Genomic DNA, 113962 nt, shown 5'->3' on the forward strand with positions numbered 1-113962 from the left:
AGACCTGCTCCACCCGGCCGTGGGCGTCGAGCAGCAGCGACGAGGTGGCCGTGCCGGTCGACATCGCGTCCGTCTTCTGGGAGATGAAGCCGTTGATCCACTCCCGCCCGCCGGCCCCCTCGACGACCAGTGCGACGTGGTCCCACCCGTCGACCACACCGGGGACCCCCTCGTCACGCCGCTGCTGCTCGACCAGTGGCGAGCCGTAGTGACGTGCGGTCAGGTGGCCGCCGGCCGGTCCGTTCCCCGTCCCGTCCTCCGTACTGGCCCCGGCGACGTGACCGACGAGGGGGCTGACGGATGCGGCGGAACCGTGCAGATCCGAAACACTCACCTCTCCGACACTAGTCCTTTTCCCCGTGCCGGGGGAGTACCCCGGCACGACACGCTCTAGAATCGGCCGGTATGACCGAGTTGCGATGTGTTGTCGACGTCCACCCCGCGGGGGAGGCGGATCCCGAACTGTGTGACCCCGCCGCTCCGCTCATCCACGTCGACGACCTGGCGGCCGTCCGGGGTGACGGCATCTTCGAGACCCTCATGGTCCGGGACGGTGAGGTGCGCAACCTCGACCGGCACCGCCGCCGCTTCGTCCGCAGCGCCGCGATGCTCGACCTTCCCGCACCGGACACCGACCGGTGGGACGCCGCCACCCGTCTCGCGCTCGACGCCTGGAACGCCTCGGCCGACGGGGCGGAGGCCTCGCTGCGCTGGATCTACTCCCGTGGCCGCGAGTCGACCGGTCTCCCCACCGGCTGGGTCAGTGTCGCCCCCGCCTCCGACCAGGTGCGCCGCGACCGGGAGGACGGGGTGGCGGTGATGACCGCCCACCGCGGCTACACCCTCGACATCAGCCGGGACGCCGCCCCCTGGGCCCTCGTCGGCGCCAAGACGCTCTCCTACGCGGCCAACATGGCCGCACTGCGGTACGCCCGCGACCACGGTCTGCAGGACGTCATCTTCACCGCCGAGGGCGGCCGGGTGCTGGAGGGGCCGACTTCCACGGTCGTCGCCGTCCTCGGTACCGGGGCGGACGCCGTGCTCGTCACCCCCTCCCGTGAGGTGGGCATCCTGCCGGGCACCACGCAGGCGGAGCTGTTCCGGCTGGCGACGGCGGCCGGCTGGACCTGTGAGGAGCGGGAACTCACGGTCGATGACCTGCTCACCGCGTCCGGTGTATGGCTGGTCTCCTCGGTGCGCCGCTACGCCCGGGTCACCGCCCTCGACGGCACCCCCCTGGCCCGGCCGGAGCGGGCCGACGAGATCGAGGCGCTCGCGACCGCGGCGGCCGGGGCCTGACCGACTCCCCTAACCGATCACGCGGGTGAGCTCGGCGGACATCCAGGGCACCAGCTCATCGTCGGTGCCGGGGGCGAGCCGTTCATCGACCCAGCCGAGGTTGTTGTTCGGCATGAGACCGTAGAGCCGCTTGCCGGGGCCGAGGGACGCCGGGCCGGTCTCGGTGACCATCGTCGACGCACTCTCGAGCTGCCAGGCCCGCTCGGTGCGCGGCCGGCCGTACATGATCTCCACCGCCCCGTCGCTGTGCGCGGTGACGAACTCGATGTTGTCCTTGAGGTCGATGCGGACGAAGCCGGTCTCCCGCCGGTCCTGGCCGGTGGCGTTGCCCTCGTCGTCGAGCCGCCAGATGCGGGAGGAGTAGCTGAGGTAGTTCTCACCGTCGTGGGCGAAGACGATCTGCTGGCCGAAGGCGTACTGTGCGGTGCCGTCCGTCGGTGCCGCGTGGCCCTCGCCGCGCCAGACCCCGACCAGCGGCAGCAGCGCCAGCAGTCCGTCGTGGAGGTTCGGTCCCTCACGCAGGTTGGCGGTGTCCTCGGCGACCGGCAGGTCGCCGAGGGTGGGGATGTTCCGGCCGGCGGTGGACTTCGACTGCTCCGCCGCGCGGGCGACGGCCTCGTTGCCGCTGAGCGGGGCGGCGTTGTCAGCTTCGTTGTTCATGGCGACCAGCATACGTACCGCCCCGGAGGACGCCCTACAGGCCGGCCTCGGCATCCGTGCCCAGCGGTGCCGACCGGGGTGCGAGATCGGAGATACTGACCCGGATGTAGTTCTGCTCGGACTCGACGAACAGTGCGCCGCCGCTGATGTACACCCGGCCGGGCAGGGCCCGCAGCGGCAGGTCCGGGCCGTGGAAGGTGTAGGTGAAGGCGTCGAAGATCCGCTGCCGCTCCGCCTCGTCGAGGGACGCCGGGTCCCGGCCGCCGGGCGCCTTACGGATCTCGGTGGGGCGCAGCAGCACGTCGCCCTCCCAGACCCGCAGCCGCATGGTGACGGTCCACGGGTCCTGCTCGCCGCGCGGCGTCCCGGTGAAGTACGCCTCGGTCTCCCAGCCGCCGACCGGGGAGATGTTCTCCACGGCCTCGAGGTGGAGGTCGTCGAAGCCCATCTTGTCGCCGAGGGCGACACTGTCGATCTGCGCCCGGGTGAAGACCTGTTTGGCGGGGGCGTCGGTGAAGTCGCCGGAGAGGACCTCGTCGCGGGTGAGGGTGAGTTTCGTCGCGGTGGAGCTCATCGTCACCCGGCCGAAGTCGGGGACGTCGATGTCGCGGGCCTCGACGTGGATCGACGGCAGCTGGTGGGACCATGCGGCGGCGATGTAGGGCATCCCGCTGACCATGACCGACGGGGGAGTCGCCAGTTTCGAGTCCTCGTAGAGGTGCCGCGAGATCTGCCGTTCGACCCGGGCGGCGACGAGCGCGTCCGCGACGACGGCGACCCCGGTGAGCCCGAGAACGGCGACGACGACGATCACCAGGATGCGCACGGGCGACCGTCGGGACGGTCGGGTGCCCGGGGTGCCCGGGGTGCTCGGGGCTGTCGAGGCTGCAGTCACCGCCCCAGCATAGATCACGCCCCGGCGGGGCGGCCGCCGGTGTTACGGGAGTGTTTCCCCGTTGTTGCGGTGGGCGGTCGGCGGGATCATGCAGGTCCACCCGTGTATTCTCAGGGGCGTAGCTGACGGACCCAGTGGGAAGGACAACGGCCGTGAAACTGACCGTGCTCTCGGACAAGACCGACCTGGCTGAGGTGCTGCCCTCACTGGCGCTGCTGTCCCACGAGGTGGACCTGCTGCCCTGCGTCGCGTCCTCGGTCCGGGAGGCGGCGGACGCCGAGATCGTCATCATCGACGTCACCGGGGCGAACCTGCTCGGCGCCCGCGACATGTGCCGGTCGGTGGCCGCGGCCTACCCGACCCTGCCGGTCGCCGTGGCGATCGAGGAGACCAGCGTCATCGCCCTCGACGGTTCCTGGGCGGTCGACGACTTCCTCCTGCCGACCGCCACCCCGACCGAGGTGGACGCCCGGCTGCGGATGCTGCTCACGCGGCGTCCGGTCCCGGTCGAGGAGGCCGAGGACAGCCAGGTCGCCTCCATCGGGAACCTCATCGTCGACGAGGTCACCTACGTCGCCCGGGTGGAGGGGCGGCCGCTCGACCTGACGTACAAGGAGTTCGAGCTGCTGCACTTCCTGGTGAAGAACGCGGGCCGGGTCTTCAGCCGGGAACAGCTGCTCCAGGATGTGTGGGGCTACGACTACTTCGGCGGCACCCGGACCGTGGACGTGCACGTCCGGCGGCTGCGGGCGAAGCTCGGCCACGACTACGAGAAGGTCATCGCGACGGTCCGTAATGTGGGGTACAAGGCCGTCGATTTCGAGGCGGACGGCCGCTGACGGCCGCTGAGGGAAGGAATGACCATGGCTGAGACGGTTGGGAAGACAGGCGGGGCGGACAGGACCGCGGTGGTGCGGGACCTGGCGGATGTCCCGGCGGACGCCCGTGAGGACGCGCTGCAGGGGGTCACCGACCTGCTCGCCCGGGCTGCCGCGGCCGACGGGGTGGAGGCGCTCGGCGAGGCTTTCGTCCGGGGACTCACCGAGGACCGCGGCCACCGGCACCTCATCGCGGTGACTCCGCACGACGAGGTGCTCGGCATTCTCGCGGTGGATGAGGCGGACGCCGACGGCACCGCCGAGATCGCCGTGGACCCCGACCACCGTCGGCAGGGGATCGCCACCGCCCTCCTGCAGGCGCTGGCCGCGGCGTCGGGCCCGGACCGGCAGATCAACCTCTGGTCCCACGGCGATCTCGCCGGGGCCCGGGAGCTGGCCGGTGTCCGGGACGCGCGGATCGTGCGGGAGCTGCTGAAGATGTCGGTCGACTGCAGCGACAGCAGCGACAGTCACCGGGCGGACCTGCTCGCCGGCCGGGCGGCCGCGCAGGACCGGTTCGCGGAGGCCGGCCTAACGGTCCTCGACTACCCCTCGGCCTGCGACCGGTTCGGTGCCGTCGCCGTCGACGAGGAGTGGGTCCGGGTCAACAACGAGGCCTTCGCCTGGCATCCGGAACAGGGCGGCTGGGATGTCCCGCGCCTCCGGCGGGAACGGGACACCGTCTGGTTCGACCCGGCCGGCGTCCTCATGCTGTGGGACACCGGCGACGGGGACGCCCCGGAGTGCCTGGGCTTCCACTGGACCAAGCGCCCCGCCGACGATCCCCACGGCGAGGTGTACGTGGTCTGTCTCGCCGACGCGGCGCGGGGCAGGGGGCTCGGTGGTCCGCTCACCCTCCTGGGCATCGGGTACCTCATCGACGGCGGCGCGCAAGCCGTGGACCTCTACGTCGAGGGCGACAACGCCCCGGCCGTCGCGACCTACCGGAAGCTCGGGTTCGAGGTCGTGCACCGCGACGTGGTGTACCGCGGGATCGTCTGACGGCACCGTCGGGAAGTTCACCTTCTGTTCACCCTCCGGCGGAACCCCGTACACCACGGTCGCCTACAGTCACCTGTGACTCAGGTACGTACGATGTCTGGAAGAGGACTTGAACACCGTGAAGCACACGATTTCCCGCGGCGGCACCGTCGCCGCCGCGCTCGTCGCCGGATCGCTGATCCTGACCGGCTGCAGCAACTCCGACAGCGGCTCCGGCACCTCGTCGGACTCGACCGCTGATCTCAGCGGCACCACCGGCCAGTTGACCGGGGAGGGCGCCACCTCCCAGCAGACGGCGATGGAACTCTTCGGCGCCGCGTACAGCTCGGCGGTCCCGGGCGCCACCCTCGCCTACAACGGGACGGGGTCCGGCTCCGGCCAGAAGCAGTTCATCGCGGGACAGGTCGACTTCGGCGGCTCCGATTCCGCGCTCGACCCCGGCCAGGCGAAGGACGCCGCGGCGCGCTGCGACGGGAACCCGGCCTGGCACCTGCCGGCCGTGGTCGGCCCGGTCGCCGTCGCGTTCCACCTCGACGGTGTCGACAACCTGAACCTGTCGGTCGACACGGTCGCGAAGATCTTCAAGGGCGAGATCACCACCTGGAATGACCCGGCCATCGCCGCGGAGAACGAGGGGACGCAGCTGCCGGACAAGGAGATCAACGTCCTGTACCGGTCCGAGGAATCCGGCACCTCCGACAACTTCCAGAAGTTCCTGAAGACCGCGACCGGCGGTGAGTGGGACACCGAGGGCAAGACTTTCCCGACGAAGGTCGGCTCCGGCGCCCAGGGGTCCTCCGGGGTCGCGCAGCAGGTCAAGAGCACCGACGGTGCCATCACCTACGTCGAGGCCGGTTACGCGAAGGATCTCGGCACCGCCAAGCTGGACTTCGGTGCCGGCCCGGTCGCCCTGAACGCCGACTCGGTGAACAAGGCCCTGGCGAACGTCCGGTTCTCCGGGGAGGGCAACGACCTCGTCGTCGACCCCGACTCGCTGTTCGGCCAGAAGGAGGCCGGTGCCTACCCGCTGGCGCTGACGACCTACGAGATCGTCTGCTCCGCCGGCTATGACGCGGACACGGCCGCCCGGGTGAAGGACTTCCTCCACGTCCTCCTGGACAACCAGGACGGGAGCCTCGGGGACAAGGGCTATGTCCCGCTGTCCGGGGCGTTCGAGGAGAAGCTGACCACCGCCGTCGACGCGATTGCGTAGGAAGAACCCGATGTCCACCCCTCTGGACAGCGTCGACGGCGCGGCGCCCGCCCGGGAGGCCTCTCCCGCCGCGGCGGCCGGGGCGTCCGGCGGCAGTCCGTTGACCGGCCGGGACGGCGGACGCCGGACCGGCGACCGGATCTTCACCTGGTTGACGACCGGCTCCGCGGTACTGATCTCGGTCATCATCGCCGCCATCGCCGTCTTCCTCCTCGTCCAGGCCGTGCCTGCCCTGACGCGGGAGCGGGACGGGATCCTGAGCTTCTTCACCTACGGGGACGCCTGGAACCTGGACTACGCCACCAACGACGGCGGGTGGATGCAGTTCGGCATCCCGGACCTGTTCTTCACCACTGTCGTCGTCGCCGCGCTGGCCCTGGCCATCGCCATGCCCGTCGCCCTCGGTATCGCGGTCTTCCTGTCGAACTACTGCCCGGCCCGGTTCGTCCGCCCCCTCAGTTTCGTCGTCGACCTGCTGGCCGCCGTGCCGTCCATCGTCTTCGGCATCTGGGGCATGCAGGTCCTCGGCCCGGCGCTCGGCGGGATCTTCAGCTGGATCCACAGCTGGGCGGGCGATTTCTTCCTCTTCGCCCACTTCGCGAACTCACCGGCGTTCTCGACGAGCCGCAACCTGTTCACCGGTGGGGTGGTCCTGGCGATCATGATCCTGCCGATCATCGCGGCGACCGCCCGGGAGGTCTTCGTGCAGACGCCGCGCGGGCAGATCGAGGCGGCGCTGGCACTCGGCGCCACCCGGTGGGAGGTCGTGAAGCTCGCGGTGCTCCCGTTCGGCCGCTCGGGCTACATCTCCGGCGCGATGCTCGGTCTGGGCCGTGCCCTCGGCGAGACCATGGCGCTGTACATGGTCATCGCCTCGGCGCCCGGATTCCGGTGGTCCCTGTTCGACGGCGGGACGACCTTCGCCACCGCGATCGCCAACGCGGCCCCCGAGTTCAACGACGACACGAAGGCCGGCGCCTACATCTCCGCCGGGCTGGTGCTGTTCGCCCTGACCTTCATCGTCAACGCCGCGGCCCGCACGGTCGTGAAGAACACGAAGTAGGAGAGGACCCCGATGACAACCGTGCACCGACCGGACCGGTCCCACGCGGCACTGGCCCCCAGCGGCTTCACCGACATCGCCGCGGGCCGGAAGGCCCGCAACCGGATCGCCACCGTCCTCGTCTGCGCGACGATGGCCGTCGCCTGCATTCCGCTGGTGTGGGTGCTGTGGGAACTGCTGCGCCGCGGCCTCCCGGCACTGCTCGACGGCGGCTGGTGGGCCTACGACATGCTGGGGCAGATCTCCAGCGAATCCGGCGGCGGCATCTCCCACGCGATCATCGGCACCCTGACCCAGGTGGTGGTCACCACGCTGATCTCGGTGCCGGTCGGCGTCCTCGTCGCGGTGTATCTCGTCGAGTACGCCCGCGGCGGCTGGCTCGGCCGCGTCACGACCTTCATGGTCGACATCCTGACCGGTGTGCCCTCGATCGTGGCGGCCCTGTTCGTCTACGCCCTGTGGGTCACGATGTTCGGTTTCGGACGCTCCGGGTTCGCCGTCTCCCTCGCCCTGGTCCTCCTCATGATTCCGGTGACGGTCCGCAACACCGAGGAGATGCTGCGGATCGTGCCGGACGACCTGCGGGAGGCGGCCTACGCACTGGGCGTCCCGAAGTGGAAGACGATCCTGCGGGTCGTGCTGCCCACCGCCCTGTCGGGCATCGTCACCGGTGTGATGCTCGCCGTCGCCCGGGTGACGGGGGAGTCCGCCCCGGTGCTGGTTCTGGTCGGTGCGACCCCGGTGATCAACTGGAACCTCTTCGAGGGCCCGCAGAACTCACTGCCGCTGTTCATGCTGCAGATGTACAAGGAACCGGCGAGTGCCGAGGTGCTCTCCCGCCTGTGGGGCGCCGGTCTGACCCTGGTGATCATCATCGGTGCGCTGTACCTCGGCGCCCGGCTGATCTCCGCCCGATTCTCCGTGAAAGCGGACTGACCCGCCGAAGGCAGGGACACACCATGGCCAAGCGCCTCGACCTCACCGACGTCAACATCTACTACGGCGACTTCCACGCCGTGAAGGACGTCAGCCTGCACGTGCCGCCGCGGTCGGTGACCGCGTTCATCGGCCCGTCGGGCTGCGGCAAGTCCACCGTGCTGCGCACCCTCAACCGGATGCACGAGGTCATCCCCGGTGCGTACTGCACCGGCCGGGTCGAACTCGACGGTGAGGACATCTACGGCCGCCACGTGGACCCGGCGGCGGTGCGCAACACGATCGGCATGGTCTTCCAGAAGGCGAACCCGTTCCCGACGATGTCGATCGAGGAGAACGCGGTCGCCGGGCTACGGCTGGCCGGGGAGAAGAACAGGAAGAAGCTGCACGAGGTCGCCGAACGCTCGCTGCGGGCGGCGAACCTCTGGGAGGAGGTCAAGGACCGCCTCGACCGGCCCGGCGGTGGCCTGTCGGGCGGCCAGCAGCAGCGGCTGTGCATCGCCCGCGCGATCGCCGTCGAGCCGGAGGTGCTGCTCATGGACGAGCCGTGCTCGGCCCTCGACCCGATCTCCACCCTGGCGGTGGAGGACCTCATCCACGAGCTGAAGGAGGAGTTCACCATCGTCATCGTCACCCACAACATGCAGCAGGCGGCCCGGGTCTCGGACCAGACCGCGTTCTACTCCCTCGAGGCCGCCGGGAAGCCGGGCCAGCTCGTGGAGATCGGGCCGACGAAGAAGATCTTCGAGAAGCCGGACCGGCAGGAGACCGAGGACTACATCTCGGGCCGGTTCGGCTGACCGGGGGTACGGCCGACGCCGCTGTGGACCCCATCTGTGCCACACTCGTGGGGAGGAAAGGAGTCGGTGATGACGGAACAGACGGACCGGCCGGTCCACATCGTGCTGATGGGGGTGAGCGGCAGCGGTAAGGGGCCGCTGGCGCAGGAGCTCATCGCGCGGACCGGGTTCACCGGTGCCACCGCCGAACAGCTGCAGCCCGCCGAGGTGCGCGACAAGATGGCCGACGGTGGATTCGTGTCACCGGACGACCGGCTGCCGTGGGCGTACGCCATCCGTGACTGGTTGACGGACCAGGCCCGCCAGGGGCACTCCACCGTGGTGGTCAGCCTCGGACTGGGCCGTCGCGCCCGTGACATCTTCCGGGAGGCGGAGGGCTTCGTGTTCTTCGTCCACGTGCACGGCACCGAGGACGTCATCGAGGACCGGGTGCGCCGCCTCACCGGGCACTACCCGGACGCCGAGGTGCTGCGGCACCAGTATGCGGAGCTCGACCGGCTGCGTGCCGACGAGGCCGGCGTCCGGCTGGACGCCGCCCAGCCGACGGATGTCCTGGCGGACGCCGCCCTGGTCGCCCTGGGCGTGGCCCGGCGGGCGGCGGAGACGGACGACGACGCGGACGACTAGAACGCGTCCGAGCCGTACCGCCGCCGGATCTCGTCGAACTGCTCGCGCAGGTTCTCCTGCTGTTCCTCGGAGCGGCGCGAGACCTCGTACTCCGCGGGCTGCATACCCGTGGCCAGGTAGACCACCCGGGTACCGATGTTGACGGCGTGGTCGGAGTACCGCTCGAGGTACCGGGACAGCAGGGTCACGTCGACGGCGACGGAGACGGGCCAGGGCCAGTCGTCGCGGCCGGTGATCTGGAACATGTGGGCGTGGAGGTCGTCGACCGCGTCATCGTCGAGGGCGAGTTCCATCGCCTTCTCCGGGTCATAGGTGACGAGGACGTCGTGGAGTTTCCCGCCGATGTCGTCGACGAGCCGCGCCATCTCCCGGAAGTAGGGTTCGACGGTCGGTGGGACGGCCCGGTCCGGGTACCGGCGGCGGGTGGTGCGGGCGACATGGACGGCGAGCGCGGCCATCCGGGCGAGGTCCTCGACGATGTAGGACCCGGAGACGACCTGCCGGAGGTCGCGCGCGACGGGTGCTTCGAGGGCGAGCAGTTCGAAGGACCGTGCCTCGGCCCGGACCCGGAGGTCCTCGACCTCGTCGATGGAGCTGAGCACCTGTTCGGCTGTGTCGACGTCGGCGTCGAACAGTGCCGTGCAGGCGCCGGACATCATGGTGCGGACCGTGTCGGACATCACCGCGAGTTCATGGGCGAAGGTCCGCATCTGTTCCTGGTAGACAGTGCGCATGCCCGTCAGTGTAGCCAGGGTCACGCCGGCGCGCCGGGCTAGCCGCCGCTGTTGGCGGCGCCCGCGTCCTCGCCGGTCTCCGCCACGCCGACGCCGTCCTCCTCCGGGTCGTCGAGCCAGCCGTCGGGCAGTGCGACCTTCCCGGGGGCGCCCTGTCGTCCGCGGGCACCGTCGGCGTCCGCTGCCAGGGCGTCCGAATCCCACATCGGGTCGAGGACGCCCCGCAGGTCGGCCAGGCTGTTGATCTGGCCGAGCTGCCGGCGGATCTCACCGCCGGCCGGGAAGCCGCGCAGGTACCAGGCCATGTGTTTCCGGATGTCGCGGCTGGCGTACTTTTCGCCGCTGTAGTCGGCGAGGAGTCCGGCGTGCCGCATGATGATCCGGCAGACCTCGCCGAGGGTCGGCTCGGCGGGGACCGGCTCGCCCCGAAGGTGGGCGGAGAGTTCGGCGAACAGCCAGGGGCGGCCCAGGCAGCCGCGGCCGACGACCACACCGTCGCAGCCGGTGCGGTCCATCATCGCCGCGGCGTCCGAGGCCTTGAAGATGTCGCCGTTGCCGAGGACGGGGACGCCGGTGCCGGCCATGTGCTCGACGAGCCGGCTGATCTCGTCCCAGTCCGCGTCGCCGGAGTAGCGCTGGGCGGCGGTGCGGCCGTGGCAGGTGACCGCGGCGGCCCCCTGGTCGGCGGCGATCCGGCCGGCGTCGAGGTGGGTGTGGTGCTCGTCGTCGATGCCGACGCGGAACTTCACGGTCACCGGGACGGCGTCCGGACCGCGGTCCCGGCCGGCGTCGGCCACGCCACGGACGGCGGCGCCGACGACGTCGGCGAACAGCCGGCGCTTGTAGGGGAGTGCGGAGCCGCCGCCGCGCCGGGTGACCTTGGGGACCGGGCAACCGAAGTTCATGTCGATGTGGTCGGCGAGGCCTTCCTCGGCGATCATCCGGGCGGCCCGGTAGGTGTACTCCGGTTCCGTCGTGTACAGCTGCACGCTGCGCGGCGACTCGTCGGGGGCGAACTCCATCATGTGGAGGGTCTTCTCGTTGCGCTCCACGAGGGCGCGGGCGGTGATCATCTCGCAGACGTAGAGGCCGGAGACGCTGCCGGTGCGCTGCTGTTCCTGTTCGCGGCACAGCGTGCGGAAGGCGACGTTGGTCACCCCGGCCATCGGCGCGAGGACGACCGGGGAGGCCAGTTCCAGCGGGCCGATGCGCAGAGCGGGGGTGGGGGTGGGTGTCGCAGTCACCGTACAATCGTGGCACCGGGGTGGGGATGAGGCAAAAACAACAGCTTCACCGTGTCGGGGGTAGCGACAGCCGGTTCGAAGTGATAAGGGATAAGCGACTAGAGTCGGGTGCTGTTCATCACAACTGACACACAACTGACAGAAGTTGGATTGCAGAGGAGTACAGCACGTGTCTGATCGCATCGACTACCCGGCCTTCGAGTCGAAGGTCATGTCGGCCGAGGAAGCAGCCGAGTTCATCAACAACGGCGACATGATCGGAACCTCCGGCTTCACCGGTGCCGGCTACCCGAAGGCCATGCCCGGTGCCATCGCGGCGAAGGCGAAGGCCGCCCACGACCGGGGCGACGAGTGGGCGGTCAAGATCCTGACCGGCGCCTCCACCGCCCCGGAGAACGACGGCGTCCTCGCCGAGGCGGACGCCGTCAGCTTCCGCTCCCCGTTCAACACCGACCCGAAGATGCGGGCGAACATCAACGCCGGCAAGACGAAGTACACGGACATCCACCTGTCCGAGCTGGGCATGTACGTCCAGGAGGGCTTCTTCGGCCACATGGACGTCGCCATCGTCGAGGCCGTCCGGATCCGTGAGGACGGCAAGCTCGTGCCCTCCTCCGCGGTGGGCAACAACATCGAGTTCATGGACGCCGCCGACCGGATCATCATCGAGCTGAACGACTGGCAGTCCCCGGAGCTCGAGGGCATGCACGACATCTACCGCATGCAGATGCCGGGCGACCGGACGCCGCTGGAGATCACCTCCCCGGGTGACCGGATCGGTGACTTCGCCATCGATTTCGACCCGGCGAAGGTCGTCGCGATCGTCCGGACCGACGGCCCGGACCGTAACAGCCCGTTCAAGCCGCTGGACGACACCTCGAAGGCCATCGCGGGCCACCTGCTCGACTTCCTCGAGGGGGAGGTCAGCGCCGGGCGTCTCTCCTATGACCGGCTGATCCTGCAGAACGGTGTGGGCAATGTCCCCAACGCGGTCCTCGCCGGCCTGATGGACTCGAAGTTCGAGAACATCACCGCGTACACCGAGGTCATCCAGGACGGCATGCTCGACCTCATCGACGCCGGGAAGATGTCGATGGCCTCCGCCACGTCGTTCTCCCTGTCGCTGGACGCCGCCCACCGGATGAACGAAGACGCCGCCCGCTACCGTCAGCACATCATCCTGCGGCCGCAGCAGATCTCCAACCACCCGGAGGTCATCCGCCGTCTCGCCCCGATCGGCATCAACGGCATGATCGAGGCCGACATCTACGGCAACGTGAACTCCACGCATGTCGCGGGTTCGAAGATGATGAACGGCATCGGTGGTTCGGGTGACTTCACCCGCAACGCCTATATCTCGTCGTTCGTGACCCCGGCCGTGGCCAAGGACGGTGCGATCTCCGCGATCGTCCCGATGGTCTCCCACGTCGACCACACCGAGCACGACGTCAAGCTGGTCGTCACCGAGCACGGTTACGCGGACCTGCGTGGTCTCGCCCCGCGTGACCGGGTGCAGAAGATGATCGCCATCGCCGACCCGGAGTACCGCCCGCTGCTGGAGGAGTACGTGGAGTACGCCTCGAAGTCCACGGCGCAGCAGACCCCGCACGATCTGACCCGCGCCTTCGGGTTCCACACCCGGTTCCTCGAGACCGGCACCATGAAGAAGTAATGCAGATATAAGAGTTTATGTCTGAAAGTGACTGATTCCTGTCCGTATAACCGTGGTCACAGAATCTCTCCCGCGTGATACTTGTCACTGACCGTCCGAACCGGACGCCTATCCACGATGAGAGGGAGACACCACGATGTCAGACAGGATCGCCCACCCGGGGCTCCGCGCCAAGGTCATGACCGCCGACGAGGCGGCCGAGTTCGTCAACAACGATGACCTGGTGGGAATGTCCGGCTTCACCGGAGCCGGCTACCCGAAGGTGCTGCCGACCGCGATCGCCAAGCGCGCCAAGGAGTTCCACGCCCGGGGTGAGGAGTTCGCGATCTCCCTGCTGACCGGTGCGTCGACCTCCGCCGAACTCGACGGTGAGCTCGCCGAAGCGGACGCCGTGAAGTTCCGTGCGCCCTACCAGTCCGACCCGATCATGCGTGACAAGATCAACTCGGGGAAGATGAAGTACGCGGACATCCACCTCTCGCACCTCGGCATGATGGTGCAGGAGGGCTTCTTCGGGACGATGGACGTGGCCATCGTCGAGGTCACCAAGATCCTCGAGGATGGCCGGATCGTCCCCTCGTCCTCGGTCGGCAACAACGTCGAGTACCTCGACGCCGCCGAGAAGATCATCCTCGGTGTGAACTCGTGGCAGTCCGAGGAGCTCGAGGGCATGCACGACATCTACCGCATCGGTCTCCCCGGGCACCGGCAGCCCATCCCGATCACCAATGTCGGTGACCGGATCGGCAGCCCCTACATCGACATCGACGTCAACAAGGTCGTCGCCGTCGTCGAGACCGACTCACCCGACCGCAACGCGCCGTTCAAGCCGTTGGACGACACCTCCAAGGCCATCGCCGGCCACTTCCTCGACTTCCTCGAGGGCGAGGTCGCCGCCGGCCGGCTGTCCTACGACCGCTACATCATGCAGTCCGGCGTCGGTAACGTCCCGAACGCGGTCATGGCGGGCCTGCTCGACTCGAAGTTCGAGAACATCACCGCCTACACCGAGGTCATCCAGGACGGCATGCTCGACCTCATCGACGCCGGCAAGATGTCGGTCGCCTCCGCGACCTCGTTCTCCCTCTCCCCGGAGTACGCGGAGAAGATGAACCGGGACGCCGCGAAGTACCGCGAGAACATCATCCTGCGGCCGCAGCAGGTCTCCAACCACCCGGAGGTCATCCGCCGCCTCGGCCTCATCGCCACCAACGGCATGATCGAGGCCGACATCTACGGCAACATCAACTCCACCAACGTCATCGGCTCGCGGGTCATGAACGGTATCGGCGGTTCGGGTGACTTCACCCGCAACGCCTACATCTCCTCGTTCATCAGCCCGGCGGTGGCCAAGGGCGGCAAGCTCTCCGCGATCGTGCCCTACGTGACCCACACGGACCACACCGAGCACGACGTCATGGTCATCATCACCGAGTACGGCTACGCAGACCTGCGTGGTCTCGCCCCGCGTGACCGCGCCCAGAAGATGATCTCCATCGCCGCGCCGGAGTACCGTCCGCTGCTCGAGGAGTACGTCGATCGCGCCGGCCAGGGCGAGTTCCTGCAGACCCCGCACGAGCTGGCGCACGTCTTCGACTTCCAGAAGCGGTTCGTTGAGACCGGCTCGATGCTGCCGTAGGACGGCGGGGTCACCCCGTGGTGGCGAACCGCTTGCGGTAGCTCGTCGGGGTGACCTGCAGGATGCGGGAGAACGCCCGGCGCATCGCCTCGTCCGTGGCGAAGCCGGCGAGTTCCGCCACGGTGGTCACCGGGAGGTTCCCGGAGACGAGCAGCTGCCGTGCGCGGTCCACCCGCACCCGCTCGACCCACCGGGAGGGGGTGGTGCCGAGCTCGTCCCGGAACAGTCGTCCGAGGTGGCGGGGGCTCACGGCCGCCGTCCGTGCCATCGAGGTCAGGGTGTGGTCCGCCTGCGGATTCTCGAGGACGGCGTCCGTCACCCGTTTCAGGGGCGAGGCGAAGAAGGAGCCGTCGGGGGAGGGGTTCCCGCGGGAGGCGAACTGCGCCTGTCCGCCGGGACGGTGCAGGAACACCTCCAGTTCCTGGGCGATGGACCGGGCGACTGCGGTGCCCATGTCCTCCTCGACCAGTGCGAGGGCCAGATTCATCCCGCAGGCCACACCCGCTGACGTGGCGAACCGGCCGTCCCTGACGAAGTAGAGATCCTCCTCGACGAGGATCTCCGGGTACCGGCTGTGCAGGGCGGTGGTGTGCCGCCAGTGGGTGGTGGCGCGGCGTCCGTCGAGGAGACCGAGCGCGGCCAGCGCGAAGGTCCCCGTCGAGACCGCGGCGACCCTGCGGGCGCCGGTCGCCAGGACCGAGACAGCCGACAGTAGACCGCCGGGCGGCGCCGGAACAGTGAGCTGGTCGGAGCCGGCGACGATGACCGTGTCCACGGGGCCGCCGGCGGTCACGTCGGCGGCTGCGGCGGCGGCGCTGATCACGATGCCGCTGGTCGTCCGGACGTCCCCGCCCGTCGGCGAGGTGAACACGAGCTCGTAGTGGTTGCCGTCCCGGCCGTCCGCCCGGCTGAAGACCTCCGCGGGTCCGGTCACGTCGAGGGCGGAGGCGCCCTCCGGAATGATGACGGCGATTCGTCTCAGCATGCGCGGAATGTCCTGATTCGCCGGTTTCTCGTCCGGAAAACTGTGATGTCCGCCATGGCTGGAATGGTATCAGCGGAAAAACCTGGATGTCTGACGGGGGGACACGGTGGGTGGGGCGGCCGGGGTACGCTACACTGCTATCCGATACGGGCCTCTAGCTCAGTTGGTAGAGCTACGGACTTTTAATCCGCAGGTCGTGGGTTCGAGCCCCACGGGGCCCACCAGTATTTTCGCTTCCTTCCGTCCCGCCGGGGTCGTCCACCGCACGTCGGGCAGGTGAGGTCGGGGGAATGACGGGGGTCGGCGACGGTAACCGGTAACATTGCCGCCTATGAGCAGACTTTTCGGAACTGACGGGGTACGTGGTCTGGCGAACAAGGTGCTGACCGCACCTCTGGCGCTCCGCCTGGGGGCGGCCGCGGCCCGGGTCCTCACCGGGACGGCGGCGGCGGGCTCCAGCCGCCGCCCTACCGCGGTGATCGGACGTGACCCGCGGGTGTCGGGGGAGATGCTGTCGTCGGCCCTGGCGGCGGGGATGGCGTCCCAGGGCATCGATGTCCTGGATGTCGGTGTGCTGCCGACGCCGGCGGTCGCGTTCCTCACCGACGACTACGGTGCCGACATGGGCGTCGTCATCTCGGCCTCCCACAATCCGATGCCGGACAACGGCATCAAGTTCTTCTCCTCCGGTGGGCGGAAGCTCGACGACGCCGTCGAGGACGAGATCGAGTCGATGATGCTGGAGCTGCAGAACGAGCGGGACGAGTCCGGGCCCACCGGTGCGGCGATCGGACGGGTCATCGACGAGTCCGGCGATGCGCTGGAACGCTACCTCTTCCACCTGCAGGAGGCCGTGCCGACACCCCTCGACGGCATCCGTGTGGTCGTCGACTGCGCCAACGGTGCCGCGAGCCAGGCCGCCCCCATGGCCTACGAGGCGGCGGGTGCGGATGTCGTCGCGATCCACAACACCCCGAACGCCTTCAACATCAACGACAACTGCGGGTCGACCCATATCGATGTGGTCCGGCAGGCTGTCCTGGACCACCACGCCGATCTCGGTCTGGCGCACGACGGTGACGCGGACCGCTGCCTCGCGGTGGATTCCGAGGGCAATGTCGTCGACGGTGACCAGATTCTGGCGATTCTCGCCGTCGCCATGAAGGAGGCGGGGGAGCTCCGGAAGAACACGCTGGTCGCCACGGTCATGTCGAACCTGGGACTGGCGCTGGCAATGGAGGAGCAGGGCATCACCCTGCGACGTGCGAAGGTCGGTGACCGGTATGTGCTCGCGGATCTGAATGCGCATGATCTGTCCCTCGGTGGCGAGCAGTCCGGGCATGTCGTCATTCCTGCCCACGCCACGACCGGGGACGGGACGCTCACCGGGCTGTCGCTGATGGCGCGCATGGCGAAGACGGGGAAGACGCTGCGTGAGCTGGCTGCGGTGATGACGGTCCTGCCGCAGACGCTGATCAATGTCCCTGTCGAGGACAAGGAGCGGATCCATTCCTCATCGGTGGTCGCGGACGCCGTGGCTGCTGCGGAGGCCGAGCTGGGGGACGACGGCCGGGTCCTGCTGCGCCCCAGTGGTACGGAGCAGGTGTACCGGGTGATGGTCGAGGCTGTCACGTCGGCTGAGGCGAAGCGGGTGGCGGGGAAGCTCGCCGCGGTGGTGGTTGCGGAGGGCTGACCTCCTGTTTTGTCGCGTGGGTGTGTCCCGGTCGTCCGGTTTTCCGGACGCCGGGTCGGCTCGTCAGATGGTGGGTGGGAACACTGTCAGGCGGTGGTGGCGGCCCCGGGGGTCAGGCCGCCTGTGCCGGCCCGCCGGGATCGGTTCCGGTGGCACAGTCGACAACCAACGGGCCCGAGGCCACGGTGGTGGCGGTGACCCCGGCGGGGCCGGCCCAGTGCAGGGTGATCCCGTCGTCGGGGGTGTGCACTTTCCAGAGTTTCCTGGTCTTCAACTGGTGGTGGGTCCGGCACAGGCATGCGCAGTTGCGGATACTCGTCGGCCCGTCACTGTCCGGGTCGGTGAACGGTGAGTTGACGATGTGGTCGAGTTCGCACCGGTCGGCCGGCACCCGGCAGCCGGGGAACCGGCAGCGGGCGTCGCGGCCCACCGCGGTGGCCCGGTGCAGGGTGGTGAACCGGTAGCAGCCGGTGTCGGTCAGATCCTCGATGTCGGGCAGGTCGCGGACCAGGTCGGCAACCTCGATCAGGGTGGCGGTGGTCGTCGGGGACACCCAGCCGTTGCCGATGACGAACCCGGGACCACAGGCGGGGCCGGTGGGGGCGGTCGGACCGGCCTGTGGGACAGGGTCCGGAGTCTCCGGACCCGTCCCCGGGCCGGCCGGGCCGGCGGCGGAAGCGTCACCGGCAGGGTTGGTGTCTCCACCGTCGCCGTTGTCCGGGCCGGTCGGGCCGGCCTCAGGACCGCTGTCGGGACCGCCGGTGCCGTCGGGGCCGGTGTCTCCACCGTCGGGGCCACCGTTGCCGCCGGGTCCGTCGGGGTCGTCGGTTCTCGGCGTGTAGACGTTGACGACGACCTTCAACTGGTCACGGTGACCACCCAGGATCTTCAGCATCGCCTCACCCCGGCACCGGATCATCCCCGGCGCCGGCAACGGATCCGCCAACGTCGCCACCGGCTCCTCCTCCGGCACACCGGATTCGGTGCTCGCGCCGGCCGGGTTGATGATGCCGTCGACGATCCGACGGGCCGCCACCAACTCCGCCGACTCCGGCTCACACCCGGACTCCGGCTGCGCCTGGCGTTGCTGCTGCGCCCGGAGGGTCTCCTGCTCAACCAGGAGCTCCTTACGCACCTCCAGCGCCGCGGCGGACAACGGTTCCCACAGCCCGTCGGCGACCGACCGGTCCCCGCACTCCAGAGTGAACCGGGTACCCCGCCGCGTCAGCCCCACCGTCTTTCGCTCAGTGTCCTCGGTGTCGGCGACCGGCACCGGTGCGACGTCGGTGAGGATCCCGTCGGTGGCGTCGCCGAGAGCGGGCACCGACCACACGGTCCCGTCCGGGGTGAGCTGGGCCCCGAGCCGGGTGGCAACCGCCTCGTCGACGGTGGCGGGCAGCTGCTGGCCGGCGGCGGCGAGGGCGCGGGCGTGCCGGTTGATGCGGGTCCAGATGATCTCGAGGTGTTCGACACTGTAGCGGGAGTCGGTGCGCATACGGTCGAACAGGGCCGGCATCCGCACCGCCAGGTCCGCGGCGTGGGCGTAGCACACCGCTTCGCGGTGGCCGCGGCGGCGGACGGCCTGGGCGGCCGACAGGCGGGCGGCGGGTCCGATGGTGGTGAGGAAGGCGACGAGGGTGAGTTCGGCGGTGTTCACCGGCCCGGCCAACCTCTGCGACAGACTGTTGTAGGTCTCGCCGCTGGTCGGTTCGGTACCGTGCGGGACGTGCCGGCCACCACGGGGGTGGTCCCCGCCGCCGAGCCGGCTGGTCCTGCCGCTCTCGCCGTCGCGCTTGCTGTTGTCGTCCCTGCTGTTGCCGTGGTTGTCGTCGGTGGGTGGTGTGGTGGTCATGGTCCCCTCCCGGTGGTCCCCGCCTGACCTTCTCCTGATGTGCTCTACGTCACAGAGTACCCCACCCACCGGACAGAGTCAACCACCTGTTCGAAATCATGTGGAACGCCTGTTCGCCGGACTGTGTCCCGGCGTCCGACAACGTACTTGCCTGGGGAGTGCCGGGCGAATACCCCGGAAAAAGCGTGGGGTCGGGGAACCTTCGACGGCTGGCGGGCGTCTATCCCTGGTGACCATCGAAATCGGCGTCCCGGAGTGCGGACGCAGACACAGAGGAGGGACGGCACATGGGGTCTGTCGACGGGAAAGCTCCGACCGCGGCGACTGGCGGAGGCGCCACGATGCATCTGGTACCGGAACGGGCACATGCCGGTATCAGGGAGATGACGCAGAAACTCGCGGACCGGGTGGACGCCGTATCCGCGGCAGCGCCCCGGGTGAATATCCCTGCATTCGGCAACGGCCTGGCATCCCAGGCCGCTGAGGTGGCTGCGCTGTTCGCCGGGATCCAGGACAACAGGATCAGCCACCTCCGCAGACTCAGCGACGGTATCGCGGCAGCAGAGAAGGGCGTCCTGCTCGTGGAACGGGCGGAGGATGAATCCACGGCCGAATTCTCCGGAGGTGCGTCGTGAAACGGCCCGCATCCGGCCAGGGTGCCGCGCAGATCGACGGCGCCCTGGGCAGGCTCGCCGGCAGTTCCGCGGTGGCCGGTGGCGGAGCGAACATCGGGACACTGGTGACTCTCGCAGACTTCGCCGTCGGCCTGATGCCGGACAGCATCAGGGACGGGGTCAGGGAACTGACCACGTCGGCATCCGGACGGCTGCTGCTCAGTGCCGATCCGTTCGGGGCACTCCTCGGACTCGGTCACGGTGCAGTGACCGGATCACTCGAGGCCGCGGCACAGGACCAGGAGGCACATGACCGGGCAGCTGAACAGGCGGGCACATCGGCCTGCGGCTGCGCCGATGCGATGTCGGAGGTCGCGACGTCCTGCGCCGCCTCCGTCGAACAGTGCGTGGCCGGAGCGACAACCGTCGCGGACACGTTGGTCGCCCTGGCGGACGGACTCGCCGGGCTCCTCACCCCGGCGGCAGCGGTCGCGCTCCGGGACGCGGCGCAACAGGTCCTGGCCACCGCGGGGGACGCCACGGGGGAACTGCTGCAGCAGCGAAACTGTGCCCTGGAAACCTGCACGGAGACGCTGATCGCCGACTGCGCCCCGGCGGCGGAGCCGGGACGCTGCCATGACCCGTTGACGACGCCTACCTGCGCCGTCGATACCGGGACCGCGGGTGTGCCGCCGTCGATACCGGAACCGTCGGTACCCGGTGACGTAAGCACCCAACCGGCGGCCGTCGCACCGTGCCCACCGGGTCCACCGGGCGCGCCTGTGCCCGTCCCCGCCGCTCCGGACGCCGTCATCGGGACCGCAGTGCAGACTGCCGCCACTGCGGTCGGGTCCCTGGTCCAGTCAGCGGCGGCAGTGGTCGGCGGTGCGGTCGACGCTCTGACAGGCGCGGTGGCTGGCGGGGTCAACGGGGTCAGCGGGGTCCACGCGGTCGCGGCACCGGCAGTGGACATTGCCGTACCGGACCTCGCCGCGACGCCGTGTCCGCCTCCGGTGTCGGAGGCGGACTGTGGGTGCCCTCCGGAGCCTGAGCCGGAGCCTGAGCCGTCCTGTCCGTCAGAGGTCGCGCCGGAACCGGAACTTCCTGAGCCGGAGCAGGAACCGGAGCCTGACGTCGAGGCCACCGTGGATCCGGTACACGGTTTCGACAAATCCACCTACCTCTTCGAACAGGAGACCGGGGTGAGTGACCAGGGAGGAGAGGATGACGCGGAGGCTCCGGTGGGGGCAGGGGTGGAACCGGATCTGCCTGAGCCAGAGACAGAGCCTGAGCCTGAACCCGAACCTGCGCCGCCGCCTCCATCGGCCCCGGCCGCCGTCGATGTCCCTGCTCCACCGCAGGCGGAGTCGACGGATACCTGGGACCCCGAGTTGTGGCTCAGCGGGGACGACGGGGGAGTCGTCGTCGAACGGAGCGGGGACTGGTGAACGGAGACAACGGAGACAGCAGAGACAGCAGAGACAGTGGAGACGGAGTCATGGCAGAAACACACGACAGCGGACCGGGGCACCCGGACTACGGGGCAGTCGTCGACGACTACCTCGCCCGTGCCGGACGCATCACCGACGAGTTCGCGCAGGCCCTGCAGAAACAGGTGGATGCCATCGGCGACCTGGTCAAACAGGTGAAGGAGGGGAACTTCGGTGATCTCGGTGAACTCCGGGAGTCCGGTGACCGGTCGGCCGGGGCGCCCGCCGCAGACACCGGTCAGCCGGCACCGGCGGTGCGGAGGGTCAGGGAATTCCGGGAGCCGGGGATCTTCGACTGATCAGACCGGGCAGGTCGGAGGTGCCGGTCAGCGGTGCAGCAGGGCGTCCTGCAGTTTCTCCACCGGGTCGGCGAACTCGGGGAGGGCGGCGAACAGTTCGCCGCGGGTCCTGGTCGTCGTGCCCTTGACCGCGGCGTCGGGGTCGCGGAAGGCCGCATAACTGTCGTCGTCGGTGCCGAGGACGAAGCCGACGGTGAGGGCGCGGACGAGCGCCTGCGCCCCCTGCTCCAGTCCCGCGCCCAGCGCGAACTTGTGACCGAGGTTCTCACTGAACCCGGCCGCGGAGGCCTTCGTCACGCTGCGGTAGACGACCGGGCCACGCCACGAAGCCGCGATCCGGTCGGCGCTGCCGGCGTCGAGGGGGCCCGCCTTGCCGGGGGCGAAGACGAGCGCCGGCGCGTCCACCGTGCGGGCGACGTCGCAGCAGCTCGGGGTCGTGTCCGAGGGGAACACCGCGATCACCCCGGCCAGCGTCGGCGTGACGGGGTCGGCGGTGCGGCGGCGGTCACGGGCGGACCGCCGCTTCGTGGTCTGCCGGGGGGCGACAGGCCGCCCCGCCGCGGCGAGGACCGCCGCACCGGCGCCCATACCGTGGCCGGCGAGGAAGAGCCGGTCCGGGTCGACGGTCGTGGCGCCGTTCCCCAGCCGCACACCGGCGAGGATCTGGAGGCAGGACTCGAGGTCGGCGGCGAGGCCACGGTGGTCGGGGGTGAACCCGGTCTCCGTGTCGGGCGCCGCCACGGCGATCCCCCAGCTGGCGAGGTGCCGGTAGGTCGAGCGGTAGGCGTCCGCCCCGGTGCGCCAGTCGTGCCCGAACGCGACGGCGGGGGCGTCTTTCACACCGACCGGGGTGAAGAGCGTGCCGGGCAGTCCGGTGACTCCGAGGTCACCGGTACTGACGTCGTAGGGGCCCGGCCTGCCGAGGCGGGGGAGGAGTTTCTTCACGTTCGCAGCCACGACCCCACCTTAACGGATGGCGGCGACACGGTCGGGTTGCGGACTTCAGTATCCTTGTCGACATGTGTGGCATCGTTGGATACGTCGGGGATCCCCTGAAGAACGCGGAGACCGGTGAGGGCGCCCTCGACATCGGTCTGGACGCCCTCGCCCGGATGGAGTACCGGGGCTACGATTCGGCCGGGATCGCGGTGGTGACGCCCGGCCGGCTCGAGGTCGAGAAGAAGGCGGGCAAGCTCGCCAACCTCCTCGCCCAGATCGAGGTCGACGGGCGCGACCGGTTCGCCGGCTCGACCTGCATCGGGCACACCCGCTGGGCCACCCACGGTCGGCCGAACGACGTCAACGCGCACCCGCACGTCTCCTTCGACGGCAAGGTCGCGATCGTCCACAACGGCATCATCGAGAACTTCGCCCCGCTGCGCGCAGAGGTCGAGGCGGCGGGCGTCGAGCTCACCAGTGAGACCGATTCCGAGGTCGCCGCCCACCTGCTCGCCCTGGCCTACGCCGCGGGCCCCACCGCCGGCGACTTCGAGGCGTCGGCACTGTCCGTGCTCAGCCGCCTGGAGGGTGCCTTCACCCTGCTGTTCACCCATGTCGACGAGCCGGGGAAGATCGTCGCCGGCCGTCGCTCCACGCCGCTGATCGTGGGCGTCGGTGAGGACGAGATGTTCCTCGGTTCCGACGTCGCCGCGTTCATCGCCCACACCCGCAACGCCGTCGAACTCGGCCAGGACAACGCGGTCGTCATCACCAAGGACGGCTACAAGGTCATGGGCTTCGACGGCACGCCCGCCGAGGGACGCCCGTTCACCATCGACTGGGACCTGGAGGCCGCGGAGAAGGGCGGCTTCGACTCGTTCATGATGAAGGAGATCCACGAGCAGCCCGCCGCGGTGCGGGACACGCTCGCCGGCCACTTCGTCGACGGCCGGGTGGTCCTCGACGAACAGCGGCTGTCGGACGAGGACCTCCGGCAGATCGAGAAGGTCTTCGTCGTCGCCTGCGGCACCGCCTACCACTCGGGCCTCCTGGCGAAGTACGCCATCGAGCACTGGGTCCGGCTGCCCGTCGAGATCGAGGTCGCCAGCGAGTTCCGGTACCGCGACCCGGTGCTGGACCAGCAGACCCTCGTCGTCGCCGTCTCCCAGTCCGGTGAGACCGCCGACACGCTCGAGGCCGTCCGGCACGCGAAGGCGCAGGGCGCCCGTGTCCTGGCGGTCTGCAACACCAACGGTTCGCAGATCCCGCGGGAGTCGGACGCCGTGCTCTACACGCACGCCGGCCCGGAGATCGGTGTCGCCGCGACGAAGTCCTTCCTGTCCCAGGTGACGGCGAACTACATCGTCGGTCTGGCCCTGGCGCAGGCCCGCGGAACGAAGTACCCGGACGAGATCGCGAACATCTACGACGAGCTCGAGGAGATCCCGGCGAAGATCGACAAGGTGCTCGGTCTGCAGGGGCAGATCCACGAACTCGCCGAGTACCTCGGGGCCATCCCGACCATGCTCTTCCTGGGCCGTCACGTCGGCTACCCGGTGGCACTGGAAGGCGCGCTGAAGCTCAAGGAGCTCGCCTACATCCACGCCGAGGGCTTCCCCGCCGGCGAGCTCAAGCACGGCCCCATCGCCCTCATCGAGGACGGACTGCCGGTGGTCGTCATCGTGCCGTCCCCGCGGGGCCGGGAGGTGCTGCACTCCAAGATCGTGACGAACATCCAGGAGATCCGGGCCCGCGGTGCACACACCATCGTCATCGCGGAGGAGGGTGACGAGGCTGTCCGGCCGTACGCCAACGCCCTGCTCGAGATCCCGGCGGCGGGGACGCTCATGCAGCCGCTGCTGTCCACCGTCCCGCTGCAGTTCCTGTCGGCGGAGATCGCGCGGCAGTGCGGCAACACCGACATCGACAAGCCCCGCAACCTGGCCAAGTCGGTCACGGTCGAGTAGAACCGGTCATGGACTAAGGAGCAGAACCACGGATACCACGCACGCTCTCGCCGAGACAGTCATCGACCTCAACGCGGTGGCGCACAACGTCCGCGCCATCGCTGACCACGTCGCCCCCGCCGGGGTGATGGCGGTGGTGAAGGCCGACGGCTACAACCACGGTATGGCGGACATCGCCCGTACCTCACTCACCGCCGGGGCGTCCGCGCTCGGCGTCGCCACCCTGGGCGAGGCGCTCGCCCTGCGGGACGCCGGTATCGACGCACCGGTCACCGCCTGGATCTGGCTCGCCGAGGGGGAGGACCTGGCGGACGCCGTGTCCCGGGACGTGACCCTCGGCGTCCCGTCGCTGGCCCACCTGCGGGCGGCGGAGGCCGCGGCGGTGGCCGCCGGGGCCCGGCTGCGTGTCGGGCTGATGGTGGACACCGGCCTGTCGCGCTCCGGTATCGGCCCGGCGGAATGGTCGGCGGCACTGGACGCCGCCGATGCCGCGGTCGATGCCGGCCACCTCGAGGTCACCGGACTCTTCTCCCACTTCGCCAGCGCCGACGACCCGATCTCCCCGACGACGGACCTGCAGGAGCAGCGCTTCTCCGCCCGTATCGAGGAGTGCCGTGCCCGGGGCCTCGACGTCCCGGTCAACCACATCGCGAATACCCCGGCGGCACTGTCGCGGGTGGACCTGCGGCATGAGATGGTGCGGCCCGGCGTCGGCGTCTACGGGGTGGATCCCTGCGCGATCCCCAGCGGGGTGGACCTGCGGCCGGCGATGACACTGCACGCCCGCGTGGTCACCACCCGCATCGTCGCGGCAGGAGAGGGGGTCAGCTACGGCCACCACTGGATCGCGCCGGAGGACCACCGTACCGCCGTCGTCGCCCTCGGCTACGCCGACGGTCTGCCGCGGGCGCTGTCGGGCAAGTTCGGTGTGACGGTCGACGGGACCTGGTTCCCGCAGATCGGCCGGGTCTGCATGGACCAGATCGTCGTCGACCTGGGGCCGGTGGCCGACAGTGACGGCCCCGGTGCCGCCGTGCGACCCGGCGACTGGGCCGTCATCTTCGGTGAGGGCGGGCGTCCGGTCCGGGAGATCGCCGACGCCGCGGACACCATCGACTACGAGATCCTCACCATGCCGCGCGGTCCGCGGGTCGCGCGCCGCACCATCGCACTGCAAGGGTGAGGGACGGGGTGACGATGGTCGATTTCACCGCCCCCGCGGGGACGGCCCCGGCCGGCTCTGCCGCGCAGATGCGGGACCTGGGCGAACAACTCGGCGGCGTGCTGCAGGCCGGGGACGTCGTCGTGCTCACCGGGCCGCTGGGCGCCGGCAAGACCACCTTCACCCAGGGCCTCGTCCGCGGTCTCGGGGCGACCGGGCGGGTGCAGTCGCCGACGTTCACGATCATCCGGGAACACCGGGCGGGCACCCGGGCCGACGGCCGGCCGGGGGTCGGCATGCTGCACATGGACGCCTACCGGCTGCTGGGGGACGCCGTGCAGACCGCCGTGAGCGAGCGGGGAGCCGACCTGCCGCGGGACGCGGTGCTGGACATGCTGGAGTCCCTCGACGTCGACGACGACCTCGGTGACCGTGTCCTCGTCGCCGAGTGGGGCAGGGGAGTGGTGGAGACGCTGTCGACCCGGGTCATCGACGTGGAGATCAGCCGTGACACCCCGGCCGACAGTTCCGCCGACCCCGCGGCACCGGACGAGGAACCGCGTCGGCTGCGGTGGACCTGGCTCGACCGCCGGTGACACCCCCGTCCGCCACCCCCTGACCACAGGGCTCCGCCGGCACCGTTGCGTGTCTCCGGGGAGGCGTGCATAATGGGCCTCGGATCACTGTGAGGGGTGTATCCAACAGGAACCCCGCCGCAAATGGAGAGTGCGGCGGGGTTCCGCCTTATCTTCCGGGGGGAAGTAGACTTCAGGTCCATGCATGTTCTCGCGGTCGACACGTCCACCTCCTATGTCGTCGCCGGGGTGGTGGACGTGGCGCCGGACGGCACACCGCGGACCCTCGCGCAGCGCACCGAGCTCAATCCGCGCGGGCACATGGAGGTCCTGACCCCGAACATCGTCGACTGCCTCGCCGAGGCCGGTCTGACCCCCGCCGACCTGGCCGCGGTCGTCGTCGGCACGGGGCCGGGGCCGTTCACCGGCCTGCGGGTCGGCATGGCCACCGGGGCGGCGTTCGGGGAGGCACTTGACATCCCGGTCCACGGTGTGGAGAGCCATGTCGCGACCGCCTGCGGGCAGCGGGAGTCCCCGGTACTGGTCGTCAGCGACGCCCGTCGCCGGGAGTGGTACTGGTCCGTGGTGGACGCCACCACCGCCGCCGTCACCGACGGCCCGGCCGTGACCGCCCCCGGTGAACCGGCGCAGCGCCACCCGGAGGTCACCGTGCTCGCCGCCCGCGAGATCACCGCGAAGACCGACCTGGTGCCGCCGACCTGGAAGGTCGCGGACGCCGACGCGCACCCCACCCCGACCGGACTCGTCACTGCCGCGGTGCGCCGCAACGGGGTGGCGGGGCTGGGCCGGCCCGGCGATCCGCTGCGCGCGCTCTACCTGCGGCGGCCGGACGCCGTGGCGCCGACCCGGAAGCCGGTGTCCGAGGCGCTCGACTTCGCCGGGGTGGATCTGCCCGCGGCCGTCGGGACGCCGGTCGTCGCCGCCCTCACCGAGGCGGACGCCGCCGCCTGCGCCGATATCGAGGCCGCTGTCTTCGCCGGGGACTCACCGTGGTCCGCGGCGGCCTTCCGCGCCGAGATCACCGCCCCGCACACCCGCTACATCGGACTGTTCCGGGAGGGCGAACTGCTCGGCTTCGCCGGGCTGGCGATGGCGGGCCCGCTGACGGACCCCGAGTTCGAGGTCCACACCATCGCACTGTCGCCCGCCGCCCAGGGGCACGGCTGGTCGAAACTGCTCATGGACCCGCTGATCGAACTGGCCGACCGGCACCGCGGGCCGGTGTTCCTCGAGGTCCGTACCGACAACGACCCGGCGGTGGGCCTGTACCGGTCCTACGGGTTCGGGATCACCGGCACCCGACGCGGCTACTACCAGCCCTCGGGGGCGGACGCCTTCACGATGCACCGGCCCGCGGCGTCCCGCACCGGGGCGGCACCGTCACCGGGGGCATCCGCGACTGCTGGACCACGGATCATCCTCGGCCTGGAGAGCTCCTGCGACGAGACCGGGGTCGGCATCGTCGAGCTGGGGGAGGACGGTGCGGCGACGCAGATCAGCAACCGGGTGGCGTCCTCGATGGAGCAGCACGCCCGGTTCGGCGGGGTGGTCCCGGAGATCGCCTCGCGGGCTCACCTGGAGGCGGTGGTCCCGACGCTGCAGGCGGCGCGCGCCGATCTGCGGGAGGCGACGGGGCGGACCCGGCCGGACGCCGTCGCCGCCACCGTCGGTCCCGGTCTCGCCGGTGCACTGCTCGTCGGCGCGGCTGCGGCGAAGGCCTGCGCGGCCGCCTGGGAGGTGCCGTTCTACGGCGTCAACCACCTCGGCGGCCACGTCGCGGTGGATACGCTGCACACCGGTGAAGACGGCGGGGACGGGGTGCCGGATGACCTGCCGCACGCCGTCGCCCTCCTCGTCAGTGGCGGACACACCCAGATCCTGGAGGTCCACGGTGTCGGCCGGCCGATGACCGAGCTGGGGTCCACGCTCGACGATGCGGCGGGGGAGGCCTACGACAAGGTCGCCCGGCTGCTCGGACTCGGCTACCCCGGGGGCCCGGTCATCGACCGGCTCGCCGCCGGCGGGGACCCGACGGCGGTGCCGTTCCCCCGCGGCCTGTCGAAGAAATCCGATCCCGCCTACGATTTCTCCTTCTCCGGGCTGAAGACCGCGGTGGCGCGGTACGTCGAGCAGGCGGAACGGCGGTCGGAGAGTATCCCGGTCGCCGACCTGTGCGCGTCGTTCCAGGAGGCCGTGGTCGACGTCCTCACCGCGAAGGCGGTGCGGGCCTGCCGGGACACCGGGGCGTCCGTCCTGCTGCTGGGCGGGGGCGTGTCGGCGAACCGTCGGCTGCGGGAGCTGGCGGCGCAGCGGTGCCGGGCGGCCGGGGTGACGCTGCATGTCCCGCCGCTGCCGCTGTGCACCGACAACGGGGTGATGATCGCGACGCTGGCGGCGCATCTCATCGACGCCGGTGCGGCGCCCAGCGGGCTGGCGGTGGGGACGGACCCCTCGCTCGAGGTCACCGTTCCGGTGCTGGCACCCGGAACGGTTGAGGGCTAGCACTTGGCGGGGTAGAGTGCCAAGTGGTTGTGTGATCCACAGTTGTTCACCCGCGACGACGGCTGTGGTCGGTACCCGCCGATCCCACCGACCGGAACATGAATAAACAACGGACTGAATACACGGAGGTATTCATCGTGGCGAACGTCAACATCAAGCCGCTCGAGGACCGCGTCCTCGTCCAGATCGTCGAGGCCGAGGAGACCACGGCGTCCGGTCTGGTCATCCCGGATTCGGCGAAGGAGAAGCCGCAGGAGGCCACCGTCGTCGCCGTCGGTCCGGGCCGCTGGGCGGACGACGACGACCGCATCCCGATGGACGTCAAGGAGGGCGACACGGTCGTGTTCTCCCGCTACGGCGGCACCGAGCTGAAGTACGACGGCCAGGAGTACCTGCTGCTCAACCAGCGCGACATCCTCGCCGTCGTCGAGAAGTAGGGGTCCCATGTCGAAGCTCATCGCATTTGACCAGGAGGCCCGCGAAGGCCTCCAGCGCGGTGTCGACACGCTGGCGGACTCCGTCCGCGTGACCCTCGGCCCCAAGGGCCGCAACGTGGTGCTGGACAAGGCCTTCGGTGGCCCGACCGTCACCAACGACGGTGTCACCATCGCCCGCGACATCGACCTCGAGGACCCCTTCGAGAACCTCGGTGCGCAGCTCGTCAAGTCCGTCGCCGTGAAGACGAACGACGCCGCCGGTGACGGCACCACCACCGCCACCCTGCTCGCCCAGGCGCTCATCAGCGAAGGTCTGCGCAACGTGGCCGCCGGCGCCAGCCCCATCGGGCTCAACAACGGCATCGCCGCAGCGACCGAGAAGGTTCTCGCCGCACTGGGCGAGCGCGCCCGGCCGGTCGCCGACAGCGCCGCGGTCGCCAACGTCGCCACCGTCTCCTCCCGGGACACCGAGATCGGTGCCAAGGTCGCCGAGGCGATGGAGAAGGTCGGCAAGGACGGTGTGCTCACCGTCGAGGAATCCCAGTCGATGGCCGACGAACTCGTCATCACCGAAGGCGTCTCCTTCGACAAGGGCTACCTGTCGCCCTACTTCGTCACTGACGAGGAGACCGGCCAGGCCGTCCTCGAGAACGCCGTCGTCCTGCTGGTCCGCGAGAAGATCAGCTCCCTGCCGGACTTCCTGCCGCTGCTGGAGCAGGTCGCGAAGGCGGGCAAGGAACTCTTCGTCGTCGCCGAGGACGTCGAGGGTGAACCGCTGCAGATGCTGGTCGTCAACTCGATCCGCAAGTCGATCAAGGTCGTCGCCGTCAAGGCGCCGTACTTCGGCGACCGCCGCAAGGCGTTCATGGACGATCTCGCCATCGTCACCGGCGGCACCGTCGTCGACAAGGAACTCGGCGGCTCGCTCGCCGAGACCACCCTCGACCAGCTCGGCTCCGCCCGCCGCATCACCGTCACCAAGGATGACACGGTCATCGTCGACGGCGCCGGCACCGCGGAGGCCGTGGAGGCCCGCCGCACCCAGCTGCGCGGCGACATCTCGCGCACCGATTCCACCTGGGACCGGGAGAAGCTCGAGGAGCGGCTCGCGAAGCTGTCCGGCGGCGTGGCCGTCATCCGTGCCGGTGGCGCGACTGAGACCGAGGTCAACGAGCGCAAGCTGCGCATCGAGGACGCGATCAACGCCGCCCGCGCGGCCGTGCAGGAAGGCGTGATCGCCGGCGGTGGTTCCGTCCTGGTGCAGATCGCCGGTGAACTCGACGAGCTGGCCGCCGCCTCCGAGGGCGACGAGGCCGTCGGTGTGAAGGCGCTGGCCCGTGCACTGCGCCGCCCGACCTACTGGATCGCGGACAACGCCGGTCTCGACGGCGCCGTGGTCGCCGCCAGGACCGCCGAGCTGCCCAACGGTGAGGGCTACAACGCCGCCACCGGTGAGTACGGCGACCTGCTGGCCGCAGGCATCATCGACCCGGTGAAGGTCACCCACTCCGCGGTGGTCAACGCGACCTCCGTGGCCCGGATGGTGCTGACCACCGAGACCGCCGTCGTCGACAAGCCGGCGGAGCCGGCTGCCGCCCCGGCCGGTCACCAGCACTAGCCCGCCCGGCTGACACGACCGCCGTGGGGTGGTCCTGAACTTCAGGACCACCCCACGGCGGTCGTCTGTGCTGTGTCAGGCGTGTCGGGTCAGGCGGGGACCCCGGCCGGGTGGCGGCGTCCCGCGCGCCGGTTCAGGGCGACGGCCCGCTCAGCCTCGCTCATCCCGCCCCAGATGCCGTAGACCTCGCCGGCGTCGAGTGCGTGGGCACGGCACCGGTCGAGGACCGGGCACTGCCGGCAGATGGCCTTCGCGCGGTGCTCGCGCAGGGCACGGGCCCGGCCACGTTCCCCGTCCGGGTGGAAGAAGACCGCCGAATCAGCTCCCCGGCAGGAACCGTGCAACTGCCATTCCCAGAATGTCGATGTGGGGCCCGGAAGGTCGCTCGGCTGCGGCATATGCTCGTCTCCTCGGTAGGTGGGGCGGTACGGGGGTGGTCGGGTGGGACCGTCGTGTCCGGCCCGTCGGAATACAGCGTGCTCCGCGGGTGTGAACACCAGGTAACGGTCTCTTGTGCGCGAGATGACGATTGTCCGGTGTCGGGGCCCGGTGGGGAACTGTGGTAATTTCCTTGTGATTCCTGACCCCCGACCGGGGTCGACGACGTGAGGCGGCAGACGACAGCAGACGATGAGTGACGACACCGAGGACACCGACGAGAGGCTGGCGCGACTCGTACCCGCCGCCGTGACAGGGGACGCCCGCGCCCTCCAGGATGTCATCGACCTCATCCACCCCCAGGTGGTCCGCTACTGCCGGCTGCGGGTCCCCGCGACGCGCTACCCCACCCCGGAGGACCTCGCCCAGGAGATCTCGCTGGCGGTGGCGCGCGCCGTCCCGAACTACGAGGACCGGGGAAAACCCTTCATGGCCTTCGTGTACCGGATCGCCGCGAACAAGATCGTGGACGCCCGCCGGTCGCAGTCCAGGGACCTGTCGGTGCCCACGGACGAGGTGCCCGACAACACGCCCTCGGGCGACACGCCGGAGACGCTGACACTGGAGGACAGTGCGAGTAACGAAGTCGCTGAACTGCTCGATCACCTCAGTGAGAAAGCACGGAGAATCGTGACACTCAGGGTATTCGGTGGCTATTCCGCCGAGGAGACGGCCGCCATCGTCGGCTCGACGGCCGGAGCTGTGCGTGTGGCACAGTTCCGGGGTCTGGCGAAGATGCGGGAGATCCTCGAGGCACGGGGAGAACACCGTCAGAACACGAGGACGCAGTGATGGACGACGACAGGATCAGGGAGACCGACCGGCTGATCGACGAGTTCGGCGCCGGCGGCACTCCGCCGCGCGCCGCCGCCGACGATCCGCTGTGGGCGCTGCTGGCGGAGGCCCGCGACGAACTCGACCGTGACATGCCCGCGGCACCCGACGTGACCGGGAGTGCCGGGGACGCCGGGGACGCGACCGTCGTCCCGCTGGCGGCCGGACGCCGGCGCCGTAGCCGTCGTCGCCTGCTGCGCCACACCGGACGCGCCGCCGCGACCGGTGGACTGTCGGTCACCGGCATGGTCATCGCGGGCGGGGTCGCTGCGGCACTCGCCGTCGGCGGATTCAGTGTCGCCGCCGTCAACGGCGGTATCCCCGGTATCGGCGGCGGCAGTGGGGTGACCGACGAGCAGATGGCCGGCGACGAGGGGTCGTCGACCTCCGGGAGCACCACGACCGGCCCGGTGGACACCAGCCGTGCCCCGTCGGGGCCCGCGCGGGAACCGGGGACGTCGGACCGGCCCGAGGCGCCCGCCCGCCCCGGTGACCCCGGTCGGCCGACGACGGGGAAGACCCCCACCGACCCCGGTCGGGCCACTCCGGCGACCCCGGCGCCGGCGGACGGCTCCGACGGCGGGATGGTCATCGCCGGCGGTGAGGACGGGACGACCGACGGTGCCTCCGACGGACAGACCGGCGGACCGGGCATGACGGCACTCATGGGACCGGCCCAGAGCGGCAGCCCCTCGTCGTCGTCGGAGTCCTCCACGCCGGAGGAGCCGACCGGGGAGACCGGCACCGGCGCCGGGAAGGATCCGGGCGGGGCGGTGACCCTCCGGGAGCCGAAGGAGGCCGACCGCGGGGGTTCCGGCAGTTAGCTGTACTTCCCCCGGGGAGGTCGTGGACACCCGACCACCGGGATGACGTGGAAGAACCCCTGCGGTGCCCCGGATGTCCGCGGAACGAACCGACAGGTCGACGGCCCGGCCCCCGTGTCGACATGACGAACCGGCAGGTCGAAAGATCCGCCCCGGAGCAGCACCTGGGTTCGTTCCACCGACCTCCCCGGGGCACGGGTGACCCCTCGGTTCTGAAAACCGACATCCGCAGGATCCGACCGGACGCGGGCTGAGGCCCGGACCGAGAATCGGTCTCAGCGGGAACGCGCCGGCCGGACGCCGGTCAGAGCCAGCGGCGGTGGAAGGCGCGCGGGCCGCTGTTCATCCAGTCGACGGCGTCCGCGTAGCCCGCGCAGTACTCCCAGGACACGTAGCGGTCGGGATCGGGGGCGGCGCTCGGCTCGTGGACCGGTGCCGCCTCCTCGTTGAGCATGGTGGTGAGGTTGGCGATGATGATCGGCCAGTCGTAGAAGTGCTCCTCCCCGCACTCCTCACACATCATGGAGATGCCCCGGACCCCCCGGGGCTCGAGCAGCCGGCGGAAGCAGCGCACGTTCTCCAGGTCCTCCTTGACGGCGTCCCGTTCCTCCGCGCTGAGCGGCCCGTCGACCCCGTCATAGAGGTCATCGGGCTCGAGGAATGACGCCGGGTCGTTCGGGTCACCGGCGAAGGGATCCGGGGGCATCAGGGAATCGTCGAAGTTCACGCCTCCCACCGTACCCCAGTCGGAAGGAGGGCCTTTTCCGGGGTTTTCCTGCGGGGGAGGTACGCTGGCCGCATGAGCGACGCGCAGTACGTGACAACCGGTGGAGACGACCCGAGGAAGGTGGAGCTCGTCGGACTGACATTCGACGACGTCCTGCTCATCCCGGCGGCGTCCGACGTGATCCCCTCGGAGGTCCAGACCTCCACCCGACTGACCCGAAACATCACCCTCAATGTGCCGATCATCTCCGCGGCGATGGACACGGTCACCGAGTCCAGGATGGCCATCGCGATGGCCCGCCAGGGCGGGATGGGAATCCTGCACCGCAACCTGTCGATCGAGGACCAGGCCGGTCACGTCGAGGTCGTCAAGCGCAGCGAGGCGGGCATGGTCACCGATCCGGTGACCTGCACCCCGGAGATGACCATCGGCGAGGTGGACGCGATGTGCGCCCACTACCGGATCTCCGGCCTCCCGGTCGTCGACGGGGCGGGGAAGCTCGTCGGCATCTGCACCAACCGCGACATGCGTTTCGAGGAGGACTTCTCGGCGAAGGTCGCCGACGTGATGACGAAGGAGAACCTCGTCGTCGCCCAGGAGGGGGTCTCCGCGGACGCCGCCCTGCGGCTGCTGCGTGAGCACAAGGTCGAGAAGCTGCCGATCGTCAACGGTGACGGCAAGCTCACCGGGCTCATCACCGTCAAGGACTTCGCCAAGCGCGAGGAGTACCCGAACGCGGCGAAGGACGGCTCCGGCCGCCTGCTGTGCGGTGCCTCCATCGGTACCGGCGAGGATTCCTGGCGCCGGGCCGGCGCCCTCGTCGACGCCGGGGTGGACGCCCTCGTCGTCGACACCGCCCACGCCCACAACACCGGCGTGCTCGAGATGGTCGCCCGGGTCAAGAAGGAGTTCGGGGACAGGATCGACGTCATCGGCGGCAACCTCGCCACCCGCGGCGCCGCCCAGGCCATGATCGACGCCGGCGCGGACGCCATCAAGGTCGGCATCGGCCCGGGCTCGATCTGCACCACCCGCGTCGTCGCCGGCGTCGGTGCCCCGCAGATCACCGCCATCCTCGAGGCCGCGACCGCCGCGCGCAAGGCCGGCGTCCCGATCATCGCCGACGGCGGTATGCAGTACTCGGGGGACATCGCCAAGGCGCTGGCCGCCGGGGCGTCCTCGGTCATGCTCGGCTCCCTGCTCGCCGGCACCGCCGAGGCGCCGGGCGAGATCACCGTCGTCAACGGCAAGCAGTACAAGATGTACCGCGGCATGGGTTCGCTGGGCGCGATGAAGGGCCGCGGCCTGCACGGCGAGAAGCGGTCCTACTCCAAGGACCGGTACTTCCAGGCCGACGTCACCAACGAGGAGAAGCTGGTGCCGGAGGGCATCGAGGGCCGTATCCCGTTCCGCGGCAACGTCGACTCGATCGTCTACCAGATGGTCGGTGGCCTGCGGGCGGCCATGGGCTACACCGGCTCCCACACCGTCAGCGACCTCAACGACGCGCACTTCGTGCGGATCACCGGTGCCGGCCTGCGGGAATCCCACCCGCACGACATCCAGATGACCGTCGAGGCCCCGAACTACTACCAGCGCTAACCGCCGGACGAAGGAACACACACCATGCAGGATCAGGTCAGTATCGGCATGGGCCGGACGGCCCGGCGGGTCTTCGGACTCGACCAGGTCGACATCGTGCCCTCCCGCCGGACCCGTTCGTCCCACGACGTGGACACCACCTGGAAGATCGACGCCTACCGCTTCGCCATCCCGGTGATGACCCACCCGTCGGACGCCGTGGTCACCCCGGAACTCGCCGTGGAGTTCGGGAAGCTCGGCGGTCTGCCGGTCATCAACGCCGAGGGTCTGTGGGGCCGGCAGGCGGACCTCGAGGGTGCCCTGGCGAAGGTCCGGGCCGCCGCGGGCGGGGATGACCCGCTGGGCGTGCCGGCCCCCGGCTTCGCGGCCCAGCGGGTGCTCCAGGAGCTGCACGCGGCCCCGGTCGACCACGGGCTGCTCGCCGAACGCATCGCCGAGGTCCGGGACTCCGGTGTCACCTTCGGTGTCCGCGTCTCCCCGCAGAACGCCCGGGCCCTCGCCCCGGAGCTCATCAAGGGCGGTCTCGACCTGCTGGTCATCCAGGGCACCCTGATCTCCGCCCAGCACGTCTACTCCGACGGTGAGCCGCTGGACCTGCGGGAGTTCGTCGGTTCACTGGACGCCCCGGTCATCGCCGGCGGTGTGGTGGACTACACGACCGCCATGCACCTGATGCGGACCGGCGTCGCCGGGGTGATCGTCGGTGCGGGCACGACGACGAACACGACGACACTGGGCATCGACGTCCCGATGGCCACCGCCGTCGCGGACGCCGCCGCGGCACGGCTCGACTATCTCGACGAGACCGGCGGCCGCTACGTCCACGTCATCGCCGACTCCGAACTGTCGTCGTCCGGCGACGTCGCCAAGGCCATCGCCTGCGGTGCGGACGCCGTCTCCCTCGGCGCCCCGCTCGCCGTCGCGGAGAACTCGGGCGGCCGGGGCTACTTCTGGCCCGCGGTCGCCGCCCACCCCAAGCTGCCCCGGGGTGAGGTGGACGCCGTCGCCGGCGCCTACGGCACCCTGACCCGGGACGCCGTCCCGCTGGAGAAACTGCTGTTCGGGCCCACCGACAACCCCTACGGCGAGGAGAACCTCGTCGGCGGGCTGAAGCGGTCGATGGCCAAGTGCGGCTACACGGACCTGAAGAGTTTCCAGAAGGCTCCGCTGGTCGTGCGCTGACCTGCCGTCCCCCTCTTGTGGAGACGTGGTGGGCGGCGTAGTTTCTCCGCTCATGCAGCATGCACAGGGCGCGTCACCGATGCGCCTGGACGCCTTCACGGCACAGAACCCCCGACCGCTCCGCACCCCGGCGAAGGACGACCGTCACCCCTGGTGGCAGGTCCTCTGCCTGTCCGGGGTCGACTACTTCTCCACCCTCGGCTACCAGCCGGGCATCGCCGTCGCCGCGGCCGGCGCCCTGGCGCCGGTGGCCACCGTCATCCTCGTCCTCGTCACCCTCTGTGGGGCGGTGCCGGTGTACCGCCGGATCGCCCGGGAATCGCCGGACGGGCTCGGGTCGGTGGGCATGCTCGCCCGGATGGTGACGGGCTGGAAGGGCAAGCTGCTCATCCTCGTCCTCCTCGGCTTCGCCGCCTGCGATTTCCTCATCACCATCTCCCTGTCCGCCTCGGACGCCGCCGCCCACCTGCTGAGCAGTTCCTCGGACCCGTGGATCATCCCGGTGACCCTGGCGCTGCTGGCGCTGCTGGCGGTGGTCTTCTTCCGCGGCTTCGCCGAGGCCGTCCGGGTCTCCGTCGTCCTGGTCACCGCCTATCTCGGACTGACCACGGTCGTCGTCGTGCGCGGCCTGTGGCGGATCGTCACCGAGGGCGGCCACGTCGCCGACTGGACGGCCTCCCTGTCGGCGGCGCATTCCTCGCCGTGGGCGATGGTCGCCGTCGCGGTCATCGTCTTCCCGAAACTCGCCCTCGGCATGTCCGGCTTCGAGACCGGGGTGTCGGTGATGCCGTTGATCCGTGGCGACCGCGGGACCCGGATCCGCCACGGCCGTCGCCTCATCCTCACCAGTGCGGTGGTGATGAGCGGCTTCCTCGTGGCGTCCTCGCTGTGTGTGACGATGCTCGTGCCCGGCGACGCTCTGGCGGAGGGCGGTCCGGCGAACGGTCGCGCGCTGGCCTGGCTCGCCCACGAGGAGTTCGGTGACCTGTTCGGCAACGTCTACGACACGGCGACCATCGCCGTCCTGTGGTTCGCCGGCGCTTCGGCGATGGCGGGGCTGCTCGCCCTGATCCCGAAATACCTGCCGGTCTACGGGATGGCCCCGGAGTGGGCGCGCCGGTCCCGGCCGATGGTGGCGGTGCTCACCGTGCTCGCCGTCGTGCTGGTGCTCGTCTTCCGGGCGGACGTGGACGCCCAGTCCGGTGCCTATGCCACGGGCGTCCTCGTCCTGCTGACCTCCGGTGCGGTGGCGGTGACCGTGTCGGCGGCCCGGGCCGGGCAGCGCCGCCGTCGCATCCTGTTCCTCGTGGTGACCGCCGTGCTCGGGTACACGACGGTGGCCAACGTGGTGGAGCGCCCGGAGGGTGTGAAGGTCGCCGCGTGGTTCATCGTCGGGATCCTGCTGGTCTCCGTGGTGTCGCGGACGCGCCGCTCGCTGGAACTGCGGGACACCGGGATTCGCTATGACCGGGCGGCGGAGAACATCCTGCACGCCGCCGTCGCCGGGACCGGGGAGCTGCGGCTCGCCCCGTACGCCGGCGGCACCGACGGAGAGTACGGCCGGGTCGACCGCCGGATCCGGCAGACCAACCGGCTCGTCGACGACCGTCCGCTGGTCTTCCTGGAGATCGTCGTCCGTGACCCCAGTGACTTCGCCAGCCCGCTGGAGGTCACCGGTCGGTCCGTCGACGGCGTCCCGGTGCTGCAGGTCGCGGCGACGGCGGTGCCCAACGCCGTCGCCGCGCTCGCCCTCGACATCCGGGACTTCACCGGGGTGGTGCCGGACATCTACTTCTCCTGGGAGGCGGCATCGCCGGTCCGTGAGATGCTGCGGTTCCTGGCCGTGGGGAGGGGGGAGAATGCGGCGGTGACCCGCGAGATCCTCCGCCGGGTCGAACCGGAGGCGGGACGCTGTCCGCGGGTGCACGTCGGGTAGGGTTGTGGGCGTGACGCACCCACAGAATCCCAGCAGCCCGGGTAATCCGCGCCCGGTCCTCGTGGTGGATTTCGGGGCCCAGTACGCGCAGCTCATCGCCCGACGCGTCCGCGAGGCCCGGATCTACTCCGAGGTTGTCCCGCACACGATGTCCGCCGAGGAGGTCGCCGCGAAGAATCCGGCGGCGCTGATCCTCTCCGGTGGTCCCTCCTCCGTCTACGCCGACGGCGCCCCGGCCCTGCAGCCGGGTCTGCTGGACCTCGGCGTGCCCGTCTTCGGTATCTGCTACGGCTTCCAGGCCATGACGGACGCCCTCGGCGGCACCGTCTCGCAGACCGGTGACCGTGAGTACGGCCGGACCGACGTCACCGTGGACGGCGGTGCACTGCACTCCGGCTTCGAGTCGACCCACAAGGTCTGGATGAGCCACGGGGACGCCGTCTCCGAGGCCCCGGCCGGCTTCACCGTCACCGCGCACTCCGCCGGTGCCCCGGTGGCCGCCTTCGAGTGCCCGGAGAAGCACATGGCCGGCGTGCAGTACCACCCCGAGGTGCTGCACTCCCCGCACGGTCAGGAGGTGCTGACCCGCTTCCTGTACGACATCGCCGGTCTGGAACCGACCTGGACCGCCGGAAACATCGCCGAGCAGCTCATCGACGCCGTCCGTGAGCAGGTCGGCCCCGAGGGACGTGCGATCTGCGGCCTGTCCGGCGGCGTGGATTCCGCCGTCGCGGCCGCCATCGTGCAGCGTGCCATCGGCGACCGGCTGACCTGTGTCTTCGTCGATCACGGCCTGCTGCGGCAGGGTGAGCGCGAGCAGGTCGAGCATGACTTCGTCGCCGCCACCGGTGCGAAGCTGGTGACCGTCGACGAGCGGGAGGCCTTCCTGTCCAAGCTCGCCGGGGTGACCGATCCGGAGGCCAAGCGCAAGGCCATCGGTGCAGAGTTCATCCGCTCCTTCGAGCGTGCCGTCGCCGGTGTGCTGGCGGACGCCCCGGAGGGTGCCAGCGTCGACTTCCTCGTCCAGGGCACCCTGTACCCGGACGTGGTGGAGTCCGGCGGCGGTTCCGGTACCGCGAACATCAAGAGCCACCACAATGTCGGCGGCCTGCCGGACGATGTGGAGTTCACTCTCGTCGAGCCGCTGCGTCTGCTGTTCAAGGACGAGGTCCGTGCCGTGGGCCGGGAGCTCGGTCTGCCCGAGATCATCGTCAACCGGCAGCCCTTCCCGGGGCCCGGTCTGGGCATCCGCATCATCGGTGAGGTCACCGCGGAGCGGCTGGAGATCCTGCGCAGCGCGGACGCCATCGCCCGTGAGGAGCTCACCGCCGCCGGCCTGGACGACACGATCTGGCAGTGCCCGGTCGTGCTGCTCGCCGACGTGCACTCGGTCGGTGTCCAGGGCGACCACCGCACCTACGGTCATCCGATCGTGCTGCGTCCGGTCACCAGTGAGGACGCGATGACCGCCGACTGGACCCGGGTGCCCTATGAGGCGCTGGAGACGATCTCCACCCGGATCACCAACGAGGTCGCGGAGGTCAACCGTGTGGTGCTCGACGTGACCAGCAAGCCGCCGGGAACCATCGAGTGGGAGTGAGTCCACCGCTCCCCGGGCAGTGACAGGCCCCCGTCCGGACGGTGTCCGGGCGGGGGCCTGCCGTCTGCGGGGTCAGCGGCCGCGGCGGGCCCGGGTGGCCGCGATGTCCCCGAGTTCCTTGGTGCCGTCGATGTGGGGGATCATCTGCCAGGTGAAGGCGGCGGCGACGCCCCAGACGATGACGGCGATGACCCAGTTCGCCGGGTGGATGCGCAGGAGAGCGAGGAGTGCGAGCGCCAGGGGGATCAGAGGGAGGGCCTGTCGGACGCGGATTCCGGTGGGGTCGTCGGAGGCCTCGACAGCGGCGGTGACCGCCCGCCGGTAGGGGTGGCCGGCGAGGACCCCTGTCCCGGCGGCGAGGAACAGGACGACCGCGATGATCTGGTAGACCACCGGCACCGGGGTGGCGGTGACGCCCGCGGCGGCTCCGATGAGGACGGCGGCCGTGTGATGGACGGTGCGGGGAGTGACGGGGGTCGGGTCGGTCTTCTCGCTGCGGGCCATGGAGAGCCAGTGTACCGGGCACCCGGTGTGCTGCCGGTGTTCCGGTCCGGGGGCGGCGGTGCAGGACGTTTGACGGTGTTCCGGGGCGGGTCTAGTCTCGACGTACATCGAACGCATGTTTGATATGACGCGACCGGCCGGAGTTCCGGTGTCCGGGGTCGGGTGTACACCTGTGACCGGTAGCTGAACAGGTGACATGCACTGCTGAGAGGAGGTGTGTCCGGTGGCCGCAGATGTCGCTGACGTGGTCGAAGAACTGCGCGGCAGGATCACCCGTATTACCGGGGAGCCGGCGGACCCGGCGGCCCCGGCAGCACCGTCGCCGGCCCGGCCGGTGGACGGCGTCCCGGTGCCCGCGTGGCTCGGCCGGCACCTCCGGCGGGGCGGGCTGCCCCGGTCCGCGGTGACCGCCGCGACGGACTGCCCGGCCGCCCTGGTGGATCTGCTGGCCGGGGTCACCGCCGCCGGGGGCTGTGCGGCGGTGGTCGGGTACCCCGCCCTGGCACTCGGCGCGGTCGCGGCCGCCGGCGGGGACCTCGACCGGCTGGTCATCGTCCCGGATCCGGCGCCCCATGCCGTCGCGGTGCTGGGCACCCTGGTGGAGGGGCTGGACCTCGTGCTCTACCGTCCGGCGAAGCCGGTCGCCCCGACCGCGGCACGGCCGGTGGACGCCCGGCTGCGGCGCAGCCGGTGCGCCCTCGCGGTCTGCGGCGGCCCCCGGGTCTGGCCGGGGTCACGGCTGCACCTCGACTGGCGGGTCGACGGCGTCACCGGACTGGGCCACGGTTCCGGACGGATCCGGGGAGTGGAACTCTCGGGCCGGGCCTGGGGCCAGGGTCAGCCGCCCACGACCTTCCGGACCGTTCTCGGTGCCGGGGACACCGCGGCCGCCGGGGCTGCACCGGAGGCCCGCCCGGCTCTGCAGGAGCGTGCGCTGTGACACCGGCCGGCCGGACCATCGTGCTCTGGTTCCCCGACTGGCCGGTGTACGCCGTCGCCGCGGTCCACGGCTGGGATCTGCTGGCCCCCGCCGTGGTGGTCGCCGACCACCGTGTCCACGCCGCGAACGCCGCCGCCCGGCGGGCGGGGGTCCGGGCGGGGATGACGCGGCGTCGGGCACTGGCCGCCTGCCCCACGCTCCAGGTCGGGGACGTCGACGGGACCGCGGAAGCCGCCGCCCATGAGGAGGTGCTCACCGCCCTGGAACCGGTCGCGGCGGGGATCGACACCCTGCGCCCCGGACTGCTGGCCTTCCCCGCCGGGTCGCTGGCCCGTTACCACGGTTCGGAGGCGCGGGCCGCGGAGCTGCTGGTGGACGCCGCCGCCCGGGCCGGCGCGGACTGCCTCGCCGGGGCGGCGGACGACCTCGTCACCGCCGTCTGGGCGGCGCGCCGCGGCCAGGTCGTGCCGGTGGGCGGATCGGCGCGGTGGCTCGCCGGACAGCCGCTGGAGATCCTGCTCTCCGAGCCTGCGCTCGGCGTCCCGACGGCGATGGTCGGGGTCCTGGCGGACCTCGGCATCCGGACCCTGGCGGAGTTCGCCGCCCTGGCACGCCGCGACGTCGTCGGCCGGTTCGGACGGGAGGCGGCCGCCTGGCACCGCACCGCGTGCGGCGAACCGGACCGGACCGTGGCCCCGGCCCGCCCCGGCGAGGCCCCGGCCGCCCGGGTGGAACCCGGGGAACCGGTGGCGGACACGGGCACCGCCGCCTTCCTCGCCCGCCGGGCGGCCGCCGAACTGCATGCCCGGCTCGCCCGGGCCGGCCGGTCCTGCCTGCGCCTGTCGGTGAAGGCCACGCTCGCCCCGCCGCCGGACTATGACGGGCCGCTGACCGTGGAACGGCTCTGGCGGTGCCGGGAACCGTTGACCGAGCAGGACACGGCCCAGCGGGTGCGGTGGCAGCTCGACGGCTGGCTGACCCGGCTGCGGTCCCGGACCGGTGATGCCGGCGACTCAGGTGACGTGACCGGCGACGGGGCCGGGATCTGCGCCATCGACCTCGTCCCGGTCGAGACCGTGCCCGCCGGTGAGGTCGTCGAGGCCCTCTGGGGTGGCCCGGACGAGGGGATCCGCGCCGCCCGGGCGGCGGCGGCGCGGGTGCAGGCCCTCATCGGGACCCGCGCGGTGCTGCGTCCGGTCCGCCGGGGCGGACGGACGGTCACCGGGCAGGTGCTCGGTGTGCCCTACGGTGAGGAGGACCCGGACGAGGTGCAGGCCCTGTCCACCCGCGACTGGGAGGGGGGACTGCCCGCCCCGCTGCCCGGACTGCTCGACGCCGCCGAGGTCCGGCTGCTCGGCGCCGACGGGGCACCGGTGGCCGTCACCGGTCGGGGTCTGGTGACCACCGCGCCGGTGACACTGGTCCACGACGGCCGGGAGTACGCGGTCACCGGCTGGGCCGGACCGTGGCCGGTCGACGAACAGTGGTGGTCGGCGACGGGGCACCGCTACGCCCGGTTGCAGGTCGCCACCGACGGCCCCGCCGCCCACCTGCTGATCTGCCGGGGTGGTGTGTGGCGGATCGACGGGACGTACTGAGCCGGTCTCAGCGGCGGACCGCAGCCTGCACAGCCTCCGCCACCGGGGTACCGCCGTGATTGAGTTCGAGGATCTGACGGGTGATCTGCGGTTCATGGAGCAGCTCGGCCATCGTGTCCGCGACATCCTGGCGCGGGACATCCCCGTGCAACTCCGCCGGGCCGAGGGCGATCCGTCCGGTCCCCGCCTCGTCGAGCAGTACGGCGGGCCGGAGGATGATCCAGTCGAGGTCACTGTGGGTGAGTGCCTGATCGGCATGCTTCTTCATGTCCATGTAGTGCTCGAAACCGGCACCGAGATGGCGTTCGCGCCAGGCCTCCGGGAAGGCGGAGACCAGGCCGAACCGGCGGATACCGCGGAGATCGGCGGCGGCGATCGCGGTGACGACACCGCCGAAGTCGATCGCGGTGGTCTGCTCGGCCGTTCCGCCGCCGGCGCCCGCGGTGAAGACGAGGGCGTCGACATCGCCGGTCAGTTCGGCGAGTCCCTCCGGAGTCAGTGCGGTCAGATCACCCACTGCGGCGACGATGCCCGCGTCCTGCAGGGCGGACTGCTGGTCCGGGCGACGGACGAGGCCGGAGACCGTGTCGCCGCGGTCCTGCAGGGAGCGGGCGAGCAGCGAACCGACGCGACCGGTGATGCCGATGATGAAGATCTTCATGATGTGTGGTCCTTCGCTGTGTCAGTCACGGTCGTCGGTGACGGCCATGAGAATGCGGGTGAGTGACCGGCAGGCGTCCGCGGCGGTGGTGCCGCCGTCGAGGACGCAGCGGGCCAGGGCGTCGCCGGCCCCGGTGAAAGCGGCCATGTCCCGGTCGGCGACCTGACCGCAGAGCGGCTCGAGCGCCCGACGGCACTGGGCGAGGTAGACATCCTCGGCGTCCTTCCGGACCCGACGGAGTACCGCGGAACCGGTCAGCGCGGCGGAGACGTCGCGCAGCTCGGTCCCCTCGGTGAGGCAGCAGTTGATGTATGCCCCGGCGATGACGGCCGCGACCACGGGAAGCTCCGGTGGAGTGCTGTCGAGCGCGGCGGTGAGCGCCTCGCGTTGGGCGTCCTTGCACTCCCGGAAAATCTCGGTGAGCACCCCGGCACGGTTGCCGAAATGGTCGTAGATGACAGGTTTGGTCACACCGGCACGGGCGGCGAGCCGGTCGAGGGTGAAACCGTCCGTGCCGACTTCGTCGATCAGGTCGCGGGCGGTGGCGAGCAGCTGGCTGCGGCGTTCGGCCCGGGGAAGTCGCTGTCGGGGTGTCTGGTTCGCGGTCACAGGGGGTAACCTACCACCGGTAAGTTACCGGAAGTATATTAGCTCGCCCGGAACACTGTTTCCGGCGGCTAGACTGGCACCATGCCCACCACCCGAAACCCCCGGTCAGGACTGTGCTCGGACCTCACGGACGAGCCGCTGCCCGGCACCGCGAAGTCCGGCCGGCTGACCCTCGCCCTGGAGTACCCCCACGGCTGGGGGCGGGACATCCTCGACGGGGAGGCGCTCGGCCGTGATCTCGCCCGGCGCATCAGCAGGTACCTCAAGGCCAACGGCGCACAACTGCAGTTCATCCGCCGCCCCGGCCGGGCGGGCCAGCAGGTGACCGGACCCGCGACACTCTTCATCGCGGACGCCGTCGGCGGGACACTCAGCCGGCTCAGCATCGACGGTCCGGACGCCCTGCCGGACGTCGACCTGTCCACGCCGGACGCGGTGCCGGGGGCCGTCCGCGTCGACCACCCGCTGCTGCTCGTCTGCACCCACGGGAAGCGGGACCGGTGCTGTGCGGTGAAGGGGCGTCCGCTCGCCGGGGCGCTGGCGGAGAAGTACCCCGACCTGGTGTGGGAATCCTCCCACACCAAGGGCCACCGGTTCGCCCCGTCGATGATCCTGCTGCCGCAGAACTACTCGTTCGGACGCCTCGACGTGTGCGGGGCGGACCGCCTGCTCACCGAGGTGCTCGCCGGGCGGCTGCCGCTGGCCGGGAACCGCGGTCGGGGCGTGTTCGACAGCGTGGGACAGGTCGCCGAACTCGCGGTCGCCGACCGTCTCGCCGCCGCCGGGGAACCCGTGGCACCGGGGGAGCTGACGGTGGGCCGGCCGGAGAAGGCGGCGCGGCCTGCTGCCGGTGCAGATGATGCCGCCGCCTATGCCGCCGTGACCGCGGCCGTCGACCCGGAGCTGCGGCGCCGGGCCGGCGAACTGCTCGCCGAACGCCTCGAGATGAAGACCGTCGGTCGCGGCCGGGAGCTCAAGCAGCTCAAGCACAGCGACCACTTCCGGCCGGTGGCGGAGTTCCAGCAGGCACTGCGGGAGGCCGCGGCGGCGCAGGGACTGGGCAGCCGGGAGAAGACAGGGGAGAAGACACGGGAGAACCCCGTGGTGCGGGTGGACCGGGGCAGCGGCACCGGCGCGCGGTCCTGGCTGGTGACCCTGGAATCCCGGACCTGCTGGCCGGTCGTCTCCTCGTGCGGGGACGCCCCGAAGGAGGGCCGGTCCTGGACGGCCGTCGATGTCGCCGAGGTGACCCCGGCTACCGCCGCATGACGTCGATGACCAGGCGCGTGGGGGAGGAGAGCAGGTTCACCCGGAACTCCGGGTTGCGGTCCGCCAGTCCGACGACGACCCGCTGCTGACCCTCGAACGCCCCGGCGGCCTTGACCGACCGGATCGCGCCGGTGTCCTTCGCGAGCTTCACCGGGGGTGTGGCGTCCTTCCCGGCCGCGGCCCGGTCCGCCGTGGCGTTCATGTCGATCCCGCGCAGGTCGATGGTCATGGCCTGGCGGCCGGAGAAGTCCACGGGCAGCCCGGAACCGTCTGCGGGGGGGTGGTCGGTCAGGCCGACATCCCAGCCCGGGGAGCCGGTGCCGTCGAATTCGACGACGACCCGGTCGTAGGTCGAGTGTGCGCCGACCCGGATCTGGGCGGCGACGAGAGCCGTGCCGTCCCCGGGCAGGACGTTGACGGGCTGGCTGCCGGACAACGGCCCGTCCTCGGTCTCCGGGGTACCGAGTTCGGCGCCGGGGGCGGAGACGGTCGCGGCGGAGGCCGGATGCGTCGTGCTCGGCACCGGGGAATCCCCGTCGTCCGAACAGGCGCTGAGGACCGCGGTCCCCGCCACCAGCACGGCGGCAAGAGCGGCAGAGACGGCAGAGACGGCAGAGACGGCAGGGACACCGGTCCCCGGAGTTCGGGGGAGACCGGGGCGGGACGTCATAGCGACCGAGGTTACCGGCGCATCACCTTACGGGCCAACCAGTTACCGAACAGCTGGGCGATCTGCACGATGATGATGATCGCGACCAGTGTCACGTAGGTGACGTTGTTGTCGAAGGCACGGTAGCCGTACTGGATGGCGAAGTCACCCAGACCGCCGGCGCCGATGTAGCCGGCCATCGCGGACATGTCGATGATGGCGATGAACATGAACGTCGCGCCGAGGATCAGCGGGCCGAGCGCCTCGGGGATGATCACCGTGAAGATGATCCGCAGCGGGGAGGCGCCCATCGCCCGGGCGGCCTCGATGACACCGGGGTCGATGGAGACGAGGTTCTGCTCGACGATGCGGGCGGCGCCGAACGCCGCGGCGACGATGATGGCGAAGGTGGCGGCGTTGATGCCGAGGATCGACCCGACGACGATCTTCGTCAACGGGCCCAGGGCGGTCAGCAGGATGATGAACGGGATCGGCCGGACGATGTTGACCAGCACGTTGAGGACCCAGAACACCGGCCGGTTCGCCAGTACCCCGCCGGTCCGGGTGGTGTAGAGCAGCAGCCCGATGACCAGGCCGATGATCCCGCCGCCGACGAGACCCCAGATCGCCATGTAGAGGGTCTGCCAGACCGAGTCCTGGAACATCGGCCGGAGGTACTCCCAGTCGGTGTCCTTGGCGAGGAGGGTGACGGTGCTGTCGGTGAGGCTCATCGGATCTCCTCGATCTCGGTCGTCGTGGTCAGGGAATCGTGGAAGTGCTGGACCGCGGCCTCCCCCGCGGCGTCCTGCGCGGTGAGCCGGACGGTGAGGCGTCCGAAGGAGTGGTGCTGCAGGGTGGTGACACCACCGTGGACGATGTTGACACTCACCCCGGCCCGCTCGGCCTCGGAGACGGCGTGGAAGAAGCCGGCGCCCTCCTGCATGGTGACGGTGAACAGGCGTCCGGTCCCGGTGCGCAGCTCATCGGCCTCGAGGAGGTCCGGGGTGTTGCGCAGTGAGGTGGAGACGAAGTTCGCCGCCGTGTCCGTCTTCGGGTCGGAGAAGACCTCGTAGACGCTGCCCTGCTCGACGACCCGGCCCTGCTTCATCACCACGACGGCGTCGGCGATGGTGCGCACGACCTCCATCTCGTGGGTGATGACGACGATGGTGATGCCGAACTCCTCGTTGACCTTGCGGAGCAGTTCCAGCACCTCGTGGGTGGTGGTGGGGTCCAGCGCGGAAGTCGCCTCGTCCGCCAGCAGCAGGGAGGGGTTGGTGGCCAGGGCGCGGGCGATGCCCACCCGCTGCTTCTGACCGCCGGAGAGCTGCTCGGGGTAGGAACGGCCCTTGTCCGCCAGGCCGACGAACTCGAGGAGCTCGGCCACCCTCGTCTGCCGCTCGGCCTTGCCCAGCCCCTGCAGTTTCAGCGGATAGGCGATGTTGCCGGCGACGGTGCGGGAACTCAGCAGGTTGAACTGCTGGAAGATCATGCCGATGTTGCGGCGGATGCCGCGCAGCCGGCGCTCGGGGTAACCGACGATGTTCTCCCCGTCGAGGAGGATCTCGCCGCTGTCCGGGACATCCAGCCCGTTGATCTGACGGACCAGGGTGGACTTGCCGGCGCCCGAGAAACCGATGATGCCGACGATCGAACCACCGGGGATGTCGATGGAGACGTCGTCGAGGGCGGTGATCTCCTTCTTGCCCTGCCGGAAGGTCTTGGTGACGTGCCGGAACTCGACGGCGGTCCCGGTGCGGGTGGCGGTGCTGCTCATCAGCTCCTACTTCTTGTCCTGGTCGCGGAACTTCTGCTCGGTGTCCTCGAGGATCTTCTTGAGCTCCTCGGGGGACTTCTTCACCTCGATGGCGGTGCCGGCGGTGTCGTCGGCGACGGCCTTCTGGACCTCGGGGGAGTGCCAGATCTCGACGAGCTTCCTGTAGTCGGCGTTGTCGACCTGGTCGGCGGTGGTGACGAAGACGTTGATGTAGGGCTGGGCCTCCGGGGCGTCCGGGTCGTCCTTGATGACGGCGTCATTGGCGTCGACACCGGCGGACTGGAGGAAGTTGTTGTTGATGGAGGCGACCTTGCCGTCGTTGTAGGCGACAGCGGTCTGGGAGGCGTCCACCGCGGTGACCTTGACCTTGGACTTCGACGTGTCGATGTCGTTGGGGGTCGGGGCGAGGATGCCGTCCTTCTTCAGGGTCACCAGACCGTTCTGGACGAGGACGAGGATGGCGCGGCCGCCGTTGGTCGAGTCATTGGGGACGACGACCTCGCCGGCCTTCTCGATGTCCTCGACCGACTTGGCGGTCTTGGAGTAGACGCCCATCGGGAAGATCTCGGTGGCGCCGAACGGCAGCAGGTCCTCACCGGAGTTGACGTTGGACTCGGCGAGGAACTGGATGTGCTGGAACTGGTTGGTGTCCAGGTCGCCGTTGGCGAGGGCCGGGTTCGGGGAGTTGTAGTCGGTGAAGCTCTTGATCTCGACCTTGAGCCCCTCCTCGTCGGCCTTCTTCTCGAAGGCGCGCCACTGGCTCTTGTCGGCCTCGGTGGAGCCGATGGTGATCACGCTGTCGTCGTCGTTGCCGTCGGAGGCGCAGGCGGTGAGGCCGGCGGCCAGCCCCAGTGCGGCGGTGGCGGCGGCTGCCCGTCGGAAGAGGGTGCTGCGTCGGATAGTCATAGGGGTCTCCTGAACTGGTCGGATGAAACGTCGGTGATTCCGGTTGATGGTAGTAGTAGTACCCCGGAATGGACCGCTCTGTCTAGTCGGGATCTTTTCACGGCGGTCCGCCCCGGCTGCTATTGTCGAACGTATGTTCAGTAACGCGCGGGCGCTCAGCTGGTCCCGGCTCGAGCGCATCCTCTCCGGGAAGGACACCGGCCCACTGCACCCCGTCGGTGTGGGGGAGGGGAACCGGACCCACCTGTGGACACGGGAGGCCGACCCGACGGGTCCCGGCACGCCCGCCGTCCCCTTCGCTGAACTGCACGCCGCCGGCTCCTACAACTTCCTCCACGGCGCCGGTGAACCCGGCGACTACATCGCCGAAGCCGTCCGCCTCGGACTCTCCGCCGTCGCCGTCCTCGACCGCGACGGGCTCTACGGCGCCGCCCGGCTCGCCACCGCCGGAGCCGAACAGGGTGTCGGAACCGTCTTCGGCGCCGAACTCTCCCTCGACGGACCCGACCGGCCGCCACTGACCGTGCTGTGCCGCGGCCAGGAAGGCTACCGCCGGCTCTCCCGGGTCATCACCGCCGCCCGCATGGCCACCCCGACGAAGGACTCGGTCGACTACCCGCCCCCGGCGGACCTCGCCGCGGCCGCCGCCGGCCACTGGTACATCCTGCTCGACCACGCACACCTCGCCGCGGCGTCCGACCTCGTCGGAGCCTTCGGGGTGGAGAACTGCCTGGTCGAACTGCAGCTCACCATGAGCCCGGCGGACGCCGACCGCAACGCCGCCCTGCACGACCTCGCCGTCCGGGAGGGGCTCACCGAAATCGTCACCACCGCCGCGACCTGTGCCGCACCCGGCCAGGCCCGGCTCGCCGCCGCGAAAGCCGCCCTGCACGACCGGGCCGACCTCACCGCCGCCGCACCGGTCACCCACCCCCTCGGCGGGACCTGGCTGCACTCCGGGGCGGAGATGCTCGCCCTGGCCGGCGACTGCGGCTGGCTGCAGGAGGCCGTGGCCACCACCGCACAGGTGGCGCAGGACTGCGCGTTCACCCTCAACCTCGTCGCCCCGCAGCTGCCGCACTTCCCGACCCCCGACGGGCACGACGAGATGAGCTGGCTGACCGAACTGACCCGCCGCGGCGCCGTCGGCCGCTACGGCGACCGGGACACGGACCCGCACGCCTGGCAGGTCATCGACCACGAACTCGAGGTCATCGGGGACCTCGGCTTCCCCGGCTACTTCCTCATCGTCCACGACATCGTCCACTTCTGCCACAGCCACGACATCTTCTGCCAGGGCCGCGGCTCCGCGGCGAACTCCGCGGTCTGCTTCGCCCTCGGCATCACCAACGTGGACGCCGTCGGTGCCGACCTCCTGTTCGAGCGCTTCCTCTCACCCGAACGCGACGGGCCGCCCGACATCGACCTCGACATCGAATCCGGACGCCGCGAGGAGGCCATCCAGTACGTCTACGCCCGCTACGGCCGCGACAACGCCGCCCAGGTCGCCAACGTCATCACCTACCGGCGCAAAGGGGCCCTGCGGGACGCCGCCCGCGCCCTCGGCCACGATCCCGGCCAGGTGGACGCCTGGGTCCGCGGTGTGGCGCAGCCGCCCGCCCCGGTGACCGCCGTGGCGTCCTGGCTGGAAGGACAGCCCCGCCACCTCGGCATCCACTCCGGCGGCATGGTCATCTGCGACCGGCCCATCGCCGACGTCGTCCCCACCGAATGGGCACGGATGGCGGAGCGCTCCGTACTGCAGTGGGACAAGGACGACTGCGCCGCCGTCGGCCTGGTCAAATTCGACCTGCTCGGACTCGGCATGCTCGAAGCCCTCCACCACTGCGTGGACCTGGTGGAACAGACCACCGGACGCCGCATCGAACTGTGGCAGCTGCAGCCCACCGAACCGGAGGTCTTCGCCATGCTCGCCGCCGGCGACGCGGTCGGCGTGTTCCAGGTCGAGTCCCGGGCACAGCTGGCGACCCTGCCGCGGCTGAAACCCCGCCGCTTCTACGACCTCGTCGTCGAGGTCGCCCTCATCCGCCCCGGCCCCATCCAGGGCGGCTCGGTCCACCCCTACATCCGCCGCCGCAACGGCGAGGAGGACCCCGTCTACGACCACCCCTGCCTCGAACCGGTGCTGGGGCGCACCCTCGGCGTCCCGCTGTTCCAGGAACAGCTCATGCAGATCGCCGTCGTCGCCGCGGGCTTCACCCCCGCCGAAGCGGACGCCCTGCGCCGCGCCATGGGATCCAAACGCTCCCCGGCGAAACTCGAGCAGATGCGTGGCCGTTTCCTCGCCGGGGCCGCCGACCTGCACGGCATCACCGGGGAGGTCGCCGACCGGTTGTGGGACAAGGTCCTCGCCTTCGCCTCCTACGGCTTCCCGGAATCCCACGCCCAGTCCTTCGCCTCCCTGGTGTACTTCTCCGCCTGGTTCAAGTACCACCACCCCGCCGAATTCTGCGCCGCCCTGCTGCGCGCCCAGCCGATGGGGTTCTACTCGCCGCAGTCGCTGATCTCGGACGCCCGGCGCCACGGCGTGCAGATCCGGCCGGTCGACGTCACCGTGTCCGGTGTCGAGGCGGACGTCGAGACAGGCGGGGCGCTCCGGCTGGGACTCGCCGCGGTGCGGGGGATCGGCCGCGACGTCGCGGAGCAGATCGTCGCTGCCCGACAGGAGACCCCGTTCACCACGGTCGCCGACCTCTCCCGGGACGCCGGACTCACCGTCGACCAGGTCGAGGCACTGGCCCGCGCCGGGGCGTGCGACAGTCTCGGCCTGACCCGTCGGCAGGCGGTGTGGGCGGCCGGCATCGCCGCCACCGAACGGCCCGGCATGCTGCCCGGCACGTCCGTCGCCACCACCCCGACACTGCCCGGCATGAGCGACCTCGATCTCGCCGCCGCCGACATCATGTCCACCGGCATCACCACCGACGGCCACCCGGTCCGGTTGCTGCGGCGGTGGCTCGACGCCCGGCCGGGGAACCACCGGGTCGTCGCGGCGTCCGACCTGCTCGCCGTGCCGGACGGACGCCGCATCCTCGTCGCCGGCGTGGTGACCCACCGGCAACGCCCCATGACCGCCGGCGGGGTGACCTTCCTCGGCATGGAGGACGAGACCGGACTGATCAACGTCATGGTCTCGCCCGGGCTGTGGCGCGCCCAGCGGCGGGTGGCCTCGACCGCCCGGCTGCTGCTCGTCCGCGGCATCGTGGAGAACGCCTCCGGGGCGGCGACGGTCCGGGCCGACCGGTTGACCGACCTCGCGGCCGAGAACGCCGGGGCCGGGGCACTCGGCGGCCGGTCCCGGGACTTCCGGTGAGGTCACACAGCCGGAATCACGCAGCCGGAATCACACAGCGGCGTGGCGGTGCCACCCGGCGAAATCCTCCGCGACGGTCGCCGCCAGATCCCGGTAGGCCCGGACGGTCGCCGGTGCCAGCCGGTCCAGATCCACCACGGACCCCTCCGACAGGTGCCGGTCGAACGGGATGCCCCGCACCGCCCGCGTCCGCGCCGTGAAATGCGAGGTCAGCACCTCCGGATCCACGGCCGCCTGCCCCGGATGCGCCCCGGAGACCACGACCACCGCATTCGCCACCAGATCACCGTGACCGTGATGGTCCAGCCAGTCGAGGGTCGCCTCCGCCGACCGGGCGCCGTCCAGTGCCGGGGAGGTGACGAGCACCAGCATGTGCGCCAGGTCCAGCACCCCGGCCATGGCACTGTGCATCAGGCCCGTCCCGCAGTCGGTGAGGATGATGTTGTAGTGGTGCCGGAGGACGTCGACGGTGCGCCGGTAGTCCGCCTCACTGAACGCCTCGGAGACCGCCGGGTCCCGGTCGGAACCGATGACCTCCAGTCGGCTCGGCGCCTGACCGGTGCAGGCGCGGACCGCCGGGTACCTCGTGGCGTCCGGAAGTGCGAGGAGGTCGCGGACCGTGGGGGCGGCGGCATCGTCGACCACGCGCCGGGCGAGCGTCCCGAGGTCCGGGTTCGCGTCGACGGCGATGACCCGGTCACCGCGTACCGAGGCGAACATGCCGCCGAGTGCGACCGTGGTCGTCGTCTTCCCCACGCCGCCTTTCAGACTCAGCACGGCGATGCGGTAGTCGCCGCGCAGGGGCGTCCGGATGCGGTCGGTGATCTCCCGGGCGGCGGCCTGTGCCGCGGACTCGCCCGGATTCACCCGCCCGCGGGACAGGCGGTGCACCATGCGCCGCCACCCGGACGGTGGTGGTGCGACGACCGATCCCTGCAGGTCGGCGTGGTCGAGTGTGGTCGGTGCCGGCAGTGCTGGCAGGGCTGGAGCTGCTGGAAATTCGGATCCCCCGGTCATGCCGGTGACGCTACAGTAATGTCAGACGGCAAAAGTACTTTCGGGGAAATTCGGGGTGGCGGGGAGCGCTGTGGCATACCGGGGCGGGGAACTGGACGGACGCATCATGCGCGGGTGGGTCACGCCGTTGCACGTGGCACAGCGGCTGCGTCCGGTGCGGGCCGGGGAACTGGGGCGGAAGGCGGCCTCCCCGGAGCTGCTGGAGGAGACCCATGTGCAGGTGAACGGCCTGTGGGTGCCGAAGGAGAATGTCCGGGACGCCGCGCTCGTGTCCGCAGGTGCACAGGCGCACCCCCGGGGGCCGGCGTATGAGCTGGACGCCGTGACGCGGGCGAGACTGCGCCATCTGGCGCACCCAGACCGGGTGATGGCGGGGTGGACGGCGGCCGCGGAGAACGCGTGCACTCGCGCGGATCCCCACCTACCGGATTGACCCGGAGTTCCCGGACCTGCAGGTGACGGCCCCGGTGCTGACCCTGATCCACTGCCTGCAGTCACTGTGGAGCGGAGAACACTCCTGGGTAGTTCCGGTAGGGACCGGGCTGACGGACACCGGGACGCAGGCGGTCCAGCTCGTGGACGCCATGTGCCGGACCTTCGGCATCGACCCGGAGGAGCTCCCGGAGGCCTGCGGACATCACCTGGACCGCAACAGGATGGAGCTGCTGACGGGCTGGTGCGACCGGGGCGGGGAATCACCGATGGAGACACTCATGCGGCTGATGGTCCGGAAGATCATGACGGGGACCGGGCGGGTCTTCAGCTCGCAGATGGTGGTCCACGCCGACGGGACGGTGTCTGACCCGGTGCAGGGGGTGCGACCGGGAGCTGCCGGATCGTGGCGCGGTTGGACCTGGGCTGCGAGGAGCTGAAGCTGGCGTTGCAGTACGACGGGTCCGGGCATCTCCACCGGTCGGTGCGGGACAGGGATTCCCGGATCAACGCGGAGCTGGCGAACCTCGACTGGCACGTGGTCCGGGTGACGAAGGGGCATCTCGACGATGCGGCGGCCTTCGGGAAGGTCCTCCGGGACGCCGTCGGGTTGTGTGAACGACGGCTCGCCCGGTGGGAGGGCGACTGAGATGCCGGGCCGACGGAGGTGCGGAGCGCCGGGCCGCAAAGTGTTACCGGCCGAAGCCGGTAACACTTTCCGGGGAGGGTGTCGGCAGGGCCGCCGGGGAGGGGCCGGGGCGCCGCCGGCTGACCGGGGACGGCCGGTCAGTACCGGTCAGTACCGGTCAGAACTGGCCGCAGTTGGACGGGGCCGGCTGATCGCCGGTGTCGTTGAAGCGGCCGTAGAGGTACTGGAACGCGGACCCGGCCTGGGTCAGCATCGGCACCGCATGGTTGATGACGGACTTCGGCAGGATCGAGGGCGTCTCATCGGTGTCGAACTGCACCGTGCCACCCGAGGAGCAGTACTCGGCGGCGAGGTCCCGGGCCTGCGACCACGGGATCGTGTCGTCGTTGCGGCCGTTGGCCAGGAGCATCGGGGCGTTGAGCTCACGGGAACCCAGCTTGTAGTTGGAGTCCGTGAGCACCTCACGCAGCTGGTCGTCATCCTGGATCAGCTCGGAGAACGACCGGCCGTCCTTCGTCAGCGTGCGGGTGTCGGTGAAGGCCCAGTGGGCCACCGAGTTGCCGATGCACTCGTCGGCGGTGGAGGCCATGTACTGCTTGCCCTTGTCGTTGAAGTACTTGTCCTGCAGCGGTGCGAGCTCCGGGTGGCGGGCCAGTGCGCCGTTGAGGGCGTAGCCCAGCACACCGGAGATCATGTGGCTGTCGATCGCCCCGGCCACGCTGACCAGGTCGGCCGGCGGCGCGCCGGCGAAGGTGCCCTTGACGTTGAGTTCCGGGGCGTAGGACGCCGCATGCTCGGCGGCACCGGCGGCGGCCCCGCCACCCTGCGAGTAGCCGAAGAAGCCGATCGGCGAATCAGCGGGGGCCCCGGCGAATGCGAGGCCGGCGCGGGCGGCGTCCAGTGCGGCGTGACCCTCCTCGGTGTGGTTGACGTAGGTGTGCTGACCGGGCGTCCCGAGGCCGACGAGGTCGGCGACGACGACGCGCATGCCGAGGGCGGAGGCGATGGCGTAGAAGGGGTACTCGTAGTTGAGGTTGACGTTCCAGGAGTCCGTGTCCACCCCGGAGAACTGGAAACCGGCCCGGGACGGGGCGCAGGCGTCCCCGGAGCCGCGGGTACCGGGGGAGAAGACGACGGTCGGGGTGGGGCCGGCTCCGGTCCACTGTCCGGCGGGCTCGATGACGGTGCCGGAGGCGGCGACGGTGTCGCCGTCCTGGGTGGTGGTGGAGTAGAGGATCTTGTCGGCGCGGCCGGGGGTGTCGCCGGTGTCGAAGGCGTCGAGCAGCTGCGGGGCGAACTGGTCGCGGATCAGGGTGCCGGGCTGCTGCGGAAGCTCCGCCGGCGGCGTGTAGAACGGGTCGGACGCCGGCTGCGTGATCGAGGGATCGGCGTCGGCGAGGGAGTAGCCCTCGGCGGCGGCTGCGGTGGGGACGGTGCAGAGGCCGGCGACGACGGCGGCGGAGGCGGCGAGCGTGGCGGTGGCGCGCAGGCCACGGCGGAGCGGAGAAACGGTCATGACCGAAGCCAGTAGTCTGTATGAAGCCATATGTTTCGGAAATGCCAAAGATGTCGTGTCCAGCGTCGCCCGACGTTGACCGGAGGGGCGCTGACCACTAGAAAGGTGACCGTGAGTTCAACAGTCGTGGCCCGGGTCGGAGCAGCTGTCCTCGCCCTCGGGCTCGTGGGCGGTGGGGCGGCACTCAGCTCGCGCTCAGCGGCGGGGGAGCCGGGGGACGTGCTCGCCGCGCACCGGGACACGGTCGTGCGCCAGTCCACCCAGGTCCGTCCGGCGGCGGTCACCGAGGCGCAGCTGGGCGAGGGGACGCCGCTGCCGGCCGCCGCCCCCGGAGAGTCGACCCGGGTACGGGTCAGCAGCGGCGGCCGCGCACGTGACGCGGTCGTCCACGTCCCCGCCGACTACCGGAAGGACCGGCCGGCGCCGGTCCTGCTGACCTACCACGGCTACGGCGGAACGGCGGCGGAGACACAGGAGTTCACCGGCCTGGACCGGCTGCCGGCGATCGTCGTCTACATGCAGGGGGTCGGGGACGCCTGGGAGGGCGCCCCGTACGCGAAGACCGGAGAGGGCGAGGACCTGAAGTTCACCGACGACATGCTGGCGTCCCTCAACACCACGTACACGCTGGACCGGTCGCGGATCTACGCGACGGGGATGAGCAACGGCGGTGGTTTCGCCGCGAAGCTCGCGTGCCGGAAGCCGGAGGTCTTCGCCGCGGTGGCGGCCGTGTCGGCGGCCTACTACCCGGGGACGCACTCCGACTGCGCGCCGGGGACGACCTCGATGCTCGACGTCCACGGGGCGCAGGACCGCACCATCGACTACGACGGTGGATCCCGGCACGGCAGCCCCTACACCGCAGCCCGGTCGATGGCGCAGGAGGTGGCCGGTCGGGCCGGCTGCCAGTCGAACCCGGTGACGACCTCACTGGCCGACAACGTCCGGCGGGTGCAGTGGCCGATGTGCCGGCCGTCCGCCGACGGTCAGCCACGGTCGGTGGTGCACCTGCGGGTCGGCGACGGCGGCCACTCCTGGCCGGGTGACGACACGGGCCGGTCCGGGGCCAGCAGGGAGTCCCGGCCGGCGGGTCCGGCCAGCAGTCAGGCGGAACCGACGAGTTTCTCGATGGACGCCACGACCGAGGTCTGGTCGTTCGTCAGCGGGCACCGGCTCTAGCCGGCTCCAGCTCCAGCCGGTTCAGGCCAGCGCACCCATCGGGTCCCAGGCCGGCAGCACGTGCGGGGTGCCTGACAGGGCGTCCCGGTACTGCTGCGGCAGCCGGTCGCGGTGCACGGCGATCTCGAAGACGTACTCGCCGAACCACGAGTCGTTCATCGTCCAGAACCCCTTCTCGGCGGCCTTGTCGCCCCAGGAGTTCTCCACGCGCCAGCGCCGCGGCGTCCCGTCCTCCGCCAGGTCGACGCCGGTGATGACCATGGCGTGGGTCATCATCGACTCACCGGTGAGCACCCGCTGTTCCTTGTCGAGGTCCAGGTCCACACCGTAGAAACCCTCGTAGTCGTGCAGGTGCGCGTCCCACACCCCGCGGGTGCGGTCGGTCTGGGCGGCGGTGTCGCAGCCGAACCACACCGGGCGGCCGTCCTGCAGTGCGTCGACCACCGCGGCCTTGAGCACGTCGACGGGGGCGTTGAGGTAGGTGACCGGTTCCGGGCCGTCCTCGCCGATGACGTTGCCGAGGTACTCGACGGTGAACAGCTCCCCGTAGGGGGAGGTCTCCCGCGGGTCGTTGACCACGCACACGTAGTCGTCGAGGTCGTCGGGCAGGTACTCCGCGGCGAACTGCAGCGGGGTGCGCACGCCCTCGCGGTGGAACTCCCCGTCCTTGTCGCGGTACTGCCAGAGGAACTCCTCCGGCGGGACGCCGAGGTGCGCGGTGAGGATCCGGTGGACCGCGGCAAGGGCCTCCTCGTGGGCGGCGGCGACGCCGGCGGCGGCACTGACGGAATCCTTCACCGAGGCTTCCGCCCGGATCCGCAGGGCCCCGGCGCGCAGTGCGGTGGCGAGGTCCCGGTTCATCGACTTCGTGTGGGAGGACGACCAGGTCTCCGGCATGGCGTACTTCGGCACCACGCCGTACTTGCGGACCAGGGCGACGAACATGTTCCACTGGCCGCCGTCCTCGGCGGGGGTGTCCAGCAGGTGCTGGACGGTGCGGTCGCTCAACGGCCGGTCGGCGAGCTGTGCCATGGCGCCGAGGAAGTAGTTGGCCTTCTCCAGCTTGTCCCAGTAGTGCAGCCAGGACTGGGAGAGTTCCAGGTCCTTGATACCGGTGGTGTCCATGATGTCGCCGCGCAGGCTGTTGAGACCGGCGAAGAGCCAGCAGCGCCCGGAGCGCTGCTGGTCGGCGGCGGCCCAGCTGTCCAGCTTCACCGACATGGAACTGTCGGTGCCGGCGAGGACCGCGCGGTCCAGCGTCAGGGTCTCGACGTCGGTGGCGGTGGCGGCGTTGCGGGCGGTCCGCCAGGCGGCGTCCTGTGCGAGGCCGTCGGCGAGCTGCTGTGTCTTTGTGATGTTCATGTGTGTCCTTCCCCGGCCGCTCAGGCCATCGCGTCCCAGATCGGCAGGACCGTGATCTCGCCGCGGTCCAGGTCGGCGAGGCCGGGCAGCTCACCCCGGTCGTCGCTGAGGTACTTCCGGTGGACGACGACCTGGAAGACGTTGTCGTCGAACCAGGAGTCCGCCATGGTGCCGTAGCCCTTCATCGCCCCGGCGGCGCCGAGGTCGGTGTGCTCACCGTGGGACTTCGTGCCCCAGGAGTTCTCCACCCGCCAGGTGGTCGTCGCGGCGCTCTCGTCGTCGTAGCCGGTGAGGACCATGCCGTGGGTGAGCATCGATTCACGGGTGCGCATCTGCTCGGCCTTCGTGGTGGCCGTGTCGGTGCCGTAGAGGGCGTCCCGCTCGTAGAGGTGCGCGTCCCAGACCCCGAGGGAGGAGGCGAACTGACGGTTGACGTCGCAGGCGAACCACACCGGGTCACCGGCGTCGATGGAGGCCTTGGCGAGCCGCTTGAGTTCGGCGGTGCCGGCGTTGACGTAGGAGAAGTCGGGGGTGTCCCAGACGTTCGTCTCGTAGCGCACCGCGTAGGCGCGGCCGTAGGGGTTCTCCTCGCGCGGGTCGTTGACCACGCTGACGTAGTTGTCCAGTCCGCCGGTGAGCTCGTCGGTGAGGACCTCGGCGGCGAACTCCTGCGGGGTGCGGGTGCCGGCCCGGTGGAAGTCGCCGTCCTTGTCGCGGTACTGCCACACGAACTCCGTGGGCGGCAGGCCGAGGTGGGTGGCGATGACGCGGTGGGCGTCCGTCAGGGCCGCGTCGAGCAGCGGGGTGGTGTCCTGCCCGGACGCCGCGGCGGTGCGCAGTGCGACGGCGGCACGGCGCAGCACGGTCGACAGCCGCTTGTCGAGCTGCGGGGTGCGGCCGGAGCCGTAGGTCTCCGGCATGGCGTACTTCGGGACCACGCCGTACCGGGAGATGAGGTTGACCAGGTAGTTCCACTGGCCGCCGTCGTGGGCGGGGGCGGCGAGCAGGGCCTGCACCGTGCGGTCGTCAGGGTCGGTCACACCGTCGCGGAACAGGGCGTCCAGACTGCGCAGGACGTGGTTCGACTTCTCCAGCTTGTCGTAGAACTGGAGGTAGGCCTCGGAGAACTCGAAGTCGGCGACGTTGAGCTTCTCGGCGATGCGGTGGCGGAAGACGTTCAGTCCGGCGAACATCCAGCAGCGGCCGGACTGCTTCTGGTCGGTGACGCCGAGCGTGTCCAGCTTCGCCTCGGTCGTCGGGTTCAGGGCCGTCACCGCGGCGTGGTTGAGGGTGACCTTGTCGACCTCGGTGGCGGTCACGGCGTTGGTGGCGAGTCGCAGGGCGGGATCCCCGACTGCGGTCTCCCGCAGTCCGGCCAGCCGCTCAGGGGTGAGAGGGGGAGTCGGAAAAACAGGCATGGAGTCTGTTATACGCGTCGTTCCGCCGCGCGGGACCGCCGCACCGGCGGTAACCTCGGAACATGGATGCAGCACAGATGCGGCACCGGCTGCGCGTCGCGCACGGGGACCTCCGCCGGCGGGGTGTGACCTTCCGCGCAGCCGGCGGTGACGGGCACGTCGTCTTCCCGGTCGATCCGCTGCCGCGGAGGATCGGGGAGGCGGAGTGGGACCGGCTCGCCGCCGGGGTACGGCAGCGGGCCCGGGCGCTGGACCTGTTCCTCGACGACGTGTACGGACCGGCGGAGATCCTCCGCGCCGGGGTGGTGCCGCGGCAGGTCCTGGAGCGGTCACCGGAGTTCCGCGGCGCCGGGGAGCTGGGCCGTCGCGTCCGGCCCGGCGGGGTGCGCGTCCACGTCTACGGTTCCGATCTCGTGCAGGACGCCGTGACCGGCCGCTGGTGCATCCTGGAGGACAATCTGCGGATGCCGTCGGGGATGACCTTCGCGCTCGAGGCCCGGCGGATGACGCAGGTGCACTTCCCGGAACTGCTGGCCGGGGCGCCGGCCGTGCTCGACCCGTCCGGGGCGCTGGAGGAGATGTGCATGACCCTGCGGTGCGCGGTCCACGCCTGCACGACAGGGGTGGAACCGGCGGAGGCGCATGTCGCCGTGGCGACCGAGGGGCCGGACGACAGCACCTGGGCCGAGCAGACGGCTGTCGCCCGGGCCGGCGGTTTCACCCTGCTCGCGCCCGCGGAAATGGTGGTGGACGCCGACGACCACGGGGTGCCGGCACTGTGGGACATCAGCGGGCACATCAGCGGGGAGAGCAGGCGCCGGATCGACGTGGTGTACCTGCGCGTCGTCGAGTCCCGGCTGCCCGACCGCATCGGGGACGCCGTGGCGGCCGGCACCGTCGCCGTCGCGAACGCGCCGGGCAACGGGGTGGCCGACGACAAGGCCGTCTACACCTTCGTGCCCGCGATGGTCCGCCACTACCTGGCGGAGGAACCGCTGCTGGACCAGGTGCGCACCTGGCTGTGCGCCGACCCCGGCCAGCTCGCCGAGGTGATCGACCGGGTCGGTGAGCTGGTCGTCAAACCCGTCGACGGGTACGGCGGGTCCGGCATCACCGTCGGCCCGGAGTGCACGGCGTCCCAGGTGGCCGCGCGGCGGGAGGAACTGCGGGCGGCCCCGGAGCGGTTCATCGCCCAGGAGCTCGTGCCGCTGTCCACACAGCCGGTCCTCGACGGCGGCGAGCGGCACGTCGACCTCCGCATGTTCGCCCACCTGCGCGACGGTGCGTCCGGCGTGACGGCCTCGGTGGCGCCCGTCGGACTGACGAGGGTCGCACCCGGGGGCTCGACCGTCGTGAACTCGTCGCGCGGTGGCGGAGCGAAGGACACCTGGATCGTCGCCCGGTAGCATCGGCGGACTGTGAGGCACACCTACGCACCCAGCATCGCGCCCGGCGGTACCGCCATCGCCTACATCCTGCGGGACGCCGGCGACGACGGCACACGCCTCCCCCGGGCGATGCAGGCCACCCTCGGCGGCACCGAACGGCCCGTCCGGGTACCCAGCGAAGGCCCCGCGGTCGGCGTCCGGTATTCCCCCGACGGCCGGTGGCTCGCCGTCGAAGTCTCCCCGGGCGGCACCGAACGCAACGAGATCTGGCTGGTCTCCACCGACCCCGACGACCCGGGTGCCACGCTGCTGCGCGATTCCGGGGACGCGAAGACGTCCCTGGTGGAGTGGGACAACACGGTCCTGGCCATCGACGCGGTCCGGGACGACGGGATCGCCGAAGGCAGGCTGCTGGACCCGGTGACCCAGCGGACCGTCGTCATCGACCGGCGGGCCGACGGCAAACTCATCGCCGCCGAATCCGGCTATGCGCTGATGCGGGTGGGGCCGCGCGCCAACCGGGAACTGCTGCTCATCCGCCCGGACGGATCGTGGCGTCCGGTCCTGTCCCCGCAGCCCGGGTCCACCACGGACGGCGGCAGGATCCTGCCGCCGGTCGGGGAGGAGCCGCCGGTCCTGCTGGTCCGCAGCGACCACGGCACCGACCGGAGCCGCGTCCTGCGGGTCCGCGAGACCGACGGGGTGATGCGCTCCCGGGACCTCATCGTCCACCGTGAGGCGGACTGCGACGAGTTCTGCATCAGTGAGGACCTGTCGACCGTGGCCGTGCTGTGGAACCTCTCGGGGCGCTCCGCCCTGGAGATCCTCCGGCTCGGTGAGGACCAGTGGGTCGTCTCCCGCCGGTCGGTGGAACTGCCGGGCATGGTCGCCGCGGGACTGACGATCACCGATGACGGGGCGACACTCGCGCTGACCGTGGAGAGCCCGGACACCGCTCCCGCCGTCCACCTGGTGGCGACCCGCACCGGCACCGTCACCCCGCTCGGCGGCCCGGAGCCCGGGCGCCCCGACCCTGTGACGGCGCCTGTGACAGCGCCGGTGACAGTGCCGGTGACAGCGCCGGAGCTGCTGCACTACACCGCCCGCGACGGCCTGGAACTGTCCGGCTGGCTCTACCGCGCCGGCGACGGACCGCGACCGATGCTGCTCCATTTCCACGGTGGGCCGGAGGGACAGTCCCGGCCGGAGCACCACGACGTACTGCGTGCCGTCCTGGACGCGGGCGTGTCCGTGTTCACCCCCAATGTCCGGGGTTCGGCGGGCTCCGGGCGGGCGTTCATGCACGCGGACAACCGCTACGGCCGGTTCGCGGGGATCGACGACCTGGCGGACTCGGCGGCGTTCGTCGTGGACGCCGGCATCGCCGACCCGTCGCGGCTGGCGGTCAGCGGCAGATCGTACGGCGGCTACCTGGTGAACATCGCGGTGACCTGGTTCCCGGACCTGTTCGCCGCCGCGGTGTGCGCCTGCGGGATGAGCGACCTGGAGACCTTCTACCGGGACACCGAACCGTGGATCGCCTCCGCCGCGTACCCGAAGTACGGCTACCCGATCCAGGACGGTGAACTGCTGCGGGCGGTCTCCCCGCTGCACCGCGCGGATCAGGTGAGCACCCCGGTGCTGTTCATCCACGGGGCGAACGACACGAATGTCCCGCCCGGTGAATTCGTCCGGATGAAGGCCGCGCTCGACGCCCGCGGCGTCCCGACGGACGCCCTGGTCCTCGACGATGAGGGCCACGTGTTCGTCAAGGAGGTCAACCGGCGGCGGATCGCCGTGGCCATGGTGAAGTGGCTGCGCCGGCACGGGGTCGCGCCGGCGCCTGCTGTGTGACTGCTGTGCGACTGCTAACGGTTCCAGGGTTGTGTCGATAGTGAAAGTACGTCGTCCCCGGGGGACGCCCGGGAACGGTGGGACACCGATTCCCGAGTTGAGGAGTACATCATGTCCACCTTCACCCGATCAGCACTGACTCTCACCGCTGTGCCCGCGCTCGCCCTGTCGGCCGTCGCCCTGACGACGGCGGCGGCGCCGGACGCGGACGCACTGGTCACCCCGTACGTCAACACCGACGGGGTGGATCCCGCCTACATCAACGTCGACAGCGTCCGTGCCTGGGCCTTCGACGTGGCGGCCTCCGACCGCGACCGGCTCGCGGCGAACTGCTGGACCCTGCCGCCCAGCTACACCGACACCCGCTACGCCGACAGCGGCCGGATCGCCGCCGCTCTCGACGATCCGCCGATCGACGCCCAGGACGGCTACGTCTGGGGCTCCGGCACCGACACCGAGATCCGGGTGCCGTGGAACGAGGGGCAGTCCGGTTACGCCTGCCCGCTCGTCAACCTGGACGGTGACCACGACGCGCCCGACGAGCTCGTGACCCTCACCGCCACCCGGTTCCTGCTGCGGGAGACCGGCACGCCGCTGCGTCCCGAGGACGTTTCGGAGGACGCCTACCCGCTGCGCTGCGCATACACGCAGGACCCGGTTGACCCGGCCGCCGTGGCCGCCGCCGATCCGTGGGCCCTCGCCGTCACCGGCCGCTCTCTCCAGGGCTGGAACGTGTCGAGCAACGGTACCGACATCGACATGCGCATGGAGAACGGCCGGGTGTGTGTCGCCGGGGTCGCCTGACCGGTGGCCTGCGGCGTCGACCGCTCCATCTTCGCCGCCCGGACGCCTTTACCGCCGCCACTCATTGCCCGCGTGGGCGTGGACGGGGCGGCGGATGTGACTGCAGGGGGATGTGACGGCGGATGTGACTGCAGGGGGATGTGACGGCGGATGTGACTGCAAGGGGATGTGACGGCGGGGGCACACGGGGCGTAGGAGGCGTGAGGTATCGCCGACGAAAATAAAGTCGGGAAACCCTTGCTTTCACAATCGAACGCACGTACCATCGAACACGGCAAGGAAAACCATCGAGGGGCACGACACACAAGGGGGGAGGCCACCATGACCGACACGGCCACCGCAACCGGTGGTGTCACGGAACTGCCGGTGGGCAGTGTCACCGACCTCATCGCCGCGGTCGACACCCTCGGTGTCGCGGTCGACACGATCCTCGCCCAGGGTGAGCACACCTGGCACCGTATTGGTACAGATGAGCGGGAGAAACTCTACCGGCGGGTCGAGCAGGCCCGGCGGAAACTCTCCGCGGTCGACGCGGCGGTGGTCACCGGGTTCCAGGCGGACTTCGTCATGCCGTGCGGACCGCGGGCACCCCGCTGGCTCGCCGACCGGTTCGGACTGACCCACCGCGAGGCGAAGACGAGGGTTGCGGCCGCGGCCCGGCTGGCCACGACGGAGACGACGAATCCGGCGCTGGTGTGTGACGCGCGCCTGCCGCAGCTGACCGCGGCGGTGCGGGCCGGGGTGCTCGACGCCGAACCGGTCGCCCGGCTCGACCGGATGATCGCCGCGCTGCCGTGTTCGGTGCAGGACCGGGTCGCGGTGGCGGCCGACGCGCCGGTCGTGGAACTGGTGCGCACCGCCGGGCCGGATGCGGTGGCGGGACTGCGCCCGTTCCTGCTGGGCATCGTCGGGGTCGAGGAGCCGTACACCGACGATGACCGGGCGCGGGTCCGGGAGGTGACCCTGGGTCGGCAGGGTGAGGACGGGATGACGCCGATCAGTGGGGCATTGACCCCGGAGCTGGCGTCGGTGCTGCAGCGGTTGATGGCCGACTATGCGAGCCCGGGCAGTCTCACCGGCACGGCTGACGGTGCCGACGGTGCTGACGCTGCCGACAGTGCTGATGGTGCTGATGCTGCCGGTGCCGAGTCTGCCGGTGTCGGTGACATGCGTACGCCGGGGCAGCGGCGGCATGATGCGTTGTTCGCGGCGGTGAGTGCCGGGTACGGGCGGGGTCGGGAGCTGGTGCCGGGGCGGGGGACGACGACGATTGTCGCGGCGGTGACGTTGGAGCAGTTGGCGGCGCGGTCGGGGTCGGTGGTCACTGATGCGGGGGTGCGGGTGTCGGTGGCGGATCTGGTGGAGACCTGTGATGCGCGGGATCTTTTTCTGCAGGTCATGGATTTCCATGGTCGGTCGTTGTATCTGGGTCGGTCGCGGCGGTTGGGGTCGGTGGACCAGTATCTCGCGCTGGTCGGTGAGGAGGGTGCGGGGTCGGCCCCGGGTGCGGTGACGCCGCCGGCGTTCTGTCAGATCCACCACATCACGTCGTGGTTGGCCGGTGGGGGGACGGATCTGCCGAATCTGACGCTGGTGGGGCCGGTGGCGCATGCCGGGGTGGATGATTCGCGGTCGGATCCGCGGCGGTGGCAGACGGTGCCGCCGCCGGTGGGGTCGCCGGAGCGGGTGTTGTGGATTCCGCCGGAGGGGGTGGATCCGACGCGGGCGCCGGTGATCACGGTGCATCCGGCCAGTTGGATGGTGCCGGGGCAGGTGTTGCGGCGTGGGTCGCGGGTGTTGGTGGGGTTGGTCGGTGGTGCGCCGCCGCCGACCGGTGACCGGCCGCCGCGGTTGACCGGGTGAGTGTGACCGGGTGAGTGTGGCCGGCGGGTGTGGTCCGGTGGGTGCGGTGCCGTTGCCGCGGTCGTGATGTTCCCTGCAGGTGTTCTGTGTGCAGGGGGTGCGCGGTCCGCGGGGTACAGCCATGCCCACACCACGGACACCCGGGACATACACTGCAGCCACCCCGTGGAATCAAGCATCTAGGCTGGGTGCCATGACCGAGGGACCCAGCGCAACCGACTCCGACACAACCGACTCCACCGCCTTCGCCCGCCGCTTCACCGACTTCATTGCGGCGTCCCCGAGCAGCTACCACGCAGCCGCGGAAGTCGCCGCCCGGCTCGACGCGGCCGGTTGGACCCGCGGCGACGAGACCAGCGGGTGGGACGCCACGGCGGTGACCCCCGGCGGCCACTACATCGTCCGCGGCGGCGCCGTCGTCGCCTGGCAGATCCCCGCCGGAGTGGACGCCGCCACCGCCGGGTTCCGCATCGTCGGCTCCCACACCGACTCACCCGGCCTCAAGCTCAAGCCCCGCGGCGACATCGACGGACCCGCCGGATGGAAGCAGGCCGGGGTGGAGGTCTACGGTGGGGCGATCCTCGACTCGTGGCTGGACCGCGAACTCCGGCTCGCCGGACGCATCGTGCTCGCCGACGGGACGGAACAGCTGGTCGCCACCGGACCGGTGCTGCGCGTACCCCACCTGGCGATCCACCTGGACCGCAAGGTCAACAGTGACCCGGCACTCGACCGGCAGGCACACCTGCAGCCGGTCTTCGCCGTGGGGGAGGGGGCGCCGGAGGTCCTCGACGTCGTCGCGGCGTCCGCCGGAGTGGCCGCCGCCGACATCGTCGCCCATGACCTCATCACCGTCGACGCCCAGCACGGGGAGATCTTCGGGGCCCGGGGCGACTTCCTCGCCGCCGGCCGGATGGACAACCTCTCCAGTGTGTTCACCTCACTCGAGGCACTGCTCGCCGCGGGGGACAGCCGCGACAGCCGGGACAGCCGGGACAGCCGCGACATCAGGGTGCTGGCCGCCTTCGACCACGAGGAGGTCGGCAGCGCGACGACCTCCGGTGCCGCCGGCCCGGTGCTCGAGGACATCCTCGTGCGCATCGCCGCCGGCCTCGGGGCGGACACCGCAGGCACCCGCGCGATGTACGCCCGCTCGACCTGCGCCTCCGCGGACGCCGCCCACTCGGTGCACCCCAACTACGCCGGGAAACACGACGCGGTGAACCGGCCGGTGATGAACGGCGGCCCGGTGCTCAAGGTCAACGCCAACCAGCGCTACGCCACCGACGCGGTCACCGCCGCGGCCTGGCGCCGGGCCTGCGCGGCAGCCGGGGTACCCGACCAGGTCTTCGCCGGCAACAACGACGTGCCCTGCGGCTCCACCATCGGGCCGATCACCGCCACCCGGCTCGGCATCCCCACCGTCGACGTGGGCATCCCGCTGCTGTCGATGCACTCCGCCCGGGAGATGGCAGGGGTGGCCGATCTCGCCTGGTTCGCCGCCGCCCTGCAGGCCTGGTGGGAACTGTGAGCGTGCCGTACTGCCACGTCCTGTTCGACCAGCCGGTGATCCCGCCGAACACCGGCAACGCCATCCGGATGTGCGCCGGCACCGGGGCGGCACTGCACCTGGCGGGCCCGCTCGGCTTCAACTTCGACGACCGGCACGTCCGCCGGGCCGGGCTGGACTACCATGACCTCGCCGAGGTGCACGTCCACGACAACCGGGACGCCGCCCTGGAGGTGCTGGTGGGGGAGTCCGCCACCGCCGCCGGGGCGTCCGGCAGGGTCTTCGCCTTCACCACCCACGCGGACACCTGGTACACCGACATCGCCTATGAACCGGGCGACGTGCTGATGTTCGGCACCGAGCCGACGGGGCTGGAGCAGGCGGCCCTCGACGATCCGCGGGTGACGCAGCTGGTGCGCATCCCGATGCTGCCGGGGCGGCGCAGCATGAACCTGTCGAACTCCGCCGCGGTCGCCGCCTACGAGGCGTGGCGGCAGGCCGGCTTTCCGGGTGGGGTCTGACAGCGTCCGCTGACCGGTTAGGATGGTGTGCGTGACTGCGACGAAGCTGGACGGAAGACTGTATCAGGCCGAGATCTTCGAGGATCTCACTCAGCGGGTGACCGCGCTGAAGGAGAAGGGGATCACCCCGGGGCTGGCGACCGTGCTCGTCGGCGACGACCCGGGCTCCCACTCCTACGTGAAGATGAAGCACAAGGACTGCGAGAAGATCGGCATCACGAGCATCCGGAAGGACCTGCCCGCCGACGTCACGCAGGAGCAGCTCAACGACGTCATCGACGAGCTCAACGCCGATCCGGCATGCACCGGCTACATTGTCCAGCTGCCGCTGCCGAAGCACCTCGACGAGAACGCGGTGCTCGAGCGCATCGACCCGGACAAGGACGCCGACGGTCTCCACCCGGTCAACCTCGGCAAGCTCGTGCTCAACGAGCCCGCCCCGCTGCCCTGCACCCCCAACGGTGCGATCTCGATGCTGCGCCGCTTCGGCGTGGAGATCGACGGGGCAAAGGCCGTCGTCATCGGCCGCGGCGTGACCGTGGGACGCCCCATCGGGCTCATGCTCACCCGCCGCACCGAGAACGCCACCGCCGTGCTGTGCCACACCGGTACGAAGGACCTGGCCAAGGAGACCCGGGACGCCGACATCATCATCGCCGCCGCCGGCAAGCCGCACATGCTCACCGCCGACATGGTGAAGCCGGGCGCCGCCGTGCTCGACGTGGGCGTCTCCCGCGTCGACGGCAAGCTCACCGGTGACGTCCACCCCGATGTCTGGGAGGTCGCCGGCGCAGTCGCCCCGAACCCCGGTGGCGTGGGCCCGCTGACCCGTGCCTTCCTCGTCCGCAACATCGTCGAGCGGGCGGAGCGTCTCGCCGCGGGCGAGTAGGGGACGGTCTGTGGCGACAACTGCGAAGCACGCCGCCGGGCATACCGGTAGCTCCGGCAGCTCGGGCGGCTCCGGCAGCTCCGATCATGCGGACCGGGTTCCGCTGACCCCGGCCGAGCGGCGGCGGATGCTGGACAACCCGCACGACGTCGATGTCCGACCGTCGGGCTGGCCGCAGTGGTTCCAGATGCTCATCGTCGTGGTCTTCCTCGTCGCCGTCGCCGCCGGCGTGGTCAGCATCTTCGCCGAACACTGGCGGCGCGGCATCGTGTCGCTGGGAGCCGGCATGGTCTGGCTGGGGATGGCCCGGTGGGTCGTCGACAGCCGCATCATGGGGGTGCTCGCCGTCCGGTCGAGGAAGTTCGACTCCGCCTTCTGCATCATCGTCGGTGGCCTGCTGCTGCTGATCTCACTGCAGGTCGACGCCCTGGGGAGCTGACATGACCGACGTGACCGGCCTGCCCGGGTTCTCCCGGGTCTTCGCCGCCGACCGGCTGACCGTCGGTCTCGCCCTGCCGCTCGACGGGCCCGACCCGTGGCGTGCCGCCGAGCTGGTGCAACGGGCCGAACGGTCCGGCTTCGCCGCCGTGTGGGCCCGCGACATCCCGCTGAGTGTGGAGACCTTCGGCGACGACGGCCAGGAATACGACCCGTTCATGTACCTCACCTGGCTGGCGGCGCAGACCGGGTCGATCGCCCTGGGGACCGCCGCGGTGGTGCTGCCGCTCGCCCACCCGCTGCTGCTGGCCAAGCGGGCCGCCGGACTCGACCTCATGAGCCGTGGCCGGTTCATCCTGGGGCTGGCCAGCGGTGACCGGCCCGAGGAGTTCCGCGCCTTCGGACTGGACAAGGGCGACCGCGGCGAGATCTTCCGGGAGAACCTCAGTGTGCTGGACAAGGCCTGGGAGTACCCGCGCGGGGAACTGCACCCGATCAGCTGGTCCCGCGGCCGGGTCGGCGGGGCGGAGGTCGTGCCGAAGCCGACCGCCGGGCGGGTCCCGCGGCTCATGGTGGGTTCCTGCCTGCAGTCGATGGAGTTCAATGTCGCCCACGGCGACGGCTGGCTGACCTACCACCGGTCACTGCCCGAGCAGAAGATCATGGTCGACCGGTGGCGGGCGACCGCCCGGGAACTGGGGGTCGGGTTCCGGCCGTTCGGTGAATCCCTGTGGCTCGATGTGCTGGAGGACCCGGACGCCCCGGCGCAGGGCCGCGACTTCGGCTACCGGCTGGGCCGCAACGCGCTGCTGGAACTGCTGGACTCGCAGCGACGGATGGGGATCAACCATGTCTCGGTGAACCTGCGGCACGGGCGGCGCCCCGTCGAGGAGGTCATGGACGAACTGGGGGAGTACGTCATCCCGGAGTTCCCCGTGTCCGTTCCGCCCACTGCCTGACGAGTCCGTCGTCGGGGCAGGACGCCACGACCGCGGCCACGACGGGCCGCCGGACCTCCGCCGCGGTGTCCCGGACCCGGGCGAGGACACTGAATGCCACATCGCGGGCGCTCCGGGCTGTGACGACGGGCGGCAGGCCGTCGGCGGAGGATCCGTCCCAGGTCAGCAGCACCGCCGTTGTCGTGGTGATCCCGGGTGGGGTGACCCGGGTCACCGAGTCCCGCGCGGCGACCGGCATCTCCGCACTGACCAGGACCGCGACCGCCGTGTCCAGGGCGGCCTGCCGGATGACCGCCGGGGCCTGCGCGGTCCAGGTCAGGGTGTCGGTGAGTGTGTCCACCGCCGCGCGGGACGGGCTGTCCCGGACACGGACCATCGCGTCCAGCAGTTCCACCGCCTCCAGGGAGACCGGGCTGGAGGCGGTCAACGGGTCCACCGCCAGGTCATCCACGACGGGCCGGGGACCGGGGCCGGTGGACCACGGATCAGCCTGGTCGGCCACCCGACGGGCCCGGGAGATCCAGCGGGCCATCGGCGAATCCTCCCCGGGGATCCGGTCGGCGCCGAATGCGGCCGCGACGAGGTCCCCGAAACCCTCACCGACGGCCAGCAACCGGGAATCGAAGTCCCGGTGAGTGAGCACCTCGGTCGGGAGCCCGAGCCGGTCCGCGAGCCGGGCGATCACCGCACCGGTCGGCACGGACCGGCCGGACTCCCACCGGGAGACCGCGCTGGCGGAGCAGATCCCGGCGGCCAGGGCGGTCTGCGACATACCGCGTTCCTCGCGGGCGTGGCGCAGCCGGAAACTGAAGACGGCGGCATCGGTGGGGCCGGCGGCGTAGGCAGCGTCATACATGTACACCGAGGGTACGGTGCTGCAGCAGCCGCAACGTCCCCGCCCCGACCGCTCCGGCCACCGCGACGGCGCCGACCAACAGGTCGAGACCGGTGGCGGAACCCGCCCACACCCCGACCAGGGCGGTACCGAACGCGCCGCCGGTCTGCAGCATCAGCCGGGTGTGCGCACCGACGGCCGGCGCCTGGGCGTCCCGGACGACCTCGTAGGCGGCGGAGAGTGTGAGCAGGGTGCATGCCCCCAGCCCCAGACCGCGGACCAGCGAACTGACCACGGCGAGGGCGACGGCTCCGGTGGACCAGGAGCTGACGGCCTGGATCCCGAGTGTCCCGACCGCGGCGACGGTCAGGCCGGCGGCGATGACGGTGAAGGCGTCCGCGTCCTTCCACGGCCCCCTGATCAGGCTGCGGGACGCCCATGCGCCGAGACCCTGCACCCCCAGCAGGACGCCGGCCACCCATGCCGGCTGACCGAGATCGGCCTGCACGTGGAGGGACGTCGACAGCAGTGTGCCGTAGAACACCGCGCCGACGATCAGGCACAGCAGCATCACCGTGGCGAAGGAGCGTCCGCGGTAGAGGGACATGTCCAGCACGGGCGTCGGGGACCGAAGGTCGGCGACACAGAACACGGCGAGCAGCGCGACGGCGGCCACCACGATGAGGCAGATCATCCCGGCGGATCCCGTGCCGACCGAGCTGACGGCCCACAGCAGGCCGACCATGCCGAGGACACCGGGCAGTGCCCGCCCCAGTCCCAGCGGCGTCCGCCCGCCGGAACCCGTCGGCAGCACACCGCGGGCGAGAACCAGGGCGACGACGGCGACCGGCACGTTGACCAGGAACAGGGCACGCCATCCGACGGCGTCGACGAGAACGCCGCCGAGCAACGGGCCGAGTGCCGGGGCGATGACGGCGGGCAGGCCGATGGTCGCGAGCGCCGCCCGCATCCCCTCACGCCCGACGAGGTCGGCCGCGATCTGCTGGACCGCCGGCATGATGAAGCCGCATGCCGCGCCCTGCAGGACGCGCGCGGCGATGAAGAGGGGGAGTGCCCCGCTGAGTCCGACGAGGGCGGAGGCGAGGGCGAACAGCAGGACGGACGCGGTCCAGACGTGCCGGGAGCCGAACCTCCGCAGGCACGTCGTGGAGACCACGATGCCGGCGGTCGCGGCGAGCATGTACCCGGACACGCCGAGCTGGACGGAGCTCTCCGGGACGCCGAGGTCGTGTCCGACCGCGGGGAGCAGGACATTGACGAGGCTGGAGTCGATGAGCGGGAGGACGGAGGCGAGCAGCAGGACGACGGTGGTCCGGGGTGTGAGAGTCGGGGCGGGGCCGGTCACGGCGGAAGTTCTCCTTCACAGGGGCGGGGTGGGATGTCCCCATGGAAACGGAGCCGGACCGCGGGCGGCAACGCATGACCCGCGGCAGAGCGGGATGTGCCGTCACGGCATGTCAGAGAGGGTATCTCAGGGAAAATTCAGGCGGATTGTGACGGGGCTGCCCCCGGTGTCGGCCGGTTACGGGGTCGGCCCCTGGAACGGTCGGCGACGGTTTGTCAAGACTTCCATTCACGCTCATCCGATGGTTCCGGACGGGTGCCGGCCGCCCGATAGTGTCGTCCCTGTTGTAGACAGAGCAGTCTGTTCAGGAGGATGCGCACATGGCAGGAAGACCCGGCACGGGCACGGTGCTGGCGGGGGTGGGCGTTCTCGCCCTCGTCGCCGTCCTCGTGCTGCCCGGCGGCACCACCGACGACCCCGACGGCGAGGACGTGTCCTCCGGATCCCACCGCCTCAACCTCGTCGCCTACTCGGTGCCCAAGCCCGGCTTCAGCGCCGTCATCCCCGGCTTCCGTGACACCCCCGACGGACAGGACACCGGCTTCGCCGAGTCCTACGGCGCCTCCGGCGACCAGTCCCGGAAAGTCGCCCGCCACGCACCCGCCGACCTGGTGAACTTCTCCCTCGAACCCGACATCACCCGGCTCGTCGATGACGGCCTGGTCGCCGGGGACTGGAAGGACGACGTCCCCGGCGACGAATCCGGCCGGTCCGTGCCCTTCGGCTCGGTCGTCTCCTTCGTCACCCGGCCGGGCAACCCCGAACACCTCGAGAACTGGGACGACCTGCTGGCCCCCGGCATCGAGATCATCACACCGAACCCGGCCTCGTCCGGCTCGGCGAAGTGGAACCTGCTCGCCCCGTACGCCGCCTGGTACTTCCAGGCGCTGAAGGCCAACGGCGGGGACGCCGCCGCGGCCCACGCCACCGCGCTCGACAAGGTCAGCCGGCTGGTCAACGAGCACATCCCGGTGCGCCCCAAGTCCGGCCGCGAGGCGACCAGCGCCTTCGAGCAGGGTCAGGGCGACGTGCTGCTGTCCTACGAGAACGAGGCGATCCTGCTGGCCCGCGACGGCGACGACATCAGCTACCTCAACCCGACGGACACCTTCCGCATCGAGAACCCGGTCGCCGTCGTCACCGGCGACGACACGAAGGCCACCGAATTCCGCGACTACCTGTTCACCCCGGACGCGGAGAAGCGCTGGGCCTCCGAAGGCTTCCGCCCCGGCCCGGACCTGTTCGACCGGGCGGGCAGGACACCCGTCATCGACGCGCTCCCCGCCGACCGGCGCGACGACTTCCGCCCCACGCACAACGTCTGGACCATCGACGACCTCGCCGACCAGTTCCGCACCGTGGCCCCCGACCTCGCGGCGAAGAAGGACGGCTGGGCGCTCGTCGACGCGGTGCTGTTCAGCCGGGCAGCCCCCGGCAGCGGACAACAGGACGGCGCCATCACCCGGATATACGGAGGAGGAGAGTGATGACCCTGACCCTCACCCGGCGCGGCAAAGCCCCGGCAAAGGTATCGGAGACCACGAAGATCGGGATGGGCACCGCGGTCCTCTGGCTGTCCGTCATCGTGCTGCTGCCGCTCATCGCACTGACGACCCAGGCCTTCGACAACGGCTGGTCCGGCTTCTGGGACGCGGTCACCGCCCCCGGCGCACTGGACGCCCTGCGCGTCACCGTCCTCGTCTCCTTCGTCGTGGCGGTCGTCAACGCCGTCACCGGCACCCTGGTCGCCTGGGTCCTGGTCCGGGACAACTTCCCCGGCAAGAAGATCGTGGACGCCGTCATCGACCTGCCGTTCGCGTTGCCCACCATCGTCGCCTCCCTGGTGATGCTCAGCCTCTACGGGCCGGACAGTCCGTTCGGCATCACCATCAACGCGACCCAACCGGCCCTCGTCGTCGCCCTGGCGTTCGTCTGCCTGCCGTTCGTCGTCCGCGCGGTCCAGCCCGTCCTCATCGAACTCGACGAGGACGTCGAGGAGGCCGCGGCCTCGCTCGGGGCGTCCAACGCGACGATCTTCCGCCGGATCGTGCTGCCGGCCGTCATGCCCGCGCTCCTCTCCGGCACCGGACTCGCCTTCGCCCGCGCCCTCGGCGAGTACGGGTCCGTCGTCCTCATCGGCGGCAACATCCCGGGGAAGACCCAGGTCGCCTCCCAGTACATCCAGGAACAGATCGAATCCGACGTGCCGACCGCCGCGGCGGCCGTGTCCGTGGTCCTGCTGGCCCTCACCTTCGTGGTGCTGCTGGTGCTGCGGTTCGTCGGGGAGCGGAAGGACCGGTCATGAAACTGTCGAGAACCACCGTCCTCACGCTCCGCACCCTGGCACTGGTCTGGCTGGCGGTCCTCGTCGCCCTGCCGGTCGGCACGATCCTGTGGCGCACCTTCGAACCCGGCCTCGGCCAGTTCTGGGACTGGATCACCACCCCGGCGGCGATCTCCGCACTGAAGACCTCGCTGATCATCGTCATCGTCACCGTGCCGCTCAACGTCATCTTCGGCATCGTCGTCTCCCTCGGCCTGGTCCGCGGGAAGTTCCCCGGCAAGAGTGTCGTCCAGGCGATCGTCGACCTGCCGTTCTCCGTCTCACCGGTGATCGTCGGCGTCGCGCTGATCATGCTGTGGGGCAGCGGCGGCTGGTTCGGCGGAGTGGAGAACCTCGGCTTCCGGGTGATCTTCGGACTGCCCGGCATGATCCTCGCCACCGTGTTCGTCACCATGCCGTTCATCGTCCGCGAGGTCGAACCGGTGCTTCGCGAGATCGGCACGGACCAGGAGCAGGCCGCGGCCACGCTCGGGGCGTCCCGCTGGCAGACCTTCCGGCGGATCACGCTGCCGTCGATCCGGTGGGGACTGTCGTACGGCATCGCGCTGACCGTCGCCCGCGCCCTCGGCGAATTCGGTGCGGTCATCATGGTCGCCTCCGGCTTCGCCGGCGGCGGGCAGACCCTCACCCTGCTCGTCCACTCCCGCTACATCGACGACCACAACACCTACGGTGCCTATGCGGCAGCGACCCTGCTCATGGCGGTCGCCGTCATCGTCCTCGTCATCATGACCGTCCTGCAGAAGCAGCAGAAGACCGGAAAGAAGTAAGCAGATGACCATCTCCGTCTCCCACGCCGTGAAGACCTACGGGGACTTCCACGCCCTCGACGACGTCTCCATCGACATCCCCGAAGGCTCGCTCACCGCGCTGCTGGGACCGTCGGGTTCCGGCAAGTCGACGCTGCTGCGCACCATCGCCGGCCTCGAACAGCCGGATTCCGGCCAGGTCGTCATCGACGGCCGGGACGTCACCCGGCTGAGCCCCCAGGACCGGGGGATCGGCTTCGTCTTCCAGCACTACGCCGCCTTCAAGCACATGACGGTGCGCGACAACGTCGCCTTCGGCCTGACCGTCCGCAAGCGACCGAAGAAGGAGATCGACGCCCGCGTCGACGAACTTCTCGAGATCGTCGGCCTCGCCGGCTACCAGACCCGCTACCCCTCACAGCTCTCCGGCGGGCAGCGTCAGCGCATGGCCCTGGCCCGGGCGCTCGCCCCGTCGCCCGGCGTCCTGCTGCTCGACGAACCCTTCGGCGCCCTGGACGCCAAGGTCCGCGAGGACCTACGCACCTGGCTGCGGCACATGCACGAGGAGTTCACCGTGACGACTGTCCTGGTCACCCATGACCAGGAGGAGGCGCTCGACGTCGCCGACCGCATCGCCGTGCTCTCCGCCGGACGCATCGAACAGATCGGGGCCCCCTCCGAGCTCTACGACAGCCCGGAGACTCCCTTCGTCCAGGCGTTCCTCGGCCACGTCACGGAACTGGACGGGAAGACCGTGCGGCCCCACGACATCCGGCTGGGACGCAACGCCTCCCCGGAGGTGCACGGCAACGAGATCCCCGCCACCGAGGTTCGGGAGGCGGTCGTCGAGCGCGTCGTGGTGCTCGGCTTCGAGGTGCGCGTCGAGCTGAAGGACGCCGCCACCGGGGCGCCGTTCACCGCGCAGATCACCCGGGGCGACGCGAATGCGCTGGGCCTGTCGGGGGCGAGCGTGGGGGAGACGATCTACGCGCGGGCGACTGAGCTGGCCTAGGGGCGTCGGCCGGTTCACGCTGATCGGAACGGTTCCGGGGCCGGTGGCTACCGGGTAGACAGAGCGGTACAGCAGCCGTCCCCGCAAGAAACCGGAGCAGTGCATGACCACCACCACATCAACCCCGACAGCCGCCGACCACGTCCTCGACCGGGCCCCCGTCCCGGTCGCCGCGGACATCACCGACCTCATCGGGAACACCCCGCTCATCGACCTCACCTCCTTCGTCACCGCCCACGGCGGCACGGCACGCGTCCTCGGCAAGGTCGAGGCCTTCAACCCGCTGTTCAGCGTCAAGGACCGCATCGCCGCGGCCCTCATCAGCCAGGGCGAACAGAGCGGCGAACTCCGACCCGGCAGCCTCATCGTCGACGTCACCAGTGGAAACACCGGGGTCGCCCTCGCCGGAATCGCCGCGGCCCGCGGCTACCGCACCAGGTTCTACCTCGGCGACACGACCAGCCCCACCAAGCGCAGGATCCTCGAGGCACTCGGCGCGGAGATCATCCCCACCGACAACTCCATCTTCCTCGACCCGGAGGGGCTGGAGAAGCTCGTCGCCCGGGCGAAGGAGGAGAACCCGGACGCCTACTTCACCGACCAGCTCGGTAACCCGGTCAACCGCTCGACCCACTACGCCACCACCGGCCCGGAGATCTGGCGGGACACCCACGGCGAAGTCGACGTCCTCGTCGGAGGTGTCGGCACCGGCGGCACCGTCTCCGGCGCCGGGCGCTTCCTCAAGGACCGGAAGCAGGACGTGAAGGTCATCGTCGCCGAACCGGGGGAGAACTCCCTGCCCACCGAGGACAGGATCAACCCGGACGCCGAGATCGACGGCGTCCACAAGGTCGACGGGCTCGACCCGGAACAGCTCCCCCCGAACTACGATCTCACCATCGCCGACGAGGTCATCGCCGTCGAGGCGGCGGACGCCTGGGCCACCGCCCGTGCCGTCCTGAAGGAGACCGGACTGTTCGTCGGCGCCTCCGCCGGGGCGTCCGTCACCGTCGCCACCCGACTCGCCGCCCGCCCCGAGTTCGCGGAGGCGACCATCGTCGTGGTCCTGCCGGACTCCGGGGAGCGCTACCTCAGCGCCGGCGTCTTCGACGAGCCGGTCGCCTGACCCCGGCTCACCCCTCGAGCACCCGCCCGATCTTCACCACCTGCTCGGTGAGGACCGCGGCGGGTGTCGCGTGGTTGAGACGGAACCAGCCCCGGAAGTCACGCCCGCAGCGGCGACCGTCGGTGCCCGCCACCCCGGCCTGCCGCCGCAGGAGATTCTCCACACTGCCGCGCACCCCGTAGTCCCGCAGGTCGAGAAAATCGAGGTAGGTCCCCTGGGGCGGCAGGAAACGGGCGCGGGGGAGATACTCGGCGACCAGGTCGACCAGCAGGTCACGGTGGCCCTGCAGGTGGGTGACGAGGGCGTCCAGCCAGTCCCGCCCGTCGTCGTAGGCCGCGATGGTGGCCTCCACCCCGAGATGCCCGACCGCGTGCCCCACCCAGGTCCCCTCCTTCCGCCAGACGGCGGCGTCCGGTCCGGAGAACACGGTCTGTGAGCATGTCAGGCCCGGTATGTTCCAACCCTTCGACGCCGAGGTCGCCGTCACCGTGTGCGCCGCGGCCGTGTCCGACAGTGAAGCGTAAGGGACATGGCGGCGTCCGTCGTAGATGAGAGGCGCGTGGACCTCGTCGGCCCACACCCTGCCACCGTGACGGTCCACGATCTCCACCAGTGGCGCCAACTGACTCCGGGTGAAGACAGTACCGGTGGGATTCGCCGGGTTGACGAGGATGAGGACGGACGCCCCGTTCCGGAACGCGTCCGCGATGCCGTCGAGGTCCAGGTTCCAGGTCTCCTGCCCGTCCGCTGTCGTGTGGACCACCGGAACCTCGATGATCTCCCGCCGGTGGTCACGCAGCAGGTGGAAGAACGGCATGTAGGTCGGGGTGGGGACGACCACCGCCCCGGGGCCGGCGAGGTGGTCGAGCGTGAATTCCAGCGAGCTCAGCACCTCCGGCAGCGCGCCGATGTCCGCCGGGTCGACCGCCCAGTCGTGCCGGTCGGCGAGGAAGCGGGCGGTGGCTTCCGCGAGCTCGGCCTTCCGCGCCAGGGTGGTGTACCCGAAATCCAGGTTGTCGACCCTGGACTGTACGGCGTCCAGCACCGCGGGAGCGGTGCCGAAATCGCTCTCCGCGACGAAGGTCCCGATACTGCCGGGGAAGGTGGCCCACTTGGAACCGCCGCGGGCGCGCAGCTCATCGACAGTGAGGGCCTCAGCGGCGGCGAAACCGGTGGTGAAGTCGGTCATTGCTCCACGGTAGGAACCGCACCCGTGGTGTCGCGAGGGAACGGTTCACCGGGAATACCGGGGATCCGCCGCGGTGACCGGTCACCGCCGCAACGGCAGCGGCCGGAACGGGCGGTCGTCGACGGTTGCTGTGCCGGTTGCGCCGGTTGCGCCGCCGCCGAGCCGGACCGTCAGGTCGACCGGTACCGGTACCGGCCCACCGCCGCACACCCCGGACTCGTCGACGATGAGCCGGCAGCGCTGCGGGTGCCAGGCCGACCGCCAGACATCCTCCCACCCGGCGGTACCGGTCGGGATCTCGGCGACATCCGCCCCGCGGCGTCCGGTCGCCGACCAGGTCCGGGCGAGTGCGGCGGCACCGGTGCCGGTGACCAGGACCGTCGCGCCGGGCGGCAGGTTCACGCCGATCGTCCGGTCCGCCTCGTCGGTCCCGAGGATCCAGCCGGGCAGTGCCACCGCCGCCACTGCCGCCGTGTCGGCAGGGACTGCATGCAGTCCGGCGGGTACCCCGTCGACGGGCCGGGCGAGTAGACCGCACCCCGCCGCGGCGAACGGGATCCGCCGCAGCAGGTGGCCGGGCACCCCGATCAGCACCCGCCGCCGGACGCCCGGCTGGTGCAGGGCGGCGAAACCGACATAGGACCTGGCCGCGGGATCGGCGGGGCGGGGGACCGGGGCGGTGGCGACGGCCAGTGCGGCCGGATCCGGCAACCCCAGCCCGGCGGCGAGCCGGGTGCACGTCCCGGTGTCCAGCACCACCGGATCCGGTGGGGCACCGGTGAGACGGACATGCGGCGGGTGGACCTCGACCCAGACCGTCCCGCCGGCCGCAGCACCAGACGGCCGCGCACCGGCCGTCCGCCACTGCAGGTACCCCGCACCCGCCCCCGTCGCCACCGCCACCGCGCCCGCGACCACCCCGCCGATCATCCCAACCAGTCCCTCCCGGTAGATCTATCGCTTCCGGAGTCTCTCCACCCCGTTTTCAGCCCGGACCCGCCCCGGATATGTTTGGATGGGAACACTACAACACGGGGACAGGCTTTTCGGGGGAACAGTGAGAACAACAGGGATCCAGGTGTCCGGCCACGCCTTTCTGCGGCGCCGGCTCGAACTCGCCCTCGTCACCGGGGACGCCCGCATGGCGCAGGACCCGCTGCGCACCCAGCGCAGATCGGTCGGGGTCGGCGTGCTCATCGCCCTGCTCGTCGCCGGGGGCATGGCGGTCCTCGCGCTGCTGCGTCCGCAACCGGCGATCGGGGACGCCGACCTCGTCGCCGACGAATCCGGGGCCCTGCACGTCCGCCTCGACGATGTCTTCCACCCGGTCACCAACATCGCCTCGGCCCGCCTGCTGCTCGGCACCGCGGCCGAGGTCACCGGGACGACCGGCGACCGGCTCGCCGGATTCCCCGCCGGGCCACCGGTCGGGATCCCGCAGGCCCCGGGGCTCGTCCCCGCGGACCCTGACGCCGCCGCAGCCTGGGCCCTGTGCCCGACCACGGTCCTCGCCACCGACGCGCTGCCGGACGCCGGCCCCCAGGTCCTCGCCGCAGGACCCGACCACTGGCTCGTCGTCGACGGACAGCGGCTCCGGGTGCCGGACGCCGGTCCCCGCGTCGCCCGGGCACTCGGGGCGACGCCGGTGGAGCTGCCCGGGGACGTGGCGGACCGGATGGTCCGGGTCCTCGACCGGGGCCCCGATGTCGCTCTGCCCGCCGGGCCGTCGGGCCTGCCCGGCGAGTTCGCCGAACAGGGACGTCTGGTGACCGCGGGGGACCGCACGTTCGTCGTCGCCGGCGGCGGACTGGCCGAGGTGACCGGGGCGCGCCGGGCGGTGGCGGAGGCCCTGGCCCGGGAGGCACCGGTGGCGACGGACCTCACCCGGGTACTGTCGGTCCCCGGCTCGGAGGTGCTGACCCAGGTGCCCGTCGACCTGACGGTCCGGGAGATCGAGCGGCCCTGCGTCGGCGGGACGCTGGTCGACGGTGGTGCGGAAGAGGTCGGTGGCACGGCCGGCGGTGCAGCCGGCGGCCGGTACACCGGCCCACGGGGGACGGTGGCCCTGGTGACCGAGCGGGGACTGGTGCTCGTCAGCGAATCCGGAATCCGCTACTCGGTGGGGTCGGCGGAGGATCTCGCCGCGCTGGGGGTGCTTGACGAGGACCAGCTGCCCGTGTCCGTGCCGTGGCGGGTGATCGAACCGCTGCCCGACGGTGGGGAACTGTCGGTGGAGCGGGCTCGACGGACCGCGGACGTGGCCTGACGCCGGACGGTCACTGTGCCCGGCCGGGTCAGCGGTGTCGGCCGGGGCGGCACAGCACCGCCGTACCCAGGACCGCGGCCAGCACCACCGCCCCGAGGACCAGCGGCAGCCGCAGGTCCGGCCGTCCGGGGGAGGCCCGGACCACCGGGACAGCGTCCGGCCACGGGGCGTCCCGCGGCCGGGGGACCGGCGGACCGTCGAGCGCCGCGGCGACGGCCGCCGCCGGATCCACCACCGGGGCCGGCCCGGGTTGTGCTGTCGCAAGGAGCAGGTCACGGACCTCGGCCGGCCCCAGCTCCGGCCGGACCTGCCACACCAGGGCCGCGGCCGCGGACACGACCGGGGCGGCGAAACTCGTGCCGGTGAACGGTCCGGGGGACCCGACGACGGTCAGCTCGCCGGCACCGTCGGCGTCGCCACCGAGGACCGTGGAGACCGGGCCGCCCGGGGCATGCAGGTCGACCCAGGGGCCGGTGACGCTGTAGTCCGCGACCTGCCGGCCGGCGCGGAGTTCGGCGACCGAGGTGGCGTCCGGTGTGCGCGGGTCGACCGCGCCGACGGTGAGCACCTGCGGCAGGGACGCCGGGAACGGTGCCTGGCCGTCGCCGCACTGTCCGGTGTTGCCCGCCGACGCGACCATGAGCACCCCGGCCGCGGTCACCTCGTCGACCGCGTGGCGCAGTTCGGCGGTGTCCTCGCAGGCGACCAGGGACATGTTGACGATCCGGAGGCCGTCGCGGCGGCCGGCCTCCGCGGCGTCCTCGAGTGCGGTGACGAGGTCGGCGACCGTGCCACGGACGGGGTCCTGGCGGACGGAGCGGATCCCGGCGTCCGGGGCGACGGTGCGCAGCACCCCGGCGACGGCGGTGCCGTGCAGGACGCAGCTGTCCCGGTCACCGGTGGCGCCGGGGACGGCGACACCGGTGTCGATGAGCAGGACCGGGACACCTGCCCCCGTCGACAACCGGTGGGGCAGCGGGACATCGACCGGGAGTGGTTCCCCGGTGACCGGGGTGTCGCAGCGGGACTGGGCCGCGGCCGTACCCGCCGTGGTGCCGGCGCCGGTGACGGTGGCGCCGGCGAGCCCCAGCAGGAGCGTGACGGTCAGCGGCACGGTGACGCGCCGGCTCACAGCCCGATCCCCCGGAGCAGTCCGTAGACCCCGGTGGTGCCGGCGAGCAGCGGCACCGCCAGGGCGAACCCCGCCGACTCGGCCCAGTCCAGGACCCGGCCGACGGTCGGGGAAGTGATCCGGACCAGCGGCAGGAGCACCGGGAGGACCGCGGTCACCGGCCAGAACCCGGGCAGGTGGAGGGCGAGCCAGATCAGAGCACCGACCGCGGTGAGTGCGGTGGCGGTGGCGTGCACCGGCCGACAGCCGCGGCCGGACAGACCCACCGCCACAGCGGCCGCGGTGACCGCACCCACCGTCAGTAACGGCAGCGACCCCGGTACGGTGCCCGCCGGCACGAGCTGTACCACCCCGGCCGCCATCACGGTGCACAGGGCGGGGACGAGGGCGGTGTGCCGCCGGCGGGCGCGGTCGGCACCGGCGGTGATCTCGTCGGCCGGCCGGTCGACCGGTGGGGCGAACAGTCCGGTCGCGGGAATACGCGGCACCGGAACCCGGGCGAGCGCGACGGCCAGCTGCCCGGACCAGGTCAGGGCGGCGACCGCGGCGAGCACGGTGAGCCCCGGCCACAGGTTCACCGCCGCGGCGACCGCCAGGGTGACGGTCACGGTCCGGCAGGCTCCCCGCCGCCACACCAGCAGGGCGGCGGCGACACACCCGGTGAGGACCGAGACCGGCAGCCCGGCGGCGAGACCGAGTGTCGCGGCGAGCGGGGTGAACCGGCGGTCGTGGAGGGAGCACACCGCGCAGACCAGGCCGGCCACGGCGGTGGCGACGGTCACCGGGGCGGCGGCGGACAGGGCGTCCCGGGCCGCGGCGTCCGGCAGGTCGACGGGGGACCACCGCAGTCCACCGGCGGTGACGGCGGTGACCACCGCCACCACCGCCAGGGCGGCGGCGGTGGCGAGGGCGACGACCGGGACCGCGGGGGACTCCGCGACCGGCCCACTGAGGTCCCCGACCTCGTCGACCGGCGGCGCGGGCACCGTGTCGCGCGCCAGGGTGAGACGTTCCCCGGGGCGGACGCCGGCCTCACTGAGCGAATGCTCGGGGCGGACCACCCCCGCCGGTCCGGTGAGGCGCCACAGGTCGCCGGGCGCGGCGTCCACGAGGTGCGGGATGAGTTCGGCGACGGGCACCGTGTCGGACACGGCCGCCTCGATGAGGCGTCCGGTGTCGGGCACGGAGATACTGACGGCAAGCACGGTCGGGTGGTCCCCTCCAGGTCACGACCGTCTCCCCCTGATGTCGACGGTACTGTGGCTCCGACTCTAGCGGAAGATCGGTAGTTTCTGCACAGAATGCGGATTGTCGCGCTACAGTGGCCGCAACGAACCGTCACCGAGGGGGTGCGCGGTCGACGGGGATCCGAGGGGGATACCAGTGCAGTCCCAGCCGCCACCGGCGCTGCCGAAGAACAGACAGCCGTTTCTCCGGCTGCTCATGCCCGCCGTCATGCTCGTCGCCGTGCTCGGGATGGTCGCCGTCATGGTGCTGTCCGGGATGGGCCGTAGTCCGATGGCCTTCATGTTCCCGCTGATGATGGTGGGCAGCATGGCCATGATGTTCCAGTCGGGCGGACAGGACGTCGACGAGATCCGCCGGAGCTTCCACCGGCATCTGGACGCCCTGGCCGACAGTCTGCGCCGCACCCGGGCGGACCAGCTGGACGCGGCCGGCCGGATCCACCCGGCACCGGGGGCACTGTGGACGCTGGCGGCGGACGGGTCGGACGCCCCACCCGGGGTGGTGCGGATCGGCACCGCCGTGCAGGCCCCGGAGGAACCCCTGGTCGTCCCGGTCGACGGGCCGCCGGAGGACCTGGAACCGGTGTGCGCGATGGGACTGCGGGACCTGGCGCTGCACTCGGCGACCATCGAGGCTCCGGTCGCGGTCGACCTGCGGGAGTTCCCGTGGGTGGCGGTCACCGGCGCCGGGGCGTCCGGCCTCGTGCGGGCGATGCAGGGGCAGCTGGTGCTGCAGGATCCCGCCGCGGTGACCGTCGAAGGCCCCCACGACCGGTGGCTCAGCCATCACGGACCGCTGCGGGTCCGCTTCGTCGACGGCGGACTGCCCGGCAGTGCCGGAGCGGCCGGGGAAGCCGGGGACGCCGGGGACGCGGTGACCGTCGTCGCCGGTCCCGATGAGGCCACCGCCGGGCTCGCCCGCGCCCGTGGCCTGCTGCTGCGCGCCGAGAACGGCCTGCTCGCCGCCTGGACCGTCGACGGCTGGCGCGATTTCGGCACCGCTGACCACCTCAGCGACGTCGAACTCGGCATGCTCTGCCGGGCCCGGGCGAGCGACCGGACCGCGACCTCGCTGCTCGACCTGCCCGGTGGCGGGCTGCGTGCACCGGTCGGGACGGACCCGGCGCCGGTGTACCTCGACATCAGGGAGGCGGCGAAGGGCGGCATCGGCCCCCACGGCCTGTGCGTCGGCGCCACCGGATCGGGGAAGAGTGAACTTCTGCGCACGATCGTCACCAGCTTCGCCCACCACCACAGCCCCGATGACCTGAACTTCATCCTCGTCGACTTCAAGGGCGGGGCGGCCTTCGCCGGGATGGAACGGCTGGCGCACACCTCGGCGGTGATCACGAACCTGTCGGAGGAGGCGGTCCTCGTCGACCGGATGCAGGATTCGCTGCTCGGCGAGATGCACCGCCGCCAGGAGCGGCTCCGGGCGGCCGGACACACCAGTGCCACGGACTTCAACGCCGCGCACCCCGGCGACATGCCGTCACTGTTCATCATCGTCGACGAATTCTCCGAGCTGCTGCACGCCCGCCCGGAATTCGCGGACGTCTTCGCCGCCGTCGGACGCCTCGGCCGGAGTCTCGGCATGCACCTGCTGCTCGCCTCACAACGGCTCGAGGAGGGGCGACTGCGCGGGCTGGAATCGCACCTGAGCTACCGGATCGCGCTGCGGACCTTCTCGGCGGTGGAGTCCCGCGCCCTCATCGGGACCACCGAGGCCCACGAACTGCCCGCCGCGCCGGGGGCGGCGATCCTCGCCGAAGCCTCCGGTGGGGACGGCGGGCGGACCAGATTCCAGGCCGCCTACGTCTCCGGTCCCGAACACCCGGCGGACCGACGGCTCATCCGGGAGCTCGGCCGGCCGCCGGCCGCGACGGGGACGACCACCGACATCGTCCTCGACCGGGCGGCGGGGCCGAACCGGAATCCGGTGTGGCTGCCCCCGCTGCCCGCCGTCCTCCCCGCCAGCGACCTGCTGGGGTCGGCGGACTCCGTCACCCCGCTGACGGTGCCGCTCGGCCTGGAGGACCTGCCGTTCGACGGTGTGCAACGGCCGTTCACCCTCGACCTGCGCCGCCGGCACTGGGCGCTGGTCGGCGCGCCGGGCACCGGGAAGACCACCGCCGTGCGGGCCCTGGTCGTGGGGCTCGCCCTGCGCTCCCCGGGGGTCGCGGTGTACGTCATCGACCCCGGTGGTGGGCTGGCGGACCTGGCACGGCTGCCGCAGGTCGCCGCGGTGGTGACCACCGACCTGCTGGACCGGGTGCTCGACGAGCTCGAACAGGACGCCCCCGCCCACCGGGTCCTCGTCGTCGACGGTCTGGACGCGGTGGGGGAGGCGGACCGTCGGCTCGCCACCCTGGCCGCCGGCGGCCTCGGCCGCGGTGTGCACGTGGTGGTCACCGCCCAACGCTGGACCTTCCGCCCGAGCCTGAAAGACCTGCTCGGTGGACACGTGGAACTGCGTATGACGCCCGCGGACGCCGACTTCCGCGACGCCCAACGCACCCTCCCGGACCTGCCCGGCCGGGGCGTGTCCCCCGACGGGAAGCATCTGCAGGTCATCGCCGCTACCCCGCAGGACACCGAACACGCCCGCCGGGTCAGCGTGGCCCGGGACGAACCCGACCGTCGGCTGCGTCTGCTGCCGGAACGGGTGACACTGGCTGAACTGGTTGAGTCGCAGGTACCGGGGACCGGGGCGGCGTCCGGAATCCTGCTGGGCGTCGGCGGTCCCACGCTGGGGCCGTTGAGCTGGGACCCGCGGCGTCTGCCGCACCTCACGGTCGTCGGGCAGGCCCGGTCGGGGGTGACCACGGCACTGCGGACCGTCATCGCCGCGGTCACGGCTGGGCAGGACGGGTCGGCCGGGGCCGGCGCTCCGGTGATCCTGGCGTGCGATGCTCGCCGCGGCCTGCTGGGCTGCCCCGGCTACCGCTCACTGACCGGATTCACCGGGGAGATCGAGCGGTGGCTGACTGTCCTCGGCGCCCGTATCCCGTCGGACGCCGCGGCGCTGACGCCGCAGATGCTGCGCGACCGCAGCTGGTGGGAGGGACCGGAGGTCGTGGTCGTCGTCGATGACCTGGACCATTCGGCTGACCTTGCGGCGGTGGTGGACCGGCTGGTGCCGCTGCTGCCGCACGCCGCGGACATCGGCCTGCACCTGGTCACCGGACGCCGCAGTGCGGCCATGACGCGCAGTGCCTTCACCCCGCTGCTGCAGGGGGTACGGGACCAGACCGGATGGGTGCTGCTGTCCGCACCGCGGGAGGACGGGCCGGTTGCCGGACAACCGCTCGGGCCACGACCACCGGGACGCGGCCTGCTGGTGCAGGGCGATGCGGTGGAGATCCAGGTCGCGGTGGCCGACAGTGCCGACAGTGCCGACAGTGCCGACAGAGTGTCGGGAGAGGGGAGCACGCTATGACAGGGATGGTGGCCGGTGCGGTCGGGCTGGTGGAATCCGGGGTGCTCGTCCACGGCGCCGGCGGGATGACCGTGACCGATCTGCTCAGCGGCTTCTCGGTGACCGGGGAACCGCCGACGGCGGCGGACCCGGTGCCCTACCGGGACAGTGACGTGTCCCTGGTGCGTCTGGAGGCGGTGCGCGAACTCGTCGAGGAAGTGCTCGCGGAACGGGCACGGGACCCCGAACTGACCAGTGCGAATCCGGTGGTGCCCCGGACGACGTTCCCGTGGGGTGTGGACTCACCGCGTTCCGACGTCCTGGTCGCCGGCCCGGACGCCCCGGTCGTCGCCGGCTATCTCCGGACGGCCGGACTGCGCGCCCGCACGGTGGATGTGGATGCGGCGCTGCGGATCGCCGGGGACCTGGAGTCCGCCCGACTCGACCTCGGGGCGCAGGACGGTCCATCGGAGATACCGGAACCATCGGTCGGGGACCGGGGAACCGGCCGCGCCGGGAGCCGGCTGCCGACCGTAGGGGCTGTATCGGCTGTGTCGGCTGTGCTGGCTGTGCTGCTGGTGGCCGGCGGCCTCGGTGCCGCGCTGCTGGCCCGCGGAGGTGGGTCCGGGGGCGGGGGTGCCGTCGCCGCGGGTACCCCCGCAGCCCCGTCGCCGGTCCCGACCTCGACCTCCCCGAGCTCCTCGCGCCCTCCGGTTCCACCGGCGCCGTCGGCCTCTGCGGCGCCCCCGGCCCCGGTGCCGGCGTCCCGGGCTGCGACGCCGGTCCGGGTCGACGTCCCGGGATGGCGGCTCAGCGGATCCGATGAACGGCGGGAGATCTGGGAGTCCGACGATCCGGCGGTCCGGGTGCTCGTCGCCGCCGTGGAAACCCCACTGACCAGCCAGGACGAACTCGACCGCCGGATGCTCGACAAACTCGGGGAGGTCCCCGACGTGCGGGTGCTCTCCCCGGGCCCGGTCGACTACGAGGAGAGCTACCCCGGCTCCACCACGCGATGGCAGGTCAGGCTCGTCGACGGTCACCAGGTCTCGGTGGGCTGCCAGTACCGCGAGTACTCGAGCGAACGGCTCGCCGCCTGCGACCGGTTCGTGGCCACCGCCCGGGTGGGGTGAACGGGGGCGGACTGTGTCGTGTCGGGCTGTGTCCGGTCGATAAGGTCTGACCAACCGCCCGTGGTAGAACAGAGGTATGAACGACGCAGGTGAATGGGTACCGGTGGTCCGTTCCAGCACGCACGCGCTGGTGGTCGAGGCGATCGAGGACCGGATCCTGTCCGGCGACCTCACCGTGGGGGACCTGTTACCCCCGGAGCGTCAGCTCGCCGAGAACCTGGGGGTGAGCCGGGCGGCGGCCCGTGAAGCGATCCGGGTCCTCGAGGGACAGGGCGTCCTCGAATCCCACGTCGGGTCCGGCAAACGTGCCGGGACATTCGTCGCCGCGATGCCGTCGCAGGCCCTGTCCCGGTTCCTCAAGCTCCACGTCGCCCTGTCCAATTTCGACCTGGATGAGGTCGTGCAGACCCGCGTGATCCTCGAGGTCGCGAGTGTGCGGATGGCCGCGGAGAACCGGAGTGACCCGGACCGGGAGACCGTGCTCGCCGAGATGCGGGACGCCACCGTGGAGATGGCGGACCGGACGGCGTCCCGGGCGGCCTTCAACGATGCGGACACCCGCTTCCACATCGCACTGGCACGGGCGGGCGGTAACCGGTTGTTCGCCGACCTGACCCAGGCGATCCGGGAGTCCCTGCGGATCCCGAACCTCCGCGGCTTCGAGGGCATCGTCGACTGGGAGGGATTCTCCGATCTCCTCCGGGACCAGCACGGTCAGATCCTCGACGCGATCGAGGCCGGCGACGCCGACCGGGCCGAGGCCGTCGTCAGGGCGCATATCGCGACGGCGTCCCGGACACTGCCGCTGACACGCTGACACGCTGACACGCTGACGCGCTGACCGGGGTCGTGGGGCACGGGTCCAGTGGCTTCAGTGGCACGGGGAACCTTCGGGGGGCCGGCGGCGTCTATCCCTGGTGAGGCTCCGGGATGTCCGGGGCCGGCACGACCACATCAGGCAAGTACATCAGACAGAAGGGGGACTCGTCATGAGTTTCAGGACAACGACCGACGTCATGCACGCGACCGCGGGCAAGGTGGACACGGTCAACGACCAGGTGCAGGGTGAACTGTCGCGGCTGCAGTCGACCGTCGACGGGGTGGCGGGGGCGTGGCGCGGCGATGCGCAGGCGGCCTTCGCCCAGCTCATGGTCCGGTGGAATGACTCGGCCCGTGAACTGCGCACCGCGCTGACGGGCATCGCCGAGAACATCCGCGGCAACGCCCGCGGCTTCCAGCAGGTCGAAGACGACAACATCGCGGCTTTCCGCTGAACGGACCCGGAGATCATGATCCAGTACAATTTCGCGGCGATCGCCCAGGCCTCCGCCGACATCCACGCCACCAGTGCCTCCATCAACGGGCAGCTCGACCAGCTCAAGGCGGACATCGCCCCGATGGTCGGGGAATGGGAGGGCGAGTCCTCGACCGCCTACCAGGACGCCCAGCGCCGGTGGGACGCCGCCGCAGCCGACCTCAACCAGGTGCTGCAGTCGGTGGCCCGCGCCGTCGACGACGCGAACTCCCGGATGAGCGCCATCAACACCAGCGCGGCGAACAGCTGGGCCTGACGGCCCCTGTTCCACCTCCTCCCCGTACCGCCACCGTCCGGCGGTCCGGGGAGGTTTTGTCCCGCGGCCGGGGGAAGGTAATGTACAGCAGGTTGCGTCTGTACCGTCCGCGCCCCTGTGCGGTGACGGTGCGGCTGCCCCGCGGGTCCCAACCGGCCGCCGCGGGCACCCCTGGTCGACTGGTCGACATCGGGGCGCACGGGCCGGCAGCTCCATGAAGACAAAGGAGTCTACGTGACTACTTTCCACCCGAAGAGCGGTGACCTCACCCGCAAGTGGTACGTCATCGACGCCACTGACGTGGTCCTGGGTCGTCTGGCCACCCACGCGGCGAACCTGCTGCGCGGCAAGGGCAAGGCGATCTACGCCCCCAACGTCGACTGTGGCGACAACGTCATCATCATCAACGCCGACAAGGTCGCGGTGTCCTCGAACAAGCGGGAGCGCGAGATGCGCTACCGCCACTCCGGGTACCCGGGCGGCCTGACCACCCTCTCCCTGGGCCGCTCCCTGGAGCTGCACCCGGAGCGCGTGATTGCCGAGGCGATCACCGGCATGATGCCGCACAACCGCCTCTCCCGTCAGTCGGTGAAGAAGCTCCGCGTGTACGCGGGCTCCGAGCACCCCTTCGCTTCCCAGAAGCCGGAGACCTACGAGATCAAGAAGGTGGCCCAGTGAGCGACAACGAGAACTACGAGGCCACCGAGGCCGACGTGCAGGACAACGTGGCGACCGAGGATGACCTCGCCGCCGCTGCCGTGAGCGAGGAGTTCGTCGCCTCCATCGGTGACGCTCTCGCCACCGACGAGGGCGAGGAGGCCGTCGAGGCCCCCACCCTGTACGAGGGCCCGATCCAGACCGTCGGCCGCCGCAAGGAGGCTGTCGTCCGTATCCGCATGGTGCAGGGCTCCGGCCAGTTCACCTGCAACGGCCGCAGCCTGGAGGACTACTTCCCGAACAAGCTCCACCAGCAGCTCATCAAGGCGCCGCTGGTCCTGCTCGAGCGGGAGAACCAGTTCGACTTCCAGGTCAACCTCAAGGGCGGTGGCCCGTCCGGCCAGGCCGGTGCGACCCGCCTCGCCATCGCGCGTGCCCTCAACAAGTACAACCCCGAGGAGCGCGACGCCCTGAAGAAGGCCGGGTTCCTCACCCGCGACGCCCGCGCCGTGGAGCGCAAGAAGGCCGGTCTGCACAAGGCCCGCCGCGCCCCGCAGTACTCCAAGCGCTGATCTCAGCCCACGGGTATTCCGGTCCTCACCGACCGGGTCACGCCGTCCCCTCCGTCTCGTACGGGGTGGGGCGGCGTTTCGCCGTCCGGGGCAGGACGCCACTACGGTCGGAGGGGTGAACACCCCGACCACCGACGCCCCCCGCCCCGTCTTCGTCGTCTCCGACAGCACCGGCATCACCGCCGAGACCCAGGGGCGTGCCCTGCTCGCCCACTTCCCGCGGATCGCCTTCGAATGGACGATCCTGCCCTTCATCGACACCCCGGACAAGGCGTCCGACGCGCTCGCCGACATCGCCGCCGCCGGCGAACGGTCCGGCACCACCCCGGTCCTGTTCATGACCGTCCGCCAGCCGGCGGTCGCCCCGCTGGTGGCGGGTGCCCCCGCGGAGGTCATCGACCTGCTCGGCCCGCATCTCGACCAGCTGGAGGCGGCGCTGGGGGAGCCCCGCGAGCCGGCCATGGTGCCGTACCACGCGATCAGTGACCTGCAGCGGTACCAGGCGCGGATGGGGGCGGTCGAGTACACGATCCAGCATGACGACGCCCAGAGTTTCGACCGGCTGGAGGACGCCCAGCTGGTCATCATCGCCCCGTCCCGCTGCGGCAAGACCCCCACCGCGATGTACCTCGCCCTGCAGCACGGGCTGCGGGTGGCGAACTACCCCCTCACCGACGATGACACCCCCGGTCTCCTGCCGGAACGGTTGAAACCCGTCCTCTCCAGGTGTTTCGGTCTCACAACCACCCCCCGTCGGCTCAGTGAGGTGCGGTCGGAGCGGCGTCCCGGAAGCACCTATGCGGGGTTGGACACCTGCCGCCGTGAACTCCGCGACGCCGAGGCACTGTACCGTCGTTACCGGATTCCCTTCCTCGACTCGCATGCCATGAGCGTGGAGGAGATGGCCAGCGTCATCCTCACCCGGATGCACCTGTGGACGTGAAAGGACACTACCTGTGACTGACCCGACGTCAGCAAACATTCTCTGGTTCACCGAAATCGGCATGGACAATGTCCCCGAGGTCGGCGGCAAGAACGCCTCCCTCGGCGAGATGGTCGTCAACCTGGCGGACGCCGGCGTGCGCGTCCCCGGTGGTTTCGCCACCACCGCCGACGCCTTCCGCCGGTTCCTCGCCGTCGACGGCCTGGACGACCGGATCAACAGCACTCTCGAGGGCCTCGACGTCGAGGACGTCAACGAGCTCGCCGCCCGCGGTGAGCAGATCCGCACCTGGATCCGGGAACAGGCGTTCCCCGCCGACCTGGAGACCGACATCCGGGCCGCCTACGACCGGCTCATCGCCGAGGACCCGCACCCCGACGAGGTCACCTGGGCGGTCCGGTCCTCGGCCACGGCCGAGGACCTGCCGGACGCCTCCTTCGCCGGCCAGCAGGAGACCTACCTCAACATCGGCGGGGTGGAGAACATCCTCGCCGCGGTGAAGGCCGTCTACGCGTCGCTGTACAACGACCGGGCGATCTCCTACCGCGTCCACAACGGTTTCATCCACGCCGAGGTGGCCCTGTCCGCCGGCGTGCAGCGCATGGTGCGGTCCGACATCGGCGCCTCCGGCGTGATGTTCACCGTCGACACCGAATCCGGCTTCGACCGGGCCGTGTTCATCACCGGCTCCTACGGCCTCGGCGAGGCCGTCGTGCAGGGCGCGGTGAACCCCGACGAGTTCTACGTCTACAAGCCCGCACTGGAGGCCGGACGCAGCGGGAAGGACGCCATCGTCTCCCGCACCCTCGGCGGCAAGGCCGTGGCCATGCGCTATGACAGGGGGACCGGCATGGAGACCGCGACCCGCTGGGAGGACGTCGCCGAGGAGGACCGGATCCGGTTCGCGATCACCGACGACCAGGTCACCGAGCTGGCCCGCCACGCGCTCGCGATCGAGAAGCACTACGGCCGTCCGATGGACATCGAGTGGGGGCTCGACGGTCTCGACGGCCAGCTGTACATCCTGCAGGCCCGCCCCGAGACCGTGGTCTCGCGCACCCGCGGTTCCCAGACGCTGACGAACTACGACCTGAAGAAGACCGGCGACGAGGAGGTCCTCGTCGAAGGCCGGTCCATCGGCCGGAAGGTCGGCTCCGGCCCGGTGCGTGTCCTGCACTCGATCACCGAGATGGACAAGGTGAAGCCCGGTGACGTCCTCGTCGCCGAGATCACCGACCCGGACTGGGAGCCGGTGATGAAGCGGGCCTCCGCCATCGTCACCGAGCGGGGCGGCCGGACCTGCCACGCGGCGATCATCGCCCGCGAACTGGGCGTCCCCGCCATCGTCGGCACCGGCGACGCCACCACCGTGCTCACCGACGGCACCGAGGTCACCGTCTCCTGCGCCGAGGGGGACACCGGCCGGGTCTACCGTGGTGCCATCGACGTCGACGAGACGACGACCAGCCTCGACGAGATGCCCGAGCTGCCGGTCAAGGTGATGATGAACGTCGCCACCCCGGACCAGGCCTTCGCCTTCTCCCAGCTGCCGAACAACGGGGTCGGGCTCGCCCGGATGGAGTTCATCATCAACCGGCAGATCGGGGTGCACCCGCGCGCCCTGCTCAACCGCGACAACCTCGAACCCGAACTGCAGGCGCAGATCGACGCCCTCACCGCCGCCTACCCGGACCCGCGGGAGTTCTTCATCCGCCGGGTCGTCGAGGGCGTGTCCACCATCGCCGCGGCCTTCGACCCGAAGCCCGTCATCGTGCGCCTGTCGGACTTCAAGTCCAACGAGTACGCCAACCTCCTCGCCGGCGAACTCTACGAGCCGAACGAGGAGAACCCGATGATCGGCTACCGGGGGGCCGCCCGGTACGTCTCCGAGCAGTTCCGGGACTGCTTCGCCCTGGAATGTGAGGCACTGCGCCGGGTCCGCGACGACATGGGCCTGACGAACGTGAAGATCATGATCCCGTTCGTGCGGACCACCGACGAACTCGACGACGTGCTGGAGCTCATGGCCTCCCACGGCCTGAAGCGGGGCGACAACGGCCTGCAGATCGTCATGATGTGCGAGGTGCCGTCGAACTACCTGCTCGCCGACGAGTTCCTCGACCGGATCGACGGCTTCTCCATCGGCTCCAACGACATGACCCAGCTGGTGCTCGGCGTGGACCGGGATTCCGACCTCGTCGCCCACGACTTCGACGAGCGCAACCCTGCGGTGCTCAAGGTGCTGGCCTCGGCCATCGCGTCCTGCACCGCCCGCGGCAAGTACGTCGGTATCTGCGGCCAGGGCCCGTCCGACCACCCGGATCTCGCCGCATGGCTGATGGAACAGGGCATCGAGTCGATGTCGCTGACCCCGGACACGGTGGTGCGGACCTGGCTGAGCATCGCCGGCCAGCAGACCGCGAAGTAGCCGTCACCGGCGGCGTGCGGCGGCGTGCAGCGGCGTCAGCGCAGGCGGGCGATCCTGCCGATCTCCGCGGCGACGAGTTCGGCGTCAGTGACCGGCACGTAGTGGGCGGAGTGGGACGCCGCCACGAACCGTCCGTTGCGGTAGGACGCCGCCCGTGCCCGGTACGCGGCGATCGCCGACCGGCGGGCCGCCGCCGGGATCCCGTCGCCAGGGAGCATGCCCGCGATGACGGTGACCGGGATGTCACCGAGATCCGGCGGGGTGGAACGCCAGGTGGTGAGCTCCGGCATGAACGTCCGCGCCTGGGCGATCTGGGTGCGGAAGACCTGCGGCCGGAAGCCCTCCTCGGCGAATTCCGCGCGGACATCCTCGGCGGGCGCGGCCGCGAGCTGACCGGCGAACAGGTGCTTCATCAGTGACAGGTGGGCGAGCGCGAGGTAGGTGCGGCCGACCACCGCCTCCCCGAGACGGAACAGTGGGCCGGTCATCTCGTCCTGACTCTCGTCCGTGGCGTCCACGGTGACGACCCCGCAGATCCGCCCGGGCCGACGGGCCGCCGCCAGCCGGACGATCGGCCCGCCGGCCGAATGACCCACGAGGATGAACCGGTCGTCGGTGTCGGGGCCTGTGAGGCCGTCGAGGACATCGTTGAGGTCGTCGGCCATCCGCGACAGGGTGCGGCCGTCGGGGTCCGCGGGGGACCGCCCCAGCCCGGAACGGTCGTAGACCACCGCCCGCCCGACGCCGGGCTGTGCCGCGGTGCGGACCTGGACATCGGCCCAGCCGTGCCGCGCGGCCGCCGCACCGGCCTCGAAGACCACGGTGACGGCCCTGCTGGTGCTGTCGCCGGCTGTGCCGGTGCTGTCGCAGGCAGTGCCGGCCAGTGACCGGGAGAAGAGCCGACGACCGTCACGGGTGGTCAGCCAGGCAGCGGTGCCCTGGGTGTGTCCGGAAGTGTCCATGAAAGGCCACCCTAATGGTCAGTGAGGCCTACCGGTAGGCTGAGCGGCGTGATCCGGACTCTGCTGATCGACAACCACGATTCGTTCACCTGGAACCTCGTCCATGACCTGACCAGGGTCAACGGCGTCCGCCCGGTGGTGGTCCCCAACGACTGGCCGGGATGGGCCGACCAGGGGCCCGATCTGCTGGACCGGTTCGACAACGTCGTCATCTCGCCGGGCCCGGGGACCCCGGAGAACCCGGCCGACGTCGGCATCGGCCCCGACGTCATCCGCGCCGCCGTGGACCGCTCCACCCCGGTGCTGGGGATCTGCCTCGGCCACCAGCTCATAGCCCACCTGTACGGCGCCCGTGTCGTCCCCGCCCGGGAACCGGTCCACGGCCGGATCTCGCAGGTCCGGCACGACGGTCGGGGACTGCTGCACAACATTCCCTCCCCGTTCGATGTGGTGCGCTACCACTCCCTCGCGGTCACCGATATCCCGCCCGCGGTCCATGTCGAGGCCCGCACCGACGACGGCGAGATCATGGCGTTGAGTGTGCCGGGCACCCTGCTGTGGGGGGTGCAGTTCCACCCGGAGTCGGTGCAGACCACCTACGGGCCGGAGCTGCTGGCGAACTTCGCCCAGCTGACCCGGGACCACGGCCGGGTCCGCAAGATCCGTGACCAGGTCGTCCCGCTGGCCGCGGTGGCGGACACCCGGGCCTTCGCCGCCGCCCTGTTCGCCGACATCGCCGCAGACGCCCGACATGCCGTGTGGCTCGACGGCAACCGTGCTGACGACCCGCGCGCCCGCTTCACTGTCATGGGGGCGGCCGACGGGGAGCACGCCGGCCCCTCGGCGGCGGTGCTGACCGCCGATGAGACGGCCGGGACCGTCACGGTGACCCGGGGCGGGCAGACCTCGACCGTCTCCGGCGGCGTCCTCGACGCCCTCGCCGACGACCTCGCCCGCTGGAACATCCGGGGCGGGGACCTCACGGAGGACCTCGCGGAGACACCCCCGTTCGCCTTCCGCCTCGGCTGGGTCGGCTACCTGGGCTACGGGGTGACGGCGGAGTGCCTGCCGGGGGAGGGGCCGGCGACAGGCACCACCCCGGACGCTGCCTTCGTCTTCCTCGACCGGGCGGTCGTCATCGACCATGAGCTGGGACAGGCGCATCTGCTCATGCTCGACCGCCCCCGGGAACGCGGCACCGGACCGTGGGCCACCGCCGAGGGGACCCGGTGGCAGGTCACCACCGCCGCCCGGGTCCGCGAGCTCGCCGACCGGTCCGGTACCGTGCCGGACGCGGCCCCCGCCGCACCGGTGCTGACGACGACACTGCACGACCGGGCGTCCTACCTCGACAAGGTACGTACCGCCCAGGCGCTGATCCGTGCCGGCGAGACCTACGAGGTGTGCCTGACGACGATGCTGGACAGCACGGCGTCCTCCCCGACGGGTCCGGCGGAGACACTCGCGCTCTACCTGGACCTGCGGCGGGAGAATCCGGCGCCGTTCGGTGCATACCTGCGGCTGCCGGGGGCGACCGTGCTGTCGACCTCGCCGGAGCGGTTCCTCTCGGTCGGGGCGGACGGCCGGATGACCTCCTCACCGATCAAGGGCACCCGGCCGCGGGACGCCGACGAGATCGAGGACGCCCGGCTGCGCGCCGAACTCGCCGACAGCGGCAAGGACCGGGCGGAGAACCTCATGATCGTCGACCTCGTCCGCCACGACCTCGGCCGGGTCGCCGAGGACGGTACCGTGCAGGTCCCCGACCTGTTCCGGATCGAGAGCTATGCGACCACCCACCAGATGGTCAGCACCGTCACCGCACAACTCGCCCCGGGACGCACCGGAGTGGACGCGGTGCGGTCCGCCTTCCCACCGGGTTCGATGACCGGGGCGCCGAAGGAACGGACCGTGCGGATCCTCGGCACGCTGGAGGACCGGCCGCGCGGCGTGTACAGCGGGGCGCTCGGATACTTCTCCCTCGACGGTGCCGTCGACCTGTCCGTCATCATCCGCACCCTCGTCGTCGAGGACACCGGGCGGATCAGCTACGGCGTGGGAGGGGCGGTTGTCGCCCAGTCCGATCCGGACGCCGAATACGACGAGACCGTCGTCAAGGCCGCGCCACTGCTGCGACGGGGACCGAACTAGGCTGGCAGCCGTGACTGACATTTCCGCTTCCGCCGCCCCTGCCACCGTCGCCGAGTTCCGTGAGCGGTGGGACGCCGTCCGGGCCCGGGTGGACGCCGCCGCCGTCGCCGCCGGGCGCGACCCCGCCGACGTCCGCCTCCTCCCGGTGAGCAAGACCGTGCCCGTCGAGCGGCTGCGGAAGGCGGTCGAGGCGGGGATGCACGAACTGGCGGAGAACAAGCCGCAGGAGATCCAGGCCAAGGCCCCCGAGCTGCCCGATGTGCGGTGGGTCGCCATCGGGCACCTGCAGACCAACAAGGCGAAGATCATCGCCGAACACGCCGCCGAGTTCCAGGCCCTCGATTCGGTCCGGCTGGTCGCGGCGCTGCAGCGGCGGCTCGAGACCGCGGACCGGACCCTGGATGTCCTCATCCAGGTGAACACCTCGGGGGAGGAGGCGAAGACCGGCGCCGCACCGGACGAGGTCGACGGGATCCTCACCGCGGCGGCCGGGGCCGACCGGCTGCGGGTGCGCGGGTTCATGACCGTGGCCACGCACACCACCGATGATGCGGAGGTGCGGCGGTGCTTCGCGCAGCTGCGGGAGATCCGGGACCGGGCGGCCGCTGCCGGGGTGGTGGACCCCGCCCTGCTCACCGAACTGTCGATGGGGATGTCGGGGGATTTCGCCGCCGCGGTCGCGGAAGGCTCGACCTGTGTGCGGATCGGGACCGCGCTGTTCGGGGCCCGGCACTACCCGCAGTAGGTCCCCGCTGTTTTCCCTGGTCAGAAACCGGTTTGGTGAAATCCAGGGCGGTGGTCTATTCTGAACGGGCTGCCGAGCCGGTAGTGGTAGGGCTCCCATCGTCTAGTGGCCTAGGACTCCGCCCTTTCACGGCGGCGACACGGGTTCGAATCCCGTTGGGAGTACTGTGTGACAACGGTTCCCCCGGAACAATTACACAATGGCCCTGTGGCGCAGTTGGTTAGCGCGCCGCCCTGTCACGGCGGAGGTCGTGGGTTCAAGTCCCATCAGGGTCGCCATCAGCGGGTGCACGTCAGAGATGACGTGCACCCGCTCTGTGCCGTCTGGGGGTTAATGGCCGACCCAGTCAGAGTTGTCCCGAGCTGACCCGATTCTGCGTTTCCGGCCCGACGGAATCGACCGATCCGGGTCAACTCGGGTCAACACGACTCTCCTCGTGACGACCGACCGGCCGGTAGCAGCGCAACCGTCGGCATGGCAGACCCTCGTCTGTGCCCGGTGTCGGTGGGAATGCAGGTGTCCGGAGGGGCATCCGGGTCCCGACCCCGCGGTGCGCGTGCGCGCCCGGGGTCAGGACGCCAGTTCCCCGCTGTACAGGTTGAACCGGTCGGACCGGGTGAAACCGGTCAGCAGCAGGCCGGACTCCTTCGCCATGTCCACCGCCAGCGAGGTGGCGGCCGAGACGGCGACGAGGCCGGAGAACCCCGCCAGCACCGCCTTCTGCACCAGTTCGAAGGAGGCCCGCGAACTCATGACGAGGTAGGTCGCGCGGTCCGGATCCGACTCCGGCACATCACCGGGGAGCCGGTCGTCCAGCAGCAGTGCCCCGATGACCTTGTCGGCGGCGTTGTGCCGGCCCACATCCTCCCGGATGACCAGCGGGCGGCCGTCCGCGGTGAACGCGCCGGCGGCATGGATACCACCGGTCTTCCGGAAGGCCTTCTGACCGTCCTTCAGCTGTTCGGGCAGGGAGACCACGAGTTCCGCTGTCGGGTGCACCGCGCTCAGCGTGTACCGCTTCTCCTTCATCAGGTCGTCGATCGACGTCGTACCGCACACCCCGCACGCGGAGTTGGTGATGACGTTGCGGATGGGCAGCTGCCGACCGGGCATCTCGCCGACCGGCAGGGTCGGGCAGGACGCCCCGGTGGCGGGCCGCGGTGAGTCGGCGGACGCCGGGACGCCACAGGCCGCCGCGGCGGGGGAGATGCCGCCGGACAGCGCACCGACCTCGGCGACACTGAACCGGTCGGCGGAACGCAGCGCGATATCGAGGGTGTTGTACGTGTTCTCGTTGTTCGGACCGACCGCCCCGGCACAGTAGCGGGCCTCGCGGAGGTCGTCACGGGAGGTGATCAGCCCTTCGGCGTGCAGCAGCCCGTGGACGAGCTCGATGTCGTGGCCGGGGGTGCGCATCGTCGTGCTGAAGTCCACCCCGTCGATGCGGATCTGCAGCGGCTCCTCGACGGCGAGCGTGTCCGCCCGGGTGTCGGTTTCGACCGCGGGGTGGCCCGGAGACCCGTCCCCGAGCCGGACTTTCGTCACCCGGGCCTTGTCAGTCAGTCGTCCCACTGCTACTTCTCGTCGGACGGCATGGACGGCATGTCCTCGGCGCGCTTCCCGGTCGGCTCGAGGTGGATCGGCGTGGACTTGAACACCGGGGTGTTCGACTTCATCACCGCGTGATCCAGCGGAATCACCACATTCGCCTCGGGGAAGTAGGTGGTGCAGCCGCCGCGGGAGTGGTCGTACTCCACGACACGGAAGTCGGGGGCACGGCGCTCACCGTCGGAGAAGTTGGACACGATGTCGACCATGTCGCCGTCACGCAGGCCCCGTTCCTTCGCGTCCTCCGGGTTGACGAGGACCACGCGGCGGCCACCCTTGATACCGCGGTAGCGGTCGTCCATGCCGTAGATCGTCGAGTTGAACTGGTCGTGGGTGCGCACCGTGTTCATCATGAGCTCACCGGGGCGCAGTTCGACCTTGTCGATCTCGTTGACGGTGAGGTGCGCCTTGCCGTCGGCCGTGGTGAACCGGCGCTCACGCGGGCCGTTCGGCAGGTAGAAGCCACCGGGGTGCTTGATCTTCTCGTTGAAGTCCTCGAAGCCGGGGATCGTGTTGGCGATGTGGTCGCGCAGCACGTCGTAGTTGTCGATCATCGGCTGCCAGTAGTCATCGCCGAAGGTCTCGCGGCCGATGGAGCAGAGGATGTCGACCTCACTCTTGAGGTCGGCATTGCGGTGCGCGCGGCGCTTGCCGGTGGAGGCGTGCACCTTACCGGCCGAATCCTCGACCGTCAGCGACTGGCGCCCGGACTTCTGCATGTCCAGGTCGGTACGGGAGCGCACCGGCAGGATGAGGGACTTCTCGCCGGGCCAGGCGTGGGAGCCGTTGGGCTTGGTCGACAGGTGCACCGTCAGCTCGTTGGCAGAGACACCCTGCTCGAGGATGGAGGTGTCCGAGGCGACGCGGACGAGGTTGCCGCCGAGGGACAGGAAGAACTTCACCTTGCCGTCACGCATCGCCTGCAGCGACTTCACCGTGTCGTAGCCGTGCTCGCGGGGGACAGGGAACTTGAACTCGTCCTCGATCGCCGCGAGGAAGCTCTCCGGGGACTTCTCCCAGACACCCATGGTGCGGTCGCCCTGGACGTTGGAGTGGCCGCGCAGCGGGGCGGTGCCGCAGCCGGGCTTGCCGATGCGTCCGGTCAGCAGCAGCGTGTTGACCATCTCCTGGATCGTGGCGACCGAGTTCTTGTGCTGGGTGACGCCGAGGGTCCAGGTGATGACGGTGGAGGAGGCCTTCTCGATCGCGTCGACGGTGGCCAGGACCTGCTTGCGCGGGATGCCGTGGGCGGTGGCGAGCTCATCGTCGTCGAGGCTGAGCAGGTGCTTCTTCAGGTCCTCGAAGCCGGTGGTGTAGGTCTCGAGGAACCAGTGGTCGATGGCCTTGTCGCGCTTGACCAGTTCCTTGTTGATGGCGAGGAACAGGGCGCGGTCGCCGTCGAGACGGACCTGCAGGTAGTCGTCGGCGAGCTTCTGCTTGACGCCGACGTAGGTCTTCGGTGCCTGCGGCTCGCGGAAGGCAAGGAGGCCGGCCTCGGGCATCGGGTTGACCGCGATGATCCGCCCACCGTTCTCCTTGCACCGGGAGTAGGCGGTGAGGGCGCGCGGGTGGTTGGTGCCCGGGTTCTGGCCGACCGAGATCAGCAGGTCGGTGGTGTGGAAGTCGTCGATCGTCACCGAACCCTTGCCGAGGCCGAGGGTGGCGGACAGGCCCGAGCCGGTGGACTCGTGGCACATGTTGGAGCAGTCCGGCAGGTTGTTGGTGCCGAGCCGGCGGGCCAGCAGCTGGATGATGTAGGCGGGCTCGTTGGTGGCCTTGCCGGAGGTGTAGAACACGGCCTCGTCGGGGTCGATGCTCTTGAGCTCGTCGGCGATCATCGCGATCGCGTCATCCCAGCTGATCGGCCGGTAGTGGCCGTCACCGCTCGCCCGGTCGTAGACCAGCGGATGGGTGATACGGCCCTGCCTGCCGAGCCAGTGGTCGGTCTTCTCACGGAGTTCCTCGACGGTGTACTTCGCCCAGAAATCCGGGCCGGCCTTCGCCGAGGTCGTCTCCTCGGCGACGGCCTTGGCACCGTTCTCGCAGAACTCGACGATGTTGAGGTCCGCCTGGTCCGGCTCGGGCCAGGCGCAGCCGGGGCAGTCGAAGCCCTTGTGCTTGTTGATGGTGAGCAGCGACGGGCCTGCATTGTTGGGCAGGGCGTACTGCATGGCGTGGAGGACGGCGGGGATACCGGTGGCGACCTTCTCGTTCTCGCTGACGCGCGGGTGGTCGAAGCGGTTCGCGACCGGGTTCACCTGTCGGGGGGCATCTTGCAGGCTAGTCATGTCCCCGACATTAGCCCCGCCACCGGACTGTGTTGCACCGGTGACTGATGCGTCATCCATAACGATTCAGTAAACCTGCAGGCTGTGACGCTGGTCATACGGTGGCGCCTCAGCCCTGTTCGGTAATACCGTCCAGTGCGAGGGTCCTGATCTGCTCGAGCCGCTGCGCCGCGGCATCCGAGAGTGCCGCGCTGTCGGCCGGGCCGTCGGTTGCACTGCCGCCGGCCGCCGCCGCCCGGCCCGCCGCGAGTCCCACGAGGAACGCGGTGACCGGCGCGGCCGGCCGGGAGCGGTGGTGCGCCACCGCGCTGGTGAGGTCGAGGACGCCCTTGACCTGGGCGCGGGCGGCGTCCTGCGGAAGTCCCAGTTCCTCGGCCACCTGTTCCAGCCAGGCGTGCGCGGACTGCATCTCTTCGGGACTGTCTTTCCTGTGCTTCTTGTCGCTCATGACCCCAGCCTAGGTCGACGGTCAGGAGGCCGTCGCCTCACGGTGGTCGTCGGGAGCGTAGAGGGCGGCCGCCGCGCCGAGCAGCATCTCGCCGGACTGCGGACCGAAGCTCAACGCCTGCGAGTCGGGGATCGCGAGGATCCGGCGGTGCTGCCCGGCGGTGGTCTGCGCGACCCCCGGCTTCGACAGCAGTCCGTCGATCCCGCCCGTCGATTCCAGCCCGCCCGACATCATGACCAGCACATCCGGGTTCATCTTCGCCAGCGCCTCGGCATTCGCCGGGGTCATGTCGGTGATGCCGTTCTCCTTGGCGACATCCGTGCCGCCCAGGGACTCGATGAGAGTCGCCGTGCCGGAATCCGGTCCGAGAATGTAGAACACCCCGCCGTCACCGCGGGCGTAGAGGAACGCCATGCGCAGTGGCTTACCGCCGTCCGCCGCGCCCGCCAGCTCACTGACCTTGTCCTTCGCCCTGTCGTATTCGTCGGTGGCGCGGGAGGCGAGTTTCTCGCCCTCGTCCGCCAGACCGAGGACGCCGGCGGTCGTCCGGATGTCCTCGCCGATCTTCCCGTCGGTGAATTCCGGGTCCTCCAGCATGACGACCGGGACGCCGGCGTTGCGGATCTGGTCGACGGCGTCGTCCGGACCGATGGAGTGGTTGAGCAGCACCAGTGTGGGGTGCAGGTTGAGGACCGCCTCCGCGTTGATCGAGTGACCGCCCTGCGTCACGACGGGGACGTCCTTCAGGCTCGGTTCCATCGAGGAGACGGAGCGGCCGACGATGTTGTCGCGCAGTCCGAGGCCGGCGACGGTGCGGGAGAGCTCCCCGGAGATATCGAGCGGGACGATCCGGTCGACACTGTCGACGGTGACGTCACGGCCGTCGGCGTCCGTGACGGAGGTCGGCAGGGACGGGGAGACGTCGTCGGAGACAGGGGAGACGTCGCCGACGTAGGGGGCGTAGGACACGCCCTTCGTCGAGGCCGCGGCCGGCAGGCCCGTGTCCGCCGGCAGGTCGTCCATGGCCGCGTCGAATGAGGTCTCGTCCGCGTCGCCGGCCGATCCGGAGCCGTTCGAGGCGCCCACGCCGCAGGCGGTGAGGGAGCCGCCGCCGACAAGGGCGGCGGCGAGGAGAAGGGAGGGGATGGTACGTGACCGACGCAGGCTCATGGCACCAGAATATCACTGAGGTTAGGGATGGCTAATCCGAATGTCCGTCACTGTGTCCACCGTCACCGCGGTCCAGCGCCTGACGGGTGTGCGCCGCCAGTTCCCTGGCCATCCGCGGCAGTTCATCGCGCCAGCTCTGGCCGGCGGATTCGTCGGCGGCGTCGCTGACGAGCTTCACCAGCTGCACCGGCACCCCGAACCAGCGGGCGACCCGGGCGACGGCGTAACCCTCCATGTCGACGAGGTCGGCATCCTCGGCCAGCCGCGTCCGCGTCGCGGAATCCTCCACGAAGGCGTCGCCGGTGGCGAGGGTCACCCGCGCGCCGGACGCCGCGTCCTGCTCCAGCCCGTCGAGGGTGTCCACATCGGAATGGTCGCCCGGCAGGTCCGAGTCGAGGTCGATCGGCGGATACTCGTCCGACCCCGTGAACGCGGCCACCGAGGAGTGCGAGAAATCGTGGAGCAGCACCCGGTTGACCCGGTGCACCCCCGACAGTCCCGGGCGCAGTGCGCCGGCCGTCCCGAGGTTGATGACCGCCCCGGGCAGCCCACCGGCCGCGAGGTAGCGGTGCAGGCAGTCGGTGAGGGCGAGCGTGGTGTTGATCCGGCCGATGCCGGTGAGTAGCACCGGCAGATCCTCGAACCGGGGGTCACCGGCGGTGAGCTCGGCAGCCTCCCCGGCCATCGCGATCACCAGCAGCGGGCGTCCGGGGGCGATGGTGCCGTGGTGGAGACGGTAGGGGACGGGGTGGTTCATCGGTACTCCTGTGTCAGCTCTCCTGTGCGGTCGCGACCCAGTCGAGGTACTCCTGGTCGACCGTGCCGGTCACGTACTCGCCCGTGAAGCAGCTCATGTCCAGGCCGTCGAGGTGCTGGTCGGTCTGACCGTCCATGATCGCGGCCACGAGGTCGTCGACCTCCTGGTAGATGAGGTGGTCGGCGCCCAGCAGCTCACAGATCTCCGGGATCGTCCGACCCGCCGCGATGAGCTCGGACTCGGTCGGGATGTTGATGCCGTAGACGTGCGGGTGGCGGATGGGCGGGGCGGCGGAGGCGAAGGTCACCTTGCGGGCACCGGCGGCACGCGCCATCTCGATGATCTGCGAACTCGTGGTACCGCGGACGATCGAGTCGTCGACGAGCAGCACATGCTTGCCGCGGAACTCGGTGGACATCGCGTTGAGCTTCTGGCGGACCGACTTCTTGCGCACCGCCTGGCCCGGCATGATGAACGTGCGGCCGACATACCGGTTCTTGAAGAACCCCTCGCGGTACTCGATGTCGAGCACCCGGGCGACCTCCATCGCCGACGGGCGTGCCGAATCGGGGATCGGCATGACCACGTCGACGTCCTCGACCGGCATGTGCTCGGCGATGGTGTGTGCCAGCCGCTCGCCCATCCGCAGCCGTGAGTCGTAGACGCTGATGCCGTTCATCACCGAGTCCGGGCGGGCGAGATAGACGTACTCGAAGGAGCACGGCTTGAGTTCCGGGGTCTGCGAGCACTGCCGGGCGTGGAGCTTGCCCTCCGGGGTGATGAACACCGCCTCGCCGGGGGCGAGCTCCCGGACGAGTTCGTAGTTGCCGTTCTCCAGCACCAGCGACTCGGACGCGACGACCCATTCGTCGTGGGCGTCCGGGTGGTCCGCCAGGAGATCCGGGGTGGGGTGGCGGCGTCCCAGCACGAGCGGGCGGATGCCGAACGGGTCCCGGAACGCCAGCAGACCGTGGTTCGAGATCAGTGCGACGACGGCGTAGGCGCCCTCGACGCGGTTGTGCGTGGCCGCCACGGCGTTGAAGATGTCGTCGGGGTCCAGGACATCGTCGGCGGACGGTGCCGTCGTGGTCTGCAGCTCGGCGGCGAGGACGTTGAGCAGCAGTTCCGTGTCCGAACTCGAGTTGACGTGACGACGGTCGTGGTGGCGCAGCTCGTCGGTGAGCTCACGGGTGTTCGTGAGGTTCCCGTTGTGCACCAGGGTGATGCCGTAGGGGGAGTTGACGTAGAACGGCTGGGACTCCTCCTCCACCGAGGCGGCCCCGCGGGTGGCGTAACGCACGTGGCCGAGCCCGGAATTGCCGAGCAGGGCCCGCATGTCACGGGTCCGCACGACCTCGCGGACCTGGCCGCGGGCGCGGAACAGGTGGAGATGGCCGGAGGATTCGGCGGTGGCCATCCCGGTCGAATCCTGCCCGCGGTGCTGCAGGAGCAGCAGCGCATCGTAGATATCCTGGTTGACCGGGGTGTTCCCGATCATGCCGACAATGCCGCACATGGTTTCTCGGTGGTCCTATCGCTCGCCTGGGTGGCCGGTACGGGACACGAGGTTACGCGGACCACCGGACAGGAACCGATTCGAGGGCGGACCCGGCAGCCGGTTTTGAGTTTGTTTGCGCTGGTTGCTAGCGTAGAACGGTCTGCCGTCAAGGCAGCAGGAACCACAGTAAACCACTTTGTCGCAGGCCCCCCGCCCTTCATGCGGCCGTGTGTCCCTGAAAGAGCCTCCCCGGAGGACTCTGACCAGGGTTTTCCAGAGCAGCGAGCAAGCCGGACTACTGAGTCCGGGGAGCGTCACAGTTGCCCGCGAATGCACGGTGACGCCCGGGTGGGTCGGGAACCGTGACGAGAAAGGCACAAGGTCACTCGCAATGACGATGACTGATCCCATCGCGGACATGCTGTCCCGCGTGCGGAACGCGTCCAACGCGTACCACGACAGCGTGTCCATGCCCTCCTCCAAGATCAAGGCGAACATCGCCGGGATCCTGAAGAAGGAGGGTTACATCGCCGACTTCTCCGTCGAGGACGAGAAGAACGTCGGCAAGAAGCTCACCCTCGAGCTGAAGTACTCGCACTCCCGCGAGCGCTCCATCGCCGGTGTGCGCCGCGTGTCCAAGCCGGGCCTGCGTGTGTACGCCAAGTCCACCAACCTCCCGAAGGTGCTCGGTGGCCTGGGTGTGGCGATCATCTCCACCTCCCAGGGTCTGCTGACCGACCGTGAGGCGAGCGAGAAGGGCGTGGGTGGGGAAGTCCTCGCCTACGTCTGGTAGAAGGAGGACGCTAGAATGTCACGAATCGGTAAGGCCCCCGTGGCCGTCCCGTCCGGCGTCACCGTCACCATCGACGGCCAGAACGTCGAGGTGAAGGGCCCGAAGGGCACCCTCTCCCAGGAGATCCCGGCTCCCATCGCCGTCGCGCAGCAGGAGAACGAGATCGTCGTCAGCCGTCCTGACGACAACCGCAAGAACCGCTCGCTGCACGGTCTGTCCCGGTCGCTGGTCCAGAACATGGTCACCGGCGTCACCGAGGGCTACACCATCAAGATGGAGATCTTCGGCGTGGGTTACCGCGTGCAGGCCAAGGGCTCGAACCTCGAGTTCGCCCTCGGTTACTCGCACCCGGTCCTCATCGAAGCTCCGGAGGGCATCACCTTCGCCGTCGACGGGAACACCAAGTTCTCCATCGCCGGTATCGATAAGCAGCAGGTCGGACAGATCGCCGCCAACATCCGTCGTCTGCGGAAGGACGACCCCTACAAGGGTAAGGGCATCCGCTACGAGGGCGAGCAGATCCGTCGCAAGGTCGGAAAGACGGGTAAGTAATGTCTCAGAGCAACGACAACAAGCGTCTCCCGGTGGGCAAGGACATCTCGACCCGCCGTCGCGTCGCCCGCAACCGCCGTCACTACCGCCTGCGCAAGAACATCTCCGGTACCCCGGAGACCCCGCGTCTCGTGGTCCACCGCACGTCGCGCCACATGCACGTCCAGATCATCGACGACGTCGCCGGCCACACCCTGGCCGCCGCGTCGACGACCGAGCCGGAGATCCGTGCCATGGAGGGCGACAAGAAGGCCCGCGGCGCCCGCATCGGTGCCCTCGTCGCCGAGCGCGCCAAGGCCGCCGGCATCGAGGCCGTCGTCTTCGACCGTGGTGGCTACCAGTACCACGGCCGCGTCGCCGCGGTCGCCGACGCCGCCCGCGAAGGTGGTCTGAAGTTCTAATGCGCAACGACAAGATTTTCACCGACGGAAGGACTGCGTGATGTCGGAACGTGATCGTAACGGCGGACGCACCGCCGAGCACGGAAACAACAAGGACAACCGCGACAACCGCGGTCGTCGTGACGACCGCCGCGGCGGCCGTCGCAACCAGGACGACGAGCGCTCGCAGTTCATCGAGCGCGTCGTCACCATCAACCGCGTGTCCAAGGTCGTCAAGGGTGGTCGTCGCTTCAGCTTCACCGCTCTCGTGATCGTGGGCGACGGCCAGGGCATGGTCGGCGTGGGCTACGGCAAGGCGAAGGAGGTGCCGGCTGCGATCCAGAAGGGTGCCGAGGAGGCCCGCAAGAACTTCTTCCGCGTCCCGATGATCGCCGGCACCATCACCCACCCGGTCCAGGGTGAGGACGCCGCGGGCGTCGTCTGGATGTCCCCGGCCGCCCCCGGTACCGGTGTCATCGCCGGCGGTGCCGCCCGCCCGGTGCTCGAGTGCGCCGGTGTCCAGGACGTCCTGTCGAAGTCCCTCGGCTCCGACAACGCCATCAACGTCGTCCACGCCACCGTGGCGGCCCTCAAGCAGCTGGTCCGGCCCGAAGAGGTCGCCGCCCGCCGTGGCAAGACCCTCGAAGAGGTCACCCCGGCCGCGATGCTCCGTGCCCGCGCCGCAGGACAGGGAGCGTAAACCATGGCACTGAAGATCACCCAGCGCAAGGGCACCGTCAACACCAAGCAGAAGCAGCGCGATTCGCTGCGTTCGCTCGGCCTCAAGCGCATCGGCCAGTCGGTCGTCCGCGAGGACACTCCGGTGGTCCGCGGCATGGTCAACACCGTGCGCCACATGGTCGAGGTCGAGGAAGTTGCAGGGGAGTAGGAACATGAGCGAACCCATCAAGCTCCACGACCTGCGGCCGTCCAAGGGCGCCAACACCGCCAAGACCCGTGTGGGTCGTGGTGAGGCGTCCAAGGGTAAGACCGCCGGTCGTGGTACCAAGGGCACCGGGGCCCGCAAGCAGGTCTCCGCCGCCTTCGAAGGTGGCCAGATGCCGCTGCACATGCGGCTGCCGAAGCTCAAGGGCTTCAAGAACCCCGCGAAGGTCGTCTTCCAGGTCGTCAACGTGTCCGACCTGGCCAAGGCCTTCCCGAACGGTGGTGCGGTGTCTGTCGAGGACATCGTCTCCGCCGGTCTGGTCCGCGCCAAGCAGCCCGTCAAGGTGCTGGGCGACGGCGAGATCTCCGTGGCGCTGAACGTCACCGCGGACAAGTTCTCGAAGTCCGCCACCGCGAAGATCGAGGCCGCCGGCGGCTCTGTCGCCGAGGCCGGGAAGTAGGACGCCCCGGCCACCGGCCGACCGTCCGGGACCGACCCCCGTTCCGACCATCCGGTCGGGGCGGGGGTTTTCCGTGTCAGCCGTGTCGGTCGTGTCAGCCGGGGCCGCCGCGTCCGCCGCGTCCGCCGTGTCGCTGGGCGCCGCGACGACCGATTTGTCCTGCCGAATCTGTCGCGGAGGGTTAGCCCCTGCTATTCTGTCAGGGTTGTCTGTACCCACCCCCAAGTAGAACCATCGGCGGTCACCCACGACCGGCCGCCGAGCCAGGAGGCAAAACGTGACCGCCTTGCTATCGGCGTTCCGGGATGCCGATCTGCGCAAGAAGATCCTCTTCACCATCGCGATGATCATCTTGTTCCGGATCGGTTCGCAGATCCCCACCCCGGGTGTGGACTACGAGGAAATCACCGAACAGGTCCGCAGTCTCACCGAAGACGGACAGACCAGCATGTACTCGCTGATCAACATGTTCTCCGGTGGTGCGCTGCTGCAGCTGTCGATCTTCGCCATCGGCATCATGCCGTACATCACGGCATCCATCATCGTGCAGCTGCTGACCGTCGTGATCCCCCGCTTCGAGCAGCTGAAGAAGGAGGGGCAGTCCGGTCAGGCGAAGATGACCGAGTACACCCGCTACCTCACGGTCGCCCTCGCGCTGCTGCAGTCGGCCGGTATCGTCGCCCTCGCCGACCGCAAGCAGCTGCTCGGCTCCGGCGTCCGGGTGCTCCACGAGGACACCGGCGTGTTCGGCCTGGTCATGATGGTCGTCATCATGACCGCCGGCGCCGTGCTGGTGATGTGGATGGGCGAGCTCATCACCGACCGCGGTGTGGGCAACGGCATGTCGCTGCTGATCTTCGCCGGCATCGCCACCCAGCTGCCGTCGCAGGGGATGAACATCCTGCGCAACTCCGGCGGCTTCGTCTTCGCCGGCGTGATCGTCGCCCTGCTGATCCTCGTCGTCGGCGTCATCTTCATCGAGCAGGGGCAGCGCCGCGTCCCGGTGCAGTACGCCAAGCGCATGGTCGGCCGCCGCCAGTACGGTGAGACGTCGACCTACCTGCCGCTGAAGGTCAACCAGGCCGGCGTGATCCCGGTGATCTTCGCGTCGTCGATGCTCACGGTGCCGATCCTGGTCACCCAGATCATCCAGTCGGGTGACTCGGCGCAGAACGACAACTGGTGGAACCGGAACGTCATGCGGATCCTCACGGACCCGTCGGACTGGATCTACATCGTCATCTTCGCCCTGCTGATCATCTTCTTCTCGTTCTTCTACGTGTCGGTCCAGTACGACCCCTACGACCAGGCCGAGAACATGAAGAAGTACGGTGGATTCATTCCGGGCATCCGCCCGGGGCGTCCGACCGCCGAGTACCTCGGGTACGTCATGAACCGGCTGCTCATCGTCGGTTCGGTGTACCTGGCGGTCATCGCCATCCTGCCGAACATCGCCATCCAGCTCGGCCTGTCCACCAACCAGGGTGGGGGCAACGGTATGGGTGCGTTCGGCGGTACCGCTATCCTGATTATGGTCTCGGTCGCACTGACCACGGTCAAGCAGATCGAGTCCCAGCTCATGCAAGCCAACTACGAAGGATTCCTCAAATGAGACTCGTTCTCCTCGGCCCGCCCGGTGCCGGCAAGGGCACCCAGGCCGCCATCCTGTCCGACGCGCTGAAGGTCCCGCACATCTCCACGGGCGATCTGTTCCGCGAGAACATCGGCAAGGAGACCGAGCTCGGTAAGCTGGCGAAGTCCTACATGGACGCCGGCAAGCTGGTCCCGACCTCCGTCACCGCCGACATGGTGCGCTCCCGCCTCGACCAGGAGGACGCCGCCGACGGTTTCCTGCTGGACGGCTTCCCCCGCACGGTGGAGCAGGCGGAGATCCTCGCCGAGATCCTCGCCGACAAGTCCACCTCACTCGACGGTGTGCTCAACTACAAGGTGTCCGAGGACGCCGTCGTCGAGCGCATGCTGGCCCGCGGCCGCAGCGACGACAACGAGGAGACGATCCGTACCCGGCTGCAGGTCTACCGTGACGAGACCGCGCCGCTGATCGACTTCTACAGCGACATCATCATCGACATCGACGCCGAGGGCACCGTGGAGGACATCAGCTCCGCCACCCTCGACGCCCTGAACCGGTAAGAGGGTAGAAGAGCGTTGGGTTTCCGCAGGTCCCGCAAGGTCATCCACGGCAAGACGCCGGGTGAGCTGGACGCGATGCAGGCCGCCGGCGAGATCGTCGGCCGGGCACTGCAGGCGGTCAAGGCCGCCGCGGCGCCGGGGGTCACCACCCTGGAGCTGGACAAGGTCGCCGAGGCGACGATCCGGGGCGAGGGCGCCTACCCGACGTTCCTCGGCTACGGGGGTTTCCCGGGGAGCATCTGCGCCTCGGTGAACGACATGATCGTCCACGGTATCCCGGACAACGTCACCGTCCTCAAGGAGGGCGACCTGGTGTCCATCGACTGCGGTGCGACGCTCGACGGCTGGGTCGGCGACTCGGCCTGGACCTTCGGGGTCGGCGGGGACGCCGCCCTGCGTGACGACGTCCGCAAGCTCAACGAGGCCACCGAGTACGTGCTCTACGAGGGCATGAAGGCGATGGTCCCGGGCAACCGGCTCACCGACGTCTCCTGGGCGCTGGAGGACGCGACCCTGGCCGCTGAGGCGAAGTTCGGTGTGGAGCTCCACATCGTCGACGGCTACGGCGGCCACGGCATCGGCCACGAGATGCACGAGGACCCCTACCTCGCCAACGAGGGGCGTCCCGGCAAGGGACCGTCGATCGAGGTCGGTTCGACCCTGGCGATCGAGCCGATGCTCGCGCTGGGCACCGAGGACTCGTACGTCCTGGACGACGACTGGGGAGTGAAGACCCTCGACGGGTCCTGGGCCTCCCACTGGGAGCACACGGTCGCGGCGACCGCCGACGGCCCCCGGATCCTCACCGCCCGGTACTGAGCGACAGGTACTGACCACCCGGTACCGACAGCAGCGACCGACTGATTCTCTCCCGACCTCCGCTGGACCCCGCGCCGGTGCCGATTGGCACCGGCGCGTCGCGTCCCGTATGCTTGTCCGTTGGTGTAGGTCCACGTATCTGCACCGTCAACCGGACGTGACCGTCCGCCGCAGAACCGCGGTGGACAGGAAAGTGGAGGATATGGCTAAAGAAGGCGCCATCGAGGTCGAGGGCAAGGTCGTCGAACCTCTGCCGAACGCGATGTTCCGCGTGGAGCTGGATAACGGGCACAAGGTGCTCGCACACATCTCCGGCAAGATGCGTCAGCACTACATCCGTATCCTCCCTGAGGACCGTGTCGTCGTGGAACTCTCCCCGTACGACCTGGACCGCGGCCGGATCGTCTACCGCTACAAGTAGACACCCGCTCTTTTCGCCTCCGCACATCGTAACCCCACCTCCGGCCGCGGCGGCCGGAGCCCGGTGCCCCTCCCCGCGAGGGGACCGGGGTGTGTGTGGAGAAAACCGCCGCCAATTATCCGGAAGGAACTGCCACATGGCACGCCTTGCTGGTGTGGATCTCCCGCGCGACAAGCGCATGGAGGTCGCACTCACCTACATCTACGGCATCGGCCCCGCCCGTGCCGCCGAGCTGCTGGAGAAGACCGGCATCTCTCCCGACCTGCGCTCCAAGGATCTGACCGACGAGCAGGTCTCCGCTCTCAAGGACGTCATCGAGTCTTCGTGGAAGGTCGAGGGTGACCTCCGCCGCGAGGTCCAGGCCGACATCCGTCGCAAGATCGAGATCGGCTGCTACCAGGGCCTGCGCCACCGTCGTGGCCTGCCGGTCCACGGTCAGCGGACCAAGACCAACGCTCGTACCCGCAAGGGCCCGAAGAAGACGATCGCAGGAAAGAAGAAGTAAGAGATGCCTCCGAAAGCACGCTCCGGCGCGCGCCGTCCCGGTCGCCGCGTCGTCAAGAAGAACGTGGCGCACGGCGCCGCGTACATCAAGTCCACCTTCAACAACACCATCGTCTCCATCACGGACGAGAAGGGTGCTGTGATCTCCTGGGCGTCCTCGGGCCACGTCGGCTTCAAGGGCTCCCGGAAGTCCACCCCCTTCGCCGCCCAGATGGCCGCCGAGTCCGCCGCCCGCAAGGCGATGGAGCACGGCATGAAGAAGGTCGACGTTTTCGTCAAGGGCCCGGGCTCCGGCCGCGAGACCGCCATCCGTTCCCTGTCCACCGCCGGCCTCGAGGTCGGCACGATCTCCGACGTGACCCCCCAGCCGCACAACGGCTGCCGTCCGCCGAAGCGTCGTCGCGTCTAGAAGAAAGGATAGGGATTAGATAATGGCCCGTTACACCGGTTCAGCCACCCGTAAGTCCCGCCGCCTCCGCGTCGACCTCGTCGGCGGAGACCGCTCCTTCGAGCGTCGCCCGTACCCCCCGGGACAGGCCGGTCGGGGACGCATCAAGGAGTCCGAGTACCTCACCCAGCTGCAGGAGAAGCAGAAGGCCCGCTTCACCTACGGCGTGATGGAGAAGCAGTTCCGCCGCTACTACGCGGAGGCCAACCGCCGTCCGGGTAAGACCGGCGACAACCTGGTCGTCCTGCTGGAGTCGCGGCTGGACAACGTCGTCTACCGTGCCGGCCTGGCCCGGACCCGCCGTCAGGCGCGTCAGCTGGTCTCCCACGGTCACTTCACCGTGAACGGCAAGAAGACCAACGTCCCCTCCTACCAGGTGTCCCAGTACGACATCATCGACGTCCGGGACCGTTCCCGCTCGATGCTGTGGTTCGAGGAGGCCCAGGAGGTCCTGACCGACTCTGTCGTCCCGGCCTGGCTGCAGGTCGTCCCGGAGTCCCTGCGCATCCTCGTGCACCAGCTGCCCGAGCGCGCCCAGATCGACATTCCGCTGCAGGAGCAGCTGATCGTCGAGTTCTACTCCAAGTAGGAACCACCCGGTTCCGCCCCTTTTCCCACAGTTCTTTGCCACGGCGTCAAATAGCGGTCGCCACAAAGGAGAAGTAAGACCATGCTGATTTCCCAGCGCCCCCAGCTGACCGAGGAGTACATCAGCCCCGCGCGGTCACGGTTCGTCATCGAGCCGCTCGAGCCCGGTTTCGGTTACACCCTCGGTAACTCGCTGCGCCGTACGCTGCTGTCGTCCATCCCGGGCGCCGCAGTGACCTCCATCCGGATCGAGGGTGTGCTCCACGAGTTCACCACCATCCCCGGCGTCAAGGAGGATGTCTCCGACATCATCCTGAACATCAAGTCCCTGGTGCTC

At 70.4% G+C, this 113962-nt stretch carries 108 protein-coding genes and 3 tRNA genes (2 of these 111 only partly in view); 77 read left to right on the top strand and 34 right to left on the bottom strand.

All coding sequences use genetic code 11. From position 1 onward, the window contains the following. Positions 1 to 334: the start of a CAF17-like 4Fe-4S cluster assembly/insertion protein YgfZ gene (gene ygfZ, locus FSW06_RS12720; protein ID WP_010119986.1), read on the bottom strand. Its footprint begins 872 nt before the window's first position; only the first 334 of its 1206 coding nucleotides appear in the window; its start codon is at positions 332 to 334; its stop codon lies off the left edge, out of view. A gap of 71 nt (positions 335 to 405) precedes the next feature. On the opposite strand from ygfZ, the gene FSW06_RS12725 reads away from it, so the two are divergent. Beyond that, on the top strand, positions 406 to 1299 hold the full coding sequence (locus FSW06_RS12725; protein WP_010119984.1) for an aminodeoxychorismate lyase: 894 nt from the start codon (positions 406 to 408) through the stop codon (positions 1297 to 1299). Between the two features lie 9 nt (positions 1300 to 1308). Here FSW06_RS12725 and FSW06_RS12730 read toward each other — a convergent pair whose 3' ends face one another. Next, positions 1309 to 1971 (bottom strand): heme-binding beta-barrel domain-containing protein, encoded by a 663-nt coding sequence (locus FSW06_RS12730; protein WP_010119982.1) that lies wholly within the window; start codon positions 1969 to 1971, stop codon positions 1309 to 1311. Between the two features lie 22 nt (positions 1972 to 1993). Then, complete coding sequence (locus FSW06_RS12735) at positions 1994 to 2854, bottom strand: LmeA family phospholipid-binding protein (RefSeq protein WP_238525945.1); 861 nt, start codon at positions 2852 to 2854, stop codon at positions 1994 to 1996. Positions 2855 to 3006: 152 nt separating this feature from the next. Between FSW06_RS12735 and FSW06_RS12740 the strand changes: the two genes are divergently transcribed. The 7 genes from FSW06_RS12740 (at position 3007) to FSW06_RS12770 (ending at position 9373) form a co-directional block, all read left to right on the top strand. Next, a complete protein-coding gene (locus tag FSW06_RS12740) occupies positions 3007 to 3693 on the top strand; it encodes a winged helix-turn-helix transcriptional regulator (protein WP_010119978.1) in 687 nt (228 codons plus the stop codon). Between the two features lie 24 nt (positions 3694 to 3717). Continuing rightward, positions 3718 to 4734 carry a mycothiol synthase gene (mshD, locus tag FSW06_RS12745; RefSeq protein ID WP_083827030.1) on the top strand — a complete coding sequence of 339 codons (1017 nt, stop codon included), beginning with the start codon at positions 3718 to 3720 and terminating at the stop codon, positions 4732 to 4734. A 118-nt stretch (positions 4735 to 4852) separates the two neighbouring features. Then, on the top strand, positions 4853 to 5947 hold the full coding sequence (gene pstS / locus FSW06_RS12750) for a phosphate ABC transporter substrate-binding protein PstS (RefSeq protein ID WP_010119973.1): 1095 nt from the start codon (positions 4853 to 4855) through the stop codon (positions 5945 to 5947). A gap of 10 nt (positions 5948 to 5957) precedes the next feature. After that, complete coding sequence (gene pstC, locus FSW06_RS12755) at positions 5958 to 7010, top strand: phosphate ABC transporter permease subunit PstC (RefSeq protein ID WP_010119972.1); 1053 nt, start codon at positions 5958 to 5960, stop codon at positions 7008 to 7010. Positions 7011 to 7022: 12 nt separating this feature from the next. Next, the gene (gene pstA / locus FSW06_RS12760) at positions 7023 to 7946 is read left to right on the top strand and encodes a phosphate ABC transporter permease PstA (protein WP_010119971.1); all 924 of its coding nucleotides are present in this window, start codon (positions 7023 to 7025) and stop codon (positions 7944 to 7946) included. A 23-nt stretch (positions 7947 to 7969) separates the two neighbouring features. After that, positions 7970 to 8746 carry a phosphate ABC transporter ATP-binding protein PstB gene (pstB, locus tag FSW06_RS12765; RefSeq protein WP_010119970.1) on the top strand — a complete coding sequence of 259 codons (777 nt, stop codon included), beginning with the start codon at positions 7970 to 7972 and terminating at the stop codon, positions 8744 to 8746. Between the two features lie 69 nt (positions 8747 to 8815). After that, entirely contained in the window at positions 8816 to 9373 is a 558-nt protein-coding gene (locus FSW06_RS12770) for a gluconokinase (protein WP_010119969.1), read from the top strand. Here FSW06_RS12770 and phoU read toward each other — a convergent pair. Together phoU and dusB are read right to left on the bottom strand one after the other, a co-directional pair. Next, positions 9370 to 10107, bottom strand: coding sequence for a phosphate signaling complex protein PhoU (gene phoU / locus FSW06_RS12775; RefSeq protein ID WP_010119968.1), 738 nt, complete (start codon positions 10105 to 10107; stop codon positions 9370 to 9372). The two genes, FSW06_RS12770 and phoU, sit on opposite strands and share 4 nt — an antisense overlap. Positions 10108 to 10145: 38 nt before the next feature. Continuing rightward, a complete protein-coding gene (gene dusB / locus FSW06_RS12780; protein WP_050801963.1) occupies positions 10146 to 11273 on the bottom strand; it encodes a tRNA dihydrouridine synthase DusB in 1128 nt (375 codons plus the stop codon). Positions 11274 to 11520: 247 nt separating this feature from the next. Between dusB and FSW06_RS12785 the strand changes: the two genes are divergently transcribed. After that, a complete protein-coding gene (locus FSW06_RS12785) occupies positions 11521 to 13023 on the top strand; it encodes a succinate CoA transferase (RefSeq protein WP_010119966.1) in 1503 nt (500 codons plus the stop codon). A 136-nt stretch (positions 13024 to 13159) separates the two neighbouring features. Then, on the top strand, positions 13160 to 14662 hold the full coding sequence (locus FSW06_RS12790; protein ID WP_010119964.1) for an acetyl-CoA hydrolase/transferase family protein: 1503 nt from the start codon (positions 13160 to 13162) through the stop codon (positions 14660 to 14662). A 10-nt stretch (positions 14663 to 14672) separates the two neighbouring features. Here the strand turns inward: FSW06_RS12790 and FSW06_RS12795 are convergent, their stop codons facing one another. Continuing rightward, positions 14673 to 15647 carry a GlxA family transcriptional regulator gene (locus FSW06_RS12795; protein ID WP_010119963.1) on the bottom strand — a complete coding sequence of 325 codons (975 nt, stop codon included), beginning with the start codon at positions 15645 to 15647 and terminating at the stop codon, positions 14673 to 14675. Positions 15648 to 15795: 148 nt separating this feature from the next. On the opposite strand from FSW06_RS12795, the gene FSW06_RS12800 reads away from it, so the two are divergent. Next, positions 15796 to 15871, top strand: a tRNA-Lys gene (locus FSW06_RS12800). 107 nt (positions 15872 to 15978) lie between these two features. Beyond that, positions 15979 to 17340, top strand: coding sequence for a phosphoglucosamine mutase (gene glmM, locus FSW06_RS12805; protein ID WP_010119961.1), 1362 nt, complete (start codon positions 15979 to 15981; stop codon positions 17338 to 17340). Between the two features lie 112 nt (positions 17341 to 17452). On the opposite strand, the gene FSW06_RS12810 is transcribed toward glmM, so the two are convergent. After that, positions 17453 to 19192 carry an HNH endonuclease signature motif containing protein gene (locus FSW06_RS12810; RefSeq protein ID WP_146881350.1) on the bottom strand — a complete coding sequence of 580 codons (1740 nt, stop codon included), beginning with the start codon at positions 19190 to 19192 and terminating at the stop codon, positions 17453 to 17455. Positions 19193 to 19479: 287 nt separating this feature from the next. On the opposite strand from FSW06_RS12810, the gene FSW06_RS12815 reads away from it, so the two are divergent. Genes FSW06_RS12815 through FSW06_RS12825 form a run of 3 tightly spaced genes read left to right on the top strand, consistent with a single transcriptional unit; the run spans position 19480 to position 21595 of the window. Next, the gene (locus FSW06_RS12815; protein ID WP_146881351.1) at positions 19480 to 19827 is read left to right on the top strand and encodes a hypothetical protein; all 348 of its coding nucleotides are present in this window, start codon (positions 19480 to 19482) and stop codon (positions 19825 to 19827) included. Next, the gene (locus FSW06_RS12820; RefSeq protein WP_010119952.1) at positions 19824 to 21254 is read left to right on the top strand and encodes a hypothetical protein; all 1431 of its coding nucleotides are present in this window, start codon (positions 19824 to 19826) and stop codon (positions 21252 to 21254) included. Before FSW06_RS12815 ends, FSW06_RS12820 begins: the two co-directional genes overlap by 4 nt. Positions 21255 to 21304: 50 nt before the next feature. Then, positions 21305 to 21595 carry a hypothetical protein gene (locus FSW06_RS12825; protein WP_010119951.1) on the top strand — a complete coding sequence of 97 codons (291 nt, stop codon included), beginning with the start codon at positions 21305 to 21307 and terminating at the stop codon, positions 21593 to 21595. 27 nt (positions 21596 to 21622) lie between these two features. On the opposite strand, the gene FSW06_RS12830 is transcribed toward FSW06_RS12825, so the two are convergent. Beyond that, positions 21623 to 22552, bottom strand: coding sequence for a dienelactone hydrolase family protein (locus FSW06_RS12830; protein ID WP_010119950.1), 930 nt, complete (start codon positions 22550 to 22552; stop codon positions 21623 to 21625). Between the two features lie 62 nt (positions 22553 to 22614). Between FSW06_RS12830 and glmS the strand changes: the two genes are divergently transcribed. The 6 genes from glmS (at position 22615) to groL (ending at position 30816) form a co-directional block, all read left to right on the top strand. Beyond that, positions 22615 to 24501, top strand: coding sequence for a glutamine--fructose-6-phosphate transaminase (isomerizing) (glmS, locus tag FSW06_RS12835; protein ID WP_010119949.1), 1887 nt, complete (start codon positions 22615 to 22617; stop codon positions 24499 to 24501). Between the two features lie 76 nt (positions 24502 to 24577). Then, entirely contained in the window at positions 24578 to 25684 is a 1107-nt protein-coding gene (gene alr / locus FSW06_RS12840) for an alanine racemase (protein WP_238525944.1), read from the top strand. A gap of 14 nt (positions 25685 to 25698) precedes the next feature. Beyond that, a complete protein-coding gene (gene tsaE / locus FSW06_RS12845) occupies positions 25699 to 26259 on the top strand; it encodes a tRNA (adenosine(37)-N6)-threonylcarbamoyltransferase complex ATPase subunit type 1 TsaE (RefSeq protein WP_083827029.1) in 561 nt (186 codons plus the stop codon). Between the two features lie 180 nt (positions 26260 to 26439). Next, positions 26440 to 28761, top strand: coding sequence for a tRNA (adenosine(37)-N6)-threonylcarbamoyltransferase complex transferase subunit TsaD (gene tsaD / locus FSW06_RS12850; RefSeq protein WP_010119948.1), 2322 nt, complete (start codon positions 26440 to 26442; stop codon positions 28759 to 28761). A gap of 137 nt (positions 28762 to 28898) precedes the next feature. Further along, on the top strand, positions 28899 to 29198 hold the full coding sequence (gene groES / locus FSW06_RS12855; protein WP_010119947.1) for a co-chaperone GroES: 300 nt from the start codon (positions 28899 to 28901) through the stop codon (positions 29196 to 29198). A 7-nt stretch (positions 29199 to 29205) separates the two neighbouring features. Then, on the top strand, positions 29206 to 30816 hold the full coding sequence (gene groL / locus FSW06_RS12860; protein WP_010119946.1) for a chaperonin GroEL: 1611 nt from the start codon (positions 29206 to 29208) through the stop codon (positions 30814 to 30816). Positions 30817 to 30905: 89 nt separating this feature from the next. Here the strand turns inward: groL and FSW06_RS12865 are convergent, their stop codons facing one another. Beyond that, entirely contained in the window at positions 30906 to 31214 is a 309-nt protein-coding gene (locus FSW06_RS12865; protein WP_010119945.1) for a WhiB family transcriptional regulator, read from the bottom strand. 232 nt (positions 31215 to 31446) lie between these two features. Between FSW06_RS12865 and shbA the strand changes: the two genes are divergently transcribed. Then, on the top strand, positions 31447 to 32046 hold the full coding sequence (shbA, locus tag FSW06_RS12870) for an RNA polymerase sigma factor ShbA (protein WP_010119944.1): 600 nt from the start codon (positions 31447 to 31449) through the stop codon (positions 32044 to 32046). Beyond that, the gene (locus FSW06_RS12875; RefSeq protein ID WP_010119943.1) at positions 32046 to 32912 is read left to right on the top strand and encodes a hypothetical protein; all 867 of its coding nucleotides are present in this window, start codon (positions 32046 to 32048) and stop codon (positions 32910 to 32912) included. The genes shbA and FSW06_RS12875 overlap by 1 nt, the downstream gene beginning before the upstream one ends. Positions 32913 to 33216: 304 nt before the next feature. Here the strand turns inward: FSW06_RS12875 and FSW06_RS12880 are convergent, their stop codons facing one another. Beyond that, entirely contained in the window at positions 33217 to 33618 is a 402-nt protein-coding gene (locus FSW06_RS12880; RefSeq protein WP_040430020.1) for a DUF5319 domain-containing protein, read from the bottom strand. Positions 33619 to 33711: 93 nt separating this feature from the next. On the opposite strand from FSW06_RS12880, the gene guaB reads away from it, so the two are divergent. The 4 genes from guaB to guaA are packed head-to-tail and all read left to right on the top strand — an operon-like array spanning position 33712 to position 39959. Then, positions 33712 to 35241, top strand: coding sequence for an IMP dehydrogenase (guaB, locus tag FSW06_RS12885; protein ID WP_010119941.1), 1530 nt, complete (start codon positions 33712 to 33714; stop codon positions 35239 to 35241). A gap of 24 nt (positions 35242 to 35265) precedes the next feature. Beyond that, entirely contained in the window at positions 35266 to 36423 is a 1158-nt protein-coding gene (locus FSW06_RS12890) for a GuaB3 family IMP dehydrogenase-related protein (protein WP_010119940.1), read from the top strand. A 52-nt stretch (positions 36424 to 36475) separates the two neighbouring features. Continuing rightward, positions 36476 to 38359 carry an APC family permease gene (locus tag FSW06_RS12895; protein WP_414120660.1) on the top strand — a complete coding sequence of 628 codons (1884 nt, stop codon included), beginning with the start codon at positions 36476 to 36478 and terminating at the stop codon, positions 38357 to 38359. Positions 38360 to 38369: 10 nt separating this feature from the next. Then, entirely contained in the window at positions 38370 to 39959 is a 1590-nt protein-coding gene (gene guaA, locus FSW06_RS12900; RefSeq protein ID WP_050801960.1) for a glutamine-hydrolyzing GMP synthase, read from the top strand. Between the two features lie 72 nt (positions 39960 to 40031). On the opposite strand, the gene FSW06_RS12905 is transcribed toward guaA, so the two are convergent. Continuing rightward, entirely contained in the window at positions 40032 to 40463 is a 432-nt protein-coding gene (locus FSW06_RS12905) for a hypothetical protein (RefSeq protein WP_010119937.1), read from the bottom strand. Between the two features lie 223 nt (positions 40464 to 40686). Here FSW06_RS12905 and FSW06_RS14985 point away from each other — a divergent pair, with 223 nt between their 5' ends. Continuing rightward, positions 40687 to 41403 carry a hypothetical protein gene (locus FSW06_RS14985; protein WP_273053077.1) on the top strand — a complete coding sequence of 239 codons (717 nt, stop codon included), beginning with the start codon at positions 40687 to 40689 and terminating at the stop codon, positions 41401 to 41403. Beyond that, positions 41400 to 43001, top strand: a complete 1602-nt coding sequence (locus FSW06_RS12915; RefSeq protein WP_211354170.1) for a Y-family DNA polymerase — start codon at positions 41400 to 41402, stop codon at positions 42999 to 43001. The genes FSW06_RS14985 and FSW06_RS12915 overlap by 4 nt, the downstream gene beginning before the upstream one ends. 7 nt (positions 43002 to 43008) lie before the next feature. Here FSW06_RS12915 and FSW06_RS12920 read toward each other — a convergent pair whose 3' ends face one another. Both FSW06_RS12920 and FSW06_RS12925 read right to left on the bottom strand, forming a co-directional pair. After that, complete coding sequence (locus FSW06_RS12920) at positions 43009 to 43662, bottom strand: SDR family oxidoreductase (protein WP_010119928.1); 654 nt, start codon at positions 43660 to 43662, stop codon at positions 43009 to 43011. A 21-nt stretch (positions 43663 to 43683) separates the two neighbouring features. Continuing rightward, complete coding sequence (locus tag FSW06_RS12925; protein ID WP_010119926.1) at positions 43684 to 44271, bottom strand: TetR/AcrR family transcriptional regulator; 588 nt, start codon at positions 44269 to 44271, stop codon at positions 43684 to 43686. A gap of 81 nt (positions 44272 to 44352) precedes the next feature. Between FSW06_RS12925 and FSW06_RS12930 the strand changes: the two genes are divergently transcribed. Continuing rightward, positions 44353 to 45540, top strand: coding sequence for a sucrase ferredoxin (locus FSW06_RS12930; protein WP_010119924.1), 1188 nt, complete (start codon positions 44353 to 44355; stop codon positions 45538 to 45540). Here the strand turns inward: FSW06_RS12930 and FSW06_RS12935 are convergent. The 4 genes from FSW06_RS12935 to FSW06_RS12950 are packed head-to-tail and all read right to left on the bottom strand — an operon-like array spanning position 45527 to position 48872. Continuing rightward, positions 45527 to 46210, bottom strand: a complete 684-nt coding sequence (locus FSW06_RS12935; RefSeq protein WP_139024433.1) for an AMIN-like domain-containing (lipo)protein — start codon at positions 46208 to 46210, stop codon at positions 45527 to 45529. The two genes, FSW06_RS12930 and FSW06_RS12935, sit on opposite strands and share 14 nt — an antisense overlap. A gap of 11 nt (positions 46211 to 46221) precedes the next feature. Then, a complete protein-coding gene (locus FSW06_RS12940) occupies positions 46222 to 46920 on the bottom strand; it encodes a methionine ABC transporter permease (protein WP_010119921.1) in 699 nt (232 codons plus the stop codon). Then, positions 46917 to 47966: a methionine ABC transporter ATP-binding protein gene (locus tag FSW06_RS12945; protein ID WP_010119920.1), complete on the bottom strand. Its 1050-nt coding sequence runs from the start codon at positions 47964 to 47966 to the stop codon at positions 46917 to 46919. Before FSW06_RS12945 ends, FSW06_RS12940 begins: the two co-directional genes overlap by 4 nt. Before the next feature lie 6 nt (positions 47967 to 47972). Continuing rightward, positions 47973 to 48872, bottom strand: a complete 900-nt coding sequence (locus FSW06_RS12950) for a MetQ/NlpA family ABC transporter substrate-binding protein (RefSeq protein WP_010119919.1) — start codon at positions 48870 to 48872, stop codon at positions 47973 to 47975. A gap of 133 nt (positions 48873 to 49005) precedes the next feature. On the opposite strand from FSW06_RS12950, the gene FSW06_RS12955 reads away from it, so the two are divergent. Continuing rightward, a complete protein-coding gene (locus tag FSW06_RS12955; protein ID WP_010119917.1) occupies positions 49006 to 52206 on the top strand; it encodes an error-prone DNA polymerase in 3201 nt (1066 codons plus the stop codon). A gap of 30 nt (positions 52207 to 52236) precedes the next feature. On the opposite strand, the gene FSW06_RS12960 is transcribed toward FSW06_RS12955, so the two are convergent. Continuing rightward, on the bottom strand, positions 52237 to 53223 hold the full coding sequence (locus FSW06_RS12960; RefSeq protein ID WP_139024432.1) for a MinD/ParA family ATP-binding protein: 987 nt from the start codon (positions 53221 to 53223) through the stop codon (positions 52237 to 52239). A 106-nt stretch (positions 53224 to 53329) separates the two neighbouring features. On the opposite strand from FSW06_RS12960, the gene FSW06_RS12965 reads away from it, so the two are divergent. Genes FSW06_RS12965 through FSW06_RS12975 form a run of 3 tightly spaced genes read left to right on the top strand, consistent with a single transcriptional unit; the run spans position 53330 to position 54304 of the window. Then, positions 53330 to 53656 (top strand): hypothetical protein, encoded by a 327-nt coding sequence (locus FSW06_RS12965; RefSeq protein ID WP_029449293.1) that lies wholly within the window; start codon positions 53330 to 53332, stop codon positions 53654 to 53656. 34 nt (positions 53657 to 53690) lie between these two features. Beyond that, complete coding sequence (locus FSW06_RS12970; RefSeq protein WP_010119912.1) at positions 53691 to 54095, top strand: hypothetical protein; 405 nt, start codon at positions 53691 to 53693, stop codon at positions 54093 to 54095. Beyond that, a complete protein-coding gene (locus FSW06_RS12975; protein ID WP_010119911.1) occupies positions 54062 to 54304 on the top strand; it encodes a hypothetical protein in 243 nt (80 codons plus the stop codon). Before FSW06_RS12970 ends, FSW06_RS12975 begins: the two co-directional genes overlap by 34 nt. A 157-nt stretch (positions 54305 to 54461) precedes the next feature. On the opposite strand, the gene FSW06_RS12980 is transcribed toward FSW06_RS12975, so the two are convergent. Continuing rightward, on the bottom strand, positions 54462 to 55820 hold the full coding sequence (locus tag FSW06_RS12980; RefSeq protein WP_010119910.1) for a lipase family protein: 1359 nt from the start codon (positions 55818 to 55820) through the stop codon (positions 54462 to 54464). Positions 55821 to 55931: 111 nt separating this feature from the next. Between FSW06_RS12980 and FSW06_RS12985 the strand changes: the two genes are divergently transcribed. Then, positions 55932 to 56999 (top strand): CE1 family esterase, encoded by a 1068-nt coding sequence (locus FSW06_RS12985; RefSeq protein ID WP_238525941.1) that lies wholly within the window; start codon positions 55932 to 55934, stop codon positions 56997 to 56999. A gap of 21 nt (positions 57000 to 57020) precedes the next feature. Here FSW06_RS12985 and FSW06_RS12990 read toward each other — a convergent pair whose 3' ends face one another. Together FSW06_RS12990 and FSW06_RS12995 are read right to left on the bottom strand one after the other, a co-directional pair. Continuing rightward, a complete protein-coding gene (locus tag FSW06_RS12990; RefSeq protein WP_010119908.1) occupies positions 57021 to 58361 on the bottom strand; it encodes a C1 family peptidase in 1341 nt (446 codons plus the stop codon). 20 nt (positions 58362 to 58381) lie between these two features. Beyond that, on the bottom strand, positions 58382 to 59779 hold the full coding sequence (locus tag FSW06_RS12995) for a C1 family peptidase (RefSeq protein ID WP_010119907.1): 1398 nt from the start codon (positions 59777 to 59779) through the stop codon (positions 58382 to 58384). Between the two features lie 62 nt (positions 59780 to 59841). Between FSW06_RS12995 and FSW06_RS13000 the strand changes: the two genes are divergently transcribed. The 9 genes from FSW06_RS13000 (at position 59842) to FSW06_RS13040 (ending at position 70005) form a co-directional block, all read left to right on the top strand. After that, positions 59842 to 61185 (top strand): circularly permuted type 2 ATP-grasp protein, encoded by a 1344-nt coding sequence (locus tag FSW06_RS13000; protein WP_010119906.1) that lies wholly within the window; start codon positions 59842 to 59844, stop codon positions 61183 to 61185. Positions 61186 to 61197: 12 nt separating this feature from the next. Continuing rightward, the gene (locus tag FSW06_RS13005; RefSeq protein WP_010119905.1) at positions 61198 to 63021 is read left to right on the top strand and encodes a S9 family peptidase; all 1824 of its coding nucleotides are present in this window, start codon (positions 61198 to 61200) and stop codon (positions 63019 to 63021) included. Positions 63022 to 63132: 111 nt separating this feature from the next. Further along, positions 63133 to 63825, top strand: a complete 693-nt coding sequence (locus tag FSW06_RS13010) for a hypothetical protein (protein WP_010119904.1) — start codon at positions 63133 to 63135, stop codon at positions 63823 to 63825. A gap of 321 nt (positions 63826 to 64146) precedes the next feature. Then, positions 64147 to 65688: an HNH endonuclease signature motif containing protein gene (locus FSW06_RS13015; RefSeq protein WP_010119903.1), complete on the top strand. Its 1542-nt coding sequence runs from the start codon at positions 64147 to 64149 to the stop codon at positions 65686 to 65688. A 193-nt stretch (positions 65689 to 65881) separates the two neighbouring features. Continuing rightward, complete coding sequence (locus FSW06_RS13020) at positions 65882 to 67219, top strand: M18 family aminopeptidase (RefSeq protein ID WP_010119902.1); 1338 nt, start codon at positions 65882 to 65884, stop codon at positions 67217 to 67219. Continuing rightward, complete coding sequence (locus tag FSW06_RS13025) at positions 67216 to 67719, top strand: tRNA (cytidine(34)-2'-O)-methyltransferase (protein ID WP_010119901.1); 504 nt, start codon at positions 67216 to 67218, stop codon at positions 67717 to 67719. Before FSW06_RS13020 ends, FSW06_RS13025 begins: the two co-directional genes overlap by 4 nt. 31 nt (positions 67720 to 67750) lie before the next feature. Further along, positions 67751 to 68608: a bifunctional methylenetetrahydrofolate dehydrogenase/methenyltetrahydrofolate cyclohydrolase gene (locus tag FSW06_RS13030; protein WP_010119900.1), complete on the top strand. Its 858-nt coding sequence runs from the start codon at positions 67751 to 67753 to the stop codon at positions 68606 to 68608. 10 nt (positions 68609 to 68618) lie between these two features. Next, on the top strand, positions 68619 to 69047 hold the full coding sequence (locus FSW06_RS13035; protein ID WP_010119899.1) for a DUF3017 domain-containing protein: 429 nt from the start codon (positions 68619 to 68621) through the stop codon (positions 69045 to 69047). Between the two features lies 1 nt (position 69048). Further along, a complete protein-coding gene (locus tag FSW06_RS13040; RefSeq protein ID WP_010119898.1) occupies positions 69049 to 70005 on the top strand; it encodes a TIGR03571 family LLM class oxidoreductase in 957 nt (318 codons plus the stop codon). On the opposite strand, the gene FSW06_RS14990 is transcribed toward FSW06_RS13040, so the two are convergent. Further along, a complete protein-coding gene (locus tag FSW06_RS14990; RefSeq protein ID WP_010119897.1) occupies positions 69965 to 70861 on the bottom strand; it encodes a helix-turn-helix domain-containing protein in 897 nt (298 codons plus the stop codon). The two genes, FSW06_RS13040 and FSW06_RS14990, sit on opposite strands and share 41 nt — an antisense overlap. Continuing rightward, the gene (locus FSW06_RS13050) at positions 70854 to 72206 is read right to left on the bottom strand and encodes an MFS transporter (protein ID WP_010119896.1); all 1353 of its coding nucleotides are present in this window, start codon (positions 72204 to 72206) and stop codon (positions 70854 to 70856) included. Before FSW06_RS13050 ends, FSW06_RS14990 begins: the two co-directional genes overlap by 8 nt. Positions 72207 to 72526: 320 nt before the next feature. Between FSW06_RS13050 and FSW06_RS13055 the strand changes: the two genes are divergently transcribed. The 5 genes from FSW06_RS13055 (at position 72527) to FSW06_RS13075 (ending at position 77437) form a co-directional block, all read left to right on the top strand. Then, the gene (locus FSW06_RS13055; protein WP_040429994.1) at positions 72527 to 73693 is read left to right on the top strand and encodes an extracellular solute-binding protein; all 1167 of its coding nucleotides are present in this window, start codon (positions 72527 to 72529) and stop codon (positions 73691 to 73693) included. Further along, entirely contained in the window at positions 73693 to 74511 is an 819-nt protein-coding gene (gene cysT / locus FSW06_RS13060; RefSeq protein ID WP_010119893.1) for a sulfate ABC transporter permease subunit CysT, read from the top strand. Before FSW06_RS13055 ends, cysT begins: the two co-directional genes overlap by 1 nt. Continuing rightward, complete coding sequence (locus FSW06_RS13065; RefSeq protein ID WP_010119891.1) at positions 74508 to 75320, top strand: sulfate ABC transporter permease; 813 nt, start codon at positions 74508 to 74510, stop codon at positions 75318 to 75320. Before cysT ends, FSW06_RS13065 begins: the two co-directional genes overlap by 4 nt. Before the next feature lie 4 nt (positions 75321 to 75324). Then, complete coding sequence (locus FSW06_RS13070; protein WP_010119890.1) at positions 75325 to 76311, top strand: sulfate/molybdate ABC transporter ATP-binding protein; 987 nt, start codon at positions 75325 to 75327, stop codon at positions 76309 to 76311. 103 nt (positions 76312 to 76414) lie between these two features. Continuing rightward, the gene (locus FSW06_RS13075; RefSeq protein WP_010119888.1) at positions 76415 to 77437 is read left to right on the top strand and encodes a PLP-dependent cysteine synthase family protein; all 1023 of its coding nucleotides are present in this window, start codon (positions 76415 to 76417) and stop codon (positions 77435 to 77437) included. Between the two features lie 7 nt (positions 77438 to 77444). Here the strand turns inward: FSW06_RS13075 and FSW06_RS13080 are convergent, their stop codons facing one another. Then, a complete protein-coding gene (locus FSW06_RS13080) occupies positions 77445 to 78626 on the bottom strand; it encodes a MalY/PatB family protein (RefSeq protein ID WP_010119886.1) in 1182 nt (393 codons plus the stop codon). Positions 78627 to 78707: 81 nt separating this feature from the next. Continuing rightward, positions 78708 to 79556, bottom strand: a complete 849-nt coding sequence (locus FSW06_RS13085; RefSeq protein WP_010119884.1) for a hypothetical protein — start codon at positions 79554 to 79556, stop codon at positions 78708 to 78710. Between the two features lie 127 nt (positions 79557 to 79683). On the opposite strand from FSW06_RS13085, the gene eccB reads away from it, so the two are divergent. Next, complete coding sequence (gene eccB / locus FSW06_RS14995) at positions 79684 to 80892, top strand: type VII secretion protein EccB (RefSeq protein ID WP_029449279.1); 1209 nt, start codon at positions 79684 to 79686, stop codon at positions 80890 to 80892. Between the two features lie 28 nt (positions 80893 to 80920). Here the strand turns inward: eccB and FSW06_RS13095 are convergent, their stop codons facing one another. Both FSW06_RS13095 and FSW06_RS13100 read right to left on the bottom strand, forming a co-directional pair. Beyond that, a complete protein-coding gene (locus FSW06_RS13095) occupies positions 80921 to 82024 on the bottom strand; it encodes a S8 family peptidase (protein ID WP_010119881.1) in 1104 nt (367 codons plus the stop codon). Continuing rightward, entirely contained in the window at positions 82021 to 83229 is a 1209-nt protein-coding gene (locus tag FSW06_RS13100) for an EsaB/YukD family protein (RefSeq protein ID WP_010119879.1), read from the bottom strand. Before FSW06_RS13100 ends, FSW06_RS13095 begins: the two co-directional genes overlap by 4 nt. Positions 83230 to 83407: 178 nt before the next feature. Here FSW06_RS13100 and FSW06_RS13105 point away from each other — a divergent pair, with 178 nt between their 5' ends. The 9 genes from FSW06_RS13105 to ppsA all read left to right on the top strand — a co-directional run bounded on the left by FSW06_RS13105 (position 83408) and on the right by ppsA (position 93993). After that, positions 83408 to 86710, top strand: a complete 3303-nt coding sequence (locus tag FSW06_RS13105; RefSeq protein ID WP_010119877.1) for an FtsK/SpoIIIE domain-containing protein — start codon at positions 83408 to 83410, stop codon at positions 86708 to 86710. Continuing rightward, on the top strand, positions 86707 to 87822 hold the full coding sequence (locus tag FSW06_RS13110) for a type VII secretion-associated protein (RefSeq protein ID WP_238525940.1): 1116 nt from the start codon (positions 86707 to 86709) through the stop codon (positions 87820 to 87822). The genes FSW06_RS13105 and FSW06_RS13110 overlap by 4 nt, the downstream gene beginning before the upstream one ends. A gap of 76 nt (positions 87823 to 87898) precedes the next feature. Beyond that, the gene (locus FSW06_RS13115) at positions 87899 to 88639 is read left to right on the top strand and encodes a FadR/GntR family transcriptional regulator (RefSeq protein WP_010119873.1); all 741 of its coding nucleotides are present in this window, start codon (positions 87899 to 87901) and stop codon (positions 88637 to 88639) included. Positions 88640 to 88811: 172 nt separating this feature from the next. Further along, positions 88812 to 89096, top strand: a complete 285-nt coding sequence (locus tag FSW06_RS13120; protein WP_029449274.1) for a WXG100 family type VII secretion target — start codon at positions 88812 to 88814, stop codon at positions 89094 to 89096. A gap of 15 nt (positions 89097 to 89111) precedes the next feature. After that, positions 89112 to 89393, top strand: coding sequence for a WXG100 family type VII secretion target (locus tag FSW06_RS13125; protein ID WP_010119869.1), 282 nt, complete (start codon positions 89112 to 89114; stop codon positions 89391 to 89393). Between the two features lie 234 nt (positions 89394 to 89627). Continuing rightward, on the top strand, positions 89628 to 90071 hold the full coding sequence (rplM, locus tag FSW06_RS13130) for a 50S ribosomal protein L13 (RefSeq protein ID WP_010119867.1): 444 nt from the start codon (positions 89628 to 89630) through the stop codon (positions 90069 to 90071). Next, positions 90068 to 90622 carry a 30S ribosomal protein S9 gene (gene rpsI, locus FSW06_RS13135; RefSeq protein WP_010119866.1) on the top strand — a complete coding sequence of 185 codons (555 nt, stop codon included), beginning with the start codon at positions 90068 to 90070 and terminating at the stop codon, positions 90620 to 90622. The genes rplM and rpsI overlap by 4 nt, the downstream gene beginning before the upstream one ends. A 115-nt stretch (positions 90623 to 90737) precedes the next feature. After that, positions 90738 to 91565 carry a pyruvate, water dikinase regulatory protein gene (locus tag FSW06_RS13140; RefSeq protein ID WP_010119865.1) on the top strand — a complete coding sequence of 276 codons (828 nt, stop codon included), beginning with the start codon at positions 90738 to 90740 and terminating at the stop codon, positions 91563 to 91565. A 61-nt stretch (positions 91566 to 91626) separates the two neighbouring features. Then, positions 91627 to 93993, top strand: coding sequence for a phosphoenolpyruvate synthase (ppsA, locus tag FSW06_RS13145; RefSeq protein ID WP_050801959.1), 2367 nt, complete (start codon positions 91627 to 91629; stop codon positions 93991 to 93993). A gap of 35 nt (positions 93994 to 94028) precedes the next feature. On the opposite strand, the gene FSW06_RS13150 is transcribed toward ppsA, so the two are convergent. After that, positions 94029 to 94955, bottom strand: a complete 927-nt coding sequence (locus FSW06_RS13150; RefSeq protein WP_010119863.1) for an alpha/beta fold hydrolase — start codon at positions 94953 to 94955, stop codon at positions 94029 to 94031. A 48-nt stretch (positions 94956 to 95003) separates the two neighbouring features. On the opposite strand from FSW06_RS13150, the gene pabB reads away from it, so the two are divergent. The 4 genes from pabB to FSW06_RS13170 all read left to right on the top strand — a co-directional run bounded on the left by pabB (position 95004) and on the right by FSW06_RS13170 (position 98129). Beyond that, positions 95004 to 97106: an aminodeoxychorismate synthase component I gene (pabB, locus tag FSW06_RS13155; protein WP_010119862.1), complete on the top strand. Its 2103-nt coding sequence runs from the start codon at positions 95004 to 95006 to the stop codon at positions 97104 to 97106. Between the two features lie 10 nt (positions 97107 to 97116). Further along, the gene (locus FSW06_RS13160) at positions 97117 to 97851 is read left to right on the top strand and encodes a YggS family pyridoxal phosphate-dependent enzyme (protein ID WP_010119861.1); all 735 of its coding nucleotides are present in this window, start codon (positions 97117 to 97119) and stop codon (positions 97849 to 97851) included. Between the two features lie 91 nt (positions 97852 to 97942). Next, positions 97943 to 98015, top strand: a tRNA-Glu gene (locus tag FSW06_RS13165). Positions 98016 to 98052: 37 nt separating this feature from the next. Then, positions 98053 to 98129: transfer RNA gene (locus FSW06_RS13170), tRNA-Asp, on the top strand. Positions 98130 to 98421: 292 nt separating this feature from the next. On the opposite strand, the gene fdhD is transcribed toward FSW06_RS13170, so the two are convergent. From fdhD to purF, 6 genes are all read right to left on the bottom strand, one after another. Further along, positions 98422 to 99423 carry a formate dehydrogenase accessory sulfurtransferase FdhD gene (gene fdhD, locus FSW06_RS13175; RefSeq protein WP_010119860.1) on the bottom strand — a complete coding sequence of 334 codons (1002 nt, stop codon included), beginning with the start codon at positions 99421 to 99423 and terminating at the stop codon, positions 98422 to 98424. A gap of 2 nt (positions 99424 to 99425) precedes the next feature. Continuing rightward, positions 99426 to 101747: an FdhF/YdeP family oxidoreductase gene (locus tag FSW06_RS13180; protein ID WP_029449268.1), complete on the bottom strand. Its 2322-nt coding sequence runs from the start codon at positions 101745 to 101747 to the stop codon at positions 99426 to 99428. A 109-nt stretch (positions 101748 to 101856) separates the two neighbouring features. Continuing rightward, entirely contained in the window at positions 101857 to 102195 is a 339-nt protein-coding gene (locus FSW06_RS14875) for a DUF6457 domain-containing protein (protein ID WP_083827026.1), read from the bottom strand. Positions 102196 to 102216: 21 nt separating this feature from the next. After that, complete coding sequence (locus FSW06_RS13190; protein ID WP_010119857.1) at positions 102217 to 103365, bottom strand: heme/hemin ABC transporter substrate-binding protein; 1149 nt, start codon at positions 103363 to 103365, stop codon at positions 102217 to 102219. Between the two features lie 31 nt (positions 103366 to 103396). After that, positions 103397 to 104122, bottom strand: a complete 726-nt coding sequence (locus tag FSW06_RS13195) for a nucleosidase (RefSeq protein ID WP_010119856.1) — start codon at positions 104120 to 104122, stop codon at positions 103397 to 103399. A 13-nt stretch (positions 104123 to 104135) separates the two neighbouring features. After that, the gene (gene purF, locus FSW06_RS13200) at positions 104136 to 105620 is read right to left on the bottom strand and encodes an amidophosphoribosyltransferase (RefSeq protein ID WP_244946813.1); all 1485 of its coding nucleotides are present in this window, start codon (positions 105618 to 105620) and stop codon (positions 104136 to 104138) included. A 391-nt stretch (positions 105621 to 106011) separates the two neighbouring features. On the opposite strand from purF, the gene rpsH reads away from it, so the two are divergent. The 14 genes from rpsH to FSW06_RS13270 form a co-directional block, all read left to right on the top strand. Continuing rightward, entirely contained in the window at positions 106012 to 106413 is a 402-nt protein-coding gene (gene rpsH / locus FSW06_RS13205; RefSeq protein WP_010119854.1) for a 30S ribosomal protein S8, read from the top strand. A 15-nt stretch (positions 106414 to 106428) separates the two neighbouring features. Next, entirely contained in the window at positions 106429 to 106965 is a 537-nt protein-coding gene (gene rplF / locus FSW06_RS13210; protein ID WP_010119853.1) for a 50S ribosomal protein L6, read from the top strand. After that, positions 106965 to 107366, top strand: a complete 402-nt coding sequence (rplR, locus tag FSW06_RS13215) for a 50S ribosomal protein L18 (protein ID WP_010119850.1) — start codon at positions 106965 to 106967, stop codon at positions 107364 to 107366. The genes rplF and rplR overlap by 1 nt, the downstream gene beginning before the upstream one ends. A 40-nt stretch (positions 107367 to 107406) precedes the next feature. Beyond that, on the top strand, positions 107407 to 108045 hold the full coding sequence (rpsE, locus tag FSW06_RS13220; protein ID WP_010119848.1) for a 30S ribosomal protein S5: 639 nt from the start codon (positions 107407 to 107409) through the stop codon (positions 108043 to 108045). 3 nt (positions 108046 to 108048) lie between these two features. Continuing rightward, positions 108049 to 108234 (top strand): 50S ribosomal protein L30, encoded by a 186-nt coding sequence (gene rpmD, locus FSW06_RS13225; RefSeq protein WP_010119845.1) that lies wholly within the window; start codon positions 108049 to 108051, stop codon positions 108232 to 108234. A 4-nt stretch (positions 108235 to 108238) separates the two neighbouring features. Further along, complete coding sequence (gene rplO / locus FSW06_RS13230) at positions 108239 to 108691, top strand: 50S ribosomal protein L15 (RefSeq protein ID WP_010119843.1); 453 nt, start codon at positions 108239 to 108241, stop codon at positions 108689 to 108691. A gap of 277 nt (positions 108692 to 108968) precedes the next feature. Further along, a complete protein-coding gene (gene secY / locus FSW06_RS13235; protein WP_010119842.1) occupies positions 108969 to 110303 on the top strand; it encodes a preprotein translocase subunit SecY in 1335 nt (444 codons plus the stop codon). Continuing rightward, positions 110300 to 110845: an adenylate kinase gene (locus FSW06_RS13240; protein WP_010119840.1), complete on the top strand. Its 546-nt coding sequence runs from the start codon at positions 110300 to 110302 to the stop codon at positions 110843 to 110845. Before secY ends, FSW06_RS13240 begins: the two co-directional genes overlap by 4 nt. Before the next feature lie 15 nt (positions 110846 to 110860). Then, entirely contained in the window at positions 110861 to 111664 is an 804-nt protein-coding gene (map, locus tag FSW06_RS13245; RefSeq protein ID WP_010119839.1) for a type I methionyl aminopeptidase, read from the top strand. Between the two features lie 202 nt (positions 111665 to 111866). Further along, the gene (gene infA / locus FSW06_RS13250) at positions 111867 to 112085 is read left to right on the top strand and encodes a translation initiation factor IF-1 (RefSeq protein ID WP_010119838.1); all 219 of its coding nucleotides are present in this window, start codon (positions 111867 to 111869) and stop codon (positions 112083 to 112085) included. Between the two features lie 136 nt (positions 112086 to 112221). Next, positions 112222 to 112590, top strand: coding sequence for a 30S ribosomal protein S13 (rpsM, locus tag FSW06_RS13255; protein WP_010119837.1), 369 nt, complete (start codon positions 112222 to 112224; stop codon positions 112588 to 112590). Positions 112591 to 112593: 3 nt separating this feature from the next. After that, positions 112594 to 112998, top strand: coding sequence for a 30S ribosomal protein S11 (gene rpsK / locus FSW06_RS13260; RefSeq protein WP_010119836.1), 405 nt, complete (start codon positions 112594 to 112596; stop codon positions 112996 to 112998). 22 nt (positions 112999 to 113020) lie between these two features. Further along, positions 113021 to 113626 carry a 30S ribosomal protein S4 gene (gene rpsD, locus FSW06_RS13265; protein WP_010119835.1) on the top strand — a complete coding sequence of 202 codons (606 nt, stop codon included), beginning with the start codon at positions 113021 to 113023 and terminating at the stop codon, positions 113624 to 113626. An 81-nt stretch (positions 113627 to 113707) separates the two neighbouring features. Further along, positions 113708 to 113962 carry the start of a DNA-directed RNA polymerase subunit alpha gene (locus FSW06_RS13270; protein ID WP_010119833.1) on the top strand. It continues 759 nt past the right edge of the window, so only the first 255 of its 1014 coding nucleotides appear in the window; it begins with the start codon at positions 113708 to 113710; its stop codon lies beyond the right edge, outside the window.

Origin of the sequence: Corynebacterium nuruki S6-4, from assembly GCF_007970465.1 — a bacterium.
GTDB classification, from domain to species: Bacteria; Actinomycetota; Actinomycetes; order Mycobacteriales; family Mycobacteriaceae; genus Corynebacterium; species Corynebacterium nuruki.

Coding starts and splice junctions, on each gene's coding strand:
- FSW06_RS12725 (WP_010119984.1), top strand. CDS start 406: ATGACCGAGTTGCGATGTGTTGTCGACGTCCACCCCGCGGGGGAGGCG.
- FSW06_RS12730 (WP_010119982.1), bottom strand. CDS start 1,971: ATGCTGGTCGCCATGAACAACGAAGCTGACAACGCCGCCCCGCTCAGC.
- mshD (WP_083827030.1), top strand. CDS start 3,718: ATGGCTGAGACGGTTGGGAAGACAGGCGGGGCGGACAGGACCGCGGTG.
- pstC (WP_010119972.1), top strand. CDS start 5,958: ATGTCCACCCCTCTGGACAGCGTCGACGGCGCGGCGCCCGCCCGGGAG.
- pstA (WP_010119971.1), top strand. CDS start 7,023: ATGACAACCGTGCACCGACCGGACCGGTCCCACGCGGCACTGGCCCCC.
- pstB (WP_010119970.1), top strand. CDS start 7,970: ATGGCCAAGCGCCTCGACCTCACCGACGTCAACATCTACTACGGCGAC.
- FSW06_RS12770 (WP_010119969.1), top strand. CDS start 8,816: ATGACGGAACAGACGGACCGGCCGGTCCACATCGTGCTGATGGGGGTG.
- phoU (WP_010119968.1), bottom strand. CDS start 10,107: ATGCGCACTGTCTACCAGGAACAGATGCGGACCTTCGCCCATGAACTC.
- dusB (WP_050801963.1), bottom strand. CDS start 11,273: ATGGCCGGGGTGACCAACGTCGCCTTCCGCACGCTGTGCCGCGAACAG.
- FSW06_RS12790 (WP_010119964.1), top strand. CDS start 13,160: ATGTCAGACAGGATCGCCCACCCGGGGCTCCGCGCCAAGGTCATGACC.
- FSW06_RS12795 (WP_010119963.1), bottom strand. CDS start 15,647: ATGCTGAGACGAATCGCCGTCATCATTCCGGAGGGCGCCTCCGCCCTC.
- glmM (WP_010119961.1), top strand. CDS start 15,979: ATGAGCAGACTTTTCGGAACTGACGGGGTACGTGGTCTGGCGAACAAG.
- FSW06_RS12810 (WP_146881350.1), bottom strand. CDS start 19,192: ATGACCACCACACCACCCACCGACGACAACCACGGCAACAGCAGGGAC.
- FSW06_RS12815 (WP_146881351.1), top strand. CDS start 19,480: ATGGGGTCTGTCGACGGGAAAGCTCCGACCGCGGCGACTGGCGGAGGC.
- FSW06_RS12825 (WP_010119951.1), top strand. CDS start 21,305: ATGGCAGAAACACACGACAGCGGACCGGGGCACCCGGACTACGGGGCA.
- glmS (WP_010119949.1), top strand. CDS start 22,615: ATGTGTGGCATCGTTGGATACGTCGGGGATCCCCTGAAGAACGCGGAG.
- tsaE (WP_083827029.1), top strand. CDS start 25,699: ATGGTCGATTTCACCGCCCCCGCGGGGACGGCCCCGGCCGGCTCTGCC.
- tsaD (WP_010119948.1), top strand. CDS start 26,440: ATGCATGTTCTCGCGGTCGACACGTCCACCTCCTATGTCGTCGCCGGG.
- groL (WP_010119946.1), top strand. CDS start 29,206: ATGTCGAAGCTCATCGCATTTGACCAGGAGGCCCGCGAAGGCCTCCAG.
- FSW06_RS12865 (WP_010119945.1), bottom strand. CDS start 31,214: ATGCCGCAGCCGAGCGACCTTCCGGGCCCCACATCGACATTCTGGGAA.
- shbA (WP_010119944.1), top strand. CDS start 31,447: ATGAGTGACGACACCGAGGACACCGACGAGAGGCTGGCGCGACTCGTA.
- FSW06_RS12875 (WP_010119943.1), top strand. CDS start 32,046: ATGGACGACGACAGGATCAGGGAGACCGACCGGCTGATCGACGAGTTC.
- FSW06_RS12880 (WP_040430020.1), bottom strand. CDS start 33,618: ATGCCCCCGGATCCCTTCGCCGGTGACCCGAACGACCCGGCGTCATTC.
- guaB (WP_010119941.1), top strand. CDS start 33,712: ATGAGCGACGCGCAGTACGTGACAACCGGTGGAGACGACCCGAGGAAG.
- FSW06_RS12890 (WP_010119940.1), top strand. CDS start 35,266: ATGCAGGATCAGGTCAGTATCGGCATGGGCCGGACGGCCCGGCGGGTC.
- FSW06_RS12895 (WP_414120660.1), top strand. CDS start 36,476: ATGCAGCATGCACAGGGCGCGTCACCGATGCGCCTGGACGCCTTCACG.
- FSW06_RS12905 (WP_010119937.1), bottom strand. CDS start 40,463: ATGGCCCGCAGCGAGAAGACCGACCCGACCCCCGTCACTCCCCGCACC.
- FSW06_RS12920 (WP_010119928.1), bottom strand. CDS start 43,662: ATGAAGATCTTCATCATCGGCATCACCGGTCGCGTCGGTTCGCTGCTC.
- FSW06_RS12930 (WP_010119924.1), top strand. CDS start 44,353: ATGCCCACCACCCGAAACCCCCGGTCAGGACTGTGCTCGGACCTCACG.
- FSW06_RS12935 (WP_139024433.1), bottom strand. CDS start 46,210: ATGACGTCCCGCCCCGGTCTCCCCCGAACTCCGGGGACCGGTGTCCCT.
- FSW06_RS12940 (WP_010119921.1), bottom strand. CDS start 46,920: ATGAGCCTCACCGACAGCACCGTCACCCTCCTCGCCAAGGACACCGAC.
- FSW06_RS12945 (WP_010119920.1), bottom strand. CDS start 47,966: ATGAGCAGCACCGCCACCCGCACCGGGACCGCCGTCGAGTTCCGGCAC.
- FSW06_RS12950 (WP_010119919.1), bottom strand. CDS start 48,872: ATGACTATCCGACGCAGCACCCTCTTCCGACGGGCAGCCGCCGCCACC.
- FSW06_RS12955 (WP_010119917.1), top strand. CDS start 49,006: ATGTTCAGTAACGCGCGGGCGCTCAGCTGGTCCCGGCTCGAGCGCATC.
- FSW06_RS12960 (WP_139024432.1), bottom strand. CDS start 53,223: ATGACCGGGGGATCCGAATTTCCAGCAGCTCCAGCCCTGCCAGCACTG.
- FSW06_RS12965 (WP_029449293.1), top strand. CDS start 53,330: ATGCGCGGGTGGGTCACGCCGTTGCACGTGGCACAGCGGCTGCGTCCG.
- FSW06_RS12980 (WP_010119910.1), bottom strand. CDS start 55,820: ATGACCGTTTCTCCGCTCCGCCGTGGCCTGCGCGCCACCGCCACGCTC.
- FSW06_RS12990 (WP_010119908.1), bottom strand. CDS start 58,361: ATGAACATCACAAAGACACAGCAGCTCGCCGACGGCCTCGCACAGGAC.
- FSW06_RS12995 (WP_010119907.1), bottom strand. CDS start 59,779: ATGCCTGTTTTTCCGACTCCCCCTCTCACCCCTGAGCGGCTGGCCGGA.
- FSW06_RS13000 (WP_010119906.1), top strand. CDS start 59,842: ATGGATGCAGCACAGATGCGGCACCGGCTGCGCGTCGCGCACGGGGAC.
- FSW06_RS13010 (WP_010119904.1), top strand. CDS start 63,133: ATGTCCACCTTCACCCGATCAGCACTGACTCTCACCGCTGTGCCCGCG.
- FSW06_RS13015 (WP_010119903.1), top strand. CDS start 64,147: ATGACCGACACGGCCACCGCAACCGGTGGTGTCACGGAACTGCCGGTG.
- FSW06_RS13020 (WP_010119902.1), top strand. CDS start 65,882: ATGACCGAGGGACCCAGCGCAACCGACTCCGACACAACCGACTCCACC.
- FSW06_RS13040 (WP_010119898.1), top strand. CDS start 69,049: ATGACCGACGTGACCGGCCTGCCCGGGTTCTCCCGGGTCTTCGCCGCC.
- FSW06_RS14990 (WP_010119897.1), bottom strand. CDS start 70,861: ATGTATGACGCTGCCTACGCCGCCGGCCCCACCGATGCCGCCGTCTTC.
- FSW06_RS13055 (WP_040429994.1), top strand. CDS start 72,527: ATGGCAGGAAGACCCGGCACGGGCACGGTGCTGGCGGGGGTGGGCGTT.
- cysT (WP_010119893.1), top strand. CDS start 73,693: ATGACCCTGACCCTCACCCGGCGCGGCAAAGCCCCGGCAAAGGTATCG.
- FSW06_RS13065 (WP_010119891.1), top strand. CDS start 74,508: ATGAAACTGTCGAGAACCACCGTCCTCACGCTCCGCACCCTGGCACTG.
- FSW06_RS13070 (WP_010119890.1), top strand. CDS start 75,325: ATGACCATCTCCGTCTCCCACGCCGTGAAGACCTACGGGGACTTCCAC.
- FSW06_RS13075 (WP_010119888.1), top strand. CDS start 76,415: ATGACCACCACCACATCAACCCCGACAGCCGCCGACCACGTCCTCGAC.
- FSW06_RS13080 (WP_010119886.1), bottom strand. CDS start 78,626: ATGACCGACTTCACCACCGGTTTCGCCGCCGCTGAGGCCCTCACTGTC.
- FSW06_RS13085 (WP_010119884.1), bottom strand. CDS start 79,556: ATGATCGGCGGGGTGGTCGCGGGCGCGGTGGCGGTGGCGACGGGGGCG.
- FSW06_RS13110 (WP_238525940.1), top strand. CDS start 86,707: ATGACAGGGATGGTGGCCGGTGCGGTCGGGCTGGTGGAATCCGGGGTG.
- FSW06_RS13115 (WP_010119873.1), top strand. CDS start 87,899: ATGAACGACGCAGGTGAATGGGTACCGGTGGTCCGTTCCAGCACGCAC.
- FSW06_RS13120 (WP_029449274.1), top strand. CDS start 88,812: ATGAGTTTCAGGACAACGACCGACGTCATGCACGCGACCGCGGGCAAG.
- FSW06_RS13125 (WP_010119869.1), top strand. CDS start 89,112: ATGATCCAGTACAATTTCGCGGCGATCGCCCAGGCCTCCGCCGACATC.
- ppsA (WP_050801959.1), top strand. CDS start 91,627: ATGGACAATGTCCCCGAGGTCGGCGGCAAGAACGCCTCCCTCGGCGAG.
- FSW06_RS13150 (WP_010119863.1), bottom strand. CDS start 94,955: ATGGACACTTCCGGACACACCCAGGGCACCGCTGCCTGGCTGACCACC.
- FSW06_RS13180 (WP_029449268.1), bottom strand. CDS start 101,747: ATGACTAGCCTGCAAGATGCCCCCCGACAGGTGAACCCGGTCGCGAAC.
- FSW06_RS14875 (WP_083827026.1), bottom strand. CDS start 102,195: ATGAGCGACAAGAAGCACAGGAAAGACAGTCCCGAAGAGATGCAGTCC.
- FSW06_RS13190 (WP_010119857.1), bottom strand. CDS start 103,365: ATGAGCCTGCGTCGGTCACGTACCATCCCCTCCCTTCTCCTCGCCGCC.
- FSW06_RS13195 (WP_010119856.1), bottom strand. CDS start 104,122: ATGAACCACCCCGTCCCCTACCGTCTCCACCACGGCACCATCGCCCCC.
- purF (WP_244946813.1), bottom strand. CDS start 105,620: ATGATCGGGAACACCCCGGTCAACCAGGATATCTACGATGCGCTGCTG.
- rpsH (WP_010119854.1), top strand. CDS start 106,012: ATGACGATGACTGATCCCATCGCGGACATGCTGTCCCGCGTGCGGAAC.
- rplF (WP_010119853.1), top strand. CDS start 106,429: ATGTCACGAATCGGTAAGGCCCCCGTGGCCGTCCCGTCCGGCGTCACC.
- rplR (WP_010119850.1), top strand. CDS start 106,965: ATGTCTCAGAGCAACGACAACAAGCGTCTCCCGGTGGGCAAGGACATC.
- rpsE (WP_010119848.1), top strand. CDS start 107,407: ATGTCGGAACGTGATCGTAACGGCGGACGCACCGCCGAGCACGGAAAC.
- rpmD (WP_010119845.1), top strand. CDS start 108,049: ATGGCACTGAAGATCACCCAGCGCAAGGGCACCGTCAACACCAAGCAG.
- rplO (WP_010119843.1), top strand. CDS start 108,239: ATGAGCGAACCCATCAAGCTCCACGACCTGCGGCCGTCCAAGGGCGCC.
- FSW06_RS13240 (WP_010119840.1), top strand. CDS start 110,300: ATGAGACTCGTTCTCCTCGGCCCGCCCGGTGCCGGCAAGGGCACCCAG.
- infA (WP_010119838.1), top strand. CDS start 111,867: ATGGCTAAAGAAGGCGCCATCGAGGTCGAGGGCAAGGTCGTCGAACCT.
- rpsM (WP_010119837.1), top strand. CDS start 112,222: ATGGCACGCCTTGCTGGTGTGGATCTCCCGCGCGACAAGCGCATGGAG.
- rpsK (WP_010119836.1), top strand. CDS start 112,594: ATGCCTCCGAAAGCACGCTCCGGCGCGCGCCGTCCCGGTCGCCGCGTC.
- rpsD (WP_010119835.1), top strand. CDS start 113,021: ATGGCCCGTTACACCGGTTCAGCCACCCGTAAGTCCCGCCGCCTCCGC.